We start from the raw sequence: 115,343 nt of genomic DNA, 5'->3' as shown, positions 1-115,343 counted from the left end.
CTCTTTTTTGATACTTGGTGTAGTCAAATGGAGATGCATTTAGGATGAGTAGCAGCGAAATTCCATTTTCAATTAAATCTTCTGCAGGTCCTGGATGCCATAAATCTTCACAAATAATCACTCCTACTTTACTGTGATTTACTTCCAGGATACACGGATTTTTTTTTCCGGGAGTAAAATAACGTGCCTCATCAAAAATTTCATAGTTTGGTAAATTTTGTTTGTGATATTCTGCAATTTTTTGACCCTGGTAAAAAATGCTCACGCTGTTGTACAGTCGTTGTTTCTCAAGGCTTGGATGCCCTACAAGGACGTAGCAATCTTTTGTTGCCTCTTGAATTTGTTTTAAGTTTTCACTAACTGCTTGTTGAAACTCTTTGCGAAAGAGCAAATCCTCTGGGGGGTAACCGGTCAAAGCGAGTTCGGGGAAGAGTATAATATTGTGTTCAGCCTGTTTGTTTTTTATAACATCAATGATTTTATCCCTGTTGGATACCAAAGCGCCGACAGTTGGATTAATTTGTGCCATAAGCACAGTAAGCTTATTTTGCATGATATATACTCTATAAAGAAAAACCCTAAATGCAATAAACAGGTTCTGCGGACAATTTTACTAATAGTTAAAAACGATGAGATTTATTGCTCTGAAACCCATGGATCGCAGTGGATTCGCGCTCTAAAAGCTCATCATTTTGTCTTAATCCGGTGAATTGTCAACAGCCCTTAATGCAAAGAATTTTTAATTTTAAAGATAAAAATGTTAATTAATTTAAAAATTGACTAAAATAAACCCTTTGTCCAGAAAAAAGCACATCTATGTTAAATGAAGCACTCTCAAAAATGCCAGAAGTCTTTGAGTCCAAAATATTGTTGCGAGGCCAAGAATATTTTGAAAATGGACATGTGCTCAATATTCGTTTCAGTGATGGATTATTAAAAGGTAGGGTAAAAGGCAGTTCAAGCCAGATTTATGATGTACATATGGATCTGAAAGCCTGGCCCAAAAAATTGGCTCACTGCACCTGTAGTTATCAATATAATTGCAAACATGCTGCAGCATGTTTGTTGGCTCTGCGTGACCGCGAAAAAGGAAACTTGGCTTCTCTAGCGGGTGATAAATTAGACAGAAGACTCGATAGCTGGTTGAAGAATTTGCGTGCCCAGGAAGCCGCAGTAGTGAAAGTACCTGAGGTTACGCATCACCTGGTTTATCTTTTAGAACTGAGGCTTGAGGGCCATGAACATCGGGTCGCGATTAAGTTGGCGCTAGCCAAATTATTAAAGCGCGGCGGCTATGGAAAAATGGTCACTTTTAACAGTCTTTCCGATTCCAAAAAGCAGCACTTTATCGGTGATGACAATGATCTGGTGGCACTCCTCCTGTTTAAATGTGGCGTTTCAGGCTGGTTTGATACCCTAATCATACGCAACAGCGAATTATTAGAGCGAATTATTGCCACAGGAAGGGCTTTTTTAAGTCAAAACCAGGAGGATCCCATTCACTTGGGTGAGCCTATAGAAGGTTCCTGTGAATGGGTCCTGTCTCATAACGGCAGTCAAAACTTATTATTGATGCATGAAGAGAAGGCCCTCAAGCCGTTGTTACTGGATGACAGTTGGTATATAAATTATTCAGAACCCCAAATGGGACGTATCATAACTACTTATCCAATAAAACAGTTGGGATCTCTATTGGAAGCACCCCCAATTCCAATGGAGCAGGCCAAATTATTGGCAAATAAAATGGCGAAAACATGTCCGGAGTTTCCAGTGCCGCAAGTCTTTGAACAGCGGGAAGTCCGGAATGTAATGCCCATGCCTGTAATTGTTTTGGACGCTATTAGTGAATTCGACGAAGACTCCTCTGGACTTTATGATCCTGAAGAGGAATTGCATGTTTTATTTACCGCACGCATTGTTTTTGATTATGCAGGACTTATGATTGCAGGTTCTGAAGTATGTGACACCGTTGTTTGTCAGCAGGACAAAGTGTTAATTGAATACAGACGCCATAAGGATTTTGAGAGATCAAAATGGGATGAAGTACAGGAAATCCTTGAATTAAGAGTCCCCAGGGCATGGGAAAATGAACAATGGGAAAAAGTAAAGCAGGCTGATTTCGTATTAGAGAATATTAATGTCCTGGCAGATTTGGAATTTCTCTACAGCCAATTAATACCTGAGTTGGAAAGTCGGGGCTGGCGGGTTGAGCGTGTTAGTTCTTTATATCAGGAGGTAATTCGAGCTGATGAAGTAGAATGGTATTCTGATCTTTCTGAAAGTACAACCGATTTCTTTTCCTATCAATTGGGTATTTTGGTAGAAGGGAAACCCGTGAGCATTGTGCCTTTGGTTGCAGATTTAATTCAGCGTTACCGAGGTAATGATTTGGATAATCTACCTGACACCCAGTTCGTTAAATTGCCGTTGCATGATGGACGTGCCTTGCAGTTGGAAATGGGGCGAATTAAGCCTTTAGTCCGATTGTTGCTGCAGTTTGGAATGCGCCATATTGAGGAAACACAACAGGTTCGCATCAACAAATACGAAGTTATTTTAATGCGTGAAGCCGAATTGGCGATAGCGGCAACCAAAACACGATGGCAAGGAGCTGAAACGTTAAGGGAGCAAATAAAAAAACTGTCTCATTTAACCCATATTCCGGAAATACCCATACCTGGTGGTTTACACGCTCACTTAAGGGACTATCAGCGGTTAGGTTTAAATTGGTTGCAATTTTTAAGAGAAAGCCATTTTAGCGGGATTCTGGCAGATGATATGGGATTAGGTAAAACCGTCCAGACTTTAGCTCATTTGCAGTGTGAAAAAGAACAGGATCGTGTTAAAGCTGCCACTTTGATCGTCGCACCTACCAGTCTTGTGGGAAATTGGAAGGCTGAAGCCGAACGTTTTACACCGCAGTTAAAGGTTTTAATTTATCATGGCTCCGAACGTCATCAGGATAACTTTGATGATTATGATATCGTGGTTTCAACTTATGGACTCATCCACCGGGATAAAGAAAAATTTATTAACTATTCTTTTTATTATTTGATTTTGGATGAAGCGCAATTTATTAAAAATGCACGTACCAAAACCACGCAAATTATTCAACAATTAAAAGCAATGCACCGATTGTGTCTGACCGGTACTCCTTTGGAAAACCACTTGGGTGAATTATGGTCTTTATTTCATTTTCTGATGCCCGGATTACTGGGCGATGCAAAGCAATTCAGATTATGGTTCAGAACCCCGATTGAAAAATATGCAGATTTGAACAGGCGGGAAGTATTAATAAAAAGAGTACAGCCTTTTATATTAAGAAGAACCAAAAATCAGGTGGTGCGGGAATTACCGCCCAAAACAGAAATGATGCGCACTATAGAAATAATAGGCCCCCAACGTGATCTCTATGAAGCCATACGGATGAGTATGGAGAAAAAAGTACGTGATGCGATTGCAAAGCAGGGTCTAGGTAAAAGCCATATCCTGCTTCTGGATGCATTACTGAAGTTACGCCAGGTGTGTTGTGATCCCAGACTTTTGTCTTTGCCGGAAGCATCGATTGCGCATGGAACTTCTGCAAAACTCGAAGCGTTAATGGATTTATTGGATAACCTGGTAGGGGAAGGAAGAAAGGTTTTGGTGTTTTCGCAATTTACTTCCATGCTGCAATTAATTGAAGAGGAATTGCAGTCACGAAATTATGATTATTTAAAGTTAACAGGGCAAACAGTTCACAGACAAGCCATGGTAGAAAAATTTCAGGAAGGGAAGACCCCAGTTTTCCTTATCAGCTTGAAAGCAGGTGGCACCGGCCTGAACCTGACTCGCGCTGATACAGTGATTCATTATGATCCATGGTGGAATCCTGCAGTTGAAGATCAGGCCACTGATCGAAGTCATCGAATCGGTCAGGAAAATCCTGTTTTTGTTTATAAGCTCATTACCTCAGGCACTGTAGAGGAAGCGATTTTAAGCATGCAAGAGAAAAAAAGACAATTGGTTGAAGGCGTTCTATCTGCTGACTCCACGAGAGCAATGAGTTTAAGTGAAGAAGATATCGAACAATTTTTTATGCCCCTGGCGGCTTTATAATTGTTTCGTTTAGTAGTCGATGTGGAACAGGATGGCGATTAGACCCCGGGACAGATTTTTATATATATTTTGCTGCCATATTCCATGCTCAAAGCGGGGTGCGTTATTTTTTTAAAAAAATATATTCATTAAAACTGGCATAGTTTTGAATCATGGCATAAGCTATAAATGATTGTAAACATGGAGAAAATTATGAACTTATGGAAGCTCGCCTGTGGTTTTTTTGTTGCTGTTTTTTATTTACCTGCAGCACTAGCCGCATCTCAAGCACCTGTAGGTAAATGGGTCACGATTGATGATAAAACTGGTAAAAAGAGAGCAGTGGTTACTATTAGTGAGTCCGGTGGACAGCTAAGCGCTGTTATCAATAAGATATTTCCCCAACCTGGCGATACTGGAATTTGTCAGAAGTGTCCTGGCAGTTTCAAAGGTAAAAAAATCCAGGGATTGCAATTTATGTGGGGCTTAAAGAACGAAGGAGATAATGAATGGGGCGGCGGCTCTATTTTAGATCCAAAGTCAGGTAAGGTCTATCGTGCAAAACTCACAGTCGAGGGTAATAAACTCCTAGTCAGAGGCTATGTGGGTATTTCTTTACTCGGCCGTACTCAAGTTTGGCAAAAACAATAGCCATCAGTATAAATTATCCCGAACAAAAGCTGTTCGGGATGACATCTTCTCAAAAGCACATTACAATATCCTGTCCAAAATAGTCCTTGTGTCACTAACATGTATGATCTGCAAAATTCCAAGAAATCGGTTGATCCTTTAAAACGTCCCCCTCATTCGGTAGAGGCGGAGCAATCCATTATTGGTGGATTAATGTTGGACAACCAGGTTTGGGACAAAGTCAGCAATAAATTATGTGAAGCAGATTTTTACCGTACAGAGCACCGAATTCTGTTTCGCGCCATTTCTGCTTTAGCCAAAAAAGACCAACCTTTTGATGTGGTCACGTTGCTTGATGCACTCAAGTCTCATAATGAACTGGATGACGCAGGCGGTGAGGCCTATTTGTTTGAGCTGGCTAATAATACCCCCAGTGTGGCTAACGTTTCTGCTTATGCAGACATCGTTCGGGAAAAATCAGTTCAGAGACAACTTATTTATGTAGCTACTGAAATTGCTGATTCAGCATATAATCCCGGAGGCAGACAAGTTCCAGAATTGCTTGATATGGCAGAAACCAAAGTTTTTGCTATTGGAGAGCAAACTGCTGGGGATGGTGGTCCGGAAAATATAAAATCAATTTTGGTGCGTGCGGTAGAAAAAATTGATGCCCTCTATCATAACGGCGATGCAATTACCGGGCTTGCTACGGGTTTGTCTGATTTGGATGAAATGACCTCAGGCTTACAACCTTCCGATTTAATCATTGTCGCCGGGCGTCCTTCCATGGGTAAAACTACATTGGTCATGAATATGGCCGAGCATGCGGCAATAAAATCCGGAAAGCCTGTGCTTGTTTTTTCTATGGAAATGCCCGCAGATTCTCTGGCAATGAGGATGATGTCTTCTTTGGGACGTATTGATCAACATAAGATTAGAACAGGTAAACTGGATGATGACGATTGGCCTCGCGTCACTTCCGCGGTGCATATGCTTTCTGAAGCTCCTTTATTTATTGATGACACTCCGGCCTTAAGTCCAGGGGAAATGCGTGCTCGGGCAAGAAGATTGGCCAAAGAGCATGGTAACATAGGCCTGATTGTTGTGGATTACCTGCAATTAATGAAAGTACCTGGATTTAATGCAGACAACAGGACTGCAGAAATATCTGAAATTTCCCGAAGCCTCAAATCACTTGCAAAAGAGTTACAGGCTCCTGTAATTGCTTTATCCCAGTTGAACCGAAGTCTGGAGCAACGTGCAGATAAACGACCCGTTATGTCTGACTTGCGGGAGTCTGGCGCGATTGAGCAAGATGCCGATTTGATTTGTTTTATTTACCGGGATGAGGTTTATAATGAGGACAGCCCTGATAAGGGTACAGCAGAAATTATCATCGCAAAACAAAGGAATGGTCCTATAGGTAAAGTGCGTGTAGCCTTTATTGGTAAATACACACGTTTTGAAGATTTAGCTTTTAATGGTTATCAAGGGGTAGATTAAGGTGTCAAGACCTACCAAATTGGTGATAGAGCCTAATGCTTTACACCATAATTTAGCACAAATCCGACGTTTTGCTCCAGGTAAAAAAATTATTGCCATGGTCAAGGCAAATGCGTATGGTTGTGGTGTGCATGTGGTAGCGCCAATATTGGAAGGACACGTAGATGCTTTTGGTGTGGCTTGCATTGAAGAAGCCCTGGTTCTTCGGAAGATAGGAATTCGTACGCATTGCATTCTCTTCCAGGGTATATTCAGTCCGGATGAATTCAGGACGGTGGCCCAGCACCATTTTGGTTGTGTTCTCCATCAGCCTTATCAAGTTCAATGGCTTTTAAATACTCCCTTGGATACTCCTATTAAAATATGGGTTAAAGTAAATACGGGTATGCATCGCCTGGGTTTTAAAACCCATGAACTGCAAGGGGTAATGGATGCATTGAAAAATTGTCCCTGGGTGGATCAGAATATCGGTTTAATGACCCATTTAGCCTGTGCTGATGAGCCAGAACGCATAGAAAACCACCAGCAAATTGCTTTATTTGAAAGTATTTCTATCCCCGGGTTTAGTCAACGCAGTATCGCAAATTCAGCAGCCATTATTTCTTTTCCTCAAACCCATGCGGATGTTGTTAGACCAGGCATTATGCTTTATGGTGTATCCCCTTTTCCCAATCAGACAGCCCTTGATTTGGGTTTGCTTCCTGTAATGCGGTTTGTTTCTGCAATCAGCGCGGTCCACCACAACCCACCCTTGGCCCAAGTGGGTTATAGCGGTATTTGGAAAAGTGAAAAGCCCTCAATTATAGGTATAGTTGCTGCAGGTTATGGTGATGGTTATCCTCGGCATATTGCTGCAAATACCCCCGTTTGGGTCCAAGGTAAAGAGGTTCCTATTGTAGGGCGGGTTTCCATGGATATGCTTGCTGTAGACTTAACCAATCACCCTGACGTAAAACCCGGAGCCCCTGTAGAACTTTGGGGTACACATGTTTTAGTTGAGCAAATCGCAAAAGCTGCAGGAACTTCTGGTTACGAACTATTATGCCAGATTTCCGAACGCGTACGTCACGTTTAATTGCAATCACCAGTTACCGCTCCAAGCTTTTTTCACTGAATTTTCCGGGTCCGGGATATAGATTTTTCAAGCTATGGATAATAACTGAACGTGGTGTTAGAATAGAAACCGATTTTTATAACCTTTTAATTGGTGATATGTTATGAAAAAAATAGCTGTTGCATCATTGTCTTTATTATTGGTTGGTTGTGCATCAATGAATAATCAAGATGTAGGTACAATCTCAGGTGGAGTTATTGGCGGATTAATTGGAAGCCAATTTGGGGGTGGCCCAGCAGCTAAACTGGCTGCAACAGCAGGGGGAGCTATAGCTGGTGCTTATTTGGGCGGCCAAATTGGCAAGTACATGGATAAAGTAGATAGAATGGAAATGCAACGTGCTCTGGAAACTGCACCCACTGGTAAAGCAGTACATTGGTCTAACCCGGACACTGGAAATAGCTATACAGTACAACCCACTCGAACTTATTATCGTGAGCATTTGCCCTGTCGTGAATACCTCACCAAGGCAATTATTGATGGAAGGCCACAAACTCTGCGGGGCAGCGCTTGTCGTCAGCCTGACGGTACTTGGCACGTCGTAAACTAAAAGCACTATCTCTTTTCTTAACGTCTGGGTCACAGCGGCAGCGTGACCCAGGCATTCTGTTTGTCTTTATTTAATTTTTTCGACCTTTGTCTTATCGCAGCACACACATGTGCAGCAACTAAATAAATTGTACAACCAGGCTATAATCACGCCAGTGATGAAGGCATCAATAAACCCAATAACACCCCCCAATAAACTTCCTTTAATGGAAGGGGCATATCCAGGGTATAAAGAACCTACTGCGATTACAAAAGAATGTCCGTAAGTATAGAAATATGCGAGTAATCCCAGTACCAAAATGGATACTCCCCAAAGTACACCCAATGCAAGGCCTAGAGCCATGGGGCTTAATTTGCAACCGTTCATACAGTCTCTCCTAATTAGCATCCTATAAAGGTGTGTACGGTAAAGCGGGGCCAAAGCCGGGAAATTCATTGATTAAACCTGAGTTTTGCTGCACGGCGCTTCAGGCTATACCATGAAATAACTGTAACACCTTTATCTAAAAGTATAGTTTATGTCATTAATTTATTAATAATTTTTCACAAATTGAAAAATATAAATTTTCTAATAAACATAAATCGTGCAAAGAGACTTGCTCATTTACCTGATGGATGGTGGCGTTAACCGGACCAAGTTCTACCACTTCAACGCCATAGGGTGCGATGAAGCGGCCATCTGATGTGCCGCCACTTGTAGAGAGTTCCGGGGAGTTGCCGGTAAGTTCGATGATTGCTTCTCTGCAACTGTTTAACAGTGGCCCATGGGCAGTTAAGAAAGGTTCGCCACTAAGACGCCATTCAATATGGGGATTCAGATCGTACTTTTGAAATGTAGTAGTCACTTTTTCTTTTAACAAGCCATGGGTTTGTTCTGTGGAGTACCTGAAGTTTAAATGTAATGACAATTCTCCCGGAATGATATTGGAAGCCTCGCCACCGGAGTGAAGGTGGGTAATTTGCATGGATGTTGGGGGAAAATGGTGGTTCCCCTGATCCCAGAGTGTAGTAGTCAATTCTGCCAGGGCAGGGCTGATTTTGTGAATTGGATTGTCCGCCAAGTGCGGGTAGGCGACATGTCCTTGCTTTCCATGTACGGTTATTTTTGCACTTAAAGAACCCCGTCTGCCAATTTTAAGCACATCGCCAATTTCTTGAGTACTGGAAGGTTCACCCACAATGCAATAATCAATATGAATACCCTGATTTTTCAAAAGTTGCATGACATAGGGCGTCCCTAAATCATAATCATTACCTTCTTCACCACTGGTAATAAGAAATCCCAACCTTCCATTAAATTTGGGGTAAGTTGTGGTAAAACGTTGAGCCATAAGCAGCATGCACGCCAGACTTCCTTTCATATCGGCAACACCGCGTCCGAAGAGGATTCCATTCTTATTTTCAAGTACGAAAGGGTTGCTGGACCATTTTTTTAAATCGCCCACAGGAACTACATCAGTATGACCCGCAAAAACCAGTAAAGGGCCTGATTCACCATACGATGCAAAAAAGTTGGAGACAGGTCCTTTATTCATCCTTTGACACATAAATCCGGCCTGCTCCAGAAATTCAATCATAAATTCCTGACAGCCGGCATCTTCGGGTGTAATTGAGGGAAAACTGACCAGTTGGGTCAAGACTTCTTGTAATTCCCTAAAAAGTGACGGTGTTACCGATTCAGTCATGCTAACCTGCTCTCAATAATTCATTAATACTAACTTTTGCCCGGGTTTTTTCATCTACCTGCTTCACAATAACTGCACAGTATAAACTGTAACTTTTATCTTCGCTGGGTAGGCTTCCTGCGACTACTACGGAGCCAGCTGGGATTCGGCCGTAGGTAATTTCTCCCGTAAGGCGGTTATATATTTTAGTACTTTGCCCCAAGTATACACCCATGGATAAGACGGAGTTGCGTTCAACAATTACTCCTTCAACTACCTCCGAGCGGGCCCCAATAAAGCAATTGTCTTCAATTATTGTTGGATTAGCTTGTAAGGGTTCCAGAACACCTCCAATACCTACTCCACCTGAAAGATGCACGTTTTTACCAATTTGCGCGCAGGAGCCCACAGTAGCCCAAGTATCAACCATGACTCCTTCATCAATATATGCGCCAATGTTGACATAAGAAGGCATTAAGACGCAATTTTTTGCTATGTATGCGCCTTTGCGGACCATGGCATGCGGTACTACCCGTACCCCAGTTTGTTTAAACTGTTCATCAGTGTAATTATTGTATTTGAGCGGTACTTTGTCATAGAACTGACAAAAACCTGAATCAATAATCTGATTGGGGTAGAGTTTAAAAGATAAAAGAACTGCTTTTTTTATCCACTGATGAACCACCCACTGCTCATTTATTTTTTCTGCAACCCGATATTGGCCGTTATCAAGGCATGAAAGGACTTCATTCACAGCAGTGATTAGTTCGGGGGATGCCGTATCTATGGATAGTGTCTGACGTTGTTCAAAAGCGCTTTCAATTATAGATTGTAAATTATGCATCTGTTTTTCCTGTTTTATGGGAGCCGGATGGCTCATTGCGCACACCGGCTGCGATTTACCCGTCAATATGCAAGGGCATATTCCAAATCAGCTTGTAAGTCGTTTACGTGTTCTATGCCTACCGAGAGCCGAATAAATCCATCTTCTATTCCCAAGGCTTTGCGTTTTTCCGGAGGTATGGAGGCATGGGTCATAATCGCTGGGTGCTCAATCAAGCTTTCTACTCCACCCAGACTTTCAGCCAAGGTAAACAATTCGCACCGGGAAAGAAAACGTTTGGCTGCCTCAATGCCCCCGTCAATTACCATGGAAATCATTCCTCCAAACCCATGCATTTGTTCTTTAGCCAAATTATGTTGAGGATGGCTCGTAAGACCTGGATAGATTACTTTTTTTACCCTGGATTGACTACTCAACCAATGCGCCAAATGGTTTGCATTATCGCAATGTCGTTCCATACGCAATGAAAGAGTTTTTAAACTTCTTAAAACCAAAAAACTATCAAAGGGACCCGCAATGCCGCCGCAAGAGTTTTGCAGGAAGGCAATTTTGTCAGCCAAATTGGGGTTATCACCAACAACTACTACGCCACTGACTACGTCTGAATGGCCATTGAGGTATTTGGTTGCTGAATGAAGGACTATGTCAAAGCCGAGTTCGATCGGTCGTTGAATCCAGGGGGTTGCAAAAGTATTGTCTGCCACTGAAATGAGGTTATGGCGTTTGGCTATGGCTGCGATCTCACTTAAATTAGCTAATTTCAGCATCGGATTTGATGGTGTTTCCACCCAGAGCATGCGCGTTTTAGGAGTAATTGCTGCTTCAATATTGCGGGCATCCGTCATATCAACAAAAGAAAAGGATAAGCCGGAGGTTCTTGTTTTTACCTTATCAAATAAACGGAATGTGCCTCCATAAAGATCATCCATGGCAACGACATGATCACCTGCATCCAATAAATCCACAATAGTGTTTATGGCAGCCATTCCGGAGGCAAAAGCAAAACCGCGCTGACCTGATTCCAAACTGGCAATACACCCTTCATAGGCGTCACGAGTGGGATTGTGCGTACGCGAGTATTCATAGCCCAGATGTTCACCTGGTGCAATTTGTTTGTAGGTAGAGGTGGCATAAATAGGAGTCATTACTGCTCCAGTGCTAGGACATGGTTTTTGACCTGCATGAATGGCTCGGGTTTCAAAGTGATTTTTTTTCATTGGACTATCCTTAAGGGCTGTATAATTTTATGTCGGTATCCCAGGGGACTCTTTTTAAACCCTGCTGAGAGGTGAGCTGCCCGATAAAGTGCTCAAACCTACGTATACTTTGCGTGTTCATTCCGGTTCTGCTTCGTGCTTTTTCATGCATACACCCACCTTGGCTCTGGAAAGAAGTCTATTTACGGGAGAGTATCTTTTCAGCACGGATTATGTAGGATATTCTAGTGGGGGTTCTATGTATAGGCAAGTTCTACTTTACAAGTTGTCGTCAGGGCACAATGCCTGAATTTTAGTGTGAAATAATTTGTTAGGCAGCCGTGGAACCTGCGGGATCCGGAATAAAGAACCCATTCATTTGATGGCAATGAGAATCGCGGTGAAGTTTGTACTTCAGGGGCATTTTGATAATGAAATTTGATCTTCAGGCTTTCTTTTCAACAAAATACGCACAATGGATTATTATTGCTTTTATTTCACTGTTTACTCTGTTAATTATTGCTGAGTTCGCGACATTATTTTCTCCTGTAAAGATAGAAGCAGAACCTGAAACCAGCAAAGAGGTTCTGGTTGCTTCCCAGCAGAATTCTTTCGATGCCCTTTTACATACTTCTCTTTTTGGGGTGTATGTTTCCAATAATTTATCGAGCATCAAAAAATCCATGTTGAATGTGACTTTGGTAGGAATTTTATTTGCTCATAAGCTCAACGATTCCCAGGTAATCATTCGCTCTGCCACCGGAGAGGAAAAAACTTATAAATTAGGCGATGCTATCCCGGGAGGAGCTGTGATCAAACGGATTATGGCTAACGGGATATTGGTTGAGCGTAATGGGACGTTGGAGAGTTTAAGTTTACCTAAAAATGAATTAATCTTTGAATCAGTAGCTAAGCCTTTGAAAGGGGAATAAAAATTTATGGGACGTTTATTTAACCTGTCAATTGTTGTAATTTTAATTTTTGTTCTCTCAGGATGTGCTGTTCGGAGTGCAATCAATTTGCGTGAAGGAATTAACAGTTTCAGGGTTGAAGATTATCGCAAGGCGTTTATTCGTTTAAAGCCGGAAGCAGAAAGAGGACAACCAGATGCTCAATATGCTGTCGGTTATATGTATTACTACGGCAAAGGGGTGGTAGAGGATAGGAAGAAAGCCTGGTTTTGGATCAATGCCGCTGCAAATTTAGGTCAACCTGATGCGAAAGTGGCAGTGCAAATTCTGGCCAGTGGTGGTTCTTTAAGTTAAAAAATTTATGCCCGGGATTGGCATCAGATATCTCAATGCGGGGTTATACTCTAAAATTTATGAACCACTGACGTGTGTATTCGTGTGTTGGCATCTTCGCGAGCAGAGGCAGTTGGCATGGTGGCCGCAGATTGGAAAAAAGGATAAGTGGTCTTTTTTAATTCTGGTTTTTTTTCCTGTTCTAATTTAAGTTGCTCAAGCACATTGGCCGTTAACTGAGTACCTTGAAAATAGAGCCTTTTAATCGATTGAATAAAATGATGTTGATTTTTTGGCTGATAAAACTCAACTAATTCATTTTTTAATTTCTGTAAATAACAGCTGGCGTTTCCATAATACTGACGGCCCTTTAATAAATAACATTGGTCGATTATACAACACATTGCGGCAAAGAGTTCTACCTGATTTTTGATGATTCTGGATGGATTTAAGCAAATCTGGTCCACTAAATTATTGATTAATGCCACTGAAATAATTTGTTCTTCATAACTCAGAGAATCTGATTTCCTCGCATTTTCAAGGAGAATATCTAACCATTCTTCTGTATCATAAAAATTTGCCAAATAAATTTGCGATATCTGAATGAAACAATCAATCGTATCTGATGCATCCATGCTAAGACGCGTTTGTTCTAATTCATCAGCGCCATCGAAATCACTTATAGAGGATCGGGTACTGCAAAAATGTCCGAAACTATCTCTGCTTTCAAGAATTATATTAGTTGCTGTTTCAATTGATTTTGCCTTTTCCGGATCAAAGTTAACAAAGTACAGCTCCTCTGGATTAGAAAGCATATACGGATGTTTGACTACTTGTGGTTCTATAAGATTTGCCCGTGTCAGCATGTTCTTTAACAATGCGCCATTAACAAAATGCTGCTGCTTTATTTCTTCCAATACTTGGCTGCAGTTACTGCTGATGTATGCCCCAATGCGTAAATCCACATGATTGATAAAATCGATTAATGCGTTTTGTTGTAGTTCTTTAAATACTTCCTCGTCAAAAAATTCCGTGGAACATAGGCCAAATACCTTTCCGCATTGGGCTTGGTCCGTATGAAGAAGTCCAAATTTTTGCAAACTTTCATGGATAATTAATGAAAGCGCACCTTCTTTAACTAAATTCTGCACATCAGGGTCCAAATGCAAATTTTTATATAAGGTAGTAGTTGTATCAATGACCACCGTCAGCGGTTTTTTTCGTCCACGATGGATAACTTCCTCTTTAATCAGACAATTAATATCAATCCCGGGAATCAACCCTTTCTCCATGACCATGGGGCCGCTACATAGGACAAAAATATCTGCATCAGATGACTTCGATTCTTTTGTAAGGAAATCAAATTCATAATAGTTGGTACCAAATATTTTAATTTTTGGTTTTTTATGAGTTTTGGTTTTCATTTTTTGGGCTAAATGCATGGCGATGACGTAGGCATTTGTTCCAGACATTGCCAGGGAAGCAAAAAAAGTAGTAGCTGTTAATTGCTCCTGTTTTAAACCCAACGCGTGTAACAAACCTTTTTGTGTTTCTTGCGAAAAGCGGGAAAAATCATCTCTTAAAGCACCCATATTTTTGGGATTTAATAAAGAGAGGCTAATTTCATGGACAATCGTGTAAAGGCAGAAAGCGAATTGAGAATAATTATTTCCATAAAAAAGACAGGTTAAATGAAGCATTCTCGAGATGCGTTGAATCGCATGTTCATTCAATTCAGGAAGTTCAGTTAAAAGTTGCTTTACGGCCAGTGCCAGTTTATTGGTTGCATGCTTGGGGCTTTTAGCAATTAAAAGAAGTTTATTAAATAGTTTACTTTTTAATAATGCCTCCTTGGTTGTCGGAAAGCAGCTTCCGGAGGGAATTTTTTCTGGTTCAACCAGGGGGTAGGGCGGATTTTTAACATTAATTGCAATTTCCCAGGGGCTGGCGATTAAACCACAAATACTCAGTATGCTTTTCATTTCATCAGACCTGTAATAACCTTGGGGAACCGCAACTAAGGCAATGGAATGCTTGGGATCTTTGATAATTCTAGGCTGGTTTTTTGTTTTTTGTACTTTGGGAAAATAGCGTTTTATTATTTCTTCAAGAGGAGTATTTTCGAGCAGGGTAACCGGAACATATTCATAGAGTGCACGGCATACTCCATCAATGTTGAACGAATCAAGTAAACAGTCCAATAAGGTTCCAGATAAATCATCATCCCGATGATATCGCGCGCCGGCATAAATATAGGGATTATTAATACGGTTCGCAAAGGGTGTTCTTATCTCGGCTACATGCCTGCCAAATAAAATATTGGCAGGGACGCGTTGTGCTTCTGCTTCGTCCATCAAGGATAAATACGATTTATAAGGATTGGATCTTATTTTTTGTTTCAATTTAGAGGCGCGGTAAGCACCCTGGATTATTCTTGCAGCTCTATTTTCTATGAAATTTTGTTGTTTATCAGAAAGTGCTTCTTCAGTTTTTCGCTCTTTTTCCCTGGCTGGGGGAGTGGATGGCGAGATTCCTTTTTCTTTAATAAAATGAATTAAATGATTAAGATGTGGATTAGACTGAATAAATTCTTTCATTTATACGGAGTGTTCATTAAAAAAGCCATTATAACCCTTGCGACTTAAATAAACAGGTTGTAATAGGAAGATAATATTTTGGTAGTCGGTTTTGCGAGACCTAAAGAGCTTATTTGCGCTTTGGTGAACCATTGGCCTTGTTTTTCAGCTAATTGCTTGCCTAAGGATTTAGTTTTGATACTCCACGCGTTTATTTCCAAGTGAAAATGGCTAAAGCGATGTTTAAAGGCAACTAACTGTTGGGGTGCTTCACCGTAGAGATCATAGTTCAAACGTATAAAATCAAGGGGGCAATCTCCCTCATCCAAACTGGGCAAACACCATAAACCGCCCCACAATCCTGTAGGCGCTCTTTTTTCCAGATAGATGGCACCTCCTTCATTGTATAAAACCAGGAATTGTTGTTGGTGGACAGGTACAGGCTTTTTTACTTTTTTTGTAGGATATAAATGCTGTTCTTTATACTTAAATGCAAGGCAGCTGCTTTGTAGGGGGCAATTGGAACAATTGGGATTTTTGGAAGTACAACAAAGTGCACCTAAATCCATAATTGCCTGCGTGTAATCTGCGCAGTGTTCTTTTGGCATACACAAATCAGCCAATTCCCAAAGTGTTTTTTTTACTTGTGCTTGCTCGGGATACCCTTTTATCCTAAAAAAACGAGTTAGGACTCGTTTTACATTGCCATCAAGAATGGCAACAGGTTGATTGAAAGCCTGAGACATTATGGCAGCAGCTGTAGATGGGCCAATACCGGGTAATTCTTTTAGTAATTGATAATTGTCCGGGATAATTCCCGCATGGTCTCGCATTACTCGTTTAGCCGTCTCGTGCAGATTTCTTGCACGGCTGTAATACCCAAGTCCTGACCATAAAGAAAGTACCTCATCCTCATTGGCTTGAGCTAAATCACTCAAGTTTGGAAAACGTTGCATAAACCGATTAAAGTAAGGAATAACCGTTTGTACTTGAGTTTGCTGGAGCATTATTTCAGAAATCCAAACCTTATAGGGTGTGCGTGGTAGTTGCCAAGGCAGATTATTCCTTCCATAAAGAGAAAACCACTGCAGTAAAGGTTTACTAAATTGCGCAAGCAAAATTTTATTATCCACTGTTACCATTCTATGATTCTTTATTAAGGGGGCCTACTGTAAAAAAAGTAAGGACTGAGGTCAATCATTGAAAAAAATTAAAAACGATTCGCGAAGTGACGATATATAGTCTATCGTTTTAAAGAGGGGCCTGTTGTACTCAGGATGAGTTAAATCAAGCTGAATCATTTTGCTAAAGATTGTCGCGAATGCACTGAATGTATTGATGCGAAATGTGGATTTTTATCCAAAAATCAAGAAGAAGCGCAGAGCAAAAATACGAACAAGCCAATGCATTAGGTGAACGCTGTAAATCTGTTGGTGAGGATTTAGATGAAATCAAGGAGAGAGATATGCGCCATAGCCAACACGAAATAGTGATACTAAAACCGACGGCTGTTTTTTCATCATTTCTTACTTCACAATTACCCGATGTCAAATTACCGGATCTTAGGTTACTCCAAATTGATAATACTGCTTATGCCCTGCGAAAACAAAAAACCGATGAAGAGACTTTAAATGAAATAGAAAAATATTTTTCAAAAATGTTTCGGCATGAAATAAGCCGTTGGTTGGGAGATAAGGCGCGTCATGAAATAGAAAACAATTTTCTTGATTTTCTTTGCTGTTTTAAATTTGAATTACATAATCATATTTTATTACTGGAACCTTCTATAGAAGCAAGCCATCAATTATTACTCATTAAACCGCGATTAGCTTTACTAAACTGGATCAAGGAAAGTTTGGAGAATCAGGATGATCTCGTTGAGGTTATTGAAAAAGTAGAGCTGTCGCATTTAGAAGAAAATGCCACTGCTCTTGTTAAAAATTTTTCAAATTTGACTGAGATAAAACCCTTCATAAAGGAAAACTATGCGTCAATTTTTTCAGCCACTATGAGCCGAATGTCGAGCCAACCCGAACAGTGGCCAGCCCTCGATTCTTTGCAAGATTTTAATCGCTATTTTGCAATTGAAATACATACGCAATTGATTCATATGTTTTAATACAAGGAGTTGATAATGGAGCCAGTGAGTATAGCGCTTATATGTGCAGCGGTATTGGGGACGGTTATGGTTTTGGCCGCCTTTATTAGACAAATTTTATTAAGCCGGGACAAACAATTAAATGATAATGCACAATCCAGGGCCTTGTCTCAGGAGGTCAAGGAATTGGAACAAATGCGTTTGCAAATGCAAAGTGAGAAGCGCTTTGATTCACATTACCAGGTTCTTGGCGCAAACAAAGATGCGATTAGGTATATCGATGCAAAAATTGAAGAAATTTTACGTAAAAAAACAGAATTGATTGAACGATATGCCCAGGCCATAGTTAAGGAATCCGGCTCAATCATCAATGGGGAGATTTCTGCAGTCCGCAAAGCTGCTTGCGATCGGTTAAGGGAAGAAATAGACCGGGAAATCACCTTTTATGAGAGTGAACTCAAGCAGTTGCAAGAACGAAGAGGATCTCTATGGGATGCGCATACCGATTTTCAGAAATACCTTTTGGGGCAGGAAAAATCACGAAACTCCAGTTTGGACAGTATCTACAAACAACATTCTGCTCTTTTGGAAAAAGTATATCTTCGTCATATTGATGAGACTGAAATTGTGGCTGTCAAAAGTATGGAGGCTTCTACAATGACGTTTAAAGACATGCTCATGATGCCCATACAGTATCTAATGCAGTATTTTGGGGTGTCGGCAACTCCGGGGATCACCCTGGTGCAAACACGGGTTGAGCACATGGCACGAGCTGAAGTAGAAAAAACCCAACATGAAATAAATGATCCGGTACCAGAGAAACAAGAAGATGCGCAACATCAGGAAAATAAGGATCAAAAACAAAGAATCGTCCATCAGAATAAATTAAATCAGGATGAGGAAGAGGAGAAAGATGCTGTAAATGCGAATTCAATTACATTTGCATGAAATTTATTCTTCTAAGTCATTTGGTGACATTGTTGATAGTATATATTACAATTCTCTTGCATTTGGGGGAATGCAAGACTTTGAGCAAATTGGTGGAGATATATTGAAATGGCAAGACATCGTTTTTTATGGTTTAGTACCTTTATGCTGTGCTCTATTTTGGCTTTTCCAGGGCATAGCGCAGCTGTAAACTCTCTCCTTCCTGATGAACAAAATACCGTCCAAATCTTTCATGAGGCCTCACCCAAGGTAGTTTATGTTCACAGGTTAGCAACGGTTACCAATAGAGCTGCAGGCAAAATGCATGTATCTGATGGGGCAGGATCCGGGATTGTCTGGAATAATAATGGTTATATTGTAACAAATTATCATGTAATCAAAGGTGCCGACAAATTGGCGATTAGCCTGGGAAAATTGACAGTACCCGCTAAAGTTGTTGGGGCAGAACCGCGTAAAGATATTGCCGTATTAAAGATTGAATCCCCCCAAGCTTTGGCTATGTTAAAAGAGTTCAAGCCATTTGAGATAGTGCATTTACATGATCTGATGGTAGGGCAAAAGGCAATTGCCATTGGAAACCCATTTGGTCTTGATCACAGTTTGTCTAAAGGAGTTATTTCTGCACTGGGTAGAAAAGTGCCTGGAATTGGCGGGGTTACTATTCGTAACATGATTCAAACGGATACGCCAATCAATCCGGGTAATTCAGGCGGTCCATTATTGAATAGCGCCGGGCAGCTTATTGGTATGAATACCATGATTTTTTCCCATTCAGGCTCATCTGCCGGGATTGGATTTGCTGTTCCTGCTGATGACATTGATCGAATCGTCACCCAAATTATTAAAAATGGTCGAGTTGTATTGTCGGGTATAGGAATTCAAAGTGTTCCGCCCAGTATTGCTCGGCAATTAGGCATACGTAAAGGGATTCTCATTGCAGACATTATACCGGATACCCCTGCAGATAAAGCTCATCTCAAAGCGACTCACCGAGATGCTTGGGGACGAATTGTATTAGGTGATATTATTGTCGCACTGAATGGACATTCGGTTCCTAACTATGATGTGTTATATAACATGCTGACTGAAATAAAAGTAGGGGAAGAAGTAACTGTTTCCATCCAGCGTGGCCCCAAACAAATGGATGTAAAAATGAGAACGATTGATATCGCCGGCATTTAAAAGTCTTGCCGGAAATTTTCTCTACTAAGCACTCATAGCCTGGATTTTAGTTTTAACTATACTCAGGCTGTGAGTTTTAGCATTATCCATAAATTTCAATAATCCGCTAAAGGAGAATAAGGATGTTACTTAGTAAAGATGATTCGCTATTGTTATTAATTGATGTACAGGAAAAATTAGCCCCCGCGGTTTTAAATAGCGAATTATTTATTGCCAGATGTGAATGGCTCTTGAAATTAGCCCAACGCATGAGCATTCCAATCCTGGTCAGTGAACAATACCCACAGGGACTAGGTTCTACTCTAAAACAACTCCAATCTTATTTGAATCAGGTAGACTGCATCGATAAAGTATGCTTTTCCTGTATGGGTGAGCCCAAATATGTTGAACGTCTTAAGAAGTTGGGTAAAAAGCAATTAATACTTATTGGCATCGAGACCCATGTTTGCGTGTTACAAACAGCATTGGAAATGAAAAAAGCTGGATTTCAGGTTTTTGTTGTGGCCGATGCGGTGAGCTGTCGTGGGGAACAAAATATGAAATATGGGCTCAAACGAATGAAACAGGAAGGGGTTCATTTAATTACTGCTGAAATGGTATTTTTCGAATGGCTAAGAAAGGCAGGAACTTCTGAATTCAAACAATTAAGTAAAGAATTTTTTAGTTAATGACATCACGCGGAAGCAGCGCAGTGAAAACCCCGGGAAGTCTTAAACGGTCAAACGCGTTTTGTTGCGCTGCATCAGACTACACATCATGGAGAGTAAAGTGAATTTTACCAATCAAATTGCATTAGTTACTGGCGGTGCTTCAGGTATGGGAAAGGCTTGTGTGCATTATTTACAAAAGCGTGGAATGCGCGTTGTAGTATGGGATAAGCAAGTAGACAATCAAGGTGAAGCTGATTTATTCATCAGTTGTGATGTAACGAGCGATGAGTCCGTAGAAAAAGCAATGCAGCAAACTATAGAGCAATTAGGCACTCCAAGGGTTTGCATTAATTGCGCGGGAATTGCCCCGGCAAAACGTATTGTAGGAAAAGAGGGTGCTATGCCTTTGGCAGCTTTTAAACAAGTGATTGATGTTAATCTTATTGGTACCTTCAATGTTATGCGGGTTGCAGCAGACGCGATGAGTCGTTTGGAATTGGAAAGCCATTCCCAGGAGCGTGGTGTTATCATTAATACAGCCTCTATTGCTGCTTTTGAGGGACAAATTGGTCAAGCGGCATATAGTGCGTCCAAAGGGGGCGTGGTGGCCCTAACTCTTCCTGCTGCACGGGAGTTAGCTCAGTTTGCAATCCGTGTAAATACGATTGCTCCTGGATTGATAGCTACTCCTTTGTTATTGAATATGCCGCAAGAGGTACAGGACAATTTGGTGGCCACCATGACTTTTCCGAAGCGTTTTGGAAAGCCTGAAGAATTTGCTTCATTGGTAGCACAAATTATTGAAAATGGAATGATGAATGGGGAAGTGATACGTCTGGACGGAGCACTTCGCATGCGATAGCCGCATCAACCCGAGATGGATGCTAAATAGCATCCATCTCAATTCTAGAATATTTTTTTCTTCAGGGTACAAGTTAGATTATAGAAAAAAATGCATAGTTCTCCTCATCTAATTTAGTGAGGGAAAACTTTGGCTTGAGAGTGGGATAGTGTCGTCAGCTTCAGAAGTACTGACATTATCAAACAGTTTTAATTTTATTTTTTTGAGAGGAGGGGCCAGTATGGATTCGGAATCAATAACTGGTTCTAGTTTAGGGGGCAATTCTGAAAAATCCCTTATTTCGGAGCTGCTCTCCTCCTCCTCATCATCATCACAATCCAGTAACAAAATATCTCCATAATCCGGATTGACTTCATTAGTATCCGTTAAAACAACTTGCCTGGGTTGGAGATCATCAGGTCCTATTTCCCATCCCATAACCACTTTTTGTTTTCCTGCTTCAACGATGCCGCCCCGGTCTTCCAAGTCCACCCAACGATGACCTGAGCGGTCAACAATTAAATACGATTTATACGCGCCTATTTCAGTAAAAATATCTTCTTTGGCCAGTTTTAATTGGAGTTCCTCAATGAAGTCTCTTGTTTTTCCCAAATTACAGGAGATGAAGCTAATTCGCTTTACAGCTTTTAGGGAACAATCTTCGATGAGGCGTTCTACCAGCATATCCACGTCACAACCGGAAAATTTCCCTTCTCGTCCATGACCTACCAAACAGAGGCGTGATTGTGCGGTTAACTGACTTAGATCGGGATAACTCTCATATTGAGAGGAATAAATTAATCGATTTTTTTCTTTAAAATGGGCTCCAAGCAAGTCCTTGGCGGTTTTCGCGATGACTTTTCTCTTCTTTAAATTATCAGAGTAAAACTCAACCACAACTGTTTTATCATATTTTTGTGAAAAAATTTTCATGCCTTTCTTACAAAATGTTTTTTTGACATTATACATTTTTTTAATGAGATTGTATTAAATTGAATCAAAAGTTTATTTTAAATTGGAGAATCCTTGAGTTTTTGTGTGATACGCAGCAGGGATGTTGCAAAAAATATTTTTCCTCAGGTGAAAGCAGAGGGGGGTATAACCTCGCAATCTCTATTGCGGGCGTCCTTTCTCCCATTGGAGTAAAGGAATCCCCTGGTTTTCTTTGTTGCGAGGGTTTTACAGTCTCTACTCAGGCTTCCTGATGATGGGTGGTTTCCGGGGTTGATTCTATATTTCCGTTAGATGTATAAACACCGATTGCGTTTTCTCGGTTTCCAGACAGAGTATTGACAATTTCTTGACGTACATAAAGGTTGTTAGCAATAATTTGTCCATTAATTGAATTGAGTTCACGGCAACGGGTTAAATTTTCCGCCAGTTTGGTGTTTAACTGGTTAATTTGCGCTGCTTCGCCAGCACTGCAGTCTTTTAGAAATTCGGTCAAAGCCTGGTTCATGGGTTGATTGGAATTTGGATTAATAAGCTGTATGCGCTGTTTGGCACTTTCTTCTAACTTATTGGATAAGTCCTGCTTTTTATTTGCGAACTCCTCAAGTTTATTGAATTGCCGTGATGATAGGATTTCCTTTTCTTCGGCCAATAAACAATTGAGTGATTCTATCCAATTAATTTCCTGCTCCAAGTGTCTACTTAAAATACTTATCTTATTATCCATATAATTGTCTCTGAAATTAAGCAGGTTCTACATTTAACATGTTCATGGCAATTTTGTCACTATCAATCTGGTAATTACCCAGTGCAATTTCGGATTTAAAATATAAAACACGAGCCTCATTGATTTCAGATACTTCTTTTAATGAATTTTTTAACGCTTCTAATTGTTTTGAGGTATCGCTTATGCTGACGTGTGATGAGGCATCCTCAATCAAATTTTTTATTTTTTCTTGATTTCTCGTTTTCAAACGATTATCTGTATCCAGGCTTTTTACGGGAACTGCGTCACTGATTTGATTAAACATAATTTATCCTCAATCACGTTTGACTTCTAAATGTATCGGCTTATTTTTAAAAATCTTTAGAAAATTTTCCTTAGTTATTGATTTTTTTATTAAATAATCACATTCACTTTTTTTGCTCCAGTGATCTGGGCTTCAATTATTTTTTTTGATGAAAGGTTACGCACTTTAATGGTTTCACCCAAAGAACCTTCTTCCATAGAAACACCATCCATGCTCACAGTCAAATTATTATCATTAACGACGATAGAAATTCGCTCCCCTTTATGAATCAGTTTGGCGGCTTCAATATTATTGGGGGTAAGCGGGCTGTTTTGTGGAATATTTTGTTTGCAAACTTCCCCTATTAATAGATCTTTTTCACTAAAATAGCCATGATTTAATTTTTGTACATCCATTTCTGTTTGATATATATCATTTTCAGTTACTCGGGTTCCTTTGAGAAGAGGTCGTTTTGCTGCATATATTGTTTTAAGTACGGTTATTTTAACAGGGACATATAATGACCAGCGATTGTCAATTTCTTGGCATTTTATGCCCATAGTGCTTGTATTTAAAATTGGGGCCTGATAAGGGTTAAAAACAATCAAGTGGTCTTCAGCGCATGCTCGAAGGTTTAAACGCGAATCAATTTTATCTGCTGTAACCAGAATTTTTCCTTCATTATATGAAGCAAGTTCGTTCCGTATATATTGTTCTATTTTATTTGATAGAATTTCGGGCGATTGAATAGCCTCAGCATTCAATGCAGTACTTGCAAAAAATAGTAAAACCCTTAGTATGCTTTTTTTCACCAACTAATTCCTCTTTGAATAACGTGCAGTAATTAGCAAATAGTATGCCAATTTTCCGGAGAGTACATGAGGATACACTACACTATTTATACCCTAGTTTTTTTGCTACTCCAACCTGTTTATGCGGAGACTCATCATCCCCAGGAGTTTTTGCAATCAATTAGTGGCGATAAAAATGAAGGGAAAGAAATATATAATCATTTTTGCGTGAATTGTCATGCGAGTAAACCCTTAATTCCCCTGGGTGCACCCCGAATTGGAAATGAGGCTGATTGGAAGGTGCGTTTACAACAAGGAATGAAAGTTCTCTTTGAGCATACCAATGAAGGGCTAAATGCGATGCCGCCAAGAGGCGGGTGCTTTGAATGCACCGACAAACAGCTAAAACGAGCTATTAAGTATATGCTCCCAAAACAACCAAAAAGCTAGCCATTATATAAACGGCAAGCGCACAAAAAATACACTATGTAAAAAAAAATTATAAAAAAACCTAAACCTATTTTTAAAGCTCCCGATAAATAAGAAAAAAGAGGGAGAAATAAAGTGAAAAAATATCTAGTGTTAGTTCCAGTATGTGCTTTAGCTACATCCTGTGCTTCCATGGATAGATCAGTCCCTATAGTTGATGATGCGGGGTACACACATTATACAATGAGCATGGCGGCTGACCATAAGGGAGCTAATTATTTTCCCATAAAAAGACCTGCTACAGGGAAGAAGGTAATCGTATTTGACCCTAAAGCAACTGCATGGGCGGCTTACGATAAAGAGGGTAACAGGGTAAATACTGGTAGTGCCTCCGGCGGGAAGGATTTTTGTGAGGATGAGGGTAAACCCTGCCATACTGTTACCGGAACATTCAGTATCTATTCCAAAAAAGGGGAAGATTGTACTTCCAGTATTTATCCCTTGGAAACACATGGTGGTGCAAGAATGCCTTACTGTATGCATTTCCATGGCGGTTATTCCATCCATGCCGCCTATGAAGTACCAAACTACAACGCAAGCCATGGCTGTATCCGGGTTTTGCCCAGTGCAGCAAAATGGTTAAACGAAGACTTTGCTGATATTGGTACTACAGTGGTTGTTAAACCTTACTAGTCAGGTGATCCCAGGAAAGAATTTTATTCCTGAGCCCACATTAATAATTACAGGAATCTCCACTACTGCCCTGCATGTGTAGGGCTTTTTTTTAGGAAGTGAACTATTCAATTAATAAGCAAAATCCTGGTTGAACTTGATTTTTCCGGTGAACAGCTTGCCAATAAGTAAAACGCAATTTACTATCGTGATTTTTTAATACCGGATGCTCGTTCATGATTCTATGCATTGATGTTGGAAACTCTCATATCTACGGTGGTGTTTTTGATGGGGAAGAAATAAAACTCCGTTTTCGGCATACGTCTAAAGTAGCTACATCAGATGAATTGGGAATCTTTCTAAAAACAGTTTTGCGGGAGAATGATTGTTCTCCTGATGCAATCAAACAAATTGGTATTTGCTCTGTAGTACCCCAAATTGATTATTCACTGCGCTCAGCTTGTGTCAAATATTTTTCTTTAGAACCTTTCCTGTTACAAGCAGGAGTAAAAACAGGTTTAAATATCAAATATCGTAACCCAATAGAAGTTGGTGCCGATAGAATCGCAAATGCAATTGCAGCAACTCACAGTTATCCCAATCAAAACATAATTGTTATTGATTTCGGCACGGCAACTACGTTCTGCGTTATTAGTGCCCAGAAGGTTTATATGGGAGGAGCTATTTTACCAGGGGTCCGGTTGTCGGTAGATGCTTTATCAAAAAACACTGCTAAATTACCCGCGGTAGAAATTATAAAGATCGAAAACCCCGTAGGGCGCTCAACCATAGAAAGCATACAGTCTGGGGTTTATTATGGGGCTATTGGTGCTTGCCGTGAATTAATTCATCGGCTGAATCAAGAAGCTTTCAGCGATGAGAACGCTTTGGTTTTGGCAACAGGTGGATTTGCCTCTCTATTTGAAAAGCAGGGATTATATGATCATTTGGTTCCTGATTTGGTTCTGCAGGGGATTAGATTAGCTGCTTTAATGAATAATTAAACCTACAGACTATCAGATTTAAAACCTTATGTTTCTGCACTCTCAACCGGGGAGGGTTTCTATTAGTCAATTACCAAAGGACTGTGTATATGCATTTTCATACAAAGTAGCAATTGCCTGAATAGAGACTTCATTATTTTTTCCCAGGGAAGTTATAATCTTTTTTCAAGGAGCAAATAAATTTCTTTTTTATACAGATCGATTTCCTGTAGCCAAAAATCATATTGATCATTTAAATAACGCTCATGCCGAAGTAATGAACCCGCCATGAAAAGTTGACAATTCTTAAGAGTTTTTAAAGCTTGATAATATTTTTTACCACTATGTCGAAGTCTTTTCTGTAGGCCTTGTTATCTGATTGTAATAATTTTGTTATGGATTGAGTGAACTGTTCTTTTAAATTTTTATATTCAGGCAACACGCTTTCGTATAATTTTTTTTCATCCTGCCAAAAAGATTTTTGCGTTATTTGAAGAGCCACTACGCTCATCCCAATTTTGTCATTAACACGCGCCCTCTTTGAGGTGTGAGCTTCCCGTTTGGCTTTGCAATTTATCCCTTTAATCTTTGTGTCTTGATGTTTCTTGTTTAAAATCCACTTTTGATCAAAATTTCCATACAAAGATCTGTTTTTAATCATCTATTTTGTTATGCCTAACTAAATTACCTAAAAAGTGGGTTTTTATCTTGACGCATGGAGAAATGTGTTTCTATAGTGTATAAAAGTGGGGTAAAATAATAAAAAAGTGGAGAATTGTGGGAGCTAATATCTTCCGCATAAAAGGAAACCATGTTTCGTGGAATAAATGCCATCACCATTGATACTAAAGGGCGCTTAGCTATCCCTACGCGTTATCGCTCTGCCCTGGGTGCTGAAGAAAAAACTCCTTTGGTGGTGACCATTGATACTGAAGAAACATGTTTACTGCTCTACACTGCGGCTCAATGGCAAATAATTGAAAATAATTTACAAAAATTACCCAGTTTTAATGCTGCAGCACGCAGAATTCAGCGTCTTTTGATTGGTCATGCGACTGATGTGGAACTCGACGCGAATGGACGGGTTTTATTACCTACAGTTTTAAGAAATTATGCACATTTGGAAAAAGATGTCGTGATGATAGGCCAAGGAAATAAGTTTGAAGTATGGGATAAGGATCTTTGGGAAACCCGACGTGAACAATGGTTGGCTGAAGAAAGTTCTGGAACTGGTGGATTACCCGAGGAAATGAAAACGTTTTCTTTGTAATGGAAACATAATGGCAATGCATCAATCAGTGTTACTAAATGAATCTATAGAAGCCCTGGCTATTAAAAGCGGCGGGATCTATTTTGATGGTACTTTTGGGCGAGGGGGCCATAGTCGGGAAATTTTACGTCATTTAAACGATCAGGGTCGTTTGTTCGCCATAGATAAAGATTTAGATGCTATTGAATATGCTAAAGAACATTTGGGTCAGGACAAAAGGTTTCATATATTCCAAGGCTCATTCGCCAGAATTCAGGAATTTGCTGCGGAAGCAGGCGTATTGGGAAAGGTAGATGGCATTTTGTTGGACTTGGGAGTGTCTTCCCCGCAGCTGGATAATCCGGAAAGAGGCTTTAGTTTTATGCAACAAGGGCCGTTAGATATGCGTATGGATAAATCTCAACCTCTGAGTGCGGCCCGGTTTGTTAATGAGGCGGAAGCGGAAGAAATGGCTTCTGTATTTAGATTATACGGAGAAGAGCGTTTTGCAGGCCGTATCGCCAAGGCAATTGTTGCCGCCCGAACCATTGCGCCTATATCCACAACATTGCAATTGGCGGAAATTGTAAAGGAAGCAAATCCCAAATGGGAAAAACACAAGCATCCTGCAACACGGGTGTTTCAAGCAATACGAATTTATATCAATCAGGAACTCAACGATTTAAAGAGCTGTTTGGAACAGTGCATTAATGTTTTGGCACCCAAGGGAAGATTGGCTGTGATTAGTTTTCACTCCCTTGAAGATCGCATAGTCAAACAGTTTATGCGCGATAAAGAGCAAGGGGAGAAACCCCCTCCGGAAGTGCCCATACGTTATGAAGAGTTATCAACAAATTTTAAAAGGATAGGTAAGGCGATTATGCCACAAGAAAGTGAAGTAAAAGAGAATGTCAGGGCTCGAAGCGCTGTACTTAGAGTGGGGGAGAAATTAGCATGAACGCTGCAGCGAGAGTAATTAATCAAGGGACTTTATTTAATGGTCAACTGGCAGATATGCAGATGTCAAAGTCATTATACATGCTGATTATATTATTAGTGGCTGTATTAGTGAGTGCTTTGGCTGTGGTATACAGTACCAATTCATATCGAGTGACGTTAAACCAGGTTGAACAACAGGAGCAGTTAACACACTACTTACAGTTGCAATGGGGACAGTTACTGCTTGAACAGGCAAGTTTGGCAACTCCAGCGCGGGTCGAGGAACTGGCTAGTGATAAATTGCAAATGGTTTTACCTAACACTAAAAATACTTACTGGTTACAAGCTCAGCAGTAGAAGTTTTTATTTTAAACGAGTACCATTGCCGTTTGTTTTAATAACGTAGACTGGGTGGAGGCCATGCCATAACCCGGGATTTCTAGTAATAACTTGGGTTATGGTGCTGCATGCCATAGGTTAAGGGAAGTATCCTTCCATAGGAAGGGTACCAGCCAGGGTGGATGAGAATCTGCATCCCGTTCCCTCTCCCATCATTGGGAAAGGAAGTTTTTCCTTACTTGATGGGCTGTGCGGTTTGCCTCCACCCTGGCTACAGATGGATAAATATCCATGAAAAACTCAACGCATATAAACAGACTGATTATAGTATCTTCCTTTTTTTCCCTGCTTTTAATCATTTTAATTTGGCGTATGGTTGATTTGACTGTACTTCATCGGCAATTTTTGCAAGGACAAGGTAATGCCCGCAGTTTACGTGTTGTAGATATTCCTGCACACCGAGGAATGATTATGGACAGGAATGGCACACCATTGGCAATCAGTACTCCTGTTGAATCGGTCTGGGTGAACCCTAAGGAGTTTTCACCTGATAAAGAACAATTTATGTCGTTAGCTGACTATCTTAATTTAACTCCTCAACAGCTAAGTAGAAAAATAGTAGATGCCGAAAATAAAGGACTGGAATTTCTCTACCTGCAAAGACAATTACCTCCTCCTTTAACTAAAAAAATAAAGGCGCTTAAAATTCCCGGGGTTAATTTCCAGAAAGAGTTCAAGCGTTATTATCCTGATTCAGACAGTATCTCCCAATTAATCGGTTTTACCAATGTGGATGATCAAGGCCTCGAAGGAATAGAGCTTGCCTATCAAGATTGGCTGAAAGGTATTGTTGGCAAAAAAAGAGTGATCAAAGATCGTTTGGGAAGAATAATCGACGAATTGGGAGTTATCAAAGAACCTCGCCCCGGCCGTGATATGGCTCTAAGTATCGACAGGCGTTTACAATATTTGGCTTACAGTGAGTTAAACAAAACGGTTGAGGAGTTCGGTGCAAAATCGGGTTCTGTAGTCGTTGTTGACACAGAAAACGGCGAGATTTTGGCGATGGCTAATGTCCCTTCCTATAATCCTAATTCGCGTGGACGCTATGATAAAGATACTTATAGAAACAGGGCAGTAACAGATACGTTTGAGCCTGGTTCTGTTATTAAAACATTTAGTATCGCCAGTGCTTTGGAAACTGGGTTGTTTACACCGACAACTATTATTGACACGAATCCAAGCTGGATGACTGTACATGGCCGTACCGTTCGGGATATCCATAATTATGGGATCCTCGATGTCACCGGGGTACTGCAACATTCAAGCAACGTCGGGGTAACCAAAATGGTGTTGGCAAGTCCTCCAGAACAATTAATTGGTTTGCTGCAACGTTGTGGTTTTGGACAACGAACCGAAAGTACTTATCCGGGAGAAAGTGAAGGAGGCATTGTTAACGTTAAAGATGCGAATCCTTTTGTGTTGGCTACTTTGAGTTTTGGCTATGGATTATCAGTTACAGCCTTGCAATTAGCCAAGGCCAATATGGTTTTTGCAAATAAAGGTAAATTAATTCCGGTTACTTTGCTGCATAATGATCCGCCACCACCTGGTGTGCAGGTGATAAAACCTGAAACTGCTCAACAAGTTCTTTCGATGATGGAAGCTGTTTTGGGTAAAGAGGGTACGGGAAAATCAGCCAGGGTACCAGGATATCGGGTAGCTGGTAAAACCGGGACAGCACGGGTGGCAGGAAAAGATGGTTACAAGGATAGAAGATATACTGCAAGTTTTATCGGAATTGCACCGGTTTCAAAACCCAAATTTGTTGTTGTGGTAATTATTCATGAGCCTTCCCGTAAAGGTTACTATGCAGCAGCAGTTGCTGCTCCCTTGTTTGCCAAAGTCATGTCAGGGGCTTTGCGATTATTTAATATTCCTACGGATGAGTTGGTAGGATAATTTGCACTTACAGTACCAAGCGGTATTTAGAACTTATTAGGAATAAAGTGATGAAACTTTCACAATTATTAAAACCCTGGATGCATCACAGCAAATCGGATTGTACTCTCTCTGGCATTGAAAATGACAGTCGTCGTATTCAGCCCGGTGATTTATTTATAGCTTATGCAGGTGCAGCGGCGGATGGTCGGTTATTTATAGAGAAGGCACGGGCAGCAGGGGCTGTAGCAATAGCTTATGATCCCTGTCAATTTCCTGAAAATGTTACATTACCTGAGACAATTCCATGTGTTCCTGTCCCTGAGTTAGCTACCCAGCTTGCTGCAATCGCCAAACAGTTTTATGGGGACCCAGGTCGCTTTTTAACAATAACTGGCGTAACTGGAACCAATGGCAAGACAACTATAGCTTATCAATTAGCCCAGGCTCACCATTTACTGGGGCAGGGAGCAGCATATATAGGCACTATTGGCCAGGGAGAGGTGAATAATCTTCAACTTTTGGATAACACTACTCCTGATTCACTGTGCTTGCAGAAATTATTACATGAATACACAAACCAAGGCATCCAAAACGTAAGTATGGAAGTATCCTCTCATGCTTTGGCACAACATCGTGTAGATGCTATTGAATTTAAACAGGCCATATTCACTAACCTGACGCTGGACCATCTGGATTATCATCTCAATATGGAAAATTATGCCATGGCAAAATCCATGCTATTTGCCAGAGAGTCATTAGAATGGGCAATTATTAATAAAGATGATCCTTATCAGCAAAAAATGGCTGCCGTGGTCAAACCTCATGTTAAAAAATTAACTTATGGGATACATCAGGAGTGTGATGTAAAAGCTGCAAATTGGTCTATGGACATCCATGGTACAGCAATTGAAGTGCACTCTCCCTGGGGGCAGCATCAATTAAAAATAAACGCGCTAGGGCAGTTCAATATTTATAACAGCTTGGCCATATTCAGCAGTTTATTGGCTTTTGGTTATGCGCCTGCACAGATTATTGAGGTAATGGCCCAATTAAAAGCAGCTCCCGGACGCATGGAAATTGTTGCCAATGCCCCTTATGTTCTTGTTGATTATGCTCATACTCCTGATGCTTTGGAGAATGCCCTAACCACCTTAAATCAATTAAAAAAAGGGCGTTTGTGGGTAGTGTTTGGGTGTGGAGGGGACAGGGATAAATCCAAAAGGCCAGTAATGGGGACTGTTGCCAGTAAACATGCGGATCAGATTATCATCACCAGTGATAACCCACGCACCGAGGATCCCCAGGTGATTGTCAATGAGATAATCCAGGGTATCGCAAAATCAAACAACGTAGTCCAACTTATCAATCGCGAAGAAGCTATTGCCTATGCATTAAATGAAGCAGATAAAAATGATGTGATTTTAATAGCCGGAAAAGGGCATGAAGCTTATCAGCAAATAGGTTCGGTAAAGCATGCTTTTTCAGATCAAGATTTAGTAAAAAAATTGATCGCCAAATAAGTAAGTAAAAACGCACGCGAAGAACAGGCCAAGATTTCCAGCATACATCCTAAGCGCTTTAGTATTTAGATTATGCCTTTTCGGGATAAAAACATTCACGCTGGGCTAAACAGCCCAGCTCTTTATGTTTAGCGGGCTTTGTGAAGGTATTGTCTGAACTTCAGAGGTGATATTTCCGTATAATCTTTGATCGCTATAGCAAAAATAGATTGGTCGCCTGTTTCATAAAAGCAAACTAACTCATCGTCTTCACCGGATTCAGGTACTCCCGAAGAAGTCAAACCAGCCAGGATATCATTTGTTATTTCGATAGTGTCTTCTTCAGAATCCGCCTCTACAGGACCAATAGCAAATCCCCAACTTGAAGAAGTGTTGTAATTATTGATCGAATAACCAATATAATAATTGTAAGCCAGTTGGGAAGCCATGGTGATTCCCACAGATTGTATATCACTCAAGTTTGGGCAAACCGCCTCTGCTGCAAAAGCAGATCCGCCAAAAACCAAGGCCGCTGTTAACGTGGTTAATTTTCCGAAATACATATTACTGCTCCTTATTTTATTCAATTAATTCAATTCTGCAGATTTCTTATAGGTTCACTGCAGAATCCATTTTTGAGTTTTACTTACGAATTTTTTGCAGGTATTGTTTTAATTTCATTGGACTAATTGCATAGTCTCTAACAGCAATGGAATAAATATAAGGATTGCCTGTATCATACAAACAAACGAGTACATCGTTGTCAAGTTCCAAAGGGAAGGCAGGAGCAGTCATATTATTTAAAATTTGATTTGAAACATCTATTGCATCTTCATCTGATTCTGCTTGTACAGGTCCAATAGCAAAACCCCAGTTAGAGGAAGAGTTGAAGTGAGCAAGTGAATAACCGACATAATAGTTATTACCTAGTGGTTCAGACATTGAGATGCCTTCTGCTTGCAGGTCACTCAAATTAGGGCAGGTCGTATCCATTGCAAAAGCAGAACCAGCAAGAACTAATGCTGCTGTAAAAGCAGATAATTTAACTCCTAAAGACATAACACATACTCCTTTATTTAAAAAATCGAAAAAAGAGTATCACTTGATTTCCAAATTTACAATGGACAATTATTGGTATTGGTCATACTTTTTAGATGCATTCTTGAAAATTTTTTTTCATTTTCCAAGCAATAACCTGGTTTTATTATTAGCAAGGAAACCTATAGGATAGCGGCAAAAATCATGACGTGTCTGATGTTGCTTACGCAAATTCAAGAAAGCATTTTTTTTATCCAAAGCATTTTTTAAAGATAAGGATTCTTTAATTGGATCATAAATTTTCAATAAAGACTCATACCATGCTTCATTTTTATTCAAATCTAGAGAAGGAGGTAATTCAGGTGCTGCAAACCGGGGTAGAGGCAATTTTGCTATTGCATGTAAAGTAGAGCTGATCATCGCAATAGCTGCATATTTTGCTTCCAGGCTATGACCTGCAATATGGGGGGTGCATATAATCGATTTTTCAACAATGTGTTTATTAATGTCAGGTTCATTGAGATAAACGTCAGTACAATAGATTAAGGCTTTGGAAGAGTGAAGAAGTTCATTTTCGTCGACAATGCCTCCTCGAGAAGCATTGATAAGAATACAACCAGGCTTTAACCGTTTTAAAAAATCATTACTAATTAAATTGGCACTGGGATAAGGCTGCTTATGATGCAGTTCAGCATGGATGCATAACAGATCTGCTTGATATAATTCTTCCAATTTGCAACTATGAAACGTTGTTTTTTCGCGTTCTGCTTTGGGGGGGTCGAAGGTGAAAATTTGAAAATCAGCTGCTTGCAAGCGCTCCGCAACCTGGGTTCCCACTTTCCCTAAGCCGATAATACCTGCACGATTTCCCTGAATTAATCGTCGTTGCTCCAACACCGCGAGACAGGCAACGACATAATCTGCAACGGCTCGTGCATTTGAGCCTTTCGCGTCGATAATTTTAATGTTTTGAGAGTTCAGCCAATAACTATCCAGATGGTCCGTACCACTGCTCGCTGTAGCAACATAGCGTAGGGAATGAGCTTTTAGCAAATCCTTGTTTACCTTGAGCGTGGAACGGCAAAGGAGGACATCTTGTCCGGGAAGCAACTGATTAATCTCATCAGGATGATGGTATTTCGTTAAGTAAAAAGGCGGGGGAAAAGCCATTTCCAATCCTGGGAGAGAGGCATCAGCTAAGATATTCATTGTAATTGCTTACTCCACATTATGAGGCGCCAGGCTGTGTTCATATCTGGAAAATTGCACTTAGTGCGAACAGGCCCATATTAATTAAAGGAGTTAATATCATACCAAGAACACCTGTAACCACCAGTAGAATGAGGATAAAAAATCCATAAGGTTCTATTTTGGCATAAGCTATCGCTTGTTTTGGAGGTAAAATACTCATGACTACCCGGCTGCCATCTAAAGGTGGAATAGGCAGTATATTTAAGGCGGCTAAAATCAAATTAATGAATATTCCCGCTTGGGCAGTAGCATAAAGAAAAAGCACCGCCATTGATGTATTTGGATTTAAAATTATAGCGAGTTTATCACAAGCGGCCCATAAAAAGGCCATTAAAATGTTCGAAAAAGGGCCGGCAAGGGTGACGAGAATCATATCACGTCGAGGGTGACGAAATTGGTTCCAATTTATGGGAACAGGCTTCGCATATCCAATCACAAAATTAAATTGGGTCAAAATACCCACCAATAAGGGAATGAGAACCGTTCCTATGGGATCAATATGTCGAAGCGGATTTAAACTTAATCGACCAAACATTTTTGCAGTAGTATCCCCGCAACGATAGGCAACATATGCATGGGCCGCTTCATGAAGGGTAATGGCGAGTAAAATAGGTAGAGCCCAGATGCATATTTTTTGGATCAAAGTAAATTCTATCATTAAAAAAAACCATTAATAAATATTCTTCTGATTCTATCGAATAGTAGCTTTCATTAACAGGTCCAAAAAGTACTAAAGTATCTCGCTGGATAAAGGGGTAACATGAATTTTCCCACAATATTCTTTTTTTAGGGGGTAAATTCATTTTTGTAAGTTGTTGATTAAATTGAAATCAGAAAGTTGATTGCTTGATCTATGCATGATAATATCCTGGCCGAAAATTAACTAGTCTAGGAGACAAAATGCCAATATTGAATAAATTAAAACCGGAACTTATCGACGCGCTAGGTAAGTCAGGCACTCTTGTAACCCGATATGAAGCTTTACGGGCATCTAAAGACGAAACGCTGCGTGATAAACCAGAGGCAATCCAATATATCGAGGATGTAATTAAAAGATATAAATCAATCCAGGCTACCTCCCCCAGCAATGATAAGTTACGCGCAAAAAAAGAAAGTTATTTATCTTTACTCAAACAACATGCTGCTGAAATGAGTATCTGTTCTTTCTCTAAACCAGAAGATTTGGCATCTCGACTCGAAAGGTTGGATTTTGAATACGATATGATTAATGAAATGACAAAAAAATTGGAGCAAGCTGGGGGCGATGAGGACACATGTATCGCGTTTTTATCCTCATTACTCGTTATTAATTTGTCCTTAGCTAGTTGTGGTGATAGCCATCATCATGGCCACCCTAGTCGATTTTAATTTATACAATAGGTGATCGGGTATGTTAGTGATGAAAAATTGTGCTATTGAGCCAGGGGATATTATATTCGTGGTTTCAAACAGCAGCAACTCATGGGTACGCTTTAAAAAAGCTGCCCAGTCACTAACGACCCCTGGCAACAAACACGGACATATGGAAGTTATAACCGTTTTTGTTTGTACAGGTAAAAATAAGCATGGGGTGATTTGTCATAATTATGAATTGCAACTCACTTTACCCACCTCCTTATTTATTAAAAATTTAAGGGAAAAAACAATAGAAGAATTGACTTCTCTTCTTGTAAATTACTGCAATAAAGAATTCACAGCAGGCGAAATTAAGAAGGTTCTTGCTGAAGGTCCCGAGTGGATGAAAAAATTGCAGGCCCAGATAACGGGGAATGAGAGTACACAGGAATTAATTGAAATACTTCTTAAAGACACCGGGGAAAGAAAAGAAAAACTTATGGATTTGCTTGTGAGGTTTTGGCAAGCATCAGGAGAAGCAGATACTCTTCCTATAGTAAACTCAAGTTTACTGGTCTTCAAACATAATGATCAAAACCAAAGACAGCAATTTCTAAAGGGTTTCCTGGAGCAAGTCGAAACCACTAAACGATTACATGCCCAAGGAAAAACTCGTACCAGCTGGTGGGCTGTAATTAAATCCCTTTTTCAATGGTCAAACCGGCAGGATGAACAAGATAGAAAAAAAATTGCTCCATCGGATGAAACTTTTTGTTCAAGCAATGTGATGCAAGTTTTAAATCAGGTTAACCCCAATCTGGTAAACAGGGGAAGATATGTTTTACCAAAAACCCTGGAAGCGGGGCTTCGTGAAGCAACTAAAAGTAAAAAATCAAAAGATGAAGCGGGTATCGAGGAGCCTTTGGATGATTTTGAGGACATGATTGCTGCACAAGAACAACTTCTACCTCCATTTAGATTACAAATTTTACCTGCTACGGGTAAAGAATTGATGCGCACGTTACTGGAAAGGGTGGATACAGAAATTACCCGTATTGAAGCAAAACGCTGGTTTACTCAAGCGGATAGGGAAAAAGCGCGGGAATTGAAACGGCTCCTGATTCCGTTTCGTGATCCCAAATATCAAAATTATCCTATTCATTTACAGGTTGAAGTAGCTTTAAAACTCATCTGCACTTTACTTCCTGCCCTCAAAAGAAAAACAGGTTTACTGGGAGAGTGGTTCCCAGCAACTTCTTATACAAACATCAGAGCTTTTGCCCGTACCCAAGGCATTTTTGACGGCGATATACGTGAGGCAATGGAGAAGCTGCAAAGTCAACCCTTAAAAGATATTGATGAAGGGACACAAGAAGAAATCATTAAGTCTCCTCAAAGCTTGGATACGAGTCAAATATATATTTTTTCGGATTGGTCTTTTTCTAGTTGGTCCGCTAGTAAACGTAAGCTGCTGCTCAATCATATGAATGAGCTACTCACTGTAGGGCATGAGGTATATCTATGGAAGAGTGGTTATTTAGTCAAAATGGATAAAATGGCTTTAAAGAATGCGATAAACGGAGAGGATTTTGATGATTTACTGTCACCCCAACTAAAACCAGCAACCCGAACTTCATTGATAGAGCATGCCCAACAGCAACAATTAGATACAACAAAACTCAGATTTCTCGATTACAGAGAGTGTAGGAAGTTAGCAGGAGAAAATGAATCTCTTGAAACCCTGCTCGATCATGCTGCCCCGTTATTCTCAACGCAAATGGACGAGTACCATGTGCAGCAAATGAAGCTTGAAATTCTTGATGTTGAAATGGCAAATGCCCAAGATGAAAAAGAGCAATTCGTGATGGAGGAGCTGAAAAAACGGATCACGGTCCTTAAGGATACAAAGCACAAAACTTATAGAAGCGGCATGGATACCAAGGCTTGTGTGAATCAATCCAATTACAGGAAACCCGTTTTTAAACCGGTTGATTTTTTAACTGCGACCCCCTCGGTCAAATATTACCGTGATGAGGTGTACTCCGAGCTGGTGATTCCTGAAAATCCCACTTCACCATTTCACTATTTTGAACTTGGGGGAATGAATGCCACTGAAAAACTGGTTGAATGTGACTATGATTTTCATCCGGAGGGATTAACAGAACAGTTAATCAAAAAAAGAAAAACAGAATCAAAGCTTGTTTTAATGGAAGGAAAAAAGAAAGTAAGCTTGACCGAAAATTGGCGCGCTTTGCCTTCCTTACAGCCCGGTGAGACTTTGTTGGATATTGCAATTGAAGGATTAAAAAAGGAAGATTTTGAAATTAAATACTCTAAAGAAAATCACCTGTATTTTATTCGTTTGCTTAAACCCATTCCAGAGTCTCGGGACACTTTCATTAATTTGTTATTACGAATGCCGCAACACTATCGAGTCAATCCTGTTTTTAACACGTTAATTACACGTCCTGAACATCAACAGATACATCAACTGATGTTGAAATACCTCAGTTTCGGCAGAGATCATGGGGCATTACGACAAACCATTGATGTGACTGTGCATCGTGGGGAGGAATATCTTCAGGAGGCAAGGAAGCTATCTGTCGGGAGTTGTCGCTTAAGAGCCATTGCTTTTAAGGAAGAGATGAAACGCTTGTATCCTGATGTTCCAGTATCTATTGTGATTAACCCGGATCATTGTTTTATTGAGATGGAATTGGATGGTCAATGGCAGAGATATTGTTTGGGAGGATACCGGGATACTCCAGGTTTGCTGGAATCGGTAAAGGAAGAGAGTTTGACCTCCATGAATCCCGACGCAAAAAAGCATCGATTTTTTATTGAAAAGACAAAAGCTCCATTGCCAATGGGTGTTCCGGCTGAAGAAAATAGAGCCGTGAACCGCTTATGATATTAGGTTTATACTTTTTTCAGGTATTATGAAATGGAGTCTATGGATGGCCTAAAAAATGATAAACCTATTCGATGCACACTTACATATAATTGATTATCGTTTTCCCTTAGTGGAAAACCAATCATTTTTACCCGATGAATTTACTGTTACTGATTATCTTAAAATAGTTAAACCACTGCATGTGATTGGCGGGGCAGTAGTATCAGGTTCTTTTCAGGCTTTTGATGACACTTATCTATTAAATGCCTTGCACGCATTGGGTCCAAATTTTGTGGGAGTGATCCAATTACCTGCCACTGTAAGTGATCAACAAATTAGTGAATTAAACCGGCAAGGAATTCGAGGTATACGATTTAATCTGAAACGAGGCGGTTCAGAAACAGGAATATATTTAGAGGAGATGGCCCATCGAATTTATGAAATTGCCAATTGGCATATTGAATTATATGCTGACTCTTCCGAGCTCACGGATTTAATCGATGTGTTAATCCATTTACCGGCTTTGAGCCTGGATCATTTAGGTTTATCGAAAAAAGGTCTTCCTTTACTCTTCAAGCTTGTGGAGCATGGGGTTAAAGTTAAGGCTTCAGGATTTGGAAGGGTTGATTTTGATGTGGCCCCTATATTAAAAACGATTGCATCAATTAATCCCAATGCTTTAATGTTTGGTACCGATCTTCCTTCAACACGGACACCCCAGCCTTTTAAACAGGAAGACATTACTCTTATTTCGGATGCGTTTGATGAGAGTATGGCCAAGAAAATTTTATTCACTAATGCGGTAGAGTTTTATCGTTTACCGCTGAGAGATTTAGGCGCCAATTTGTAGGGTATGTTTTGCCGCGGAGCTTGACTTAAAACGTCAAATCGAATTGGATATTGGATGCAAATTATGCTTCGGGGTGATTTTTTGTTTCACCCCGAAATTATATTTAATTATCTCTATTTGTTCTATTTTACTCGAGAAAATCGGGTAATCTCAAAAGCTAATAACTTAAAATAATCATAGGACATGTAAAATTCCCCACTATTGCCAACAGAAGTTCCCCATGAGTTACGAAGGAATAATAATCCTTTATGTTTTACTCCGTTATTATCCACAGCGACAGCCTGATCATCGTATCCGGTAATAATCATTTGATGAGCTGATTTTACATTGTTAATTCCTGCTGCAATTTCCGGTGTTAATACCCAGGTATCTTTATAAATCCAGGTCTTATATTTGCCAACGGCACCCACCAGTCCCAAATCAGTACGTGGAAGCAGTACCGCAAAAGCCAATCGATCACCAGCATTCAATGCTTGTTTTACTTCATCCAAGTTGTTCTCGGGAGCCTGCCTATGGTAGACATCAGACCAACTCACCTCATTACCGAAAACGGGTTCACTTATTGAACTAAACTGTTCGGGTTCAATAAATGAGTCAGGGTCATGTTCTCGGTAAGCTGGGTATTCGGTCATGCCGCCGCAACCATATTTCCGTTGTTTTGCTTTATTCACGATTCCATATTGATCCATTTGTCCAATCACATGGCTTGCATAACTCCCATTCCAACCACTGTAACCATATCCCTGTTTTTCCAAATAACTTCCCAACTGCAGATTACATAATTGGCTTATATAATCACCTTTGACCATTGTGGCATCAACTGCGGCTGTTATTGCAAACGTGGTGCAGGTTCCATGTATTCCCTGATCCAAAACGGGCACATTATTCATACCCAACGCTACTTTATTCGCAATCGCGGCAGCTATCTTACCCGATGCTGTTTTGGCAAATGATTGGGTATGCCCTAAAGTATCTTGAGCATGTTGCACCAAATATTTTTTCGCCTCATCAGATAGTTCTACGTGTAATAAGTGGATGACTTTTTCATTTTTTATAGATTTTTTGGATGCTGATTGGGCTTGTGCCTCCGTTAAAGTCTGCTTTAACGATCCAATAACCGTAATATCTTCGGCATAAATACTTTGAGTTACCAATAAGGCTAAAGCACATGATTGGATTGATTTAACGGAAAATTTCATTAAACCCATATTAATCTCTCTAAATTAAAATTAAGGTGATTGTATGCGTTTAGATTTTACTGTCAACTAATGAGCATGTTGCATTTATCTTTTCTATCTGTGGCAAACGGATAATACGGATGTCTTTATTAAGATTTATTGAATGGATACAATAGTTTAAAAATTTTGAGGCGATAGGGACATGTCCATTATAGATAAAATCTTGGGAAAACCTCTCCCATTAAGGTCCAGGGAAAAGCAAGAGTTGTCCGTTTTAACTGGAGTCCCTGCGCTTGGTTTAGATTCATTGTCTTCAACAGCATATGGTCCAGAAGCTGCACTTGCCATTCTATTACCCACTGGAGTTATAGGCTTAAGTTATTTTTTTAGCATTTCTTTATTAGTCGTTCTTGTGCTGATGTCTTTATATTTTTCCTATTTACAAACCGCTGCGGCCTATCCTGGAGGTGGGGGGGCGTATGTTGTTGCCAGTGATAATTTGGGAAAAAAATACGGTTTAGGCGCCGCGATTTCCTTAATCCTGGACTATTTATTGAATGTTACAGTGGGTATCTCAGCAGGTGTGGGCGCAATTGTATCTGCAATCCCGTCATTGCTCCCTTATACTCTTAGCTTATGCCTTATTATTTTGTTTATGCTCACGCTGATTAACTTACGGGGTATCCGGGAGTCAGGGAGACTTTTCTTAATCCCCGTAGTTATTTTTATCATTTGCATGTTCATTACATTGTTCATCGGTGCAGTAGATGTCTGGAGTGGGGGCGGGAATCCATTCCCTCTAAGTGAATCGACAAAAATGCAAACTTCCCATTCCGAAACACTTACCTTTTGGATTTTATTAACGGCTTTTGCTAATGGTTTAACGGCAATGACGGGGGTAGAGGCAGTAAGTAATGCCGTGCCTTTATTTCGCAAGCCCACAGTTAAAAATGCCCAATGGACATTGACGGTTATCGTGGTCACATTGGCTCTTTTTTTACTATTGATTGGTTATATTTGCCCTGCTTACCATATTGTAGCCATGAATCAGAACCAACAAGGGTATCAAACCATACTGTCACAAATAGTTGAGATGACTATGGGAAAAGGTGTTTTTTACTATATTTCGATTGCCAGTATATTCATTGTTCTTGCTTACTCAGCCCAGACAAGTTTTTCCGGGTTTCCAAGAGTATGCCGCTTACTTGCAGAGGATAATTATTTACCTCATTTTTTTTCGGAACGAGGCAGACGTCTGGTTTTCTCAGTGGGAATTGTCATTTTAGCAATTTTTTCAGCAATTATTCTCATTATTTTTAAAGGCATAACAAATAATCTGATTCCCTTGTTTGCTGTGGGCGCATTTAGTGCCTTTTTGTTTTCCCAGATTGGGATGGTGGTTTATTGGCTACGTCAGGAGAATCGTAAAGTCCATTACAAACTGATAATTAATGCCGTTGGCGCCGGGGTTACTGCAATTGCCCTTTTTATTATTGTCATTACAAAATTTGTCGAAGGTGCCTGGATAATTGTTGTTCTTGCACCTACTCTTGCCCTGTTAATGCATCGTATTAAACATCATTATGAACGAATTGCCCAGGAAATTGAAAAGCCTATAAAAATAGATCCGAGTTTACTTAAACCCCCTGTAGTAATTATTCCAATACATGGTATCGATTTACTCGCCGAAAAAGCGATTCAATTTGGAATGTTGCTTTCCGACGATATTACTGCTGTTTTTGTTGATGCAGGATATGAAGATGTTGAGCGTTTAAAACAGCTTTGGCATGAAAAAATTGAAATACCCGCCCAAAAAACAGATAAAGGAATTCCTAAACTGGAAATTATTAAATCACCCTATCGCCGAATTTATAAACCTTTATTAAATTTCGTGAACAAAGTAAGAAAAGAGAGGAAAAATAGACTCATTGCTCTTATTATACCTGAGTTGGTTGAGCCTAAATGGTATGAATACCTGTTACACAATATTCATGCCCCGGGGCTGCGTACTTTACTTTTTCTAGAACGTGATCCTCGCACGATTGTTATCACAATCCCGTGGTATCTGCGTGAGTAATAAAAATAAGGATTGATTGATGACACAATTTGAAACATTATTTCATTTTATGAAAAAACCGGTTGTTATTCTTTTTTATGCAATATTAGTGATTTTGGCCTATTATTTTGTAGACAAACCTTTGGCAACCTATTTTTATCAGTTGGCACTTGGAAACAAGCTGCCTTTTTTGGAAATACTGACTGCGTTGGGTAAATGGATTGCTTACGTTATTTTATTTTTTATTGCTGGCTTGTATTTCCGGTACATCCAGGTGAATGCGGTATATGAAGCTCGCTCCTGGTATTTATTTGGTTGCGTGTTCCTGGCCAATTTGGTTTGTTTGATTTTGAAGGTTTCCTTAAGCCGCGCTCGTCCTGATTTATTGTTTACAAATAATGAATTTGGATTTTATTGGTTTAAGTTAAGTTCGAACTACTGGTCTTTGCCTTCAGGACATACAACAACCGTAATTAGTTTGGCTGCAGGAATCGGAACCATTTTTTCTCGGTATTTTTATGTTTTACTGACTATTGCTCTACTCATTGCAGCATCCCGAATAGTGTTATGTTTTCACTATTTGAGCGATGTAATGAGTGCATTTTATATTAGTCTGTTGGTAGTTGGTTTTTTTACAGGATATCTTAAACGGAAGAATTGGCTTAAAAAAATGGATTGCGCTGTTCGATAACTCTATCTCGAATAGTAATGAGTTTTTAACTCCGTCAATCCGGATAGCCAATCTAGGGAGAGGTTATGAATATAGAGACTGAGTTAAAAACTCTGGTATGCGTCTATGCCAGGTATGATGAAGAAAAAAAAAATTATGCAAGTGATTTAAATAACGAGGCGCTTTTACGTCTTGATTCCAATTTTATAAAAGTAATTAATAAATTATTGCTTAAAGATGGACCAGATAAAAATAAAATCCGAAAAAATTATAAACGGTTATCTTTGTTTTTTCATCCTGATCTTCAAGAGAAATTCAATCCTGAAGTGAGATGGCTCGAAAAGAATTTATCTGAAGATCGTAATGATGGTGCTTGTTTTAAGACCTTAAGCCTTTGTTATGGGAAATTAACATCTCCCCAGGATTTTAAACCGATTAAATTCGATGATATTACAACTCGGGAAGATCTTAAAAAATGGTTGGAAAATTTAAAAAATACTTCCAGGACTTATACCGAACGTAACTTTTATGTAAGTCTATTGGGATTACTTGAACAATCTGGCGGTTATTTTGATCAAGTAGGAAAGATTAAACCTAGAGGAATACGTGCGTTGATTGCGTTTCTCCCCATGGTTTTTATCAGTTTTGGTACTTTTGTTTTTGCTGAAGAATTATTTGCTGTTTATGCCCTTTATTTTGCTTTGTTACAGAGTGGGCAATATATGGAAAGCAGTAATTTAAAAGGGTTACAAAATCTGGGGCGTACGTTGCAAAAAATTTCACTAGTTTCTGCAACTACCACTACGACTTTACTGGTTCGCCTGGTGGAGATGACTTTTTGGGCATCCCGCCAATGTTATGATATAAGTTTGCAGATAGGCTCTACGATTCTAATTCCATTAATTGGTGATTCTTCCGAAAAATCGGCTGACCTAGGTGCTGATGAGAATTTTTGCCGGGATTTAATTCTTGCGAGTCAAAATTGCAATGCGGGGGATAATTTTAAAACGCCCCAATTAAAAATGATCGCTGCACCCATTGAATCCTATCTTGGATTATTACAGCAGCAATTTTTTATAAGCTTTCGGGCTGGAGGAATAAAGTCGCGCGCCTTGGATGCTTTTTTGCTCAGGATGCGTGTAATAGATAAAGATGATGATTTACCTGTAGAACAAAAAATCGCTAAAGCCCATGAAGCATTGGAACTCGTTAAAAAAACTCCCGATGTTTACGTGAAAGGGGGGAAAACTGCTTTGGCTGTAGACCGGGCTGAGCGCGTGATTAGGCTGTTACAAGAGGATTGTGGCATGGAGCCTGCTGTATTGGGGAAGGTGTGAATTATTATATTGAAATCCTGTTTAAACTTCAGTACCCGCTTCGAACGGACGTTGGTTTACTTAGGATAAAGGTGCCGGACTCAGCTTAAATAGACTTTCCCCCTTGAATTTGGCACAGAATGTCTGGCAAGATGCATTTGTTTTGATTATCCAGTGAGGAATTATGAAAGTTCTCGTGGCAGTGAAGCGTGTAATCGACCCTTATGTCAAAATTCGGGTCAAATCGGACCATTCCGGAGTTGAAACCCAAAATATAAAAATGGCAATGAATCCATTTGATGAAATTGCAGTGGAAGAAGCATTACGTTTACGTGAAAAAAATTGGGCTACTGAAGTAATCGCTGTATGTATTGGCGGTGATAGCTCACAGGAAACATTAAGGCATGCTCTCGCCTTAGGGGTGGACAGAGCAATTCTGGTCCAAACTCAAGATTCATTGGAAAGCCTTAATATCGCAAAAATCTTAAAAAAGATTGTTGAGGACGAGAAACCCAATTTAGTGTTAATGGGAAAACAGGCTATAGACGGGGACAACAATCAAACACCGCAAATGCTGGCGGCTTTACTAAATTGGCCTCAGGCTACCTATGCTTCCAAAATCGAACCCCAAGGCGAACAACTAATGGTTACTCGCGAAATTGACGGCGGACTGGAGACAATCAGTGTGCGTTTGCCTGCTGTAGTAAGTTCGGATTTACGCTTGAATGAACCACGATATGCCAGTCTACCCAATATTATGAAAGCAAAAAAGAAACCCTTGGATGTTTTGCGGTTAGAGAACATGGGATTGTCACTAAAAAAACATGTTGAGATATTGAAAGTCACTGCACCTGCAGTTCGCAGTGCTGGAGTGAAAGTGGAATCAGTGACTGAGTTATTGGATAAATTACAACATGAAGCCAAAGTGCTTTGATAAGGGGGAGTGATGAGCACTTTAGTACTCGTTGAACATGATAATCAAACCTTACACCCAAGTACTCGCAATGCCCTGGCTGCGGCATTGGAACTGGGCGAAAATCCGACTTTGCTTGTTATAGGGCATCAATGTAAAACTGTTGCTGAACAGGCTGCTTCTCTTGCAGGCGTACATGCTGTTTGGTGCATTGATAAGCCCTGTTACGAACATCCTCTGGCAGAGCAAGTCAGTGAAGTGGTTCTTTCGTTTGCGAACTCATTCAAGGCAATATTAGCTCCGGCCAGCACTTTCGGTAAAAATATTGCTCCTCGCATTGCAGCACAATTGGATGTAACCCAAGTTTCGGATGTCAGTAAAATTATTGATAAGGATACCTTCGAACACCCAATATATGCAGGGAATGCCATAGAAACTGTAAGGGTGCTTGATCCGATAAAAGTTTTGACTGTTCGCTCCACAGCATTTAATCCTGTAACTGAAAGCCAATCAAGTTGTTGCATTGAACAAATCGACAAAGAATATGTTGCAAAAGACAGCCAATTCGTAAAACATGAATTAAGCAAATCGGAACGTCCTGACTTGGGCAGCGCTAAAATTGTTGTTTCAGGTGGAAGAGGACTGCAAAGTGCCGAAAAATTCAAGCTGATAGAAGAATTGGCTGATGTACTTGGAGCAGCTGTGGGAGCATCCCGTGCGGCAGTAGATGCTGGATTTGTGCCTAATGATTATCAAGTAGGGCAAACTGGAAGAATAGTTGCTCCGATGCTTTATATCGCTGTAGGAATTTCCGGAGCGGTACAGCATTTGGCAGGAATGAAAGACTCCAGGATAATAGTTGCCATTAATAAAGATGAAGATGCGCCTATATTTCAAATCGCTGATTATGGTTTGGTTGGCGATTTATTCGAGCTTGTACCACAATTGATCGAACAATTAAAAAAACGTTAGAGGGAGAGAGTATGTTAGTAGGTGTTCCAAAAGAAATTAAACCCCAGGAAAATCGGGTAGGTCTTGTTCCTTCTAGTATTAGGGAAATTATAAGAGCAGGAAGCTCCGCTATAGTGGAAAAGGGCGCTGGATTAGGAATCGGGATTTCTGATGAGGATTATCGGCATGCGGGAGCAGAGGTAGTAGATAGTGCTGATGAAGTATTCTCCAGAGCGGAACTTATAGTAAAAGTAAAAGAACCACAACCCATCGAGTGCAAACGCTTGCGTGAAGGCCAGACTCTGTTTACCTACCTGCATTTAGCCCCAGATCCACATCAGGCGCGGATGCTTAAAGAATCTGGAGTGACAGCTATTGCATATGAGACAGTAACTGAAGAAGGGGGCGGTTTGCCTTTATTAGCTCCTATGTCACAAGTTGCTGGACGAATGTCCATTCAGGCTGGTGCTCATTGCCTGGAAATGGCTCAAGGAGGTAGCGGTATTCTATTAGGAGGCGTTCCCGGTGTAGCTGCGGCAAATGTAGTAGTTATTGGTGGGGGAGTCGTTGGAACTAATGCGGCGCGTATGGCGATGGGAATGGAGGCACAAGTTACGGTGCTTGACCGCTCGTTACAGCGTTTAAATGAATTGGATTTCCAATTCGGTTCCAAAATTAATACTGTTTATTCCACGGTCGATGCTATAGAAAACTATGTGTCGCGTGCGGATTTGGTAATTGGTGCAGTGTTGGTTCCCGGTGCAGCTGCTCCAAAATTAGTTACTCGCTCCATGCTTAAATCAATGAGGCCAGGGTCGGTATTGGTGGATGTAGCAATTGACCAAGGTGGATGTTTTGAAACAAGTCGTCCTACAACACATCAAGAGCCTACTTATGTTATTGATAATGTGGTGCATTATTGTGTTGCAAACATGCCAGGTGCAGTACCAAGAACATCAACTTTTGCCTTGAATAATGCCACCTTGCCATTTGTATTGAGCATTGTTACCAAAGGGGTGAAATTGGCCTTGTTAAATGATAAACATTTACTCAATGGCCTAAACGTGCATCAGGGTAAAATTACTTTTGATGCGGTCGCACGTGATTTAGGGTATGAGTATACACCTGCAGCCATTGCATTAGCTGGTCGTTAATTTTCTCATATGTGTATAGCCTGGGTGCACAAGAGTTTACCCAGGCGATGATTCATTCTGGATGAGCAAACAAAATCTGGAAATTAGTGATTATCCCTTCCATTTGATTATAACTTTCGTTGCCTGAGATTTGATTTTGTATGCATTCCCAGCAATTTTGCTTGTCTATATACTTTAGGATTAAGCACAACTTCTGGATCCGCAAATCCTCGACAGGGCCTGGGTATATCAGAAATTGTGCACAATTTAATGATGGCGCATCTCCTTGGAGTTGCACTCGCTGTCAATTGTGAGAACAGAGAAGATTAAAACAAACTGTCCTCGCCGGGTGGCAGTTGCTGCTGATCATTGCTTGCGTTATAAACAGGGGTTGGTTCCTCTTCTGCAGGAACTTCCTTATTACGAAAATACTCAATGATTCCATTTGCCTGATTCGGATGAGCCAACAAGCCGCTGTGAGGATCAATACGGACAGCGACTATGTTCTCAGGCTGCTTCATTTCGCTTTCCGGTTTTCCTTTTAAAGCAACTTTCATAAAGTCTATCCATAAAGGCAGAGCAAGTCCCGCTGCATATTCATGTAAGGATTTTGGATTATCAAAACCAATCCAGGTTGTCACCACAAGATCAGAATTAAACCCCGCAAACCAGGCATCTACCTGGTCATTGGTTGTGCCTGTTTTACCTGCTATATCTTGACGGTTGAGCACACGAGCTGCACGTGCAGTACCATGCTGAACTACATCTTTTAATGCGGTATACATCAAAAAGGTAATGTCTTCGGGAAGGACTCGAGGTGCAAGGGTGGAGTGATCCACATTCTCATTGCAGTTGTTACACACGATGGTGGGTTTGGCTTGTAACAAAATTTTACCTTCTGTATCAGTAATATGATCAATGAGATAAGGCTCAACTTTGTAGCCGCCGTTTGCGAAAATGGCATAAGCAGCAGTAAGGTCCATAGGACTGATGGATAAACTGCCTAAGGCCAGAGACAGCCCCTTGGGAAGAGTCTTCTTGTTAAATCCGAAACGAGTTAGAAAATCGATGGTGTAATTAATGCCTATATCATCGAGGATGCGGATGGAAACGAGATTCTTGGATTGGACCAAAGCCTGTTTTAAACGTGTTGGTCCATTAAATTTAAGGTTTACATTATGGGGGCGCCAGAGATTAGGTTGGCTGGGGTCATCAACGACAATAGGTGCATCATTAATTAATGTGGCCAGAGAATAACCATTATTTAATGCGGCTGCATATACAAAGGGTTTAAAGCTTGAACCAGGTTGTCTGCTTGATTGGGTGGCGCGATTAAATTTACTTTTTTGGAAATTGAATCCACCAACAAGAACTTCTATAGCCCCATTTTTAGGGTTAAGTGCTACCATCGCTGATTCAGCTTCAGGAATCTGCGATAACTCCCAATGGTCTTTGGTGGAGCGAACATAAATAATATCCCCAACAGCAACAATTTGCATTGCTTTGGAAGGTGACTTCCCTACCCAACCATTTTTCAGAGCGGGCCTAGCCCAGGACATGCCAGCCCAGGGAATAAGAATGGTTTGTCCACTTTGTAATTTAGCTGTAGCCTCTCTTTCATGTACTTCAGTAACTACTGCAGGAACAAGATGGTTAAGCTCCGGATATTTCTCCAGGTTCTTTTGAATTGCCCGTAAGGATTTGCTGTCTTTTTCGCCAATAGTGGCAACAGGTCCACGATAACCATGCCGATGGTCATAGGCTATTAAATTTTTTTCAACTACATCATTGGCGGTATTTTGTAATTTCCCATCAATGGTTGTGTATACTTTATAGCCTTTTGTATAGGCATCCGGACCGAAATTGTCGTATAGGGACTGACGAATCATTTCAGCTACATACGGTGCTTTTACCTCAATGTTGGTACCATGATATTTGGCAGTAATAGGTTGATTAATGGCATTTTGATACTGTTCTTCATTAATATAATGCTCTTCCAATAAGCGCTCTAACACATGATCGCGGCGTTTTTTGGCGGCAAGGGGGTTCGCAATTGGATTTTGTGTGGAAGGGGCTTGAGGAAGGCCCGCAATCATCGCTAATTCAGCCAGGTTTAATTCTTTGAGGGTTTTGCCGTAATAGACCATTGCTGCAGCACCTACCCCATAAGCACGATTCCCAAGGTAAATTCGGTTAAGGTAGAGCTCAAGGATTTTTTCTTTGCTCAACTCCCTGTCTATTTTTATAGCCAGCATGATCTCATTAAATTTACGTAAAAAGGTTTTTTTGCGGCTTAGAAAGAAATTGCGTGCCACTTGCATGGTAATGGTACTGCCGCCCTGAGATTTTGTTCCGGTTTTCACCATACGTACTGCTGCGCGGCCAAGACCTAAAACATCAACGCCAGGATGTTCAAAAAAGCGCTGATCTTCGGTAGCAATCAATGCATGAATGAGCATAGGCGGTATTTCATCATAGGTGACGGGGATTCGTTTTTTTTCACCATATTCCTGGATTAGCAAACCTTCCTTACTAAAAATTTGTAAAGGTACTTGCAATTGTACTGTTTTTAAGGAATCTACATTGGGGAGTTGGCTTTCAAGATAGAGGTATAAGAAACTACCTGCTACTATCAAAACAAAAAACAGGCTCATCAGCGCCCATAGACCTTTACGCCAGAAGTATGCCATTTTCATAGAGTCATGTGTTCTTTAAATAAAATTTGGCGGATATTATACAGTGATTCTCGATAAGATTGCGAGTTTTGTGCAAAAAAGAGGGTAATTTTAGTACTTTATTTCGTGTTTCATTGAATTTCCGTGACAAAATCCAATGAAACACATGGAACAAAGTCTCTTCCCCTTATTCGTTAATCAGTGAGGGGGTCTCATCTTCAACCACATTTTCAGATGACGAGGGAGTTATTTGGGGGACTATTGGGAAAAAACGAGCGTTCGTTGCTCCTCTTTGTTGAAGAATTCCAGCCAAACCTGTCATATAAGCAGGGGCCATAACTGGATAGCGCCGAATCAGCCCTCCCTCTTCTTCCTTTGACTTTTTATAGTTCTGTAACTCATTAATAATTACTTGTTGTGTTTTATTTTTTTCTTCCGCTTCCTGCAGTTTGGTATCTTTTTCCAGTAATTGAGCCTCTATTTCCGACTTTTCTTTCTCGAGCTTCTCTCTTGCCGTCTTTTCTCTCTCTGCGGTTTCCTCTAATTCCTTCAATTTTTCTTTTAACTCTAAATTTTCTTTCTCGGCTTTTTCTCTTTGGGCTTTTTCTTTTTCAGCGGTTTCTTCTTTTTGCTGCAGTTCTTCTTTTAATCGCAGATTTTCTTTATTGGGTAAGGTCTTTTCATGCTCCTCGCATAAATCATAGGCATAATTTTTGATGGCTTCCGGACTGGATTTTATTGACAGTCTGCATTTATCCAGAACTTCATCCATAATTAGAAGACCTGAATTACAATAAGAGTTTTCAAACCAGCTGTTATTCATCAATCCATTTAACTCAATACGAAGTGGTTCGTCAGTGAAGCTGCTGTGTGTTACTTTAAATACTTTGTCTTTCGAGACCTTCAATAACTGCTGGAAATCCAAAAGAAGTTGAATTATTTGTTGGCGATATAATCCCAATTCTTCTGGGGAGTAGGGAACCTTTCTATCCAGCTGAGCTTTAAGAAAAGTTATTTCGTGTAAAAGAAAACTAAGGAAGGGTTTGCGATCTGCATAGTCTGCGGTACAGGCAACGATGAGTTCTTTTAGCCGTATGTCAAAATTAACTTCAGTATTTTGGATTATTTTTTTGGCAGATTCGCGAGATTTTTCTTTGAGTACCGTAGGGTCATTTTCATCGACTAATTTACGAGGTACTCGCTGTGCATCATGATAACGTACTATAACGGTAGCGAGTGAATAAATTAATTCTTCTAATCGAGTCATGCCAATCTCCTTTTAAAGCATAAAATGTGAAATCCCCTTACAAGTTGGTCTTTCACTATATTAAATGTTTTTGCGAAGTGCAAGTTGGTGATGATGAAGTGGTAAAAATGACAATTTATAATCATTTATGCTATGGTAACAAATGCAGAAAACATTGTAATTTTTTAATAGCTTACGTTAACATCAAGAAATGGTTCTAGAGGAGTGTTTTTTGAATGCATGGAAGATTCAAGGGAATAGGACACATGCTCAAATTGTTTCAACCCAAGCATCGTTCAATTCTCGGAATAGATATAACATCAACCACGGTTAAAGTATTGGAAATTTCAGGGCAAGACGGGGCGCTTGTCGTTGAGAACTATGGACGTGAAGTATTACCCTCAAATGCAATGGATGGAAACACAATTAAAGACATAGAAACGGTTTCACGTTGTATTAAAAAAGTAATCGAACGCTTGCATACTCCATGCAAACAGGCCGCATTGGCTGTTCCTGACGCATCCGTTATCAGTAAATTAATACAAATCAATGAAGGTTTAAATGATGATGAAATGGAGGAGTTGATTGTTGCCGAGGCTGATAAATACATCCCTTATCCTATAGATGAAATTAATCTTGATTTTGAAATTTTAGGCCATTCTGAAAAAAATCCGCATATGCTCGATGTTCTCATAGTTGCATCACGAGCCGAAAATGTAAACCAGCGTGTTGAAACCGCAGTTCGGGCGGGTTTGGATGCGGTGGTAATTGATGTAGAGTCTTTTGCCGTGGAGCGTGCCTCACAACAACTTATAAAAGATTTACCTGCATCCGGAAAGGATAAAACCATTGCCATTATTGATATTGGTGCATGCTATACCCATTTATTTGTTCTGCAAGCAATGAAATTAGTCTATTCCAGGGAAGAAAAATTTGGCGGTAAACAATTAATCGAGTCCATTGCAGAACATTATAAAATGACCCTGGAACAAGCGGCGCTTGCAAAAGAAAATGGAGAATTACCTGAAGACTATGAAAAGGAAGTTTTAGAGCCATTCAAAGAAGATATTTTATTGCAAATCAAGAGAACCCTGCAGTTTTTTTATTCTACCAGTCAGGACGGGGATGTTGACCATATCCTGTTAGCGGGTGGATTAGCAAAACTTCCCGGGCTGGTTTCGTTGGTTCAGGAGCGGCTTGGGATGAGCACCACGATTGCTAATCCCTTTGCCAATATGACCCCGGGCAGAATGGTAAATCTGGATTCTATCAATAATGATGCTCCAGCACTGATGGTTGCTTGTGGTTTGGCCTTAAGGGATATTAAGTGAGATTATATGACGCAGATTAACCTTCTTCCCTGGCGCGAGTTAAAACGGGAGCAGGAAAAGAAACTGTTTGCCACCATGTTGCTTGGGTGCGTCGTGGCAGCGGCGTTTATCGTTTTTTTAATAAACTCTTATGCTTCGGGCTTAGTAAGTAACCAAATCACTCGCAATCAAATGCTTCAAAAAGAAATTAATGATATGGATGCGCAATTGAGAGAAATTAAAAATCTGGAAAAAGCCAGAGAAATGCTTATTTCCAGAATGTCCATAGTTCAGCATTTACAATCTACCCGCACCTTAATGGTGCACTTATTTGATGAACTCATTAAGGTCACGCCATCGGGGATTTATTTTACCAAAGTCGAGGGCAAAAATGATACCATCTCCGTTACCGGGTACACTGAGTCGAATACTTTTGTTTCCATATTAATGAAAAACATAGAAAATAATGATTGGCTTCATAATCCGGTTCTAAGTGAAATCAAGAGCGAAGAGAATAATAAAACTAATGAAAAAGAGAAAAACCCGATTGCTAAAAATGAATTTAAACTAACTTTTATCCTAGCGCCTCAATTCCAGATCGGGATTAAACTATGAATAGCATTAACCTGAATGAACTAACTCTGGAAAATGTGGGACAATGGCCGCTAGCGGTCAAAATAAGTGTTCTTATAGGGGTAAGCCTTTTAATTATCGGCTTGGGATATTGGCTTATCATACAAGATAACTTTAATCAGTTTGATAGGTTGAAAGGACAGGAAGCAACTTTAAAAACTGATCTGGAAAACAAACAAAGACAGTTGTTTAATTTACCCGCCTATCGAGAAGAGTTAAAAATTATGAGTGAGCGCTTTGTATCGATGTTGAAGCAGCTCCCAGAAAAAAATGAAATGCCGGGTTTATTGGAAGAGATATCTAAAACAGGGGTGGCATTAGGATTAACGTTTGAATTGTTTGCGCCGCAGCCAGAAGTATCACATGATTTTTATGTGGAATTGCCTATAAAAATTTCTGTAGTTGGAACTTATTTTCAATTGGCGATGTTTGTAAGTCGCGTGGCCCAGATGAATCGTATTGTAACGTTACATGATTTTTCTATTGAAGGGGTGTCTTCCAAAGATCAAAAAATAGTCTCGGGAGATGAATTGGTGATGAACATTACTGCTAAAATATATCGATACCGCACACAATGATGAGCCGAAAACAAAAATTGCCTGTATTTGTTCATTATCTTTATTACTGGTTGCATGCTCCGCTGATAACAGTGATTTGAGGCATTACATCCATGAAGTGAAGAACAGAAAAACCAGACAAATTGAACCCATTCCTTCATTTTCACCTTTGCCTACGTTTGTATTTCCTGAAAGTGCTAACAGACGCAATCCCTTTAAATTGATTGGTCCCCAAAAACAGGTTGATCTGAATGCACCGGATAAAAACCGGCCTAAAGAACCATTAGAATCTTATCCACTGGATGCATTAAAATTTGTAGGTACTTTAAGACAAGATAATGAAACCTGGGCATTGATAAAACTCCCTAATTCAGATATTACTCATGTGCGCGTAGGGAATTATATGGGACAGAATTATGGCCGTATTGTATCGATTAAAAATGATGCAATTCAATTGATAGAAACAACACAAACCTCAGGAAAGTGGGAAAAACATAGAACCACGATTGAATTATATACTGGGAAGTAGGAGCGAAAGTGCGGAAAATAGCTGCTTTTTTCATTTTAATTGGTATGAGCTTAAGTATAGCTGTTGCCCAAAATAACCCGCTTTTATCAGTAAAGGTAATTCCTTTACCTGAGGAGAAGTTGCGTATGGATTTCGAATTTGCGCGACCTCTTAAGCAAGAACCTGCAAGTTTCGTTACCCAAAAACCGGCACGCATAGTCCTTGATTTCATTGATTCCAATTTACAAATACCTGTTGATCAAAAAACCAAAGCAGTAAAGATAGGCTCTCTCAATACCTATACCCTTGTTGCAGTAGGTTCGCGTATTCGTGCCGTTCTGGATTTAAATTATCCTGTACCCTATTTAGGCTCAATCTCAGGAAAGGTTTATACACTTATCTTGAATGGTAAAAGTAATGAATTATTTAAAGGCCCTAAAGAAGTTTTAGTGACACATCGACCCGTTAAAACCAGTTATGAAGTGAATCATTTTGATTTTCGCGGAGTTGAGCGGCAAGGGGGGCGGGCAATAGTCAATCTTTCAAGTACCAGTGTACCTGTTGAAGTTGAAGAACATGGGAAGGAAATTCTTGTTAAATTTTTAAACACCAAAATCCCTCTGCAGTTAAGAAAACGTTTTGATGTATCTGATTTTCGCAGTCCGGTGAAACTGGTTACTTTCCAGCAAGTAGGGAAAAATGCGCATATGGTGTTATCTAACAAGGGGAGTTTTGGTCAGTATGTTTACCAGGTAAACAAACAATTCATGATTGATGTGTTCCCCCTCACCCAAGAGGAAGCACAACAGGCTAAATTAAAAAAGAAAGTTTTCTCAGGAAGAAGAATTTCTTTGAATTTTCAGAATATCAGTATACGCGCGGTCTTACAGTTACTGGCTGATTTCACCGGACTTAATATTGTAGTGAGTGATAAAGTACAAGGTAATATCACTTTAAGGTTAAATAATATTCCCTGGGATCAAGCTTTAGATATTATTTTGACTACCCAGGGGCTGGCAAAGCGCCAGACGGGAAATGTGATATTGGTAGATTATAAGGCTACTTTTGATAAAATGGAGGCAGAAGAGCTTAAAAATCAGAATATTATTCAAAAGCTTGAGCCGGTTCGATCGGAACTCATCCAAATTAATTATGCCAAAGCCACTGATCTTGCCATTTTGATTAAAGACAAACAAAATTCACTTCTCTCTGATAAGGGTAAAGTAAGTGTCGACACGCGAACGAATACAATTTGGATTCAGGACAGCGGTACTAAAATTGATGAAGTCAGAGATTTAATCAAACAGTTGGATGTACCTGTCAAGCAGGTACTTATTGAAGCACGAATTGTCGAGGTTACCAAAGATTTCGCACAAGATTTGGGAATACGATGGGGTGTTTCCAAACCCCCGCATTTAAGCGGTACATTGGCTGGTGCGAATCAGATGGCCCAAGGTGTTGCCCCTGCAAATGTGGTCCCATTTACAGACAGATTGAACCTCGATTTGGTTGCAGCTCCTGTAACGGGTGCAGTGCCCGCGTCAGTTGGTATTGCATTAGCCCAACTGGGTGATAATATTTTACTGGATCTTGAGCTGTCTGCGCTGGAAAGCGAAGGGCTTGCTGAGTTGATTTCAAGTCCGAGACTGATTACTGCAAATCAGCAACCTGCTTTAATTGATTCCGGCCAAGAAATTCCCTATCAGGAAGCTACCTCAAGTGGAGCAACGGCTGTAGCATTCAAAAAAGCAGTCTTGAGTTTAAAGGTAACCCCACAAATTACTCCTGACAGTAAGATTCTTATGGAGTTGAAAATCAATCAGGATACTGCCTCTCCCCAGTTATTTAATGGCGTACCTTCAATATTGACTAAAGAAATTCAAACAAACGTCCTGGTCAGTAATGGGCAAACAATTGTTCTTGGTGGTATTTATCAGCAGGATAAGAGTAAAAAAATAACTCGGGTACCTTTTTTTGGCCAGCTACCTGTTGTGGGAAATTTATTTAAAAATACGCAAATATCGCTTAAAAACGATGAGCTCCTTATTTTTATTACTCCAAAAATTATTACTAATTCATTATCAATAACGACAATTGAAGGCAGAAAACCGATTCGATTTGATGAAAAATGATATATTTATTGCCTTAAAGATAGCGAGTATTGGGGAGTTGGTCGTTGAAATTTTAAAGCGGGGAAATGAAAACTCAAAAACTCATTTCCTCAATTAGGCCTCGATTGATGCCCCTATCTCTGATTTTTGACATGCTTTTTGAGTTTTTGGTAACACCTGATTCCGTATGGAGCCTCTTTTTTGGCAATGAAGTGATATAATATAAATGATTGTGAGTAAATAGTTATAAAATATGCTCATTTTGTTGTAGAATAATGAGCGGGAATTTCTAACTGCGAAAATTACAGTTAGGGTTGAGCCCCAAATATCCCCCAATTTTGGCTACTGTTCATGTTTTAGTTAAATGCTAAAATGGGAAGTTATTTCGGACTCGATCTTTAATTAATGACATTTAAGTTAAAGAGGTATGTGATAAAAAATGAGCATAGTTAAAGTACGAAATATTTTTCTCATCGGACCCATGGGTGCAGGTAAAAGCACTATAGGTCGTGCTTTGGCAAAGGAGCTCAAGTTAGAATTTTTTGATTCAGATGAAGTGATCGAAGAGCGTGCTGGCGCAGATATTTCCTGGATTTTTGATATTGAGGGAGAAGAGGGATTCAGACGCCGCGAACAAAAAGTTATTGAAGAGTTAACTCAAAAGACCAACATTGTTTTGGCAACGGGTGGCGGTGTCGTAATTACTCCTGAAAACAGAAATGCATTAGCAGGGCGTGGAACTGTAATCTATCTTAAAACTTCATTACAACAGCAATTTGAAAGAACCAAGCGCGATACCAAACGCCCATTACTGCAGACGAATGATCTTGAAGGAAGATTGGAGTTATTGAGAGACGAACGCGAGCCATTCTACAATGAGTTAGCCGATGTGAGTTTTGAGACAGATAAATTAACAGTCAAAGCAGTTGCAAATAATATAATTAAATATATTTATGGCGAACTTTGAGGTTTATGATCAGGTTGATGTTTCTTTAACAGAACATCAATATCCCATTCTTATTTGCCGCAATGGTTTGCAAAACCCAAATTTTCTGCGAACCATTGTTACCTCTTCGCAAGTACTCATAGTTACCAATCAAACAATAGCTCCTTTATATTTAAAACAGGTGCAAGCTGCTTTTGCTGATGTTCAATGTGACGTGTTGATTTTAAAGGATGGAGAGCAATATAAAAATCAACACAGTTTGTTTACCATTTATGATGCACTTATTCAACAAAAGCATCATAGAGATACGGTACTAATTGCTCTGGGTGGGGGAGTAATAGGTGATATAACTGGATTTGTAGCTTCCACATATCAACGTGGTGTTAAGTTTGTTCAAATTCCCACAACCTTACTCGCCCAAATCGATGCTTCTATTGGTGGAAAAACCGCCATCAATCATGCTTTAGGCAAAAATATGATTGGCAGTTTTTATCAACCTCAGGCAGTGATTATTGATCTGGCTACACTCAACACCCTTCCAGAAAGAGAGTTTCGTGCCGGTTTAGCAGAAATGATCAAATACGGATTGCTTGCCGGAGGTGATTTTTTCAAATTGCTGAGTACAACCCTTCAGCAGGGGTTAGCAGCGAGCAGTACCCAGTTACCCCAATTAATTGCGGAATGTTGCCGTATAAAGGCGCAATTTGTTGAAACGGATGAAAAGGAAGCAGGGCAGCGTGCCCTATTGAATCTTGGTCATACTTTTGCTCATGCATTGGAAACCTACACCCACTATCAACAATGGCTGCATGGGGAAGCTGTAGCAATTGGTTTATATTGTGCCACCCTTTTATCGCATAAAATGCAGTTAGTTGATAAACAATTAGTGGAGCAGGTGGAGCAAATTCTGCATTTTGCTGGTTTGCCGCATAAAATTCCCAATACGGTTAATTTGGACAGGTTGATAGGCTTGATGCAATCGGATAAAAAAATTAAAAATAACTGTTTACGTTTTGTGTTAATTAAGAAGCCAGGAGATTGTTATCTGGAAGCTGGCGTAACAGAGGATTGTTTGTATAATGCACTTGTTGCGGCTGTAAGAGGAGAATAAAAATGAAAGAGGGAATGATTCAGTCTGATGTGGCGGCTGTAATTCAACCAAGGGTATTGTTTAAACCAGGATCTTGGCTCGCTAAAATTGATTTCATTAATCATTTGATTCTTTTTAACAATGTACTCATTACGGTTTTGGCTGAGAAAGAGGGAGGTAAAACGTCTTTTTCCTCTTTGTTGCAAAGTAATCTGGATCAACAAATCAAATCCGTTTTTATGACGGTCAAACCTCCTTGTAATAGAGAAACCATCATTCAGGAGATTGCAGCGCAATTACATCTTAATCATGATGAAAATACCGACATTAGCTCTCTGGTAACCCAGGTTAATGAGCGTAAAGCCCATGTATTACTCCTGATTGATGATGCACACCATTTACCAGAATCCTTTATTAAAGAAGTGATGATAGCAATAAAGAATCAGGAGAATTTTAGTTTCTTCCACCTGTGTCTCATCTCGGATTACTCTATTGTTGCAACGCTTAACAATTTGGTCGATGCCTATTTTGACAATTTGGTACATACCATAGAATTGGGTTCATTAAATGAAAGCGAAACCAGAACCTATGTTTTACAGCGCGCCATGGCTGCACATTTGATCAGTAAACCATTAACCGATGCCCAGTTTAAGCAATTTTATCAACTCACCAAAGGAAATGTGGCCAGGATTAACAGCAGCCTGGAATCTTTTGTATTTAAATGTGCTACCCAAAAGAAAACAGATCCATTGCAATGGTTTAAAAAGGGAGGCATTGCAGCAAGCATTGCTTTAATAGCAGGATTTGTTGGTTTTTACTTTTCCCAGCACTTTGATCTGGCTTCTCTTTATCATGGTTGGTCACTGACTAATTCTGCCCAGAATGAAAAGGTGAATCTGCAGCAGCCTGAGATTTTGGTAAGTCAAATTGCTTCCTGGCAGGATTCTTCCACTCGACAATTGGTGTATTCTTCCTTGCCGCAAAAACAGGATTTGGACGATCTTAATGACGAAATGCCCAATGATACTGTTGCCATTGTGGATAAGGTTGTGGTGATTCCCAAATTAAAAAATTTGGCAGAACAAGAACCTAGAGTTCCTGAATCTGAGTTTAAACGGGAAAGCCCTGAATCAGATCTCAAACGCGAGTCAAAGTTAGTCGAGATTCCCACAGTTAAAAAGGATAAAGAGGAGCAATCCCCCAGCTCTAAAAACAAAACCGGCCTGTATACCATTCAAGTGGCCGCCAGTCATAACATCAAGGATATAGAACGATTTCAGCAGAATAATAAACTACTCGCTCAAAATGCCAAAATAAAACATTTTACCAATGCTAAAGGTGTTTGGTATGTGCTGACACTAGGTGAGTATGGAAGCCGAACCGAAGCACAACGTCATATCACCCAATTACCCAAAAACCTGGCGCGATTAAATCCTTGGGTCAGACCCATTGCAAGCCTTGGCTAACCACATCAGATTCACCAAATGGCCGCATACAGTAATCCGGGATTTTGAGTTATATTCCCGGATTACTGCTAAATTGTAATAGGTCTTCTTTATTTCTACTGCTTCCCTAATGATTGGGTAATTTGTTCAATACGCTCCTCAGCTGCTGCAAAGATTTGTTTGAAGAGAGCAAAAAAATCATTAAACGACATGCTCTCCAAAGAATGAGCGGTCACACCGTTTGGAGTACTGACTCCTGCACGCAGTTGGTCAAAAGAGCGACCTGATTGTTTTGCTAACTCTGCGGCACCGATCACAGATTCCAAAGCAATTGTTCCTGAAAGCTCTTCGGGGATCCCGCGGCTTATTGCAGCTTTTTGCAATGCTTCAAGAAAAAGAAAAACATAAGCCGGTGCACAGCCAATGGGTGCTGTAAGCGTATCTATCAGGGACTCCTGTTCAACCCAAAAAGTATAACCTACGCCATTAAATAATGTTTCAACCCAAAGCCTGTTTTCAGCACTCACAGAGGCAGAAGCAAACAATGCTGAGGTCCCCTTACAAAATTCGGTTGGGGTATTCGTCATTACACGAACAATTTCCAGCTCGGATTGAGTGAACCAATGCATCATACTGGCTATATCTATTACTCCAGCCAGGGATATGATTAGAGGTCTATGCTTTTGCAAGGCGGATGCGATTTCCAAACATACATCCTGCATATATTGAGGTTTAACTGCAAGAATAAGGATCTCGGCATCCATAGCTGCTTGAATATTGTTGTTCGCAGATAAAACTCCCAATTCTTTAACTAATCGTTCAGATTTCTTGGGATCTCGGTTACTGAAGGTGATTGAACCGGCGGGATATCCGTTTTTAATTAGACCTCGTGCCAAAGCACTACCCAAATGACCTGCTCCAATGATAGAAATGGTTTTACTTTTAGTCATATTGTATTATATTTTGAAATTTTAACAAAAAAATACAAGATACATCGGGTTCTGTCAAGCAATAGATAAATAGAAGTCAATGAAAAATAACTATTTTACATTGAATATCCTCGGTATCCTGTTACACTAAAATTACGGTTCTCTTTCCTCTTGTGTGCACTCGATAATTAGGGATAACGAATAATAAATGATAGAAACAGTACAATTACAACAAAAAATTACTACCGTATGGCGGGATATTAACGGCTGGAACTATTATTTCTTGTTAAAATTTGCACTCCTATGGGCGGGTTATTTAAATTTTCATCCTTTCGTTAACCTGGTTTTTTTGGCATTCCTGGTGTTTCCTTTACCTTCAGTTTTACTTCATCGCTGTCGCAACTGGCTCTCTATTCCAATAGGTATTGTACTCTTTTATCATGATACATGGTTGCCTGGATTAGCCTCCATCATGAGTCAAGGCAGCAATTTGTTTTCATTTAGCTCAGACTATCTTTGGGAGTTATTGAATCGATTTATCAATTGGCAACTGTTAGGGATGGCTTTTGTCTTATTAGTTGCATACCTGTTTCTTTCTGAATGGATTCGCCTTACGGTATTTACGACTATTGGGCTAATTTGGTTAAACCTTATGAGCTTAATGCCTTCTACTGTTAATTTCATACCAGGTCCCGGTAAAGTTGTTGCAAAAAATGAACCAGAAAAAGTGGAAACTACTCCCAGCGGAATCGAACTTAACAGTAATTTGCCGCCCACTAATGAAAATCTGAATGCCTATTTGAATCAGTTTTATGATCAACAGAAAAATTTACATACGACCTTTGCAGCCTCTCTTTCTGCAGATGCCGAGCCTTTTGATATCATGTTCATCCAGATCTGCTCTCTCGCCTGGGCAGATATTGATGCGGTTCACCTCCGCAATCATCCCCTGTGGAGCAAATTTGATATCATGTTTAATAATTTCAATTCAGTTGCTTCATACAGTGGTCCTGCTGCGATTCGTTTACTTCGTGCAAGCTGTGGGGAAACATCGCATGCCGACCTTTATAAACCCGTACCCAAAGAGTGTTATATTTTAGACAACCTCGCTAATCTTGGCTTTTCTCCAGAATACATGCTTGACCACGGGGGAATATTCGGTAATTTTCTCCAGGAAATTAAAGAGTTTGGAGGTTTGGATGATGTACCCATGTTGTCCCGAGCAGGTATTTCTCCTGATCTTGTTTCCTTTGATGGTAAAATGCTTTCAGATGATGCTCAGTTACTGGATCGCTGGCTGAAACAACAGGATACATCGGCTAAAACACGTAATGTCACCTATTTTAATGAAATTTCTCTCCATGATGGAAACACCTTTATTGGCGATAGTAAACCTGCACCTTATGAACCGCGCGCACAAAAACTTTTGGATCAAACAATGAACTTTTTTAGTGCCCTGGAGAAAGCAGGGCGCAAAGCAGTTATTATTTTTATCCCTGAGCATGGAGCTAATCTTGTTGGGGACAAGTTACAGATGCCCGGGTTGCGCGATATACCCAGTCCAAGTATTACCCAAATCCCTGTCGGAATTAAATTTATTGGTTTGAAATCAAAACCCACTCAAATCCAATTGAATGAGCCAAGCAGTTATTTAGCGATTTCAGAGTTAATGGCTCGCTTAGTAGACGGCAAAATATTTAAACAGGAAAATGCAAGTTTGCAAGAATTAACTAAAAATTTGCCAAAAACAGCCTTTGTTTCCTCAAATGAAGGCGTTACAGTAATGAAGTATCAAGACAAGTTTTACATTTTACTAAAAGGCGACAGTAATTGGGTACCGTATCCCTAACTCCAGTAACTTCCCAAAACAATAATGAAGATAAATCTTTTGAGCCGCAGGAACCCAGGAAAATCTGTCCCTCCGGCTAAACCGTTTAATAATTATTAAAGATGATAGTACTTACGAGTTAGGTACTATCTAAAAGTAGAATAGGGTACTAAAGGTATGATAGGCATGTCCATATCGCCCTGCCAACCTTCAAGAGAATAACGGAGGAAAAAAACAAGATTGCTTGGCGTATAATCTGTTGATTGCTGAATATTTACAAATCCTCCAACCATAAAATGAGATCCAAGACGACGTTCTACCAATGCCAGCAAAGAATAGCCGTAACCTGTACTATTTCCTCCGGTTTGGATGGAGTTTTCTGCAGGATCAAAATTTGGTATGGCATTAGGTAAGGGATAATCCAGGAGATTTTTAGTTGTCGCGTAAGACCAGATTAGCGTTCCACCTAACTCATATGACCAGTTAGCTGTGCGTTTGCGATAGTCAATAGGGGTAGTGAATGACAAATAAAAATTAGGACTATAATATCCACCTTGGCCCAGGTTAAAACCGTACAAGTTCTTATCGTAATGCCAGACCATGTTGTTAAGCCCAAGAATAAAACGTCGGTTGTCTTCATTGATAAATTTGTGATAATAACCATCGAACAGGAGAATGCGTTGATTGGATGGGACATTTTCTCCGGTTAATTCACTGCCCACAATACTTGCCCAGAAACCGTTTGCTTCACCTCGATCGTAACTCAGCGATAAAGTTAACCCGGTAGCTACGACTCCACCCCAGGTGACGCCTGTATTTGGGTCCACTGCACCTGCAAAAGAAAGTAACGAGTTAGTCATCGGACGTTGTGATGCGGTGAGCGTCCAGCCGATATGCCGGAATTCGCCGCTGTAATTGATACCGCCAATAAAATTAGTTACAGGAAAACCTATAGGCGTTTCGCCAATATCAAAGCCCCAAACTGGATTTTGCCAGCCTCCATCCCAACTGAGGCCATTTGCCCGTTGTGCAATGCCTGTGGAGCATCCGTCGATAGCGCAAGTCCCAAAGTCACTAAAATATAATCCATCGCTATCTGTAGTAAAACTGCCTGCACTCAATCCCACAGCATCTGTTCGAAAATATGCCCGTCCATTTAAATATCCCCAATCTGCTTGGGTAATGGTATCCTGGGCGCGTAAATCAGAAATTCCTGCGGTACCGGCTAATCGCCAGTAATCTTGATCCACAGTAACACGAGTTTCTTGTTGTTTATAAAGTAAGGCTGCATCTGAGCGAATACTGCGTTTAAGCCAATCATCTCCCAAATGATTACGGGTCAAGTAGGTATAATAATCATTGCTGCTAGGCCAAATGGAGGTAATGTTGCTTTGGACCATTGCCTTTTTGTAATCTTCTTTCGCTAATTTAGGCATACGAAGTTGGGTTTCCAAGCGTGCCGCATCTCGAAAAATTAGCGAGCTGTCCAAGCTGGGAGGAACATTCATACTTTCTAGTTTGATACGGTTAAAGATGGTCAGTGCTTTTTGTGGATAACCGACACTTGTCCACGCATTGGCTAATCTTCTTTGCATGTTCACGTTATAGATTAAATTTATTTTTTGCTGCTCTTCCAGCAATTGATGTGCTTTTTTCTTGTTTCCCAGAGCGATAAGTGATTCGATTACCCCCAAATTCGCATCAGCATTGAGGGGGTCTAGAGCCTTTACATCTTGATAATAATTCAATGCAGTTGCAAAATCACCATCATTTAAAGCCCATTCAGCCAAAGTGAGTTTGATGGGGATTGTTTGTGTCTGATGCATTAAATAATCAATTGCGGCCTTGCTCTCTCCGCTATCCCGTAATTGTTGGGCATGTTCTAAAATCAATTCCGTAATTAGCCGTTGGGCTAATTGACGCATATTTTCATCCCATTGTTTTTGGGGAATAGTTTGCAGTTGGTTTAGTGCCTGTTGGGATTTTTCTATACTCGATAGAAAAAGCGCATAGGCATATGCCTGCGTTGGATTATTTTTTTGAGTTGAGCTCAGCTTTTGAAACAGTTCATTTGCTTTTTGAAAATTACCTACATGATTTAATGCTACGGCATAATGATAAACTAGCCACACATCATTGGGATCCAATTTATATGCTTGGCTGTATTTGGTGATCGCTTGTTGCCAGAGATTTTTATTTTCAAATTGTTCTGCCTGCTCTTGGAAGAGGCTGCTTTCCAAAGTCAGCCGAAGGTCTGTAAATTTGCTTTTCAGATCCCCAGGCAAGCTGTCGATATAGTCCAGCGCCTTTTTCAAAGATTCGCGTTTATAAATTCCAATAAGGCCATAAACGGCGCTACTTTTTCCTGGGCTAACGACTAAAGCTTGTTTATAAGCTTTTTCAGCTTGAATAAAATTTTTGCGGAAGAACTCTACTTCGCCTAACCCAACCCAGGCAAAATAGTTGCTACTATCTAGAAGAATAGCTTGCTGATACCTCTTTTTTGCCACATCCATATTGCCTGTTCGAAATGCAAGATCTCCGTTGGCTACCCATAATCCTGAGAGTCGTTCTTTTAGTCCATACGCCCAATTGTCTTGATTGTCATGATCAGAATAAATTTTATGGCTATTTAAAAAGTTATAAAGAATTTGTAAATGATTAAATGCATTTTGTCGCTGAGCAGGAATGTAGGATACAAGACGCCAGTATTCGGAACTTAATTCCGGTGTGGGAAAATCCCCATGGAAAAGAGCATCATATTGGGTTTTAGCCAAATCGATATGTCCCGACATCGCCATTATTCTTGCTTGCTGGAGTTTTTGACGGGCGTCAGGATCTGTAAGCAATAGGCTCATTTGAGCTTGTTTGTAGGCATCGGAACCAGGAGCTTTTTGTTTTAATTCATTGAGCAGTTCTTTTGCTAAAACAAGGTTTTTTTGCCGTATTGCCAGTCTGATTCGTGCAGCAAGAACCTCTGGATCATCTGGGGCAATTAATTGCAGACGATCCAGTGAATTCTTTACAAAATCATCTCGATAATAGGTTTCGCCCCAAATGACCTGATCTAATAAAATTTTTTTCGGATTAAAATCATCGGCAAAAGTGTTCAGTGCAATTAAGCTTAAGAATACTAAACCGAATCTGGTTTTGAGCATTAACTAATCCAATTATTTTGTCGTATTATTTCCTTGGAGCTCTCAACCCCAGGTTGATCAAAAGAATTTATATTCCAAACTACACCCTGTACAAAAATTTTATGCTCATATAAAGAAATCAATGCTCCAAGTGTTCTGGGAGAGAACTCATCCAGGCAGAGAAGGTTTACCGGTATCTCGCCTGCAATATGGTTGTGTGGATTCTCCCCGTGATTTCCGCCTTTTGTTAAGACTTCTTTATGAGCGCGACACATTTTATTTATTACGTCATCATCAAAAGTACGAACACAAATTAAATCTGCTGCTATTTTATTTGTTCCCTGACACAATAATTGATAATAACTGTGTTGTGCATGATTGCCAAGCCCTCCCCAAATAATTGGGCCTGTAGCATAATCAATTTTACGTCCTTGCCGGTTTATTGATTTACCATTGCTCTCCATATCAAGTTGCTGCAGATAGGGGACAAAGTCTTGTAAATCTTGGGTGTAAGTCATGACCAGCAGATTGTTAATATTTAAAAAATTTATATTCCATATCCCCAATAACGCGAGCAGAACCGGTAAATTTTTTGTGAAATGTTCTGAACAAAAGTGCATGTCCATGCTGTGCGCCCCAGCAAGGATTTCTGAAAAATGTTCAAAACCAATGGCGATACAGGAAATTAAATTGATTGCTGAGCAGAAGGAATAACGTCCTCCCACCCAATCCCATATCGGTAGAATTGTTTTAAAACCCATTTCCTCAGCTTTTTTAACATTTGCCGTGATGGCAATAAAATGCTGATTAAATTTTTGCTCATGGTCAATCCATGCCAAGGCTTTCTGGAAATGAGAAAGGGTTTCGGGCGTGGTAAATGATTTTGAGGAAATAATAAATAAAGTAGTTTCCGGATTTAGTTTTGCAGTGACGCGTGAAAACGCATGGGGATCAATATCCGAAATAAAATGAAACCCCAAGGTGTCGATTACTAAATCCCTTAATGCATGAATACAGAAGTAAGGGCCAAGCATCGAACCGCCGATTCCTATGTTCACCACATCAGTAATAGGCTTGCCTGAATAACCAAGCCATTCTTTATTTCTAATTTTGGTGGAAATCTGTTTCATGGTGTTACGGACATGGACTATATCAGGAATAATGTTTCGTTCGTTAACCATTATGACTTTATTGTCCGGGGCGCGAAGAGCTGTATGCAATACCGGTCTGTTTTCCGTATTGTTAATTGGTTTCCCACACATCATGGCCTGGATTTGTTCATGCAGATTACACTCATTTGCAAGCTCTATGAGTGAATCCATAATTAATTTATCGACGTGTTGCCCGCTGTAATCCAGGGTAATGTTCTCTTTGGATATCAAATTATTTTTAGTTTCGGAGTGCTGGACAATATATGTTTTTGCATATTTTTCGAGCTTCTTCCAAGCATTTTTTTTATTAAGTTGTTCCATATATCTTCTCAATCAAATCAAATTAAAACGTTCACAATCAAATTATTTATTTAAAAGCCACTTGGAAAAATTTTTTCCTTCGCTAGGATGCTCTTTACCCAAATCCACATTGGCTTTTAGAAAACCAAGTACACTGCCGCAATCATACCGTTTACCTTCATAAGGTAAAGCTAAAACCGTTTCTTTTTTTACTAATTCATTAATCGCATCGGTTAATTGAATTTCTTTATGTTCTTCTGCAGGTAGTTTCCTGATGTGGTCAAAAATACTCGGAGTAAGAACATAACGACCTACAATGGCAATATTGGAAGCAGCCAGATGCGGTTTAGGTTTTTCTACTAAATGATGGATGCTCAAAAGCTCTTTATCCCAGGGAGCACCTTGTATAATCCCATAACATTCAGTTAATTCCTGGGGAATAGTTTCTACTGCGACAATGCTGTGGCCGAATTCCTCATACATTTGGGTTAGTTGTCGAACTACCGGAATATGACTCGACATCAGATCATCAGCAAGGATGACAGCAAAGGCCTCATTACATACAATTTTTTCCGCGCACAAAACCGCATGGCCCAGTCCAAAAGGCTTTGCTTGACGAACATAAAAACACTCCATATCTGAAGGTGTTACTGATTGTACTATAGATAGCAGTTCATTTTTATCATGAAGATGCAGTTCATTCTCCAATTGATAGGCATAATCAAAATGATCTTCAATGGCGCGTTTGTTATGGCAAGTTACAAAGATCATTTGTCGTATGCCTGCGGCATATGCTTCTTCTACTGCATATTGAATCAAGGGCTTGTTCACCACAGTCAGCATTTCTTTGGGAGCTGCTTTGGTTGCTGGTAAAAATCGAGTCCCTAAACCGGCAACAGGAAATACAGCTTTGCGTATTGGCGGATATGTTGCACTCATTGTTATCTATCCATTTAGTAACAAATAATATACATTTCATTTAAGTATGCACTTAAAATATTTTGATTAATATAGTTTTTTATCAAAATTTTATAAAGGTAATTGTTTATTTTAAGAGGTTGTTATTTATGTATTCTTTAAACTGGTCCTATGCTCACAGCCTACCGAAATCTACAGCTTATTTTAAATATACCCCTGAAGATTTCCAGGTAAATGAATTTTTCAATACCCCATTTTCTGGAGCAGGGGAACATATTTTAATTAAAATCGAGAAAAAAGGGCTCACCACCCTGGAAGTAATTAAGTCACTGGCAAAATTAGTAAATAAGCCGCCAAGGGCTATTGGTTATGCAGGTTTAAAAGACAAATACGCTTTAACTACCCAATGGCTGAGTATCCACGCCCCGGGAGAAGAGATTCCGGGGATTGAGCAGATTTCAGCAACCGGTTGGCGTATTTTGGAGCATACCCGTCACCATAAAAAATTAAAACCCGGGTTTCTCGCCGGGAATCATTTTCTTGTGCGTTTGCGTGAAGTTTCGGATGAGAAAGATTTGTTGGAGCGTATTGGACGGATTAAAGAATATGGTGTCCCCAATTATTTTGGAGAGCAACGATTTGGCAGAAATATAAATAATTTACTAAAAGCCGAAGAAATGCTTGTTCAGGGCCGCAAAATCAAGGATCGATTTTTAAAAGGGATGTACTGCTCTGCTGCCCGCTCATGGATTTACAATTTAATTCTTTCCCGCCGGGTTTCGCAACAATGTTGGGATATACCCTTATCTGGGGATGTAATGCAGCTTCACGGTTCAAACAGTATTTTTGTTGTTGATTCCCCGGATAATGAATTATTTAAAAGGATTAAAGACCGGGATATTTCCCCTGCAAGCCCCTTGCCTGGAAAAAGCAAAAACAAAGCAACAGATGAAGCCCTGAAATTAATTGAGGATATTTATGCTGATTGGCAGCCCTGGCTTACAGGATTAGAGCGTTACGGGTTGGAGGAAGACTGGCGAGCCAATATTTTACATGCAGAGCAGCTTACCTGCGATATTATAGAAAATACAGCGGAGCTCACTTTCAGTTTACCTGCAGGAGCATACGCTACTGCAGTTTTACGTGAGTTGTGTCTCTATCAAGATAAATTAAGTTAAGCCGGCAAATTAAGATATGTCGAAACTTATTTACCCTTGCTTTCTAATTTAAATTTTTATCCGGATTTCTCCTGGCTACTATACTTGTTTAAAGAGATGGTTAAATTGGATTTATTCAATGATTACTCAAGCATTAATAGCTGCGATAAAGCAGGGGAATCTGGGACAATTTAAAAAATTGATGTCGAGTGTAAATGAAGAAAATTTTCTCATGTCTGATGAAAACGGCAATACATTGGTACATCTTGCTGCAATTCACAATCAAGCCGAAATTCTGAGTTTACTTTTAGAAAGCGCTGAGGAATACGCGAGCCCAGTATTGGGAGTTTCCAATAGCAACGGTTTTACCCCTCTCGAATGCTGTCATATATACTCATCCTCAAAGGCATTGTCTTTATTGGAATCAGCTCCCAAATTAAGTGACTCAAGCCGTCTTGTCATTGCGCGCGAATATGAAAAAATAAAGAAATTACCTGCAGGAGGATTTCGCAGGGAAGGATTTGGCAAAATCATTATGGTGGCAAGTGCATTGGGGGATGTTTCGGCCCTGGAGATCCTTTTTAGTATAAGGAGCAGGGAAGATTTACTTCTTTACCGAACCAAGGATGGATGGTCCACTGCCCATTTTGCTGCATATAACGACAGATTGGATGCAATTAAATTATTCCCTGAAAAATTCGCTGCTGAAATAACCGATAACCAGGGCAATACCCCCTTTATGATCGCAGCAGGGAGAGGGAGTTTAAAAGTTATTGAGTATTTGCTTGAAAAAGGTGCTGATCTGCATAAAAAAAATAAAGATGGGGAGAATGCAAGTTTTTTTGCTGTTGAAAATGGACAATTGGAAACACTTCAATTTTTAAATAAAGCAGGGATTGATTTGTTTCTTAGTAATGCGAAGGGCGAAACTACGTTAATGAGGGCTGCTCAACATGGACATCTTGACATGGTTCGTTACCTTCTGGAGCAAGGTATACCCGTTAATCAGAAAAATAAGCAAGGTAAAACAGCTTTTCAACTCGTTTTGGAAGCAAAGAATCTCGAAATAGCAGATTTTCTTTTTACTAAAATTTCTCAAAAGGAAAAGGAAGATGCTTTATTTGATGCAATTAAAAAAGGGGATTTTGAAGCAGTACAATGGTTAGTAAGACAAGGCGTTTCCTTATCCGCCCAGAACGAGTCTAAAATGACTCCTTTTTTATTGGCTGCGAGTTTGGGAAATATCCAACTCATGGATTATTTTCTCTCCCAGCAACCTTCTTCTATTCATGATGGGGATGATGAAGGGGATAAGTTTTTGTTTGTGGCGATAAAAAACCATCAAGTTCATCTTGTAAAGATTTTAGTGGAACGGGGCCTGGTTTCGCATGAAGATAAGAACTCCAAAGGACAAACGCCTTTATTGGCAGCCGCAAAACAAAATGCTGAGGGGCTCGTGGATTTGTTTCGGCAAAAAGGGTTTTCCCTGGAGGATCGCGATGCAGAAGGAAATAATGCTTTCCATCTGTTATTGGCCAAAGGCTACTGGGGAAAAACAATGGAGTATCTCTTTAACCATTGTCCGCATTTACTTTTAGAAAAAAATAATAACAATGAAACTCCCTTACATACAGCAATCCTGCTTCAGCGTACTGATGAAATAAAAGAGATGCTGCGTTTAACCACTTCGCATCCTCAAATAAAAACCAAAATGATGGAAGATAGAGATGCAGAAGGGAATACTCCTTTATTGCTCGCTCTGCAATGCAAAAATTGGGATGCTGTACCGGTGCTTTGTAATGCAGGAGCGGATATTTTGGCCAAAAATAATAAACATCAATCGGTAATTACCATTAACTACTTGAATATGGTTCCACAGGAAATCCTCAAGTCCTTCTTTGAGGCATATCAGCTGGATTATAGAGAATATTACAATCGCCGGCGGCTATATTTTATCTTTGGGGGAGAAAAGCTGAATGAAGTCCTTAAATTCCCAAATGCAGAGGTTAAATTAGGTTTGGGATTGTTCGATGATGGGGTCTGCGTGCTAAAAACCTATTTAAAAGCCTTTATCCAGGAAAAACATCCAGAGTGTTCTTCGCAGTTTAACCCCTTATTATCCGCACTGGATAAACTTCAATTGGATTCAACAGTTATTGATATAATAAACCGCCTGGATAGTGAGGGCATGGCATTTCAAGCTACGGGTTTTACGGGGCATAGTGTGCTGGCCACCTTAAAAAATATGCAGGATGGGAGCATGAAATTATCCCTTGCTGAACGTGGCGGCCGCTTGGGCGGTGCTCCCTTTTTAAATGATGAAAACAGGAAATTTGCAGCCAGCCGCTCCATTATCGTCCCTGCTGAAAAGCGCCAAGAGGTCATTGAACTTTTATTTAAAGCCAAATATGAACCCCAAACTCAAGGGATTGATATGTTATTTAATCAAATACCTGTTCTGGTGGGTAAACCTTACCAGTTCTCTACTGTTTATCAGAAGAAATTTTTTGATATTTGCTTTTACAGTAATCCCAAAACAGGTTTGTATGAAGAGATCAGACAGATTCTTGGGGAAGAAAAAGGAAAGACGTTCTACAAGGAGTTTGAGCTTTACATGAGAGAACAGGAATTAAAACAATATAAAGAATTCTGTGAGCTAAATCATCCGGGTGAAAACGTACAAGAAAATCCTATTATTGTAGCCGCGCAAGAGCTAATTGAAAAAAGGCAGGAGGCATTGTATGCATCCCAGGAATCCCCCAAAGCAAGAGGGGAGCCCTTCTAGGATTTATCCCGCACGTCAATTGATTTTTTTAATAAAGAAAGCTATGTTTTTATATGGGTAAGTCCGATTTATACACAGTTAGCAAAGGTGTAACATGAAGAGACAGGTTACAGATCTTCATGGACTGAAATCTCTTGGTATTCAGGATGATTTGCTCACACTAAGTAAGATTCACTCTATAACTGAATTTTTTTATGTAAATATTTCAAAGCAAGAAAAGATTGTCGAAATCATCGACCGTTGGGTGTTATTGAAAGAGTTTAACGATCTGGACTCTAAAATAAAATAGGAACCAACAATGCCAATTATTGCGCTACAAGGAATCCGTGGAGGAGTAGGTGTTACTTCGATTGCTGCAGGTTTAGCCTGGGCTTTACAGCAATTGAATGAATCAGCATTGGTCATTGATTTTACTCCCGACAATTTGTTACGCTTGCATTTTAATATGCCTTTTGAAGAAACCCAGGGGTGGGCTCGTGCCCATTTGGACAAGCAAAACTGGAAGGAACAAATCCATTCTTATGGCCCTCTTATAAGTTATTTACCTCTCGGGAAAATAACCCAGACAGAGCGTGTAAATCTGGAAAATGAACTGCAGGAAAATCCTGTTTTCTGGCAAAAAAATTTTGAAGAGCTCATTGCTAAAAACAAGTATCATTGGATTTTGCTTGACCTGCCAGCCGATGCTACTTTACTGACTCAACAAGGTTTAGCCTGCGCGGATAGGGTATTATTGGTGCTCACCGCAGATATGAATTGTCATATTCGCTTGCATCAGCAAAAAATTCCGGAACATTGTTATTTTTTAATCAATTATTATTCTCCAGCCAAGTCATTACAAAAAGATTTATATGATTTATGGCAGCGAATATTGCCAAATTTTTTACCCTTAATATTGCATAGTGATGAAGCACTTGCAGAAGCGCTTGCAGCTAAAAAACCTACAGGTGAATATCACGCTCATAGCCTTATCGCGCAAGATTGTAATGCATTGGCTGAATGGTGTCTGAACAATGGACAAGGAAGAAAAAATGAGTAAGGTCATGTCTTTGTTCTTATCAGATAATGCAAATAGAAAAACTCAAAAACTTTACTATCATTTTCATCACCATCTTAATCTGTCTTTTTTCAGTTCGGTGATTATTGTTTTATCCCATATAGCCGCCTGGACTTTTTTAAAGCTAGAATCTCCCAGCTGGCAATGGGTCCGTGAAAATCATCAATTTTGGTTTCCCCATATTTCCCGGAAACATCCCCGCTCAGGAGATTTTTTTCGCTATTTAATTCAAAGCCTATGGCTTTTGATATTTCGTCCCATACCCCATAAAACATCAGATAAACCTAATTTGATGCAGCGTTCCCTAAACTATTATTATTCTTTGATTGAAAAAATTCCTGCCCAGATAGAAAACAATATACTCACTCAAAAAACTACTCAGCAATTTGAACAAACAAGCAGTGGGATGCGCCGTATTATCTTCATTATATTAGGCCTGTTTTCTGCCGTATTATTATTAATTTGCATTACCCAACCCTTCAAACCTTTGGCACAATTTATTTTTGTAGTGCTCCTTTGGGGAATGGCGATGAGCATCCGCAAAGCCCCAGGGCATGTCAGTACTATTTTGTTAGTGGTTCTGTCTGTGATTGTTTCCTCTCGTTATTTATGGTGGCGTTATACCTATACTTTGGTATGGGATGATTTCTCAAGTACTCTATTTGGAAGCTTGCTTATCTTTGCTGAAACATACATCTGGCTAGTGATGATCCTGGGTTATTTTCAAAGCCTTTGGCCCTTACATCGAAAACCAGTTCCGTTGCCTGCAGATCAGGCTACCTGGCCAAGTGTAGATATTATGATCACCACTTATAATGAAGATCTAAGTATTTTAAAGCCTGGAATTTACTCGGCTCTGGGTTTGGATTGGCCAAAGGACAAACTGAATATATACATCCTGGATGATGGTAACCGTCCGGAATTTAAAGCATTCGCGGAGGAGGTAGGTGTACATTATATTGCCCGCCCAACCCATGAACATGCTAAAGCAGGCAATATTAATTATGCGTTAAAACGCTCCAAGGGAGACTTAATCGCAATTTTTGATTGTGACTATGTTATCACTCACCCCTTTTTGCAGTTAACGGTAGGCTGGTTCTTAAAAGATCCTAAACTTGCGATTGTCCAAACACCGCATCATTTTTTCTCACCGGATCCTTTTGAACGCAATTTGAAATCATTTAGAAAAACACCCAATGAGAGCTCTTTGTTTTATGGCGTGGTACAAGATGGGAATGATACCTGGAATGCAACTTATTTTTGTGGTTCCAGCGGGATTATGCGCCGTTCTGCTTTAGAAAAAATTGGAGGTTTGGCAGTAGAAAGTGTCACTGAGGATGCTCATACTTCATTAAGATTACAGCGCCTTGGCTTTAATTCTGCTTACATCCGCATCCCACTAGCAGCAGGGTTGGCAACAGAAAGCCTTGCAAGCCATGTGGCCCAGCGTATCCGTTGGGCACGTGGCATGGTCCAGATTTTACGTATGGATAACCCCTTATTGGGTAAAGGGTTGGCATTTGGGCAACGCCTTTGTTATTTCAATGCCATGTTACATTTTCTTTCAGGCGTTCCTCGTTTAATTTTTTTCATTACCCCGGCGGCATTTTTAGTTTTGAATGCGTATGTAGTTTATGCTTCTGGAGTGATGATCTTGCTTTATGCCATCCCTCATATTGTCCATGCAATTTTAACCAATGACCGCATCCAAGGCCGCTTTCGCCATTTTTTATGGAATGAAATCTATGAGACAGTGATGGCATGGTACATTGCCGTACCAACAACCATGGCTTTAATTAATCCCCATAAAGGAAGGTTTAATGTGACTCCTAAGGGGAAAGTTATTTCAGAAGAGCATGTTGACTGGATCACAGCACGTCCCTATATCGTTTTATTATGTATTAATATTGCCGGTCTAATTGCGGCTGCCTTTCGCCTGACTGTGGACCCAGCCCCAACAATTTTAGCTGTTTTTATAACTACAATCTGGACTTTATATAATATTACTATTCTTGGTGGAGCGCTTGGTGTGAGTATTGAAGCAAAACAAAGACGCAGAGCACCCCGAGTAACCTTTGTTATGCCGGCCGCAATTTCCCGCCCTGATGGCCATGTATATCAATGTGTCCTGAGAAATTATTCTGATAAAGGGGTAGGGATACAATTGGAAGAACCCAATTTGCTCAAGGCGGGAGACGAGATCACGCTTTTGCTGAAACGAGGACAAGATGAATTTGCTTTCCCAGGGACTGTTGCCTTTTCATTTAACCGCAACGCAGGGATCCGATTGCACGAGTTTACGCTCAGGCAAAATATTGATTTTATCCAGTGTACCTTTGCGCGGGCAGATGTTTGGTCCCTATGGCAAGAATCTTTTGATCAGGATAAACCCCTTAAAAGTATGCGTGATGTATTTGTTTTGGACTTACGCGGTTATTACGATATTATAGAATATACACCAAATAGAATTCGCAGGATTCTCCTGGCCATTAACAAAGCATTTATCTGGTTGGGAACTTTTCTGCCTCACAAGCCGAAACCACGGGGACACCTGGAAGCTTGAGGCTTAATAGGAATAATTAAAACTAATGGATGAGATAATGAGAAGAAAAATAATCTGGATTATATTGCTGGTTTGCGGAGCTTGCATTCACATGCACACTGCTTCAGCCGCATCAGCAACTTCTGCTCAGACCACACAACCGGTATCAATTCAAACCAACGTTCCAACCCGAAATGTCAAATTATATTTTAATAACTTGAACCAGCAGCAAGGTAATTTTACTTTGGGTAATTTTACTACCGGGAAAAATATAGAGTTCTCCGTGCGTAAAGACGAATTGATTTCCCAAGCAGTATTACACCTGCAATTTACCCCTTCACCCGCACTTATCCCTTTACTTTCACAGCTTAAAATTTATCTCAATGAAGAGTTGGTCACTGTTATCCCGATTAGTGCCGAACAACTCGGTAAATTAAATTCTGTTGATATACCAATAGACTCTCATTTTATCAGTGATTTTAACCGTCTTAGGCTTGAATTTATTGGCCATTACCAATCGATTTGTGAGAATCCAGCTCACAGCTCGATATGGATGGATATTGATAAACTCAGTTTTCTGGAGTTGACGGTGCAAACATTGCTCCTGAAAAATGATCTCTCCCATTTTCCGGAGCCTTTTTTTGATCCCCTGGATAACAATCAACTGAAGCTTCCGATGGTATTTACCGAGCAACCTAATTTGCTCCAACAACGTGCAGCAGCAATTTTAGCGTCATGGTTTGGGAGTAAAGCCTTATGGCGGGGAACTTCTTTTTCAGTTTTATTTAATCAATTACCCAATAGTAATGCCATTGTGTTCATGACCAACCGGCAAAGACCTGAGTTTCTGAAAAACTACAAGACAGTAAATGCTCCTTCAGTTGAAATGATAAGCCATCCTGATAATCCCTATATCAAATTATTAGTAATTTCGGGGCGCGATGATCAGGATTTACTGACCGCTGTCCAGGGAATAGCTCAAGGTAATGTTCTTTTTCGAGGCCCAAGTGTTACCATTGCCAATGTAAAAAGATTGGAGCCTCGCAAGCCTTATGACGCTCCAAACTGGGTTCCTACGGATAGGCCTGTACCTTTTGAGAAGTTAGTGGAATTTGAAGGTCAATTGCAGACAACAGGGTATACTCCTTACCCGGTTTCGTTGCGGTTTAATTTACCTCCTGATTTATTCCTTAATCAATCCAGGGGTATCAAAGTGAATTTAAAATACCGTTACTCCTTCCCTCCAGTTGCCAGTGTTTCAGAACTGAACATTAGCCTGAATAACTATTTTGTGAAAAGCTATAAACTTGAGTCGCAGCAGGAAAAATCTTTCTCAGCGAAAATGGCTGAAACACGTAAAAAACTCTATATTCCGGCAAAATTAGGGGCACATAACCAATTCACTTTTGATTTTGCATACGGCACCCAGGTTGCTGGCGGAATGAGCAATGATCAATGCATCACTTATCAAGTAATTAGCAATTCAGGACTTATAGCAGATTCTTCAACTTTGGACTTATCCAATTATTATCATTTTATTACAATGCCCAATCTAAATGCTTTCATGAGCTCAGGTTTTCCTTTCAGTATAATGGCTGATCTCTCGCAAACAATAGTATACATGGATCCTCAATCACCACCTGAATCGGTCTCTACCTTACTCAACGTGATGGGTAATATTGGTGCCGCAACAGGCTATCCCGTCTTGGCCATGACTTTGACGAATAACTGGTCGCAAGTTAAAAATAAAGATGCCGATGTGTTAATTATTGGTTCTTTACCAGGGGACCTTCGTAATAATGATGATCTCAATTTGTTAATTAATAAAACCCAGGATTGGGTTAAAAAGCCTTTAAATCCGAATATGATGCCAGACACGCATCGAATAACCCCTTTCAGTGTGGCTGAAAGCAAAACTACAGTGAGCGCTGCAGGACCTATGGCCGCCATTCTTGGTATCAAATCTCCATACCACAATAAGCGCAGCATTGTTATTTTATTGATAGAAAACCTTGGAGGTTTTGATTTAATGAACAAGGCGCTGATCAATAACAAAAATGTGGATAAAGTTTTTGGTTCATTAGCCGTAATTCGTAACTCCGGGATTGATAGTTTCAGGGTCGGGAAAACTTATCATCTGGGATCCTTACCCTGGTGGGAGCGTTTTTGGTTTTCATTGCAAAAACATCCTTTAAATTTGGCGCTTTTATCGCTTTTGGCTGCAATAATAATTACCTTCCTGATTTGGAATGGTTTAAAAACAGTGAGTAAACGCCGTCTAAAAGGAACCTCACAGGAAAAGACGTGATTAAATCAAAAAATAAAAAAAATTGTTTGTTATTTATTTTATTTATCTTGAACTTATCTGATGTCTTTGCAAATACACAATGGCCGATGTGGGAGAGATTTAAACAGTTTTACATCAGTAGTGATGGACGAGTAATTGATCCCCAACTTCCTGAAAAAAAGACAACTTCAGAAGGCCAAAGTTATGGATTATTCTTTGCTTTGGTGGCTGGTGATCAAGTCATATTTGAGAAACTGTTACATTGGACCGAAAATAACCTTGCTGCGGGCAACCTGGGAAAACACCTGCCAGCATGGGAGTGGGGACAAAATTCCAAAAAAAAATGGACTGTTTTAGATACTAATTCTGCAGCAGATTCTGACCTTTGGATTGCCTATGATCTTTTGGAAGCAGGCCGTATATGGAACAATAAAAGATATCAGTCCCTTGGTGAAAAACTGCTTAGACGTATTCTCAAGGAAGAGGTGATTGAAATTCCTGGTTTAGGACTGATGTTACTCCCTGGCAAGACTGGGTTCAATTTCAAGAAAAGCTGGCGCCTTAATCCCAGTTATCTACCTCCTCAGCTTTTTGCTCGCTTTGCGTTATATGACAGCAAGTGGGCTACTCTTGAACAGAACAGTAAACGCTTGTTATTGGAGACATCTCCCAAAGGTTTTGCCCCGGACTGGGTACTTTGGAAAGTGAATAAGGGTTGGCAGCCGGATTTACAATATCCTAATTTGGGAAGTTATAATGCCATCCGTGTATATCTTTGGGTGGGAATGTTAGCTCAGGACGCACCTCAAGCTGGAGATTTAATAGGTCACTTTTTGCCTATTGTGGGAGTGACGCAACAATTAGGTGCTCCTCCTGAAAAAATAAATACAGTCAGCGGTAAGACCCAAGGAAAAGGCCCTATTGGATTTAGTGCGGCATTATTGCCGCTATTAACCAACTATCCTTCTGAACTGACAATACAAAAGAAACGGGTTGAGGCACAAGAACTGACTGGGGGCGAGTATTACAACTCAGTTCTCAGGCTTTTTGGAGAGGGGTGGGAGGAAAATCGATTTCGTTTTAATGCCAAAGGCGAACTTATTTTACCCAGGTAAAAATCAGATCCCACGCAGCTCAGTTTTTTGTAAAGGCAACATTTTAATATTCGCTGTATTCATTCAATGTCTTAAGAAATTGTTCCCCGTAATGAGTTAATTTGTGTTGGCCCACACCCGGTACTGCCAGTAACTGATCCAAATTTTCAGGTTTTGCCTCTGCCATTGCCTGTAAAGTGGCATCGCTGAAGATCATAAAGGGTGGTTTATTTTCCTCATCGGCCAACTTCCGTCTTAAAGCACGAAGTAATTCAAATAATGGACTGTTTGCTGCCTGAGTTGTCTTCCGTTCTTTAGTTTTCTTCTTGCTGTTTTTAGGATCACTGGTGAACAGAGTCAATGATATTTTTTCTTCACCTTTAAGAATAGGAATGGCTTTCGGGGTTAATTTAAGTACATTAAAATAACTCATATCTTGAACACAAAACTCTTTATGAATGAGTTGCCAGGCTAATTGTTTCCAGTAATGGGCTGACTTTTCTTTTCCAATCCCAAAGGTACTTAATTGATCATGGCCGAGTTGTTTTATTTTATCCGAGGTACTGCCTCGTAATACATCAATAGTGTGGGTTAAACCATAATTTTGTTGTAACCGATAAATACAAGACAGAAATTTTTGTGCATCTTCTGTTGCATCCGCGGTGATTGGAGGATTATCACACACGTCACAATATTGGCACTCTGTATCGCAAGGCTCATCGAAATAGCGTAATAAAATTTGTCGGCGACAATGCGAAGCTTCGGCAAAAGCAAGCATGTGGTTGAGTTTATTGATTTCAACCCGTCTTTGTTCATCCAATGGATTATTATGGATCCAGGAACGTAAGCGAGCACTATCGGCTGCATCATAAAGTAAAAGTGCTTGTGCCGGTAAGCCATCACGCCCGGCCCGTCCAGTCTCTTGATAGTAGCCCTCTATATTTTTAGGTAAGTCATAGTGGACGACAAAGCGAACATTGGATTTATCAATACCCATTCCGAAAGCAATCGTAGCAACCACAATGTCGATACGATCATGTCTGAATAAACCCTGTACCTCTCGTCGTTCCTTGTGAGGAAGTCCCGCATGATAGGCACGTGCTTTGAAGTCCATTTCCTGTAATTTTTGCGCAAGAGTTTCTACGGCAGTACGTGTACTGCAGTAAATAATCCCGGATTGTCGTTCCACTGTATGTAAAAATTGACCCAATTGCTTCACTGCATTTGTTTTGTGCACCACTTTATAATGGATGTTGGGTCTATTAAAGGAAGCAATGTATTTCCTGGGTGTATAATGAAGTTTATCAATTATATCCTGACGGGTTTGTTTATCGGCAGTGGCAGTTAAAGCAATAATGGGGATATTGGGGAAATGCGTTTTTAAGACCCCCAGAGCAGCATATTCAGGACGAAAATCATGACCCCATTGAGAGATACAATGAGCCTCATCAATTGCAAAAAGTGCAATATGACATTCTTTTAACCGTTCCAAAAATGAGGGGCTCATCAGCCGTTCAGGGGCGATATATAATAAATCGAGTTCGTTATGATGTAATTGCATCAATACTTTTTTTGATTCTTCACCAGATAAGGAGGAATTATAATAAGCAGCACGGATTCCTTGTAACCGTAATGCAGTTACCTGATCTTCCATTAATGCTATTAACGGGGAAACAACGATGCCTGTACCTGGTCGCACAATGGCGGGGATCTGATAACATAGAGACTTTCCGCCCCCTGTTGGCATTAAAACAAGAACATCCTTTCCTTCAATAACCTCATTAATGATGTCTTCTTGGGGTGTTCTAAATGAGTCAAAACCAAAGTACTCTTTAAGTACAGCAAGCGAATTTTTATTGCGAGTTACAGGTGCCGCAAGAGTTTCCATATATTATTCTTATTCTTTTCATCATCGCTGAAAGCGTGCAATCATATCATCATGGCTTGGAAATAAAAGCATTATCTTTTATGTAAAAGCGCAGTAATTTATCTGCCCAATCCTTTGCATAATGCACGCCAATTCTCGGTTTTTCCACTATTGTAAAGGCATTTTGCTTCTCTTCTTCAGCAATATAAAAGGTATCACTGGTAAGATCATGTTGATTCAGTTCTTTGTTGATGTGCATTGCTTTGGAAAGCAATCCAGGTCCCTGGGTTCTGCCTTGAATATTTTTAACGGGCTCAATAGCGCGCAACAATATTGCAGAGCCCTGGCCTTCTGTTTCGGTAACTACATTGGTACAGTAATACATTCCATAAATTAAATAGATGTAAGCATAACCCGCAGGCCCAAACATAACTTTAGTTCTTTGGGTAAGCCCTTTGGAGGAATGCGATGCAAGATCATGCTGTCCCAGATACGCTTCGACCTCGACAATTCGCCCTATGTATTCCATTCCAGATTTATTATGAATCAGGTATTTACCCAAAAGCTCTTTGGCAACAAGGGTTGTATCCCGTTCATAAAATGTTCTGGGTAATTTTCGAAGCATATCTCTTTCATGGATGATAAAAATTCGCAATAATAATACATTTGAACAAATTTTCTAAGGACAGTTTATGGATTTTGAATTCACAGCAGAGCATACAGCTTTTCGTGAGATGGCAGCTGATTTCGCAAATAATAAATTGGCTCCCATGGCTGACAGTTGGGATGAACAGGGTTATTTTCCCATGGAAGTTTTGCGTGAAGCTGCCGCATTAGGGATGGCTGGGATGATGGCGCGCGAGGATATTGGGGGATCGCAATTAACACGTCTGGACTCCGCATTATTGTTCGAACAATTAGCAACAGGGTGTGTCAGTACCAGTGCCTATCTATCTATTCATAACATGGTGACCTCTTTAATTGACCAATATGCTCATTCAGAGTTAAGGATGAAATGGGGGCCCAAATTAACCTCTATGGAATTATTTGGTAGTTATTGTTTGACTGAACCAGAGTCTGGTTCGGATGCTGCTTCTTTAAAAACCCGTGCTGTGAAAGATGGAGACTACTACGTTCTTAATGGCTCTAAAGCATTCATCTCGGGAGGTTCAGTAAGTGATATTTATCTGTGTATGGTGCGGACTGGCGATACGTCGCACCATGGAATAAGTTGCTTATTAATTGAAAAGAATACCCCAGGCTTAAATTTTGGCAAATTAGAGAAAAAAATGGGCTGGCATAGCCAACCTACCAGTATGGTTTATTTTGAGAATTGTCGGGTTCCTGTTGCCAATCGGGTTGGTGATGAGGGTATGGGTTTTAAAATTGCCTTGAATGCATTAAATGGGGGGCGGATTAATATTGCTTCCTGTTCTTTGGGGGGGGCGCTTGCTTGTTTGCGCTTAACCCAAGGCTATATGCACGAGCGGAAACAATTTGGTAAACCACTCACAGAAATGCAGGCTTTACGTTTTTATTTTGCAGACATGTTAACCGATTATGAAGCTGCCCGGTTAATGGTCTATCGGGCAGCTGCTGCTATGGATAAAAAAGATCCTCAAGTTCCTCTATATTGTGCCATGGCAAAACGTTTAGCTACCGATGTTGCGTTTCGAATCTGTGATAAAGCCATGCAAATTCATGGTGGCTATGGATATTTACGGGATTATAAGATTGAACGGATATTCAGGGACTTGAGAGTGCATCAAATTCTTGAAGGAACTAATGAAATCATGAGAGAAATTGTGGCAAAAGCAACTTTGGATGAAGAACATTTCTTATGCTGATTCAAAGAATTGTTTTATTGCATCCGGGTTAGAGTATGTTTTTCAATAGAAGAAGGGAGTAAGTGAATGAATTTGATTGAACAAAATTTGGATAATCATGGAATTTTGACTTTAATTTTAAACAGACCTGAGAAGTTAAATGCCTTGAATTCCGAAGTGCTGGATGCTTTGGAAGAATCATTTCAATATGCAAAAACAAACCCGAAAGTTAAGGCATTAATGATTACTGGAAATGGGAAGGCTTTTTGCGCTGGGGCGGATATTAACCGATTGGCTGAATGTACTGCCCAGACTGGATATGAATTTGCCTGTCGCGGGCAGGAAGTGTTCCGGCTTTTGGAAACATTAGGCAAACCCTCATTGGCTGCAGTGAACGGATTTGCTTTTGGCGGCGGATGCGAACTGGCGATCTCTGCTACTTTAAGAATTGCTTCCACCAAAGCGCAGTTCGGCCAACCTGAAGTCAAGTTGGGGGTTATTCCTGGATATGGCGGCACCCAACGGTTAGCGCGTTTAGTCGGAAAGGGCCGTGCTTTGGATTTGTGCCTGACGGGACGATTTATTAATGCAGAACTTGCATTACAGTGGGGGCTCGTAAGTGAAGTTGTTGAACCAGAAGGATTACTGGAGCAGGGCAAGAGTCTATTGCAGGGAATTCTGGCTATGGCGCCTCTTGCTGTGGCAGGTGTTATGGAAGTTATTGATCATGGTTATGATTTGTCTTTAACCGATGCCTTGCATCTTGAAGCCATTCACTTCGCCAAGGTTTGTGCTTCTGAAGACAAACAAGAGGGAGTTACCGCGTTTTTAAGTAAACGAGATGCTCAGTTCAAAGGAAAATAATCATGACTGATGAAGTACTTTTTAATCAGGAAGGCTCATTGGGCGTTATCACATTAAATAGACCCAAGGCTTTAAATGCGCTTACTTTAAATATGATTCTCAATATGCAAAGACAACTAAGTCTTTGGAAAGAAGATGAATCAATTCATGCGGTGCTCGTGCGTGCAGTTCCAGGAAATGCATTTTGTGCGGGGGGGGATATCCGTTCGCTGTATTTTTCCGGGCAGGTCAATGACTCGGAGCAGATGCAGTTTTTTTGGCATGAGTACCGTTTAAATCACTTTATTCACCATTTGGGTAAACCCTATATTTCTCTCATCGATGGCATAGTTATGGGTGGGGGAGTGGGAATCTCTCTGCATGGCAGCCATCCTATAGCCAGTGAGCGTTTTGTTTTTGCTATGCCGGAAACAGGAATTGGTTTTTTCCCGGATATCGGTGCCAGTCATTTGTTAACACAATGCCCAGGATATTTAGGCATCTATTTAGGGTTGACAGGGAATCGCTTGGGATCTCACGATGCGGTAAAAGCAGGTCTGGTAAAAAAAGTCATTGCCTCAGAACAAATGCCCGCTTTATATGATGCTTTAATCAGCGAGGATTTATCAACAGATGCTTCTGAGCGAGTCAATCACTGTTTGCAGCACTTTTCTTTTGCACCTGCTACTGACGAGATAAGCCAAATTAAGCCGTTGATTGATGTTTGTTTTTCGCATCCATCAATTGAAATGATTCGCGAGTCTCTCCAAAGTGCTAATACCGTGTGGGCTGAGGCAGTCGACAATACTTTGGCGCAAAAATCTCCTCTAAGCCTTAAAGTAACTTTGGCGCAATTACAAAAAGCCAAGGGATTGTCTTTAGCGCAGTGCTTGCAGATGGACTACAACATCGTCAGTCATTTTATGCATGGTCATGATTTTTATGAAGGGGTCAGGGCATTATTGATTGATAAGGATAAAAATCCCCAGTGGCGTCCAACACGGTTGGATTTGGTGTCAGAAGAAATGGTTGATGAGTATTTTGAGCGCTCTCATCCTGGCTTGGAATGGGTATAAACTTGGGCATTTTGTCGGTTGGTGTGAGTCAAGCGAATGTTGACTACACCATCCATTGGTTAAAATATCCAGATAAGGCATAGGTTAGAATTTGTTTCCTTACTATATTCCAATTTTTATCTCAGATTGAATATTTTGTTCTTGTTCATCCTGTTTACAAGTTTGGTTTTGAGAGTTTAATTTCTCATTGACATAGATTCCGGCACGATAGAAACCATTTCCTAAAGCGGCTGCACCAACTGAGTAAAGGGTGGTTTCAGCAATTGCTTTTGCAGGTTTGGAGAAAAATCCAAGAAATTGTTTTGACATCATATTTCATCCTTTTAATAATATTAAAAACTGTAATGTGTGATCTAAAATTGCACATTACAGTTATAATACACTATTTTCGTCCTTAACAAACCATTTTTTTTAAAATAAAAATGGTTTGTTGTGGGGGCAACTTGATTATACTTTTGGGGTTGTACCCGAGTCAGGGGTTTCCGTCTTTGTTTGTTCATTGGTTTCCTGAATCTCTTCAATTCGAGGAGTTTCAGTTTTAGCAGCAAACATACTGTGTCTGGATTTGCCTACAGAGGGTTGGCAACTTTCTGGAACTACTTTCTTTAATGGTTCAGAACCCAAAGCTTCACCCACTCCCGCAACCAGAGCAAATATGACTCCGGTTAAGCCCATTCGCAAAGGAACTTGCTTCAGAGACATTTCACCAAAACTCTTTAATGCAGCTCCAGGACTACCTATAAACTGAAAAAATAATTCTTGGGTTAACTTAAGGGAGCTTGCACTTTTCAAACGTCCATCAGGCGTAATTGTTGAGTGCACCAAGGTATAATCTTTAAACGCCGTTAACGGATATGCAATGACAGCAGCAGCCATACCGCTTAACATTCCGGAAACGAAATGAATGTTATGATCTGATTTGGGTAGAGCATTTGCTATTCTTTCTTCAAGAATACACAAGGCACCGAAGTTTACCATTCCTGAGCCAAATCTTGGAACAAATCCTCCCATCATCAAATTCAACGCATTGTTAGGGGTCTTCCACGTAAAATTAGGAGGCAGCATGCCAGGTACTTTTTTCAGCGTAGAAAGTGATTCAGGAATTTGGGTTACCAGAATATCACCTAATGCCATGGCCATCACATAACCCATACCAGGCATAGCATATTTTAAACCTTCTTCTTTACCTGCCTCTTCTTTCATTATTGCTTCTTCGACAGGTTTGCTTCCACCTTTAGCGCCAGTAACATAACCTGTTCTTATTACCGAACCAGAAAGAGAAGCTGAGGTTCCTGCATACATTGCTCTAACAAAACCCATTATCCCACCTTGATAGACAGGGAGAGCGGTGCCGTTCTTTGTCATGTTCACCAACATCGTTTTTATCGGACTTTGGATGGCGACAATACTAAAACTTGTAGCTAGGGCAACAGTGGTAAAATTAGCTCCATTCCAAATGTATTGATACACTTTATCTGGAGACGGTACCCAATCAGGTAAGGAATTGCCATTTTTACCTGGGGGTGTTGGGGGAACCGATGGTGTTGGAGTAACAGATGGCGTTGGCGTAGCAGATGGTGCTGTAGGTGTCGAAGATATCCTTTTCTGCTTTGCAATCTCCATTGGTGTAGATAGCCAAGAGAACATTTTACCTTGGCTTACTTGCTCCCACATACTTTTAAATATCGGAGAAAAAACAGGAGCACTCCAAACTGGTGTAGCTTCATCTTTCATCCTGTGCTTAAAAGTTGTCATTACTGGAGTTGTCCAGGGAAGCACTTTGCCCTGGCTTACTTGTTCCCACATGCCTTTGAATAATGATGTAATTACAGGATTATCCCAAACCGGTAAAGGTTGAGCTCCATTTTTAACCCTATGTTTTACAAGATCCATCGGCGATATTACTGGAAGATTGTGAACCCCCTGAAAAAACCATGTTTGGGATGTTGCTAATGGTGGATTTGCAGGTGCTTGCCCAATATTTGTTGACTGAGTTTCTCTTTTGCTCTGCATAGTTATATCTTGTATTAGTTGTTAAACTTGAGTTCTTATTATACGGATCAAAAATTAACTCAACCTTAACAAATATGGCTAAATCGAACAAAATTAGATCTCAGGGGGTATTTTGTGGGCAAGCAGCTGTTCAAGAAATAAAACAGCCTCCAGCGTTCACCCGAATTTGACATGACATACTAGGAATAATATTTTATTTATAAGGAGTTATAATAAAATTTATCTGACAGGAAACGAACAAATCTGGAGGTTGGTTTTTGATTCAGTTTCAAAAATAAAATGTAGTTTGCAAAATTATTTCAGCCAATCAGTAAGAATATCGATAATTTTTTGTGCTTGTTCTGTACTGGAGATGTTAAACTTTGATTTTTGCCAGTACTGGTTATTACGCTTTTGGTAACGTCGGATCGAAAATTTAACTGGGCCATAATCATTTTCGGCATTATCCCACTCCTGGTATTTAAACATAATTGTGGTCCAGGCGCCCTTGCTTAATACTTTTTTATCCAGTTCTTTAACCGTTTCTGTTCCATTATCATTAAATGCAATGGTGATTTCATCTATGCTTGCAGTCATATCGAATGTTACCTTAAAAAAAAGAAATACATCAAGGAATAATGTATCTCGGCTTTAAAATTTTGAGAGTGTATCTTATTTTTTTAACTTCCCATAGTAGGCAGTTGTAATTCTATTGTTTGAATCAGCTAGGTATTTAAAAAAAGGAATTCAAGAGACTTTTTTTCAAAATGGAAATGTAAACCATTTCAAAGTATTATTGAATGGATTGCAGTTTTCCGTTAACAAAAGTCATGGTTACGGAAGGCTGATACTCTCCAGGTTGATAAATCCAAACCAGGGGTTTTTCTGCCGTTGGGACTACTTCGTTAATAAAAGAATTATTCACTATGGAAGGAGAACCACAAGAATAATATACTTTTTGGACGGGATCGCCGGCTTGAATGTTCGCTCCCTGGCAAATAGACGCAGCATTGCTATCAGAGCCATTTAATTTAATGGAACGTACTTTTTGATTCACGATATCAATTTCAAGTTGTACTCCGCCACTTCCCGTAGGTATATTCCATACCCCATAAAAAGCCGTACTCGTTCCCATATTATTATAAATAAGCTGTTGCACCGGAACTTTTTGCAGTACCGGCTGATTTGATTCTTGTTGGCTAATGGGCTGACCACATGCGGCAATCACTTCGTCTGGCGTCATTCCAATGTTAATGTATCCATGATTTTGTGGACAATAATAGGATTGGGTATCAGCAAACAGACTAAAAGGCAAAACGACCAATACCAAGCTGGTACTACTGAGGAACGTCAATTTCATAATTAAATCCTGATAATCCTCTGCTTAAAAATAAGTATAGCCGCTTTTATAACATTCTCCAGGGTAAGTTGGCACTTATAAATAAAGTAATAACTTTTAATATCATCATGATAATAAAAGGAGAAAAATCAAAACCGGCAATATCGGGAACGATTTTTCTACCAATTTTCAACAAAGGTTCTGTCAACATACGTAAGAAATCTGCCATTGGACCATGCCAGTCTGGCTTGACAAAACTCATAATGACACGAATGAGTATGGCATAAAACAAAATATTGCAAGGCTGTATGATTAAATCAGCAATTACATAAAGAAATATCCCGCCAATCGGTAGCCTTCCGTTTAACCCAAGGTAATTGATGGAGAGAATTTTAAATAATTCCATCAAAATTAAAGTGATGAAGGCAGGGATATCATATTTTTGTCCAGGCTTATAGGGTTGCCTTGTTACTCGTTGGATAGGATTCACCATAGGATTGGTTATTTTATAAATGAGTTGACTCAGGGGATGAAGAGCGCTAAAACGCAGATAGCGTAAGGCGATTCTAAGCCACAAACTTAAAATAACCAGTGAAAAAAATAAAGAAACAACAAACAGTGATACTGCCAAAAGACCTTCCATTTTTTCCCCTAAACTTCATTTGACTTAACTTAATTTTCCGGAATTATATCGCGTAGCTTTATTTTTGTCGCTCACCAAATAATCCCTGACCAATCCGGACTATAGTGGCGCCTGCTTTAATTGCAGTGACAAAATCACTGCTCATTCCCATGGATAAAGTGTCCATATCCAAGCCAAGTTCCTGATTGAGCGAATGCATGAGTTGATTGAGTTCATTAAATAAAGCATATTGGATTTGAGGGTCGTGTTGGGGTGGAGGAATAGTCATTAAGCCCCTTAGCTTGAGATGGGGGAGTTGGCTCACAGCTCTGGCCAGTTCCACAGCATATTCTGGAGAAATTCCTGATTTGGTTTTTTCATCAACCAAATTAATCTGCAAACAGATATTGAGTGGCCCTAGATTAAGGGGACGGAACTCGTTAAGGCATTCGGCGATTTTTAGGCGGCTAATACTGTGAACCCAATGAAATAAAGCGGCAATCCCTTTGGTTTTATTACTTTGAATAGGGCCTATAAAGTGCCAACATATAGGTACACTCTGCAACGCATTTATTTTTTGTTGGGCTTCTTGAAAATAACTTTCTCCAAAATGGGTAACTCCCAGTTGAAACAATTCGTTAATTGCCTCAATGGATTGCTGTTTGCTCACAGCAAGTAATAAAACGCTTCCGTGATCCCTACCGCATTCCACTTCTGCTTGGGTAATTAATTGTTTTATTTGCTTGAGATTTTGATGTAGATTCATAGCCGTATAAGTACTTTTCAAAAACCCAACAATAGCAAAAGAAACAATGTTTGCCGAGTACCACTTAGTAAGCTAATCTAATAACATCATATTTTATAAGTTGGGATATGGCGAACTGTCATTGAGCATTCCCCCTAGGTCCAGGTGATAACCCCGTGCGGAGGTTAATTGCAGGATAAGGAATCCATCTAATCAGGACGAGTGACGTAATGGATATAGCAGAATTGTTGGCGTTTTCGGTAAAAAATAAATCTTCGGACTTACATATCTCTGCAGGATTGCCTCCTATGATTCGGGTTGATGGCGATTTGCGTAAAATCAATCTGCCGGCTCTGGAACACAAGGAAGTAATTAAAATTATTTATGATGTGATGAATGACAGACAAAGGAAAGAATTTGAAGAACACCTGGAAACAGATTTTTCGTTTGAAATAACCAACCTGGCACGTTTTAGGGTAAACGTATTTCATCAATTGCGTGGGGCAGCCGCTGTTTTTCGTACAATTCCTTCCGAAATTTTAAGTATGTCTGATTTGGGGCTACCTTCTATTTTTGAAGAAATGGCCAGTTACCCCAAAGGATTGGTACTTATTACCGGTCCTACGGGGTCTGGAAAAAGTACCACCTTGGCAGCCATGATCGATTACATCAATTCAAATCGCTACGATCATATTCTAACTGTTGAGGATCCCATAGAATTCGTGCATCAAAGCAAAAAATGTCTGTTGAACCAACGCGAGGTTCATCGGGATACCATGAGTTTTAATGCCGCTTTGCGATCGGCCCTCCGTGAAGATCCTGACGTGATTCTGGTGGGCGAGTTGCGCGACCTGGAAACCATACGTCTGGCAATGACGGCAGCTGAAACAGGGCATTTGGTATTTGGCACGTTACATACCAACTCCGCAACCAAAACCATCAACAGGATTATCGATGTGTTTCCCGCTGAGGAAAAATCAATGGTACGCTCAATGTTATCCGAATCCTTGCAAGCTGTAGTCGCACAGACATTATTGAAAAAAAGCGGGGGTGGACGAGTTGCTGCTTTGGAAATTATGATTTGTACCGGTGCGATACGAAACTTGATTCGTGAAGATAAAGTCGCGCAAATGTATTCTTCCATCCAAACAGGCCAAGGCAAAGGGATGCAAACATTGGATCAACACTTAACTGAACTGGTGAAAAAAAACACTATCTCCACGCATACAGCGCGTGAGGTTGCTATTGATAAAACCCTATTTTAAAGAAGGGGGACTCTCCCGTTAAGCGGGAGAGTCCTTCAGGTTAGGCATTTTTCTGTAATTCAATTAATTGGGGTATACCTATTTCAGCAAGGGCAAGCATGCTGTTTAATTCATCGCGATTAAAATGCCTGTCTTCTGCAGTACCCTGAATTTCAATATAATGTCCTTCTTCATTCATCACTACATTCATGTCTGTTTCAGCAAGTACGTCTTCGGCATAATCAAGATCCAGCACTGCTTGGCCACGGTAGAGTCCTACAGAAACTGCGGCAATGAAATTGAAAGCAGGCATTTTACGAATTTTTTCCCGATCTACCATCCAACTTATAGCATCCCTCATAGCCACACAAGCACCAGTAATCGCCGCTGTTCGTGTGCCTCCATCTGCTTGAATGACATCGCAATCGAGAGTTATTGTATTTTCACCCAAAAATTTTAAATCCACACAAGCTCTTAGGGAGCGGCCAATAAGACGTTGTATTTCCATGGTTCTGCCGCCCTGCTTTCCTTTACTTGCCTCGCGCTCAGTACGGCTATGGGTGGCACGGGGAAGCATCCCATATTCAGCAGTAACCCAACCCTGGTTCTTTCCTTTAATAAAACGGGGAACGCCGTCAACTACAGAGGCATTGCATAATACTTTGGTTTGTCCAAATTCAACAAGGACAGAACCTTCAGCATGCTGAGTATAGTTCCTTGTTATTTTTACAGGGCGGAGTTGATTGGCTTCACGGTTACTTGGGCGCATTGGAAAATCCTCGCAAAAATAGGAATTATAACGCTTAACTCCCTGAGTTGCATCCTAAAGTATGAGTAATGTATTAAAGACTGTGATTTAGTTCTTATGGTATTTTAAAATTAAAAAATAGCTTATAGAAAAAATGCCTAAAATTCATGCGGATGAGATTTTAATTTGCAAGAATAATTTTCTTTAAAGTATATTGATTTACATTGAATCATCGTGTTATTTTCGAAATCTATCTATCAAAATGTTTTTCATTATGAACTCTCGTAGTCATGAAATTAGCGTCGCATTCTTTGCAGATTTATCTGCCAGTACGCTTTTTGCCTACGACTTTGTCTCCTCTCAAAATATTATTTCTTCTTCTTTAGTGTTTATTTTCTTACCCTCTTCTCCCTAGGGCGGTCTTTTTCATTATCTGCGCCTCTCTAGGGAAGAGAGGTAAAGTGGATAATGAACTCATTTAAATAAACACTATTGGAGAAAGTTATGACCCAAGCTAAACATGAAGCGGTTATAGAAAATCAGCACTCTGAAGAAAAGAAAAAAAATCTGAGCGTCTACCAAAGTATCTTCTCTGGGAGTGTTACCGGTGCTTTTGAAGTGATGGTTGATCATCCTTTGTGGTCAATAAAAACACGTATGCAAAAAGGAGAGACGTTCACTCTAAACCCACAAGTTTTGTATCGAGGGATATTGCCAAATGCTGCCAGTATGATCCCAATAACTGCAGTGCAGGTAGGATTGAACCGATTTTTTCAAAAATGCTTTTGGGGCAATAATTATGAATTGTCAGACGGGCAAAAAATGGCTAGTGCTTTCGCTGCGGGAGTGGGTTCTGCTCTCATAAGTTGTCCTACTGAAATGATAATGACCCATCAAAAAAAGAGTTTCTTCGCAGCCGGTAGTTACTTGGTCAAGCAAAATGGTTGGTCCTGTCTTTACACAGGAATGCTGGCAACAATGCTCAGAGAAGGTATGTTTTCTACATTTTTCTTGGGTGTTGCTCCTACATTGAAAAATAGAATTAAGGAATATTGTCCCAATGACTATTTTGCATCCTTGCTTGCAGGAATGACTGCAGGGATAGGGGCTACTTTTGCTTCTCAACAATTTGACGTGGTGAAAACAGTACAGCAAGCATCAGTTGCTAAAAACTCTGCCGGTTTTTTCCGAACAGTTCAAAAACATTATGCTGCCTATGGTGCTTGTGGATTCTTTAAGGGCAGCGTACCCCGAGGACTTAGAGTGATGTCTGCAGTAACACTGATGAATTGGATGAATGAGAAAATGGGTGAATTGTTGTCTGAAACCCCACAAACAGAACCGATAACCCCCTCCACATCAAACAGGTAATTTTTTCCCGGGGTATTCATTAACCCGGGATAATAAATACCTCATGGAAAATTATTTAGTTCTTAATTTTTTAAACTCTTTCTTTGAAATATCCATTTGAGACCAGGGATAAAACAAATAATTTATGATCTGTTATTCACTTGGAAGGTTTATCTCTGTCCAATTGCTTTAAATTGGGGTATATTCGCGCAAGGTTTATTCATTTGGTATGTCAGTATGCTTCAGAGTATGACGGCTTTTTCACGAGTGCAAAAACAAATTGATGAAGGTCATTTTTGTTGGGAAATTAAGTCAGTTAATCATCGATACCTCGATGTTTCTTTTCGTTTACCGGAATCATTTCGATTTATCGAACCCCAATTACGCCACGTATTGCGAGATAAGGTAAATCGTGGAAAATTAGAGTGTCAGCTGAAATATCAAGATACAAGTCTTAATAATCAGTCTATGCTTATAAATATAGGCATGGTAAATGCATTGGTAAATTTGGGTGAGAAACTTTCTACCTCACACAATTTACCAAACGATTTAGGGGTTAGTCGTGTTCTTTCTTGGCCCGGGGTGGTCCAGGCCAGTGTCCCTGATGTGGAGTTACTGGGGGAGCATGCGCTTTCTTTATATATAGATGCGATTGAGCAATTAAAGCAGATGCGCACGACTGAGGGCGCTGCTTTAAAAGCGCATGTAGAGGCACGGTTAGTTGAATTGGGTCGAGAAATTACCCATGCGCAATCCCTAGTGTTAAAGCAACCAGAGCAAGTTAAAGACAAACTCTTGACCCGCTTGAACTCAGTGAAAATTGAAGTACAGGATTATCGGGTGGAGCAGGAAATAGCTTTAATTCTGACTCGTATTGATGTAAGCGAGGAGCTGGATAGATTAAAAACTCATCTTGATGAAGTGAGCCGGACATTGAATTCCGATAAAATTGCTGGAAGACGTCTTGATTTTTTGATGCAAGAATTAAATAGGGAGGCGAACACGCTAAGTTCAAAGTCTGACTCTGTGGAATTGACTCAGAGTGCAGTACAAATGAAAGTTTTAATTGAGCAAATGCGTGAGCAAATTCAAAACATTGAGTGAGTATTATTGTGGGCGATTATAAGGGTAATTTATTTATTGTTGCAGCACCTTCTGGGGGAGGCAAAACAAGTTTGGTAAAGAGGTTGGTGGAAACTCTTGAGGATATTGAGGTTTCCATTTCGCATACGACGCGAGCGAAGCGGCCAGGGGAACAACACGGAGTAGACTACTTTTTTATTGATGAAAATGAATTCATCCATATGGTGGATGATTGTGCTTTCCTGGAGCACGCCCGGGTCTTCAATCATTTGTATGGTACATCGATGAAGCAAATTACCGAGCGTTTACAAAAAGGTATTGATGTGGTGCTTGATATAGATTGGCAAGGAGCTGAGCAGATTAGGCGTTCTTTCCCTGACGCGGTAAGTATTTTCATCATTCCACCGTCTTTGGATGTATTAAAAGAGCGCTTGTTGAATCGTCGACAAGATAAAGATGAAGTGATTAGTGATAGGATGAAAAAGGCGCAAGATGAACTGAGCCACTATCCTGAATTTGATTATTTAATCGTTAATGATAATTTTGAAAAAGCGGCTATGGAATTAGGTGCGATTGTTATTGCCAACCGTTTACGTGTTGAACGGCAGATAAATAAACAATCAAAACTGCTTTCTTTCCTGCTGTCATCGCAGTAAAATGCGAAGTTTTGCTACTGGAGAATGAATTATGGCGCGAGTTACAGTTGAAGATTGTTTAAAAAATGTTGCAAATCGATTTGAACTGGTGATGGTGGCTACTAAACGTGCGCGCCAAATTGCAGTTCGAGGCGATCAACCTATGGTTGAATGGGAAAATGATAAGCCTACCGTTGTGGCTTTGCGTGAAATAGCAGAAGGTTTGATTACCCCGGAAATTTTAGATAAAGAATAATTTATCCAGATAAATTTTCATGAGACTTGGGTGGAGTGAGTTGGACATCCATGAAGTTTTTAGGTGATTAAAACTTTCAGGTGTGCATTTCACTACACTTAAGTTAAGAATCATGACGGATCGTGATTTATTTGGGACATCGTAAATGATGTGGATTTGGGGTAAAGGGGTACGGTCATGTTAGATACTAGGGAGTACTGCGTGAGCTACTTTAAGGAGCTCGATGAAGAGCTGAAATGCTATCTTGAGCAGTCACAAATAGAAAAATGCTACCAAGCCTATTTGGTCGCTGAAAAAGCCCATCATGGCCAGATGCGTCGTTCTGGCGAGCCTTATATTACCCATCCAGTTGCTGCAGCCCTGATTCTTGCGCGCATGCGCTTGGATTATCAAACCATTATGGCTACTTTGCTCCATGATGTAGTTGAAGATACCTCTGTAAGCAAAGAAGATCTGACACGCCAGTTCGGTGAGGAAATTACCTCTCTTGTTGATGGTGTTACCAAACTGACCAAAATAAAATTTGAATCAAAAGCTGAAGCCCAGGCGGAAAATTTCCGCAAAATGGTTTTAGCTATGGTCAAAGATATTCGGGTAATTATTGTAAAATTAGCCGATCGTTTGCATAACATGAAGACTCTGGGTTCGATGCCGTATGCAAAACGCCGACGAATTGCTATAGAAACTCTGGAAATTTATGCACCCATTGCAAACCGTTTGGGAATGCACTCAATTTATGTCGGCCTTGAGGATCTGGGATTTCAGGCTTTATATCCTATGCGTTACCGGGCAATAAAATCAGCAGTGGAAAAATCGCGCGGTAATCGACGCGAATTGACCCAAACTATCGAACGCGACTTGCAATTGGCTTTAGCGCAATTGAATATCCCTTATGAACAAGTATTCGGAAGACAAAAGCACTTATACAGTATTTATAAGAAAATGCGTCAGAAAAAAGCTTCCTTTACCGAAATTACTGATGTTTTTGCATTTCGGGTAATTACCGAAGATATTGATTCCTGTTATCGCATATTAGGCGCTTTACATTGCACCTACAAACCGGTTCCGCAACGTTTTAAAGATTACATCGGTATCCCTAAAGCAAATGGATATCAATCTTTGCATACTACCTTATTTGGACCTTTTGGGGTTCCTCTTGAAGTGCAAATCCGCACTCGCGATATGGATAAGGTTGCTGACAATGGGGTAGCTGCCCATTGGATTTACAAGTCATCCGGGCTTGAAGTAAACGAAGCGCAACTGCGTGCCCGAGAATGGGTACAAAGTTTATTGGAAATGCAACGCAGCACAGGTAATTCATTAGAGTTTATAGAAAACGTCAAAATTGATTTATTCCCTGATGAGGTATATGTTTTTACCCCCAAAGGCCATATTATGGAATTACCTAAAGGGGCGACACCAGTTGATTTTGCCTATTCGGTGCACTCCGGGGTAGGAAATAGTTGTGTGGCAGCCAAGGTTAACAGAAAATTAGTGCCGCTTAGCATTCCCTTATCCAACGGCCAAACAGTTGAGATTATTACAGCTGCGGGCGCGCATCCTAACCCGGCCTGGTTAAATTTTGTAGTGACCGGCAAGGCCCGTTCCAATATACGCCATTTCCTGAAAAGCCAACAAAATACTGAATCAATCAGTTTGGGAAAACGGCTTCTTGAGCAGTCCCTAACTGAATTATCAAGCGACTATGCTAAAATACCACCAGAATCTATTCAGGCACTATTGAGTGATTTGCATTATAAAACACTGGATGATTTGCTTTTTGCCATTGGTATAGGCAATCAGATGGCCATGGTCATTGCCAAAAGATTGGTAGTCACCCAGGATTCCAATGAATTGGATAAAGGAATTAAAACCCATCCGCTCGCTATTAAAGGAACGGAAGGAATGGTGGTTCATTTCGGTGAATGTTGTCAGCCCATACCGGGTGATAATATTGTTGGAAAATTCCAACAAGGTAGGGGCATCATTGTTCATAGCAGTGATTGCGCCACTTTAAAAACTTCGCGAACCAATCCTGAGCAATTTATTGCTTTACGCTGGGATGAAAAAGTGGAAGGAGAATACTGGGTTGATATCACTGTGGATGTTGTGAATGAGCGGGGGGTATTGGCAGCGCTTGCCACTGCAATTGCGGAGTCAGGCTCCAACATCGGTAATATCAATGTAGATCCCCGGGACGGCCGTCACAATGCGGTCACTTTTTCAATCAGCGTAGTTGATAGAACGCATTTAGCTCGGGTTATGCGCAGGTTAAGGGCAAACAAAGTTGTGATGCGTCTTTATAGAAAAAAACAAGGGGATAATTGATGCAACCTGTTAATACAAAATTGGCTCCAGAGGCTATTGGAACCTATTCACAAGCCATTAAATGTGGTGAGACTGTTTATCTTTCCGGACAAATACCACTTGATCCTGTAACGATGCAACTCTGTAGTGAAGATATCAAGTTGCAAATTACCCAGGTCTTGGAAAATTTATCGGCTGTTTGTGAAGCCGCGGGTGGCAGTTTGGCGCATATCGTGAAATTAAATGTTTATCTTACCGATTTACGCCATTTTCCTTTAATAAATGAAGCAATGAGTCGTTATTTTGCAGCCCCTTACCCGGCAAGGGCAGCAATAGGTGTTTCCGCTTTGCCTCGTGGTGCACAGGTCGAAATGGATGGTATAATGGTTTTATCTGCAAAATAATTCATTTAAATGTGGTCTGCCCATTGGAGCTGAGTTAGGCCGGGGAGATTCTCCGCTGAAATCCGGATTGACTGACCTTCCCCAGACCACTACTTACAAGACATAGTTAGAGTTCATTTATGAGTATTATTTCCCTTCACGGAGTGTCCCTCAATATCGCGGGAAATCAATTATTGGATGAGGCCGATTGGCAGATCCAACCAAACGATCGTATTGCATTAGTCGGACGAAATGGTGCAGGAAAATCTACCCTCCTTAAACTGTTGCAAGGTGAATTGACTCCAGACAGCGGCCAGATGAATCAGCTATCTGGATTGCGTGTTGCAGGTTTGACTCAGGAAGTCCCAATTACCGGTGAAGAATCAGTCTATCATTTCCTGGTGAAAGGTCTTGGGGAAACAGGTGAGGTTTTATCTCGTTTTAATGAACTTTCCCAATCGAGAGATATGGATAAATTAGCCTTATGCCAGCAGCAAATGGATAACTTGCATGCATGGGACAAACTTCCACAAGTTGAAACCATGGCCAGTCGTTTAGGTATCACAACTGGCGAGCGCATGAAAAATTTGTCGGGTGGGATGAAGCGGCGGGTATTATTGGGTGCTGCATTAATTGCAACTCCCGATCTGTTACTTTTGGATGAACCGACAAACCATTTGGATATTGAAGCAATCGAATGGCTGGAGTCTTACCTGAAAAATTTCAAAGGTGCGGTGCTCTTGGTAACTCATGATAGAGAATTTTTGAGCCAGGTTGCCAATCGAATTGTAGAAATTGACAGAGGTAAACTTCATCAGCATGATTGTGATTATGAAACTTATTTGGACAGAAGAGAATCTATTCGTTTAAGTGAACAAAAACAAAATGATTTATTCGATAAAAAATTAGCTGAGGAAGAAGCCTGGATTCGTACAGGAATTAAAGCCCGCCGAACGCGTAATGAAGGTAGGGTACGTGCATTAAAGGCATTGCGGGAAGAATACAAAGCCCGGCGTAATCAATTAGGCAAAGTCAAAACATTTAATCTCGATGTGAGTCGGTCCGGTTCAGTAGTGATTGAAGCAAATCAGGTGGATTTTACTCTGGGAAATAAAACCATCTTACGTGATTTTTCCTTATTACTCACTCGAGGCGATAAACTCGGGATAATTGGTCCTAATGGCTGCGGAAAAACGACTTTAGTGCGTTTATTACTTGGGGAGCTAAAACCCGATGCCGGACAGATAAAACTCGGTACTTCTTTAAGTGTGGCCTATTTTGACCAATTGCGTCGCCAATTACGTGAAGATCAAACAGTAATGTTTAATGTGGGTGATGGGGCGGATTATGTAACGATTAATGGAAAACAAAAACATGTTGCCAGTTACTTGCGTGAGTTTTTATTTTCCCCAGAACGGTTTAATCAGCCAGTTTCGGTGCTCTCTGGTGGAGAAAGGAACCGGTTATTGCTCGCTAAATTATTTGCCAAACCTGTAAATCTGTTGGTGATGGACGAGCCAACAAATGATTTGGATATTGAAACTTTAGAACTTCTTGAGGGCATGTTAGTAGACTATCCAGGAACGTTAATCTTAATCAGCCATGACCGTGCATTTATCAACGAGGTTGTAACCAGTGTTTTAGTTTATGAAGAAGCAGGGCAGTTCAATGAATTTGTCGGTGGTTATGATGAATATAAAATGCATAAAAAGCAGCAACAGCGAGAACAGGTGATAAAAACACCTATAGTGAAACGCAATGTTGCCACAAATAAACTAAGCTTTAATGAACAGCGTGAACTTGCTCAATTACCCCAGAAAATTGAGCAGTTGGAAGAAAAAATTGCTGAATTACATTTACAAATGGCTGATCCTAGATTTTATCAGCAGGATGCTCAAGTCATCGCCAAGATAAATCAGGATTTGGCCGAAGATGAAGCTTTGTTATCCCAGTTTTATACCCGATGGGAAATACTGGAAGATGTTGAAAATAGGAACAAATAAATGTTATTAACGCTTGCTTTGCTTGTTCTTTTGAGTTCGATTTTAGTCTTTTTTTCAGAGGAATTCGGCAAAGCCATTAAGAAACTCTTTGCCATAAAAGGAGCCAAGTTAATTATTCCTCTGTTTGCGGCTTCCTGGCTAATTTATTCCTATAATTTTTGGGTCCTATGGGGAATTTTTTATTTGCGCGAAATACTGCATAATGTGCTGAATTTTTTAGTGCAAATTTTGCCTTTCCAAAAAGGGGCGGTTCCTTTGGTACTCATATTCATGTTGACATTTATTTCGGTAGTTCCCGTAGTGATCCTTGATATGCTGTCACGAAGAAGAAATTTTAAAGGATATCAATATCCTTACCTCACAAGTGGGATAATTTGGATCTTATCTGTAGCCTTGTTGATCATTGTATGATCTTTTGTAAAGAAATGTAATTTTTTTGTAAAGAAATCTTTTTTGTTCTTAATAAAACCTTAAGTTTTCTTTCTTATACTTCCCTCGAGTTTGGAATTAATAAAAATAAAGGAGTCTAAAGTGGCATTTAATAAACATACACATCATGAAAAATTTTCTGGTGGTTCCAATTACCATTCTCACCAGTCCCTACCACCCTTTAATCCTCACGCTCAGGTATACACACCTTATTCACCCCACGTCCAGGTGAGCTCAAGGTCTCCCGGCATTGATTATGTTCCGCTAAGAACTGTTCATACCCCTTCTCGTCGATTTTACTCCACCCCAAGTTCCGGAAGTTCAGGAATATATCTTTTAGTAGGCATGATACTTGTACCCGTTATCCTGGTTGCATTATTTCTCAAACTCACCCTTGGGGGAATGGGATATACTGCTGCATCTATGGCTGCTACTGGAGCTTCCGCAGCGAGCGCTTCGGGTGCTATGGCATTAGGGGCTGCAACTTTTGGTATTGGTGCCCTTGCCCTCTATGGTGCTTTGGGTTTTGCTTATTTATATTCCAGTGCCAAAGAATGCTATCGCAGTGATAAAAATGTATTCGCTATGATTAAATCCCGTGTCGTTAATGAAGAGGGTTTCACGGCAAAAGGTGTCCTGAAATCTATAGGCGCAGTGCTGTGGTCACCATTTTTATTGCTTGGTGGTCTAGCTGGCATGGGAGTGAAGGCTGTTGAGAATGCGCGTTCTGCAAAATCTCCGGTTCAAAAAACTGTTGATACACCTAGTGAATTAACTGCATTTCCTTATACAAAATTAACCGAGGAGCCTAAAAAGGAAAATTCTAAGCCGCTCGGACAAGAACCAATACATTATCCATCGGTCCTCGCTACTGAACAAGAGGAATTAGGAAATCTTTTAGAGTCCCAAACCTTAACATCATCGTCTATCTATCCTAAAATAGGATTCGGTAATTAAGGAATAACAGCTTTATCAAGCAGTATCCCGGGAGGTATCTCGGGCTACTGCTTCTCCAACAAAGCAAACGCTTTTTTCTCCATATAGCCTATAATTTAATCAATATGTCTTATTGGAGTGTACAAGTGGTCTCCCGTAATTCGGTAATCCCGGCAATCAATACTCTCCCTCCAATAGAGCAAGAATTAACTCCTACTGAGCAAAAGTTCATCTTGGAACATTTGGAAACATGGTTTGCAGATTTGGAAAGGAGCACCCAACCTGAAACTGCGGAAGCCAATCCTTATTTAGCAACTCAGTTTTTATCCCGCTTTGGATTAAAAAATGCTTTGGATGTATTTAAATTCCTGAAAACAGCAGGGGGTGATGTGACGTTGACCATGATAGTTCGGGAAATTATAAAAGAGGAGTTACGGATTCAATCTATTTCAGAGCAAAATACTGCAGAAATGTTAAGACAACAACGTTTGCTTTTCATGCTTATGGGAATAATTGCTCAGCGAAAAGAACTGGCTAAAAATGTGGATCAGTTGATTCGATTTGAAAATGACAAGCATCTGAAAAGTATGCATATGGAGCAGAAAACGGAAACACTTTCTGAACGTCCGCCTGTTACACTAATTGATGAGATGATTGATCATTACATCGAGACCATGAAAGTTCTGGATGAGGAATTGGATGAAATAGAAGATCAACTAGACCACATTGAAGAGGAATTGAACGAGATAGAAGAAGAGGAGAGGCGGGTTGAGGAACTTCATAGTCATATCGAAATACTGGATACCTTTTTGCAATTACCTATTTTACAGCATCCTCAAGAAAACCCCGCTGCTTTTGTCCAACGAAGAATCACTTCTCTGATGCGGGAGCTGGAAAGATACAAAGAACAGGAAGCACAATTCAAAAATAAAACGACTGGAGATATCCGCACTCAGGAAATGGAAAAGAATCGTCTTGGCAGACACATAAGAACAATTGAACATGAACTTAATTTTCATAAAGTGCACTTGAATCCAACTGTAACCAATTTTGAAGATTTGTTTCATTTGGCATTACAACAGACACGGGGAAAAATACAAGAACTCCAATCGCAACAATCAGTTTCTGGGCAAGTGCATGTTGAGCTTGAGGGGTTACAGTTGCGGGAACGCGGGTTGCTTTCTGCATTAAAAGTGATGAGAAATAAGAAAATACTTCTTAATGATCAATTAGAACAAGTTTTTGATTTTTCGCAAGCACGCTTTTCCATCAAACCCGAAGATGCACGGCGCCTTGTGCAAAGAAAAGATGGTTCCTATGCTTTACTTCCCAAAGATGCGGATCCTGAAAATTTGATTTATCAGGATTGGGTGCAAGCTCAAATTGCCTTTGAACAGGCTAAAGCAAAAATTCAAACCCCCCGGTTTAATTTTATGGAAAAAATCCAAGAAAACTTACAAAGGCAAAGAGAGCGCAAAGAACATCATTTAAGTTTAAGAGAGGTTTTACAAGCCCAAAGAATGGAGATGCAAAACGCAAGAAAGGAAATGGGGGAAGCATTAAAAGGAGCTCAAGCCCAAAGGGCTTTATTATTAAAGAGGGATAACTTATCTCCAAACCCCAATCCATCGCCTGACTTTCATGAAAGCTATTCACAAATGAGGGAAAAGTTTGAATTCCTGGCTTTAAAAAAACCGCAAAAAAAGGATTTGGATGAAGTCCGCAATCTTGTTAAAAACTCATCAATTTCTCCTGAAGTCAAAGGAAAGCTGGATCAATTAATCGAGCAAGCTGATAATGCCCCCGGAAAGAATTATGGGGCCACAGAAAGACTTCGGTTTTTACGCAGTGCCCGACAGTTGCTCAAAGATGTATCACCTGCCTTGGATATGGATTCTACCTTGCGAAAAAAAGATTAATTGTGATTATCCAATATTTCCCTTTTAAAAATAATTTGTCGTCCCTTAGCATCCAATAATGATGATGAATGATTGTATTCAGTGTATAATAGCGACAATTTATTTTTCAGGTTGGTTTATGAATAAGCAGGACTTTTATTTTGATTTGCCTCCAGAATTAATTGCGCAATATCCTTTAGCGAATCGAAGTGATTCACGCCTTTTAATTTATAATCGTCAAAAGGAGGAATATGGTCATTACCAATTTCGCGAAATTGCTGATTTTTTAAATCCCGGTGATTTATTGGTGATGAATGACTCCAAAGTGATACCCGCCAGACTTTATGGCCATAAAACTACTGGCGGCAAAGTGGAGTTATTGGTCGAACGAATTACAGGAGAGTTCACATTTCTGGCGCACATTAAAGCCAGTAAAGCATTAAAAGCGGGTTCTATTATTCAGCTGGAACAAAACAAAGAGCTTGAAATTCTTGACAGACAAGATGATTTATTCGTTTGTAAAGCAGATATGGATGTCCTGACTCTGTTAAATGGGATAGGGCATATCCCCTTGCCTCCTTATATCACCCGTAATGATGAAAATCTGGATCAGGACCGTTATCAAACAGTTTATGCCAAATATGAAGGCTCCGTGGCCGCGCCTACGGCTGGTTTGCATTTTGATGAAGCAGTATTATCCAGTGTTCGCTCACGGGGTGTTTCTGTAGCTTACCTTACCTTGCATGTGGGGGCAGGGACGTTCAGGCCTGTTCGTTGTGAGGACATCAAAGATCATAAAATGCATAGCGAGCGATTTACCATAGGTGCTGAGTTATGTGAGGCAGTACATTCCACCAAAGCAGCTGGTAATCGGGTTATCGCGGTAGGTACTACAGCCATGCGTAGTCTTGAGAGTGCAGCACAAAATGGTACATTAACTCCGTGCAGCAGGGATACAGATATCTTTATTTACCCTGGATATGAGTTTAAAATTTGCGACGGATTAATGACTAATTTTCATTTGCCTGAATCTACCTTGTTAATGTTGGTTTCTGCGTTTATTGGTCATAAACAAGCTATGAAGCTATATCAAGAAGCGATCGAAAAGAAATACCGATTTTTTAGCTACGGTGACACGAGTTTATTGCTGTAAATCAGGAGATGAAAAATGTTGACGGCAGTACAGAATTTTATACCTGTTTTAACCTCGGAAGCAGGTTTGTGTCTTACAACAGCAAATTGGCAAGAAGCAAAAGTAACAGCAGCCTCTTATTCTCTGGAACAATTATTATATAAGCCGGGCCAGGAATTACTCAAAAGCATCGATGATTTATCTCATTATCTGGTTTGCCCTGGAATAACGGTACTTAATGCCTTATCGCTTAGGTCAAATAAGGAAGGAGTTTACGTACTTAAATCCCCTTACGATGGTTCCATAATAAAATTTACTTCCAAGGATTTAATCCACCTTGTCCAACATTTAAAGCCTGCTGCAGTCATTTTACCTGCTAATATCCTGCAGAATTTTCCTGAAATTTGGGACAATTGGAATGATGAAATTATTCCATTTCTGCATGCCCAGGAACTGAAAAATCAGCAGCTGAGTCAACCTCATGGGGTTTATTTTAATGTATTGGATGAGGTGGACTGGGAGCAATTAGAACGCTGGTCTCATTTACCACGGTATGTCACCGGCTGTTTTGACGCTGAATTAGTATGGCGTTTAGGTAATAAAGGTATAGGATTTATTGAAACTGATGAACCCGCGCAAGCTGCCATGCAAGGTAAAGTATACAGCCATGCTGGAGATGTGGATCTAACAGATTCTAAAACCCAGATGCAATTTGAATTAATTGATGCAGATTGTGTCTGTCCTACCTGTTCGCAACAATTTACCCGTGCTTACTTACATCATTTATTACAACATACTCCCTTGCTTTGTCAGCGGTTTTTGATTCAACATAATGTTTATTATGTGCAAAATTCCAAACCTTCTTCTTGATTTTCTTAGCCCTCTTAAAATATCCACCTCCTGAAAGGAAAAAAGGGTTCAGGAGGGGCGGCACGCAGCTTCTTATCCATTGAAACGCTTATCCTTGTGCCATGAGGAAAATTCTTATCTCGCCTTTGCAAACTTGCATTTGACAGTTTTTACGAGAACGGATAGCATTATGGCAAATTATGGCGCGGGGTGTCGTGATAAACGTCTGAGAAATACCCGTTGAACTTGATCTGGTTCATACCAGCGTAAGAACGCCTTAAAATCGAAATTTCATTATAGAATCGCTAACTTTTAAATTCACCTGCCCAGCTACTTGGGTGTTTTAAGGGTTAACCAACATAGTTCTTAATGGGTTCAATTTCTTTAATTAAGTCTTTACGCGATATCTTAGCCATACTCATTTTTTATAATTTATACAAGGAGCAATGGCATGAGCGCGTTATCTACAAGAACAACTTTGTTACTCAACTGGTACGCAAATCCTTATCACACTCCAATTTTTGTTGCTCATTCACTAGGGTATTATCAGCAAGAGGGAATAAAACTTGCGATTCTGGAGCCTAGCGATCCCAGTGATGTGACTGAAATTGTAGGCATGGGCCATGTAGATTTTGGTGTTAAGGCAATGATCCACACTTTGGCAGCCCGTGCAAAAGGTTATCCGGTCACCTCCATTGGGACTTTGCTGGATGAGCCTCCTACAGGGCTTATTGCACTTAAATCCAGTGGCATTACTTCGTTTAAAGATATTGTTGGGAAACGAGTAGGGTACATAGGTGAGTTTGGCAAAATCATCATTGACAATTTGGCAAAGTTAGCGGGTATTGATCCTGAAAGTTATGAAACAGTCCGTATTGGTATGAATGTTACCGATGCGATTTGCCGTGATCTCATTGATACGGGTATAGGTTTCATTAACTTTCAAAAAGTAGAGCTTGAATACTTACGGGATGAAACAGTATTTTTGCGTCTGGATCAATTGGCAGGCCTTGGGTGTTGCTGCTTTTGCTCCATTCAATTTATTGTTCCAGAACGCATGTTAAAAAAACCTGAAACAATTAAAGGATTCCTCAAAGCGACACAACGAGGTGCCGCCTTTACTACCGAAAATCCTGAGGAAGCCTATGACTTGTTACGCCAGGCTAAACCCCAATTGCGCACTCAAATGTATCACACCATTTTTATTCGTAGTTTGCCATTTTTTTCACGAAATCTTTTAAATGTGGAACGTGACTGGAATAAAGTGGGCAGCTTTGGTAAACATTTGGGAATTATTGATGAGTCTTTTGCTGTAAATGCTTGCTACACCAATGAGCTACTGCCCAAAATGCCGCATTCTGATCTAGAGCCCATTGCCTGTTGTGTCAGTGTATAACAATTAATTGGGCATAATTCTTTTAGCGCCGGTACTGGGAGGACTTTTCTGTGAACGAGCCTCTCAGCGCTGTACCTGAATAAAAATGCGAGAAGCATATACCATCCCCCATTATTGAGGAGTGATTGATTTAATGAAAAATGCAGCTGTTGTCGGCGCTGGAATTATGGGATGTTTGTTGGCTTTACGTTTACACAATGAAGGTTGGCAGGTGACTTTATTTGAAGCGGCAAACTCTTTTGATAATTGCAGTTATGCAGCCGCAGGTTTGTTGTCCCCTTTTTCTGAGCTGGATAAAGCAGAGCACGTCATTTTTACATTAGGCTTGGAGTCGGTAGACGGATTATGGCAGTCCATTTTAAATCAATTGGCTGAACCTGTATATTTCCGCCAAAAAGGTTCTCTGGTGGTTCATCATCCGCAAGACAAGGCAGAGTGGCAGCACTTCAGTACCCGAATAACAAATAAATTAAGCGACTCATGTTATCGATTGATTAGTCAGGATGTTTTGAGTCAACTGGAACCGGAATTGAACCAATTTAAAACAGGATATTATTTTCCTAAAGAAGGACAAATTGATAACCAGGCACTGTTGTTGGCCCTAAAAAAACAACTTTGCCAGCAAGGTGTTATTTGGCGGGGCCAAACCTTTGTTTCCAATATCCATTCAGGAAAAGTCGAAACTGGAAAAGGGTCCTGTGCTTTTGATTTTGTTTTTGATTGTCGCGGTATGGGGGCCAAAAATACATTTACCAATCTGCGTGGGCTTCGGGGGGAACTGATTTGGCTGCATGCGCCTGAGGTACGAATACGAAGACCCATAAGGTTCCTGCATCCAAGATATTCTATTTATATAGCTCCTCGACCTGGATCTTATTATCTTATCGGTGCCAGCGAGTTGGAAACAGAAGATTTAAGTCCAATTTCAGTACGGACCACGCTGGAATTATTAACTGCCGCGTATTATGTACATCGAGGTTTTGCAGAAGCACGGATTATTAAAACAGTGACACACTGTCGGCCGACTTTGATACACCATCAGCCGCGGATAAAATTTGCAAAACAATTTATTGCGGTGAATGGACTTTATCGCCATGGTTATTTAATTGCACCTGCTTTGGCAGAGGAAGTTTTACGAGGATTGAAGAGCAATCAAAAAGATGTCTGTTATCCTGAGCTTTGGGAGGCTTATTAATGATTATTTACCTGAATGACACCCGCTTAACCATAGAGGCGTCCTCTACCTTGCAACAATTTATTGAGCAAAGAAAAGCGGTAGGCGCACATGTGGCCATTGCTATAAATAATGAATTTGTTCCCAAATTCATGTATGCCAACACTATCTTGCGCGAAGGGGATCGTATTGATCTGATAGTGCCGATGCAAGGAGGGTAGGTATGTGGCATTTAGCAGACAAACCCCTGACAAGCCGCCTGCTTTTAGGAACAGCGGGTTATCCCTCGCTTGAAGTTATGGCCGATGCAGTGCGGGCCTCGAAAACAGAGGTGATCACTGTGTCCCTGAAGCGACAAATATCAAGGGGGGGAGGGAGCGAATTGTTTTGGCAAACCATCCAGTCTTTAAATTGCAGCTTACTACCCAATACTGCTGGATGTCGTGATGCGCAAACTGCAATTACTACAGCTGAAATGGCCCGCGAACTTTTCCACACTTCCTGGATAAAGCTGGAGGTGATTGGCGATGACTTCAGTTTGCAGCCTGATCCCTTTGAATTGGTATATGCGGCGAGCGAATTAGTAAAACGCGGGTTTGAGGTTTTTCCTTATTGTACCGAGGATCTTGTTTTATGCCAGCGGCTGGTTGATTGTGGTTGTAGAATATTAATGCCCTGGGCCGCACCTATTGGTTCAGGAAAAGGATTACTTAATCCTTTTGCTTTGGGGACTCTGCGGCAAAGATTGCCCGATATAACGCTGATTGTGGATGCAGGGATTGGCAAGCCTTCGGATGCTACCCGTATTTTGGAATTAGGGTTTGATGCGGTTTTACTGAACAGTGCAGTGGCTTCAGCAATCCATCCTGTCGCAATGGCCGAAGCTTTTTCTCATGCAGTCGCTGCTGGGCGGGGTGCTTTTGAGGCAGGTCTTATGGCGGAACGAATTGCAGCCCAATCTTGTACCCCTTTGATTGATACACCTTTTTGGCAGCAGGAGGTAATATGAGTGCTTCTGTGTGGATCAATACAGAAAAAGAGGCGGATGTATGCACTTTGCGTGCATTAAACCTTCAGGTTCATCCGCAGCATGTCAATTATTCCTGCCAACCTCATGCGATTAAAATGGAGGGGGTGGTTTCTCCGGAGGAACTCAACCTTCTGAAACACTACACTGGTCCAGTGGTTTTAGATTTTACCTTATCTTCACTCCAGCATATTGATAAGGCAAACCTGTTAAGCGCCGGTCGTTTTTTCGCAGATATTCTTATATTGAATACCCTGGAGGCCGAATCTCTTTTAAGCCGAAGCATTGCGACCCCTCATGCGATGGAGGAAGCTGCGCATGAATTATTAACCTTGGGTGCTAAAAGTGTTGTACTTTGTGGTGAGCCGCATCTGTTGGGAAGAGCATGGACGCATGAGTATTGGACAAACGGCGTTACTTCTTTCTGGTTATCGCAAAAGAGCGTTCCGCAAGCCAGGTATCCAGATCTTCGTACTGTGTTCACATCTGCGATTACCGGCGCATTGGCTCAAGGGTACACCGTAGAAGATGCACTGATCCTCGGAAAAATGTATGTGCATCAAGCAGTGCGTCAAGCACAAAGCAGTTTATTTTTTGGCGGATTCCCGGAAGATGAAGCAGATTTACCCTATCTTTCCTCGACCCCGTTATACCATGCACCGCATCCATTTAGGCGGTGCCCTCCACTAGGTCTTTATCCTGTGGTCGATCGATTCGCGTGGGTGGAAATGCTCTTAAAGCTTGGTGTAAAAACCATTCAATTGCGAATTAAAGAAAAATCAGCGGCATTGGAAGTGGAGATGCAGCGAAGTATCGCTTTGGCTAAAAAATATCGTGCCACTTTATTTATTAATGATTATTGGGAATTGGCCTTAAAGCTGAATGCCGAAGCAGTTCATTTGGGACAATCAGATTTAGATAGTGCTGATCTGGATGCAATCCGCAAACAGGGACTTTTATTAGGTGTGAGTACTCATTGTTACTATGAAGTTGCCCGGGCACATGCAATCTGTCCTTCATACATTGCCATTGGACCTGTTTTTGAAACAGACAGTAAAGAAATGCCTTTTGCTGCCCAGGGTGTTGAGCGCCTGCAACGTTGGCAACGTACTTTAAATTACCCTTTGGTGGCAATAGGGGGAATTAATAAGGCACGAATGCCCGCTGTGGCCGCCACCGGTGTGCAGGGCGTGGCACTTATTTCTGCTATTACCAAAGCCGAAGATCCGCAGCAGGCAACATTGGAACTTTTAAGTTTAATGGGAAAATGAGAATAAATATGTCGGATGCTTTAAAACGTTACACGCAGCAAATTAAATTGGAGGAAATAGGCATTGGCGGCCAGAAAAAACTGCAAAAAGCGCGAGTATTATGTATCGGTGCCGGGGGAATTGGAGCAACACTGCTTCCTTACCTTGCCGGTGCAGGAGTGGGAACCATAGGTATTATTGATGGGGATGTAATTGAAGAGGGCAATCTACATCGACAAATACTTTATCAGGAGCAAGATGTATTTTATAAGAAAGCAACTACAGCGAGAATGAAATTGCAGGCCTTGAATTCAAACATCAATGTTCAGGCTTATGAGTTTCGTTTAAATGATGAAAATGCCGAAACTATTATCATGCAATATGATCTGATAGCCGATTGTTCTGATAATTTTTCCACGCGCTACTTAATTCACGAGGTATGTTATCGACTTGAAAAACCTTATGTTTATGCCAGTGCTCAACAATTCCAAGGACATTGTTCTTTATTTTATGGCAAGGACAATCCCTGTTTGCATTGTTTGTTTCCAGTAATTCCTGATACTGTTATAAGTTGCCAGAGTGATGGTGTGTTAGGTACGCTCCCTGGCTTATTGGGTATTTTGCAAGCGACTGAAATCATTAAATGGATTACCCAAAGTGGTGTTTCATTGTTAAATCGTTTGCTTTGTATCGATTTACTTTCTTTGGAAGTAAAAAAGATTAATTTAATTAAAAACAAGGAGTGTCCCTTTTGTGTTTTGGGTAAAAAAAAGGGGAATGTTTTTACCCAAAGTTGCGATGATATGGGTTCTTTTGCTGTAACTGCAGCCGCCTTATCCGGCTTTTTGCAAAAAAATCCTCAAATATTATTGTTGGATGTAAGAACTGAAGCCGAGCATCAAAAGAAAAATTTGGGTGGGAAATTAATCCCCTTATCTGAATTGGCGGAACGTTTTAATGAGCTCGACCCTCAGCAACCCCTCCTTATTTATTGTCAGTCAGGTCAAAGGAGCAGACAGGCGTTTGCACTATTGAAGGCTGCTGGATTTTGTTCGTTATATCATTTGCAAAATGGCCTGCACGCTTTGGTGGAAACATAACGACATCGTCAGGAAATAAAACACCTTCGGAACCAAATGCATTTTTATCCGCTTTCCAATGAAAATGGGAAAACATGAGCAGGATTAATAAATACTTCCCAGAGCAACAGCGTGGGTTTTTTGATTAGAATTCACTTTGATTCATTTACCTTCTGCACAATTCACTATATGATGTCACGCGATTATCAATAGTAGATTTAAGGAGATATTATGAGTTTTTTTATTAGCGATGCTCTGGCTGCAGCGGAAACTACAGCAGCGCCACAAGCAGATGGAACTTTCTCGCTCATTATGATCGCCGCTATTTTCGTGTTGTTTTATTTTATGCTCATCAGACCCCAAAATAAAAGAGCAAAAGAACATCGCGAATTAATAAATCGTTTAAAGAAAGGTGACGAAATCATTACCTCAGGTGGTATTTTAGCTAAAGTAGTTAGTTTAGACGACCAATACATCAAGATTAGTCTTGCCGAAGGTGTTGAGATTAATTTACAAAAAGGTGCGGTAAGTGCAGTATTGCCCAAAGGCACTCTAAAATCGCTTTAAGAAGTCATAGGGACACGGAAATGCAAAATAAATATCCTCTATGGAAAAACCTGATGCTGATCATTATTGCAGTGGTTGGGTTTATTTACGCTATACCAAATTTGTATACAGAAAACCCTGTAGTGCAGATTTCATCTGAAACCCCTGTGGATTATGATGAATTAAAGAATCAGGTAGAAGGTATCTTGAAAAAAGATAATTCACCTTATAAAGCAATCATCGTTCAAAGCTCAGGTGTAGAAGTTGTTTTTTCATCTACTGACGCACAATTATTAGCCCGCGATAACATAAAAAATGCGTTGGGCTCTCAATATACCGTAGCTCTGAATTTGGCTCCCTCAACACCAAATTGGTTGGATGCAATTCATGCTGCTCCCATGAAGCAAGGCCTGGATCTCCGTGGTGGGGTACACTTTTTATTAGAAGTTGATGTTGATAGCGTGATTAGCCGTCGTTATGAAGGAATCATGAAAAACATCAGCCAGGAATTACGTGACCTGGGAATTCGATATACAGGTATTCGTTATATAGCAGATAAAGGTATTGATTTACATTTCCGTGATAGCGAATCAACGAATAATGCCTTTGTGGGCTTAAAAGAAAAAATTCCTGATCTTGTTTTTGTCAAAAGTAAAACAGATAACGGAATATTGGCCTCTATCACACCTGTCGAATTAAATAAAATGCGCCAAAATACTATTGAACAAACAATGAGTATTTTACGCAATAGGGTCAATGAACTGGGGGTTGGCGAAGCAGTGGTACAACAGCAAGGAGCAACCCGTGTTGCTGTTGATTTGCCTGGAATCCAGGATGCGGCTCGTGCGAAACAAATTCTTGGCGGGACTGCAACACTGCAATTCTATTTGGTTGATCAGGATAATGATCCACAAATTGCCAAACAAACAGGGGCTGTTCCTGTCAATGACAAGTTACTCATGATGGAAGGGCGTCCCATTTTGTTAAAGCGACAAGTCGTCTTGAGTGGAGATTCAATTACTTCAGCTGTTTCAAGCTATGATCAGCAATCAGCAACTCCTGCAGTACAAATACAACTTGGGGGTGGCGGGGAAAGCCTGTTTACCAAAGTTACCCGCGAAAATATTGGCAAACGTATGGCGATTGTTTATGTCGAAACAAAAAATACCATACAAACTGTTAATGGAGTGGAAAAAAGAATTACCCACAGAGAGGAGCGGGTTATCAGTGCTCCAGTAATTCAAAATGCTTTGGGTAATAATTTCCAGATCACGGGGCTTGCTGACAATAAAGAAGCAAGTAATTTAGCCTTATTGCTCAGAGCTGGTGCTTTACCTGCTGCAATTTATCCCATTGAAGAACGTACAGTAGGTCCCACTTTAGGAAAAGAGAACATCCGTCGAGGCATTGTTTCTCTAGAGGTGGGCATGGGCTTAATTTTAGTCCTGATGCTCGTCTATTACCGATTTTTTGGTCTAATCGCCAATATTGCACTGTTGCTTAATTTGGTATTGCTCTGTGCTTTATTGTCTATGATTGATGCAACCTTAACCTTACCGGGTATTGCAGGAATTGTATTAACGGTAGGTATGGCTGTAGATGCCAACGTGTTGATATATGAACGTATCCGGGAGGAATTGCGCCATGGGTTATCACCTCAGGCCGCAATTTACGCCGGATATGAGCGAGCCTTTGCTACTATTCTTGATGCCAACATAACTACCTTAATCGTGGCGATTATTTTATTTGCTGTGGGAACAGGTCCAGTACGTGGATTTGCCGTAACCCTCTCTTTAGGGTTGATAACTTCAATGCTCACAGGTATCACTTATACCCGCGGAATTGTAAATTGGTATTATGGCGGCAGGGCTGTTAAAAAATTATCTATTGGTATTTAAGGCGAGGCTCAGATGGAATTTTTTAATCCAAATTCAAATGTGGACTTTATGGGTGCTCGTCGTTGGACGGCGATGTTCTCCATATTGATCTTTGTGGTTTCTATAGGCGCTTTAGCAATTCACGGCTTAAAATGGGGACTTGATTTTACAGGTGGGACTCAAATTGAAGTTTCTTATCCCTCGGCTGCGGATTTGCCTGCAATCAGAGATAGTCTGAGCAAGGCTGGCTTTAAGGAAGCTCAGGTTGTAAGCTACGGTACGTCCAAAGATGTATTGATCAGTATTGCTCCGCGCGAGGATAAAGAGCAAGCCCGCCTGGTAGACCAGGTCATGACTGCTCTTCCAGGTGCTGTAAAGCAAAGAGTCGATTTTGTCGGTCCACAAGTTGGTCAGGAATTGGCGACTAAAGGGGCCTTGGCTGTTATTGTTTCTCTATTGGCAACAATGATTTATATCGCCATGCGCTTTGAATACCGACTTGCAGTGAGTTCTGCTGTAGCGTTAGTTCATGACCCCGTGCTGATTTTGGGTGTGTTTGCTTTTTTTGGCATTGAATTTGATTTAAAGGCATTGGCAGGTCTGTTGGCAGTAATTGGTTATTCCCTCAATGATACCATCGTGGTGTTTGACAGGGTGCGCGAGAACTTTGTTAAAGTACGCCGTGCCACTTCAATTGAAATTATGAATATTTCGATCAACCAAACTTTGTCACGAACTATTATGACTTCAACTCTGACGCTGTTTGTAGTACTTGCACTGTTTTTCTATGGGGGCGAAGCCATACATGGATTTTCCCTGGCATTGATTATCGGTATCGTTATCGGTACTTATTCTTCAATTTATGTTGCCGGAGCTTTAGCGGTAGCTATGGGACTTGACAGGAAGGACTTTATGCCAAGTCAACGCAAAGAAGTAGACAGTCGTCCTTAAATTTCTCAAACTGGGTGTCTCTATCACCCAGTTAAACTCCTCTTTACCTTATACCAAAGTGAATGCGCTAGAATCCGCTTCCTCGTTTTCTCTGGTCTCTTTTTCCGATTCCTGCTTAATTTCTGATGAATCTTGCATTTGAGCTCGACTTGCCAATTGTCTTTTTAATTCCTCAATTACTTCAGGAGGAATTTTCATTGGTTTTTGAGTTTCTTGTATTTCTTCCCCTTCAATACGAATTTCACCTTGCTCAGTAATTTCAAGAACTTTTTTGGTATAACCTTCGGGTAATGAATTTTCAGGAACTAATTGCACGGGTATGCCAGCAATTATTGTGGCGCCATCAGCAATGCGTATTCCGTCTATAGGGACAATTTCTGGTGTTTTACTGTAATAACGGCTTATCAGGGAACAAATGGACCAAAGTAAATTGTAGGCCGCATCAAAAGGGAGGCCTACACCGATACCTATTCCTTGCCCAAGATAACCTGCTGCTGTTCCCATTAGATGAGCCAAACTAATGGTACAAAAGGAAGTGAGGAGTTTGGTTGCAATCACAGGGGCAAAAAGGGCAACTCCGGTTGTTCCGGCAGGGCTTAATACTAATAATGTACTTCCAACCAGGGCGGTTAATTGAACCCGGGGGGTGATCGCTGAAGTGGAGTTACTCACGCCTTCTGCCACGACCACACCCACGGTGGCTCCAACATAACTAAATGCGGCTCCGAATAAAGGTTGGGTGAATGAGATGACGGGAAAGTTTGTAATTTGGTCTTTAGCTTCCTTTTTATGACACATCTCTTTAATAAATTCGGCGAATTGTTTCCATTCCTTTTCCGTAAAAGGTTTATGTCCATCTTTTTCTAATGCCGCATTCGCATGTTGGAAAGCGCTTGGTGTTTTAAGGAGGCGTTCGGCCGTCAAGAAACATGTCTCTTTGTCTTCCTCATCCAAAAAATTGTCAGGGGTTATTCCCAAATTATCCTCGATAAGCCGATATAAAGCGGAGTTTCTTTTTGAACTGCCGATTTGGGATTGTACAAACAAACACGCTGCAATCATAAAACGGGCTGCAATAATATAGACTTGCCGTTGCTGTGGGGTTTGGATGTCACCTTCCTGGAGGAGATGGATTTTGAGTACTGCTTTTATTTTTTCCAAAAATGAAACTTGTTTATTGCGATTAACGACATCTGTTCCCCCAAAAAAGACAGGGGTACCAATTAGCGACGGTTTGGCGTTTAAATCAACATGGCGTTCGGTTTCAT

103 protein-coding genes and 1 riboswitch (2 of these 104 only partly in view) are annotated in these 115,343 nt (G+C 40.3%); of the genes, 70 read left to right on the top strand and 33 right to left on the bottom strand.

What is annotated here, in order from left to right:
• Positions 1 to 553 carry the start of an NAD+ synthase gene (locus tag KYQ_RS08045; RefSeq protein ID WP_019349843.1) on the bottom strand. Its footprint begins 1,046 nt before the window's first position, so only the first 553 of its 1,599 coding nucleotides appear in the window; it begins with the start codon at positions 551 to 553; its stop codon lies beyond the left edge, outside the window.
• Between the two features lie 263 nt (positions 554 to 816).
• Between KYQ_RS08045 and KYQ_RS08040 the strand changes: the two genes are divergently transcribed.
• The 5 genes from KYQ_RS08040 to KYQ_RS08020 all read left to right on the top strand — a co-directional run bounded on the left by KYQ_RS08040 (position 817) and on the right by KYQ_RS08020 (position 7,874).
• Positions 817 to 4,098 (top strand): DEAD/DEAH box helicase, encoded by a 3,282-nt coding sequence (locus KYQ_RS08040; protein ID WP_019349842.1) that lies wholly within the window; start codon positions 817 to 819, stop codon positions 4,096 to 4,098.
• Positions 4,099 to 4,290: 192 nt separating this feature from the next.
• On the top strand, positions 4,291 to 4,728 hold the full coding sequence (locus tag KYQ_RS08035) for a DUF2147 domain-containing protein (RefSeq protein WP_010653088.1): 438 nt from the start codon (positions 4,291 to 4,293) through the stop codon (positions 4,726 to 4,728).
• A gap of 99 nt (positions 4,729 to 4,827) precedes the next feature.
• Complete coding sequence (dnaB, locus tag KYQ_RS08030; protein WP_010653089.1) at positions 4,828 to 6,210, top strand: replicative DNA helicase; 1,383 nt, start codon at positions 4,828 to 4,830, stop codon at positions 6,208 to 6,210.
• A gap of 1 nt (position 6,211) precedes the next feature.
• Entirely contained in the window at positions 6,212 to 7,285 is a 1,074-nt protein-coding gene (gene alr, locus KYQ_RS08025) for an alanine racemase (protein ID WP_010653090.1), read from the top strand.
• 142 nt (positions 7,286 to 7,427) lie between these two features.
• Positions 7,428 to 7,874, top strand: coding sequence for an RT0821/Lpp0805 family surface protein (locus tag KYQ_RS08020; RefSeq protein WP_010653091.1), 447 nt, complete (start codon positions 7,428 to 7,430; stop codon positions 7,872 to 7,874).
• A 66-nt stretch (positions 7,875 to 7,940) separates the two neighbouring features.
• On the opposite strand, the gene KYQ_RS08015 is transcribed toward KYQ_RS08020, so the two are convergent.
• The 4 genes from KYQ_RS08015 to KYQ_RS08000 all read right to left on the bottom strand — a co-directional run bounded on the left by KYQ_RS08015 (position 7,941) and on the right by KYQ_RS08000 (position 11,598).
• The gene (locus tag KYQ_RS08015; protein WP_010653092.1) at positions 7,941 to 8,240 is read right to left on the bottom strand and encodes a bacteriophage holin; all 300 of its coding nucleotides are present in this window, start codon (positions 8,238 to 8,240) and stop codon (positions 7,941 to 7,943) included.
• Between the two features lie 157 nt (positions 8,241 to 8,397).
• Positions 8,398 to 9,558, bottom strand: coding sequence for a succinyl-diaminopimelate desuccinylase (gene dapE, locus KYQ_RS08010; protein WP_010653093.1), 1,161 nt, complete (start codon positions 9,556 to 9,558; stop codon positions 8,398 to 8,400).
• 1 nt (position 9,559) lies between these two features.
• Positions 9,560 to 10,381, bottom strand: a complete 822-nt coding sequence (gene dapD, locus KYQ_RS08005) for a 2,3,4,5-tetrahydropyridine-2,6-dicarboxylate N-succinyltransferase (RefSeq protein WP_010653094.1) — start codon at positions 10,379 to 10,381, stop codon at positions 9,560 to 9,562.
• Between the two features lie 62 nt (positions 10,382 to 10,443).
• Positions 10,444 to 11,598 carry a trans-sulfuration enzyme family protein gene (locus tag KYQ_RS08000; RefSeq protein ID WP_010653095.1) on the bottom strand — a complete coding sequence of 385 codons (1,155 nt, stop codon included), beginning with the start codon at positions 11,596 to 11,598 and terminating at the stop codon, positions 10,444 to 10,446.
• A gap of 410 nt (positions 11,599 to 12,008) precedes the next feature.
• On the opposite strand from KYQ_RS08000, the gene KYQ_RS07990 reads away from it, so the two are divergent.
• Together KYQ_RS07990 and KYQ_RS07985 are read left to right on the top strand one after the other, a co-directional pair.
• Positions 12,009 to 12,509, top strand: coding sequence for a type II secretion system protein N (locus tag KYQ_RS07990; RefSeq protein ID WP_019349840.1), 501 nt, complete (start codon positions 12,009 to 12,011; stop codon positions 12,507 to 12,509).
• A 6-nt stretch (positions 12,510 to 12,515) separates the two neighbouring features.
• Positions 12,516 to 12,842 (top strand): tetratricopeptide repeat protein, encoded by a 327-nt coding sequence (locus KYQ_RS07985; protein ID WP_010653097.1) that lies wholly within the window; start codon positions 12,516 to 12,518, stop codon positions 12,840 to 12,842.
• 50 nt (positions 12,843 to 12,892) lie between these two features.
• On the opposite strand, the gene KYQ_RS07980 is transcribed toward KYQ_RS07985, so the two are convergent.
• Both KYQ_RS07980 and mutY read right to left on the bottom strand, forming a co-directional pair.
• Entirely contained in the window at positions 12,893 to 15,418 is a 2,526-nt protein-coding gene (locus tag KYQ_RS07980) for a hypothetical protein (RefSeq protein WP_019349839.1), read from the bottom strand.
• Positions 15,419 to 15,462: 44 nt separating this feature from the next.
• A complete protein-coding gene (gene mutY / locus KYQ_RS07975) occupies positions 15,463 to 16,530 on the bottom strand; it encodes an A/G-specific adenine glycosylase (RefSeq protein ID WP_029489014.1) in 1,068 nt (355 codons plus the stop codon).
• Positions 16,531 to 16,862: 332 nt separating this feature from the next.
• On the opposite strand from mutY, the gene KYQ_RS07970 reads away from it, so the two are divergent.
• The 5 genes from KYQ_RS07970 (at position 16,863) to KYQ_RS07950 (ending at position 21,137) form a co-directional block, all read left to right on the top strand.
• Entirely contained in the window at positions 16,863 to 17,516 is a 654-nt protein-coding gene (locus KYQ_RS07970; RefSeq protein WP_010653100.1) for a hypothetical protein, read from the top strand.
• A 15-nt stretch (positions 17,517 to 17,531) separates the two neighbouring features.
• Positions 17,532 to 18,443 carry a hypothetical protein gene (locus tag KYQ_RS07965; RefSeq protein WP_010653101.1) on the top strand — a complete coding sequence of 304 codons (912 nt, stop codon included), beginning with the start codon at positions 17,532 to 17,534 and terminating at the stop codon, positions 18,441 to 18,443.
• A 108-nt stretch (positions 18,444 to 18,551) separates the two neighbouring features.
• Positions 18,552 to 19,625, top strand: a complete 1,074-nt coding sequence (locus tag KYQ_RS07960) for a S1C family serine protease (RefSeq protein ID WP_010653102.1) — start codon at positions 18,552 to 18,554, stop codon at positions 19,623 to 19,625.
• Positions 19,626 to 19,747: 122 nt separating this feature from the next.
• Complete coding sequence (locus KYQ_RS07955) at positions 19,748 to 20,293, top strand: hydrolase (RefSeq protein ID WP_010653103.1); 546 nt, start codon at positions 19,748 to 19,750, stop codon at positions 20,291 to 20,293.
• Between the two features lie 100 nt (positions 20,294 to 20,393).
• Positions 20,394 to 21,137, top strand: coding sequence for an SDR family NAD(P)-dependent oxidoreductase (locus KYQ_RS07950; RefSeq protein ID WP_010653104.1), 744 nt, complete (start codon positions 20,394 to 20,396; stop codon positions 21,135 to 21,137).
• Positions 21,138 to 21,245: 108 nt separating this feature from the next.
• On the opposite strand, the gene KYQ_RS07945 is transcribed toward KYQ_RS07950, so the two are convergent.
• From KYQ_RS07945 to flgA, 4 genes are all read right to left on the bottom strand, one after another.
• A complete protein-coding gene (locus KYQ_RS07945) occupies positions 21,246 to 22,049 on the bottom strand; it encodes a C80 family cysteine peptidase (protein WP_010653105.1) in 804 nt (267 codons plus the stop codon).
• A 259-nt stretch (positions 22,050 to 22,308) separates the two neighbouring features.
• Complete coding sequence (locus KYQ_RS07940) at positions 22,309 to 22,794, bottom strand: flagella synthesis protein FlgN (RefSeq protein ID WP_010653106.1); 486 nt, start codon at positions 22,792 to 22,794, stop codon at positions 22,309 to 22,311.
• Positions 22,795 to 22,810: 16 nt separating this feature from the next.
• Positions 22,811 to 23,098, bottom strand: coding sequence for a flagellar biosynthesis anti-sigma factor FlgM (gene flgM / locus KYQ_RS07935; protein ID WP_010653107.1), 288 nt, complete (start codon positions 23,096 to 23,098; stop codon positions 22,811 to 22,813).
• 89 nt (positions 23,099 to 23,187) lie between these two features.
• Entirely contained in the window at positions 23,188 to 23,889 is a 702-nt protein-coding gene (gene flgA, locus KYQ_RS07930; RefSeq protein WP_010653108.1) for a flagellar basal body P-ring formation chaperone FlgA, read from the bottom strand.
• A gap of 66 nt (positions 23,890 to 23,955) precedes the next feature.
• Here flgA and KYQ_RS07925 point away from each other — a divergent pair, with 66 nt between their 5' ends.
• The 3 genes from KYQ_RS07925 (at position 23,956) to KYQ_RS07910 (ending at position 25,973) form a co-directional block, all read left to right on the top strand.
• Complete coding sequence (locus KYQ_RS07925; protein ID WP_010653109.1) at positions 23,956 to 24,318, top strand: c-type cytochrome; 363 nt, start codon at positions 23,956 to 23,958, stop codon at positions 24,316 to 24,318.
• A gap of 114 nt (positions 24,319 to 24,432) precedes the next feature.
• Positions 24,433 to 24,990 (top strand): L,D-transpeptidase, encoded by a 558-nt coding sequence (locus KYQ_RS07920; protein WP_010653110.1) that lies wholly within the window; start codon positions 24,433 to 24,435, stop codon positions 24,988 to 24,990.
• Between the two features lie 215 nt (positions 24,991 to 25,205).
• Positions 25,206 to 25,973: a type III pantothenate kinase gene (locus KYQ_RS07910; RefSeq protein ID WP_010653111.1), complete on the top strand. Its 768-nt coding sequence runs from the start codon at positions 25,206 to 25,208 to the stop codon at positions 25,971 to 25,973.
• Between the two features lie 295 nt (positions 25,974 to 26,268).
• On the opposite strand, the gene KYQ_RS07900 is transcribed toward KYQ_RS07910, so the two are convergent.
• Positions 26,269 to 26,613, bottom strand: a complete 345-nt coding sequence (locus KYQ_RS07900) for a hypothetical protein (protein ID WP_010653112.1) — start codon at positions 26,611 to 26,613, stop codon at positions 26,269 to 26,271.
• 150 nt (positions 26,614 to 26,763) lie between these two features.
• On the opposite strand from KYQ_RS07900, the gene mraZ reads away from it, so the two are divergent.
• The 5 genes from mraZ (at position 26,764) to KYQ_RS07870 (ending at position 31,943) form a co-directional block, all read left to right on the top strand.
• A complete protein-coding gene (mraZ, locus tag KYQ_RS07895; protein ID WP_010653113.1) occupies positions 26,764 to 27,222 on the top strand; it encodes a division/cell wall cluster transcriptional repressor MraZ in 459 nt (152 codons plus the stop codon).
• 10 nt (positions 27,223 to 27,232) lie between these two features.
• Positions 27,233 to 28,159 carry a 16S rRNA (cytosine(1402)-N(4))-methyltransferase RsmH gene (gene rsmH, locus KYQ_RS07890; RefSeq protein WP_010653114.1) on the top strand — a complete coding sequence of 309 codons (927 nt, stop codon included), beginning with the start codon at positions 27,233 to 27,235 and terminating at the stop codon, positions 28,157 to 28,159.
• Positions 28,156 to 28,497: a cell division protein FtsL gene (gene ftsL, locus KYQ_RS07885; RefSeq protein WP_010653115.1), complete on the top strand. Its 342-nt coding sequence runs from the start codon at positions 28,156 to 28,158 to the stop codon at positions 28,495 to 28,497. The genes rsmH and ftsL overlap by 4 nt, the downstream gene beginning before the upstream one ends.
• Before the next feature lie 273 nt (positions 28,498 to 28,770).
• On the top strand, positions 28,771 to 30,441 hold the full coding sequence (locus KYQ_RS07875) for a peptidoglycan D,D-transpeptidase FtsI family protein (RefSeq protein WP_010653116.1): 1,671 nt from the start codon (positions 28,771 to 28,773) through the stop codon (positions 30,439 to 30,441).
• A 50-nt stretch (positions 30,442 to 30,491) separates the two neighbouring features.
• Positions 30,492 to 31,943, top strand: coding sequence for a UDP-N-acetylmuramoyl-L-alanyl-D-glutamate--2,6-diaminopimelate ligase (locus tag KYQ_RS07870; protein WP_010653117.1), 1,452 nt, complete (start codon positions 30,492 to 30,494; stop codon positions 31,941 to 31,943).
• A gap of 128 nt (positions 31,944 to 32,071) precedes the next feature.
• On the opposite strand, the gene KYQ_RS07865 is transcribed toward KYQ_RS07870, so the two are convergent.
• The 4 genes from KYQ_RS07865 to KYQ_RS07850 form a co-directional block, all read right to left on the bottom strand.
• Positions 32,072 to 32,485, bottom strand: coding sequence for a DUF4949 domain-containing protein (locus tag KYQ_RS07865; protein WP_010653118.1), 414 nt, complete (start codon positions 32,483 to 32,485; stop codon positions 32,072 to 32,074).
• A gap of 79 nt (positions 32,486 to 32,564) precedes the next feature.
• Positions 32,565 to 32,981 (bottom strand): DUF4949 domain-containing protein, encoded by a 417-nt coding sequence (locus tag KYQ_RS07860; RefSeq protein WP_010653119.1) that lies wholly within the window; start codon positions 32,979 to 32,981, stop codon positions 32,565 to 32,567.
• A gap of 117 nt (positions 32,982 to 33,098) precedes the next feature.
• Entirely contained in the window at positions 33,099 to 34,169 is a 1,071-nt protein-coding gene (locus KYQ_RS07855; protein ID WP_010653120.1) for a 4-phosphoerythronate dehydrogenase, read from the bottom strand.
• Between the two features lie 40 nt (positions 34,170 to 34,209).
• On the bottom strand, positions 34,210 to 34,869 hold the full coding sequence (locus KYQ_RS07850) for a site-2 protease family protein (protein ID WP_010653121.1): 660 nt from the start codon (positions 34,867 to 34,869) through the stop codon (positions 34,210 to 34,212).
• Positions 34,870 to 35,111: 242 nt separating this feature from the next.
• On the opposite strand from KYQ_RS07850, the gene KYQ_RS07845 reads away from it, so the two are divergent.
• From KYQ_RS07845 to KYQ_RS07835, 3 genes are read left to right on the top strand one after another with little or no spacing between them, the layout of a single operon-like run.
• Positions 35,112 to 35,579, top strand: coding sequence for a hypothetical protein (locus KYQ_RS07845; protein WP_010653122.1), 468 nt, complete (start codon positions 35,112 to 35,114; stop codon positions 35,577 to 35,579).
• Between the two features lie 22 nt (positions 35,580 to 35,601).
• Complete coding sequence (locus KYQ_RS07840) at positions 35,602 to 38,457, top strand: hypothetical protein (protein WP_019349832.1); 2,856 nt, start codon at positions 35,602 to 35,604, stop codon at positions 38,455 to 38,457.
• 58 nt (positions 38,458 to 38,515) lie between these two features.
• Positions 38,516 to 39,289, top strand: a complete 774-nt coding sequence (locus KYQ_RS07835) for an amidohydrolase family protein (protein ID WP_019349831.1) — start codon at positions 38,516 to 38,518, stop codon at positions 39,287 to 39,289.
• Between the two features lie 122 nt (positions 39,290 to 39,411).
• Here KYQ_RS07835 and KYQ_RS07830 read toward each other — a convergent pair whose 3' ends face one another.
• Complete coding sequence (locus KYQ_RS07830) at positions 39,412 to 40,497, bottom strand: C1 family peptidase (protein ID WP_010653125.1); 1,086 nt, start codon at positions 40,495 to 40,497, stop codon at positions 39,412 to 39,414.
• A 172-nt stretch (positions 40,498 to 40,669) separates the two neighbouring features.
• Here KYQ_RS07830 and KYQ_RS07825 point away from each other — a divergent pair, with 172 nt between their 5' ends.
• The 6 genes from KYQ_RS07825 (at position 40,670) to ald (ending at position 47,527) form a co-directional block, all read left to right on the top strand.
• Positions 40,670 to 42,544: an APC family permease gene (locus KYQ_RS07825; protein WP_010653126.1), complete on the top strand. Its 1,875-nt coding sequence runs from the start codon at positions 40,670 to 40,672 to the stop codon at positions 42,542 to 42,544.
• A gap of 19 nt (positions 42,545 to 42,563) precedes the next feature.
• Positions 42,564 to 43,214 (top strand): phosphatase PAP2 family protein, encoded by a 651-nt coding sequence (locus KYQ_RS07820; protein ID WP_010653127.1) that lies wholly within the window; start codon positions 42,564 to 42,566, stop codon positions 43,212 to 43,214.
• Between the two features lie 65 nt (positions 43,215 to 43,279).
• Positions 43,280 to 44,530 (top strand): hypothetical protein, encoded by a 1,251-nt coding sequence (locus tag KYQ_RS07815; RefSeq protein WP_010653128.1) that lies wholly within the window; start codon positions 43,280 to 43,282, stop codon positions 44,528 to 44,530.
• Positions 44,531 to 44,693: 163 nt separating this feature from the next.
• Positions 44,694 to 45,443: an electron transfer flavoprotein subunit beta/FixA family protein gene (locus KYQ_RS07810; protein ID WP_010653129.1), complete on the top strand. Its 750-nt coding sequence runs from the start codon at positions 44,694 to 44,696 to the stop codon at positions 45,441 to 45,443.
• Positions 45,444 to 45,455: 12 nt separating this feature from the next.
• Positions 45,456 to 46,394, top strand: coding sequence for an electron transfer flavoprotein subunit alpha/FixB family protein (locus tag KYQ_RS07805; protein WP_010653130.1), 939 nt, complete (start codon positions 45,456 to 45,458; stop codon positions 46,392 to 46,394).
• Positions 46,395 to 46,405: 11 nt separating this feature from the next.
• Positions 46,406 to 47,527, top strand: coding sequence for an alanine dehydrogenase (gene ald, locus KYQ_RS07800; RefSeq protein WP_010653131.1), 1,122 nt, complete (start codon positions 46,406 to 46,408; stop codon positions 47,525 to 47,527).
• 305 nt (positions 47,528 to 47,832) lie between these two features.
• Here ald and KYQ_RS07795 read toward each other — a convergent pair whose 3' ends face one another.
• A complete protein-coding gene (locus KYQ_RS07795; RefSeq protein WP_010653132.1) occupies positions 47,833 to 50,202 on the bottom strand; it encodes a penicillin-binding protein 1A in 2,370 nt (789 codons plus the stop codon).
• A 166-nt stretch (positions 50,203 to 50,368) separates the two neighbouring features.
• The gene (locus KYQ_RS07790; RefSeq protein ID WP_010653133.1) at positions 50,369 to 51,448 is read right to left on the bottom strand and encodes a hypothetical protein; all 1,080 of its coding nucleotides are present in this window, start codon (positions 51,446 to 51,448) and stop codon (positions 50,369 to 50,371) included.
• A gap of 245 nt (positions 51,449 to 51,693) precedes the next feature.
• Between KYQ_RS07790 and KYQ_RS07785 the strand changes: the two genes are divergently transcribed.
• The 8 genes from KYQ_RS07785 (at position 51,694) to KYQ_RS07745 (ending at position 60,048) form a co-directional block, all read left to right on the top strand.
• The gene (locus tag KYQ_RS07785) at positions 51,694 to 52,758 is read left to right on the top strand and encodes a pilus assembly protein PilM (RefSeq protein ID WP_010653134.1); all 1,065 of its coding nucleotides are present in this window, start codon (positions 51,694 to 51,696) and stop codon (positions 52,756 to 52,758) included.
• A 6-nt stretch (positions 52,759 to 52,764) separates the two neighbouring features.
• Positions 52,765 to 53,352 (top strand): PilN domain-containing protein, encoded by a 588-nt coding sequence (locus KYQ_RS07780; RefSeq protein ID WP_010653135.1) that lies wholly within the window; start codon positions 52,765 to 52,767, stop codon positions 53,350 to 53,352.
• Positions 53,349 to 53,948, top strand: a complete 600-nt coding sequence (locus KYQ_RS07775; protein WP_010653136.1) for a type IV pilus inner membrane component PilO — start codon at positions 53,349 to 53,351, stop codon at positions 53,946 to 53,948. The genes KYQ_RS07780 and KYQ_RS07775 overlap by 4 nt, the downstream gene beginning before the upstream one ends.
• Positions 53,929 to 54,456, top strand: a complete 528-nt coding sequence (locus tag KYQ_RS07770; RefSeq protein ID WP_035748869.1) for a pilus assembly protein PilP — start codon at positions 53,929 to 53,931, stop codon at positions 54,454 to 54,456. Before KYQ_RS07775 ends, KYQ_RS07770 begins: the two co-directional genes overlap by 20 nt.
• An 8-nt stretch (positions 54,457 to 54,464) precedes the next feature.
• A complete protein-coding gene (locus KYQ_RS07765; RefSeq protein WP_010653138.1) occupies positions 54,465 to 56,567 on the top strand; it encodes a type IV pilus secretin PilQ in 2,103 nt (700 codons plus the stop codon).
• A 418-nt stretch (positions 56,568 to 56,985) separates the two neighbouring features.
• Complete coding sequence (gene aroK / locus KYQ_RS07755) at positions 56,986 to 57,513, top strand: shikimate kinase AroK (protein WP_010653139.1); 528 nt, start codon at positions 56,986 to 56,988, stop codon at positions 57,511 to 57,513.
• Entirely contained in the window at positions 57,500 to 58,603 is a 1,104-nt protein-coding gene (gene aroB, locus KYQ_RS07750) for a 3-dehydroquinate synthase (RefSeq protein WP_019349827.1), read from the top strand. Before aroK ends, aroB begins: the two co-directional genes overlap by 14 nt.
• 2 nt (positions 58,604 to 58,605) lie before the next feature.
• Complete coding sequence (locus KYQ_RS07745) at positions 58,606 to 60,048, top strand: SPOR domain-containing protein (protein ID WP_010653141.1); 1,443 nt, start codon at positions 58,606 to 58,608, stop codon at positions 60,046 to 60,048.
• Positions 60,049 to 60,143: 95 nt separating this feature from the next.
• Here KYQ_RS07745 and proC read toward each other — a convergent pair whose 3' ends face one another.
• Positions 60,144 to 60,977, bottom strand: a complete 834-nt coding sequence (gene proC / locus KYQ_RS07740) for a pyrroline-5-carboxylate reductase (protein WP_010653142.1) — start codon at positions 60,975 to 60,977, stop codon at positions 60,144 to 60,146.
• A gap of 187 nt (positions 60,978 to 61,164) precedes the next feature.
• Between proC and bcsG the strand changes: the two genes are divergently transcribed.
• Positions 61,165 to 62,805, top strand: coding sequence for a cellulose biosynthesis protein BcsG (bcsG, locus tag KYQ_RS07735; protein WP_019349826.1), 1,641 nt, complete (start codon positions 61,165 to 61,167; stop codon positions 62,803 to 62,805).
• 125 nt (positions 62,806 to 62,930) lie between these two features.
• Here bcsG and bcsC read toward each other — a convergent pair whose 3' ends face one another.
• The 3 genes from bcsC to galU are packed head-to-tail and all read right to left on the bottom strand — an operon-like array spanning position 62,931 to position 68,311.
• The gene (gene bcsC, locus KYQ_RS07730) at positions 62,931 to 65,942 is read right to left on the bottom strand and encodes a cellulose synthase complex outer membrane protein BcsC (RefSeq protein WP_019349825.1); all 3,012 of its coding nucleotides are present in this window, start codon (positions 65,940 to 65,942) and stop codon (positions 62,931 to 62,933) included.
• Positions 65,942 to 67,393 (bottom strand): glucose-6-phosphate isomerase, encoded by a 1,452-nt coding sequence (gene pgi, locus KYQ_RS07725; protein ID WP_010653145.1) that lies wholly within the window; start codon positions 67,391 to 67,393, stop codon positions 65,942 to 65,944. Before pgi ends, bcsC begins: the two co-directional genes overlap by 1 nt.
• A gap of 42 nt (positions 67,394 to 67,435) precedes the next feature.
• Entirely contained in the window at positions 67,436 to 68,311 is an 876-nt protein-coding gene (galU, locus tag KYQ_RS07720) for a UTP--glucose-1-phosphate uridylyltransferase GalU (protein ID WP_010653146.1), read from the bottom strand.
• 128 nt (positions 68,312 to 68,439) lie between these two features.
• Here galU and truD point away from each other — a divergent pair, with 128 nt between their 5' ends.
• From truD to bcsZ, 7 genes are all read left to right on the top strand, one after another.
• The gene (gene truD / locus KYQ_RS07715; RefSeq protein WP_019349824.1) at positions 68,440 to 69,468 is read left to right on the top strand and encodes a tRNA pseudouridine(13) synthase TruD; all 1,029 of its coding nucleotides are present in this window, start codon (positions 68,440 to 68,442) and stop codon (positions 69,466 to 69,468) included.
• Positions 69,469 to 69,586: 118 nt separating this feature from the next.
• The gene (locus tag KYQ_RS07710) at positions 69,587 to 72,232 is read left to right on the top strand and encodes an ankyrin repeat domain-containing protein (protein ID WP_019349823.1); all 2,646 of its coding nucleotides are present in this window, start codon (positions 69,587 to 69,589) and stop codon (positions 72,230 to 72,232) included.
• 94 nt (positions 72,233 to 72,326) lie between these two features.
• Positions 72,327 to 72,521 (top strand): cellulose biosynthesis BcsR family protein, encoded by a 195-nt coding sequence (locus tag KYQ_RS07705; RefSeq protein ID WP_010653149.1) that lies wholly within the window; start codon positions 72,327 to 72,329, stop codon positions 72,519 to 72,521.
• 9 nt (positions 72,522 to 72,530) lie between these two features.
• The gene (bcsQ, locus tag KYQ_RS07700; RefSeq protein WP_010653150.1) at positions 72,531 to 73,271 is read left to right on the top strand and encodes a cellulose biosynthesis protein BcsQ; all 741 of its coding nucleotides are present in this window, start codon (positions 72,531 to 72,533) and stop codon (positions 73,269 to 73,271) included.
• A complete protein-coding gene (gene bcsA, locus KYQ_RS07695) occupies positions 73,264 to 75,852 on the top strand; it encodes a UDP-forming cellulose synthase catalytic subunit (protein ID WP_019349822.1) in 2,589 nt (862 codons plus the stop codon). Before bcsQ ends, bcsA begins: the two co-directional genes overlap by 8 nt.
• Positions 75,853 to 75,889: 37 nt before the next feature.
• Positions 75,890 to 78,139 (top strand): cellulose biosynthesis cyclic di-GMP-binding regulatory protein BcsB, encoded by a 2,250-nt coding sequence (gene bcsB / locus KYQ_RS07690; RefSeq protein WP_019349821.1) that lies wholly within the window; start codon positions 75,890 to 75,892, stop codon positions 78,137 to 78,139.
• Positions 78,136 to 79,233, top strand: coding sequence for a cellulose synthase complex periplasmic endoglucanase BcsZ (gene bcsZ / locus KYQ_RS07685; protein ID WP_010653153.1), 1,098 nt, complete (start codon positions 78,136 to 78,138; stop codon positions 79,231 to 79,233). Before bcsB ends, bcsZ begins: the two co-directional genes overlap by 4 nt.
• 43 nt (positions 79,234 to 79,276) lie before the next feature.
• Here the strand turns inward: bcsZ and recQ are convergent, their stop codons facing one another.
• Both recQ and KYQ_RS07675 read right to left on the bottom strand, forming a co-directional pair.
• Complete coding sequence (gene recQ, locus KYQ_RS07680) at positions 79,277 to 81,100, bottom strand: DNA helicase RecQ (protein WP_010653154.1); 1,824 nt, start codon at positions 81,098 to 81,100, stop codon at positions 79,277 to 79,279.
• 49 nt (positions 81,101 to 81,149) lie between these two features.
• Positions 81,150 to 81,704 (bottom strand): DNA-3-methyladenine glycosylase, encoded by a 555-nt coding sequence (locus KYQ_RS07675; protein ID WP_010653155.1) that lies wholly within the window; start codon positions 81,702 to 81,704, stop codon positions 81,150 to 81,152.
• A 67-nt stretch (positions 81,705 to 81,771) separates the two neighbouring features.
• Here KYQ_RS07675 and KYQ_RS07670 point away from each other — a divergent pair, with 67 nt between their 5' ends.
• The 3 genes from KYQ_RS07670 (at position 81,772) to KYQ_RS07660 (ending at position 84,824) form a co-directional block, all read left to right on the top strand.
• On the top strand, positions 81,772 to 82,926 hold the full coding sequence (locus tag KYQ_RS07670) for an acyl-CoA dehydrogenase family protein (protein WP_010653156.1): 1,155 nt from the start codon (positions 81,772 to 81,774) through the stop codon (positions 82,924 to 82,926).
• A gap of 66 nt (positions 82,927 to 82,992) precedes the next feature.
• Positions 82,993 to 83,769, top strand: a complete 777-nt coding sequence (locus tag KYQ_RS07665) for an enoyl-CoA hydratase/isomerase family protein (protein ID WP_010653157.1) — start codon at positions 82,993 to 82,995, stop codon at positions 83,767 to 83,769.
• A 2-nt stretch (positions 83,770 to 83,771) separates the two neighbouring features.
• Positions 83,772 to 84,824, top strand: coding sequence for an enoyl-CoA hydratase/isomerase family protein (locus KYQ_RS07660; RefSeq protein WP_010653158.1), 1,053 nt, complete (start codon positions 83,772 to 83,774; stop codon positions 84,822 to 84,824).
• A gap of 102 nt (positions 84,825 to 84,926) precedes the next feature.
• On the opposite strand, the gene KYQ_RS07655 is transcribed toward KYQ_RS07660, so the two are convergent.
• From KYQ_RS07655 to KYQ_RS07630, 6 genes are all read right to left on the bottom strand, one after another.
• Positions 84,927 to 85,136 carry a hypothetical protein gene (locus KYQ_RS07655; RefSeq protein WP_019349820.1) on the bottom strand — a complete coding sequence of 70 codons (210 nt, stop codon included), beginning with the start codon at positions 85,134 to 85,136 and terminating at the stop codon, positions 84,927 to 84,929.
• Between the two features lie 135 nt (positions 85,137 to 85,271).
• The gene (locus KYQ_RS07650; RefSeq protein WP_010653160.1) at positions 85,272 to 86,837 is read right to left on the bottom strand and encodes a hypothetical protein; all 1,566 of its coding nucleotides are present in this window, start codon (positions 86,835 to 86,837) and stop codon (positions 85,272 to 85,274) included.
• A gap of 294 nt (positions 86,838 to 87,131) precedes the next feature.
• Entirely contained in the window at positions 87,132 to 87,413 is a 282-nt protein-coding gene (locus KYQ_RS07645; protein ID WP_010653161.1) for a hypothetical protein, read from the bottom strand.
• A 196-nt stretch (positions 87,414 to 87,609) separates the two neighbouring features.
• Positions 87,610 to 88,176, bottom strand: a complete 567-nt coding sequence (locus tag KYQ_RS07640) for a DUF2845 domain-containing protein (protein WP_019349819.1) — start codon at positions 88,174 to 88,176, stop codon at positions 87,610 to 87,612.
• Between the two features lie 46 nt (positions 88,177 to 88,222).
• Complete coding sequence (locus tag KYQ_RS07635; protein WP_010653163.1) at positions 88,223 to 88,798, bottom strand: YggT family protein; 576 nt, start codon at positions 88,796 to 88,798, stop codon at positions 88,223 to 88,225.
• Positions 88,799 to 88,856: 58 nt separating this feature from the next.
• A complete protein-coding gene (locus KYQ_RS07630) occupies positions 88,857 to 89,543 on the bottom strand; it encodes a YggS family pyridoxal phosphate-dependent enzyme (RefSeq protein ID WP_010653164.1) in 687 nt (228 codons plus the stop codon).
• 209 nt (positions 89,544 to 89,752) lie between these two features.
• On the opposite strand from KYQ_RS07630, the gene KYQ_RS07625 reads away from it, so the two are divergent.
• Entirely contained in the window at positions 89,753 to 90,787 is a 1,035-nt protein-coding gene (locus KYQ_RS07625) for a type IV pilus twitching motility protein PilT (RefSeq protein WP_010653165.1), read from the top strand.
• A 40-nt stretch (positions 90,788 to 90,827) separates the two neighbouring features.
• Here the strand turns inward: KYQ_RS07625 and rph are convergent, their stop codons facing one another.
• Complete coding sequence (rph, locus tag KYQ_RS07620; RefSeq protein WP_010653166.1) at positions 90,828 to 91,535, bottom strand: ribonuclease PH; 708 nt, start codon at positions 91,533 to 91,535, stop codon at positions 90,828 to 90,830.
• A 483-nt stretch (positions 91,536 to 92,018) separates the two neighbouring features.
• Here rph and KYQ_RS07615 point away from each other — a divergent pair, with 483 nt between their 5' ends.
• From KYQ_RS07615 to secF, 21 genes are all read left to right on the top strand, one after another.
• A complete protein-coding gene (locus KYQ_RS07615; RefSeq protein ID WP_010653167.1) occupies positions 92,019 to 92,885 on the top strand; it encodes an MC/SLC25 family protein in 867 nt (288 codons plus the stop codon).
• Positions 92,886 to 93,101: 216 nt separating this feature from the next.
• Positions 93,102 to 93,968 (top strand): YicC/YloC family endoribonuclease, encoded by an 867-nt coding sequence (locus tag KYQ_RS07610; RefSeq protein ID WP_010653168.1) that lies wholly within the window; start codon positions 93,102 to 93,104, stop codon positions 93,966 to 93,968.
• A 5-nt stretch (positions 93,969 to 93,973) separates the two neighbouring features.
• Positions 93,974 to 94,603 (top strand): guanylate kinase, encoded by a 630-nt coding sequence (gene gmk / locus KYQ_RS07605; protein ID WP_029489012.1) that lies wholly within the window; start codon positions 93,974 to 93,976, stop codon positions 94,601 to 94,603.
• Positions 94,604 to 94,634: 31 nt separating this feature from the next.
• Positions 94,635 to 94,838 carry a DNA-directed RNA polymerase subunit omega gene (gene rpoZ, locus KYQ_RS07600; protein WP_010653170.1) on the top strand — a complete coding sequence of 68 codons (204 nt, stop codon included), beginning with the start codon at positions 94,635 to 94,637 and terminating at the stop codon, positions 94,836 to 94,838.
• 201 nt (positions 94,839 to 95,039) lie between these two features.
• The gene (spoT, locus tag KYQ_RS07595; protein WP_010653171.1) at positions 95,040 to 97,166 is read left to right on the top strand and encodes a bifunctional GTP diphosphokinase/guanosine-3',5'-bis pyrophosphate 3'-pyrophosphohydrolase; all 2,127 of its coding nucleotides are present in this window, start codon (positions 95,040 to 95,042) and stop codon (positions 97,164 to 97,166) included.
• Entirely contained in the window at positions 97,166 to 97,549 is a 384-nt protein-coding gene (locus KYQ_RS07590; protein WP_010653172.1) for a RidA family protein, read from the top strand. The genes spoT and KYQ_RS07590 overlap by 1 nt, the downstream gene beginning before the upstream one ends.
• A gap of 119 nt (positions 97,550 to 97,668) precedes the next feature.
• On the top strand, positions 97,669 to 99,531 hold the full coding sequence (locus tag KYQ_RS07585) for an ATP-binding cassette domain-containing protein (protein WP_010653173.1): 1,863 nt from the start codon (positions 97,669 to 97,671) through the stop codon (positions 99,529 to 99,531).
• Positions 99,532 to 99,942 (top strand): hypothetical protein, encoded by a 411-nt coding sequence (locus KYQ_RS07580; protein ID WP_010653174.1) that lies wholly within the window; start codon positions 99,532 to 99,534, stop codon positions 99,940 to 99,942. It begins immediately after the preceding gene.
• Positions 99,943 to 100,062: 120 nt separating this feature from the next.
• On the top strand, positions 100,063 to 100,917 hold the full coding sequence (locus KYQ_RS07575; RefSeq protein WP_010653175.1) for a hypothetical protein: 855 nt from the start codon (positions 100,063 to 100,065) through the stop codon (positions 100,915 to 100,917).
• A 125-nt stretch (positions 100,918 to 101,042) separates the two neighbouring features.
• Positions 101,043 to 102,815 carry a hypothetical protein gene (locus tag KYQ_RS07570; protein ID WP_010653176.1) on the top strand — a complete coding sequence of 591 codons (1,773 nt, stop codon included), beginning with the start codon at positions 101,043 to 101,045 and terminating at the stop codon, positions 102,813 to 102,815.
• A gap of 118 nt (positions 102,816 to 102,933) precedes the next feature.
• Positions 102,934 to 103,947, top strand: coding sequence for a tRNA preQ1(34) S-adenosylmethionine ribosyltransferase-isomerase QueA (gene queA / locus KYQ_RS07565; RefSeq protein ID WP_010653177.1), 1,014 nt, complete (start codon positions 102,934 to 102,936; stop codon positions 103,945 to 103,947).
• A 15-nt stretch (positions 103,948 to 103,962) separates the two neighbouring features.
• Complete coding sequence (locus KYQ_RS07560) at positions 103,963 to 104,796, top strand: tRNA-guanine transglycosylase (protein WP_010653178.1); 834 nt, start codon at positions 103,963 to 103,965, stop codon at positions 104,794 to 104,796.
• Positions 104,797 to 104,971: 175 nt separating this feature from the next.
• A riboswitch (TPP riboswitch) is annotated at positions 104,972 to 105,065 on the top strand.
• A gap of 161 nt (positions 105,066 to 105,226) precedes the next feature.
• On the top strand, positions 105,227 to 106,171 hold the full coding sequence (locus KYQ_RS07555) for an ABC transporter substrate-binding protein (protein ID WP_010653179.1): 945 nt from the start codon (positions 105,227 to 105,229) through the stop codon (positions 106,169 to 106,171).
• 133 nt (positions 106,172 to 106,304) lie between these two features.
• A complete protein-coding gene (locus KYQ_RS07550; RefSeq protein ID WP_010653180.1) occupies positions 106,305 to 107,366 on the top strand; it encodes an FAD-dependent oxidoreductase in 1,062 nt (353 codons plus the stop codon).
• Positions 107,366 to 107,566, top strand: a complete 201-nt coding sequence (gene thiS / locus KYQ_RS07545) for a sulfur carrier protein ThiS (protein ID WP_010653181.1) — start codon at positions 107,366 to 107,368, stop codon at positions 107,564 to 107,566. The genes KYQ_RS07550 and thiS overlap by 1 nt, the downstream gene beginning before the upstream one ends.
• Positions 107,567 to 107,568: 2 nt before the next feature.
• A complete protein-coding gene (locus KYQ_RS07540) occupies positions 107,569 to 108,354 on the top strand; it encodes a thiazole synthase (protein WP_010653182.1) in 786 nt (261 codons plus the stop codon).
• The gene (thiE, locus tag KYQ_RS07535; RefSeq protein ID WP_010653183.1) at positions 108,351 to 109,643 is read left to right on the top strand and encodes a thiamine phosphate synthase; all 1,293 of its coding nucleotides are present in this window, start codon (positions 108,351 to 108,353) and stop codon (positions 109,641 to 109,643) included. The genes KYQ_RS07540 and thiE overlap by 4 nt, the downstream gene beginning before the upstream one ends.
• An 8-nt stretch (positions 109,644 to 109,651) precedes the next feature.
• Positions 109,652 to 110,722, top strand: a complete 1,071-nt coding sequence (locus KYQ_RS07530) for a HesA/MoeB/ThiF family protein (RefSeq protein WP_010653184.1) — start codon at positions 109,652 to 109,654, stop codon at positions 110,720 to 110,722.
• Positions 110,723 to 110,932: 210 nt separating this feature from the next.
• Positions 110,933 to 111,268 carry a preprotein translocase subunit YajC gene (yajC, locus tag KYQ_RS07525; protein WP_010653186.1) on the top strand — a complete coding sequence of 112 codons (336 nt, stop codon included), beginning with the start codon at positions 110,933 to 110,935 and terminating at the stop codon, positions 111,266 to 111,268.
• Between the two features lie 20 nt (positions 111,269 to 111,288).
• Positions 111,289 to 113,145, top strand: coding sequence for a protein translocase subunit SecD (gene secD / locus KYQ_RS07520; RefSeq protein WP_010653187.1), 1,857 nt, complete (start codon positions 111,289 to 111,291; stop codon positions 113,143 to 113,145).
• 12 nt (positions 113,146 to 113,157) lie between these two features.
• Positions 113,158 to 114,075, top strand: a complete 918-nt coding sequence (secF, locus tag KYQ_RS07515; RefSeq protein ID WP_010653188.1) for a protein translocase subunit SecF — start codon at positions 113,158 to 113,160, stop codon at positions 114,073 to 114,075.
• Positions 114,076 to 114,123: 48 nt separating this feature from the next.
• On the opposite strand, the gene KYQ_RS07510 is transcribed toward secF, so the two are convergent.
• Positions 114,124 to 115,343 carry the 3' portion of a hypothetical protein gene (locus tag KYQ_RS07510; RefSeq protein WP_010653189.1) on the bottom strand. Its footprint extends 58 nt past the window's final position, so only the last 1,220 of its 1,278 coding nucleotides appear in the window; its start codon lies off the right edge, out of view — the gene reads right to left on this strand; the stop codon is at positions 114,124 to 114,126.

The organism is Fluoribacter dumoffii NY 23 (assembly GCF_000236165.1).
GTDB lineage: Bacteria > Pseudomonadota > Gammaproteobacteria > Legionellales > Legionellaceae > Legionella > Legionella dumoffii.
This window is presented reverse-complemented; position numbering and strand designations above follow the sequence as displayed.

Excerpts from the sequence above, each read along its gene's own strand:
- KYQ_RS08040 (WP_019349842.1), top strand. The coding sequence starts at position 817 with ATGTTAAATGAAGCACTCTCAAAAATGCCAGAAGTCTTTGAGTCCAAA.
- KYQ_RS08035 (WP_010653088.1), top strand. The coding sequence starts at position 4,291 with ATGAACTTATGGAAGCTCGCCTGTGGTTTTTTTGTTGCTGTTTTTTAT.
- dnaB (WP_010653089.1), top strand. The coding sequence starts at position 4,828 with ATGTATGATCTGCAAAATTCCAAGAAATCGGTTGATCCTTTAAAACGT.
- KYQ_RS08020 (WP_010653091.1), top strand. The coding sequence starts at position 7,428 with ATGAAAAAAATAGCTGTTGCATCATTGTCTTTATTATTGGTTGGTTGT.
- KYQ_RS08015 (WP_010653092.1), bottom strand. The coding sequence starts at position 8,240 with ATGAACGGTTGCAAATTAAGCCCCATGGCTCTAGGCCTTGCATTGGGT.
- dapE (WP_010653093.1), bottom strand. The coding sequence starts at position 9,558 with ATGACTGAATCGGTAACACCGTCACTTTTTAGGGAATTACAAGAAGTC.
- dapD (WP_010653094.1), bottom strand. The coding sequence starts at position 10,381 with ATGCATAATTTACAATCTATAATTGAAAGCGCTTTTGAACAACGTCAG.
- KYQ_RS08000 (WP_010653095.1), bottom strand. The coding sequence starts at position 11,598 with ATGAAAAAAAATCACTTTGAAACCCGAGCCATTCATGCAGGTCAAAAA.
- KYQ_RS07990 (WP_019349840.1), top strand. The coding sequence starts at position 12,009 with ATGAAATTTGATCTTCAGGCTTTCTTTTCAACAAAATACGCACAATGG.
- KYQ_RS07985 (WP_010653097.1), top strand. The coding sequence starts at position 12,516 with ATGGGACGTTTATTTAACCTGTCAATTGTTGTAATTTTAATTTTTGTT.
- KYQ_RS07980 (WP_019349839.1), bottom strand. The coding sequence starts at position 15,418 with ATGAAAGAATTTATTCAGTCTAATCCACATCTTAATCATTTAATTCAT.
- KYQ_RS07970 (WP_010653100.1), top strand. The coding sequence starts at position 16,863 with ATGCGCCATAGCCAACACGAAATAGTGATACTAAAACCGACGGCTGTT.
- KYQ_RS07965 (WP_010653101.1), top strand. The coding sequence starts at position 17,532 with ATGGAGCCAGTGAGTATAGCGCTTATATGTGCAGCGGTATTGGGGACG.
- KYQ_RS07960 (WP_010653102.1), top strand. The coding sequence starts at position 18,552 with ATGGCAAGACATCGTTTTTTATGGTTTAGTACCTTTATGCTGTGCTCT.
- KYQ_RS07955 (WP_010653103.1), top strand. The coding sequence starts at position 19,748 with ATGTTACTTAGTAAAGATGATTCGCTATTGTTATTAATTGATGTACAG.
- KYQ_RS07945 (WP_010653105.1), bottom strand. The coding sequence starts at position 22,049 with ATGAAAATTTTTTCACAAAAATATGATAAAACAGTTGTGGTTGAGTTT.
- KYQ_RS07940 (WP_010653106.1), bottom strand. The coding sequence starts at position 22,794 with ATGGATAATAAGATAAGTATTTTAAGTAGACACTTGGAGCAGGAAATT.
- flgM (WP_010653107.1), bottom strand. The coding sequence starts at position 23,098 with ATGTTTAATCAAATCAGTGACGCAGTTCCCGTAAAAAGCCTGGATACA.
- KYQ_RS07925 (WP_010653109.1), top strand. The coding sequence starts at position 23,956 with ATGAGGATACACTACACTATTTATACCCTAGTTTTTTTGCTACTCCAA.
- KYQ_RS07910 (WP_010653111.1), top strand. The coding sequence starts at position 25,206 with ATGATTCTATGCATTGATGTTGGAAACTCTCATATCTACGGTGGTGTT.
- KYQ_RS07900 (WP_010653112.1), bottom strand. The coding sequence starts at position 26,613 with ATGATTAAAAACAGATCTTTGTATGGAAATTTTGATCAAAAGTGGATT.
- mraZ (WP_010653113.1), top strand. The coding sequence starts at position 26,764 with ATGTTTCGTGGAATAAATGCCATCACCATTGATACTAAAGGGCGCTTA.
- rsmH (WP_010653114.1), top strand. The coding sequence starts at position 27,233 with ATGGCAATGCATCAATCAGTGTTACTAAATGAATCTATAGAAGCCCTG.
- ftsL (WP_010653115.1), top strand. The coding sequence starts at position 28,156 with ATGAACGCTGCAGCGAGAGTAATTAATCAAGGGACTTTATTTAATGGT.
- KYQ_RS07875 (WP_010653116.1), top strand. The coding sequence starts at position 28,771 with ATGAAAAACTCAACGCATATAAACAGACTGATTATAGTATCTTCCTTT.
- KYQ_RS07870 (WP_010653117.1), top strand. The coding sequence starts at position 30,492 with ATGAAACTTTCACAATTATTAAAACCCTGGATGCATCACAGCAAATCG.
- KYQ_RS07865 (WP_010653118.1), bottom strand. The coding sequence starts at position 32,485 with ATGTATTTCGGAAAATTAACCACGTTAACAGCGGCCTTGGTTTTTGGC.
- KYQ_RS07860 (WP_010653119.1), bottom strand. The coding sequence starts at position 32,981 with ATGTCTTTAGGAGTTAAATTATCTGCTTTTACAGCAGCATTAGTTCTT.
- KYQ_RS07855 (WP_010653120.1), bottom strand. The coding sequence starts at position 34,169 with ATGAATATCTTAGCTGATGCCTCTCTCCCAGGATTGGAAATGGCTTTT.
- KYQ_RS07850 (WP_010653121.1), bottom strand. The coding sequence starts at position 34,869 with ATGATAGAATTTACTTTGATCCAAAAAATATGCATCTGGGCTCTACCT.
- KYQ_RS07845 (WP_010653122.1), top strand. The coding sequence starts at position 35,112 with ATGCCAATATTGAATAAATTAAAACCGGAACTTATCGACGCGCTAGGT.
- KYQ_RS07840 (WP_019349832.1), top strand. The coding sequence starts at position 35,602 with ATGTTAGTGATGAAAAATTGTGCTATTGAGCCAGGGGATATTATATTC.
- KYQ_RS07835 (WP_019349831.1), top strand. The coding sequence starts at position 38,516 with ATGATAAACCTATTCGATGCACACTTACATATAATTGATTATCGTTTT.
- KYQ_RS07830 (WP_010653125.1), bottom strand. The coding sequence starts at position 40,497 with ATGGGTTTAATGAAATTTTCCGTTAAATCAATCCAATCATGTGCTTTA.
- KYQ_RS07825 (WP_010653126.1), top strand. The coding sequence starts at position 40,670 with ATGTCCATTATAGATAAAATCTTGGGAAAACCTCTCCCATTAAGGTCC.
- KYQ_RS07820 (WP_010653127.1), top strand. The coding sequence starts at position 42,564 with ATGACACAATTTGAAACATTATTTCATTTTATGAAAAAACCGGTTGTT.
- KYQ_RS07815 (WP_010653128.1), top strand. The coding sequence starts at position 43,280 with ATGAATATAGAGACTGAGTTAAAAACTCTGGTATGCGTCTATGCCAGG.
- KYQ_RS07810 (WP_010653129.1), top strand. The coding sequence starts at position 44,694 with ATGAAAGTTCTCGTGGCAGTGAAGCGTGTAATCGACCCTTATGTCAAA.
- KYQ_RS07805 (WP_010653130.1), top strand. The coding sequence starts at position 45,456 with ATGAGCACTTTAGTACTCGTTGAACATGATAATCAAACCTTACACCCA.
- ald (WP_010653131.1), top strand. The coding sequence starts at position 46,406 with ATGTTAGTAGGTGTTCCAAAAGAAATTAAACCCCAGGAAAATCGGGTA.
- KYQ_RS07795 (WP_010653132.1), bottom strand. The coding sequence starts at position 50,202 with ATGAAAATGGCATACTTCTGGCGTAAAGGTCTATGGGCGCTGATGAGC.
- KYQ_RS07790 (WP_010653133.1), bottom strand. The coding sequence starts at position 51,448 with ATGACTCGATTAGAAGAATTAATTTATTCACTCGCTACCGTTATAGTA.
- KYQ_RS07785 (WP_010653134.1), top strand. The coding sequence starts at position 51,694 with ATGCTCAAATTGTTTCAACCCAAGCATCGTTCAATTCTCGGAATAGAT.
- KYQ_RS07780 (WP_010653135.1), top strand. The coding sequence starts at position 52,765 with ATGACGCAGATTAACCTTCTTCCCTGGCGCGAGTTAAAACGGGAGCAG.
- KYQ_RS07775 (WP_010653136.1), top strand. The coding sequence starts at position 53,349 with ATGAATAGCATTAACCTGAATGAACTAACTCTGGAAAATGTGGGACAA.
- aroK (WP_010653139.1), top strand. The coding sequence starts at position 56,986 with ATGAGCATAGTTAAAGTACGAAATATTTTTCTCATCGGACCCATGGGT.
- aroB (WP_019349827.1), top strand. The coding sequence starts at position 57,500 with ATGGCGAACTTTGAGGTTTATGATCAGGTTGATGTTTCTTTAACAGAA.
- KYQ_RS07745 (WP_010653141.1), top strand. The coding sequence starts at position 58,606 with ATGAAAGAGGGAATGATTCAGTCTGATGTGGCGGCTGTAATTCAACCA.
- proC (WP_010653142.1), bottom strand. The coding sequence starts at position 60,977 with ATGACTAAAAGTAAAACCATTTCTATCATTGGAGCAGGTCATTTGGGT.
- bcsG (WP_019349826.1), top strand. The coding sequence starts at position 61,165 with ATGATAGAAACAGTACAATTACAACAAAAAATTACTACCGTATGGCGG.
- bcsC (WP_019349825.1), bottom strand. The coding sequence starts at position 65,942 with ATGCTCAAAACCAGATTCGGTTTAGTATTCTTAAGCTTAATTGCACTG.
- pgi (WP_010653145.1), bottom strand. The coding sequence starts at position 67,393 with ATGGAACAACTTAATAAAAAAAATGCTTGGAAGAAGCTCGAAAAATAT.
- galU (WP_010653146.1), bottom strand. The coding sequence starts at position 68,311 with ATGAGTGCAACATATCCGCCAATACGCAAAGCTGTATTTCCTGTTGCC.
- truD (WP_019349824.1), top strand. The coding sequence starts at position 68,440 with ATGTATTCTTTAAACTGGTCCTATGCTCACAGCCTACCGAAATCTACA.
- KYQ_RS07710 (WP_019349823.1), top strand. The coding sequence starts at position 69,587 with ATGATTACTCAAGCATTAATAGCTGCGATAAAGCAGGGGAATCTGGGA.
- KYQ_RS07705 (WP_010653149.1), top strand. The coding sequence starts at position 72,327 with ATGAAGAGACAGGTTACAGATCTTCATGGACTGAAATCTCTTGGTATT.
- bcsQ (WP_010653150.1), top strand. The coding sequence starts at position 72,531 with ATGCCAATTATTGCGCTACAAGGAATCCGTGGAGGAGTAGGTGTTACT.
- bcsA (WP_019349822.1), top strand. The coding sequence starts at position 73,264 with ATGAGTAAGGTCATGTCTTTGTTCTTATCAGATAATGCAAATAGAAAA.
- bcsB (WP_019349821.1), top strand. The coding sequence starts at position 75,890 with ATGAGAAGAAAAATAATCTGGATTATATTGCTGGTTTGCGGAGCTTGC.
- recQ (WP_010653154.1), bottom strand. The coding sequence starts at position 81,100 with ATGGAAACTCTTGCGGCACCTGTAACTCGCAATAAAAATTCGCTTGCT.
- KYQ_RS07675 (WP_010653155.1), bottom strand. The coding sequence starts at position 81,704 with ATGCTTCGAAAATTACCCAGAACATTTTATGAACGGGATACAACCCTT.
- KYQ_RS07670 (WP_010653156.1), top strand. The coding sequence starts at position 81,772 with ATGGATTTTGAATTCACAGCAGAGCATACAGCTTTTCGTGAGATGGCA.
- KYQ_RS07665 (WP_010653157.1), top strand. The coding sequence starts at position 82,993 with ATGAATTTGATTGAACAAAATTTGGATAATCATGGAATTTTGACTTTA.
- KYQ_RS07660 (WP_010653158.1), top strand. The coding sequence starts at position 83,772 with ATGACTGATGAAGTACTTTTTAATCAGGAAGGCTCATTGGGCGTTATC.
- KYQ_RS07655 (WP_019349820.1), bottom strand. The coding sequence starts at position 85,136 with ATGATGTCAAAACAATTTCTTGGATTTTTCTCCAAACCTGCAAAAGCA.
- KYQ_RS07650 (WP_010653160.1), bottom strand. The coding sequence starts at position 86,837 with ATGCAGAGCAAAAGAGAAACTCAGTCAACAAATATTGGGCAAGCACCT.
- KYQ_RS07645 (WP_010653161.1), bottom strand. The coding sequence starts at position 87,413 with ATGACTGCAAGCATAGATGAAATCACCATTGCATTTAATGATAATGGA.
- KYQ_RS07640 (WP_019349819.1), bottom strand. The coding sequence starts at position 88,176 with ATGAAATTGACGTTCCTCAGTAGTACCAGCTTGGTATTGGTCGTTTTG.
- KYQ_RS07635 (WP_010653163.1), bottom strand. The coding sequence starts at position 88,798 with ATGGAAGGTCTTTTGGCAGTATCACTGTTTGTTGTTTCTTTATTTTTT.
- KYQ_RS07630 (WP_010653164.1), bottom strand. The coding sequence starts at position 89,543 with ATGAATCTACATCAAAATCTCAAGCAAATAAAACAATTAATTACCCAA.
- KYQ_RS07625 (WP_010653165.1), top strand. The coding sequence starts at position 89,753 with ATGGATATAGCAGAATTGTTGGCGTTTTCGGTAAAAAATAAATCTTCG.
- rph (WP_010653166.1), bottom strand. The coding sequence starts at position 91,535 with ATGCGCCCAAGTAACCGTGAAGCCAATCAACTCCGCCCTGTAAAAATA.
- KYQ_RS07615 (WP_010653167.1), top strand. The coding sequence starts at position 92,019 with ATGACCCAAGCTAAACATGAAGCGGTTATAGAAAATCAGCACTCTGAA.
- KYQ_RS07610 (WP_010653168.1), top strand. The coding sequence starts at position 93,102 with ATGCTTCAGAGTATGACGGCTTTTTCACGAGTGCAAAAACAAATTGAT.
- rpoZ (WP_010653170.1), top strand. The coding sequence starts at position 94,635 with ATGGCGCGAGTTACAGTTGAAGATTGTTTAAAAAATGTTGCAAATCGA.
- KYQ_RS07590 (WP_010653172.1), top strand. The coding sequence starts at position 97,166 with ATGCAACCTGTTAATACAAAATTGGCTCCAGAGGCTATTGGAACCTAT.
- KYQ_RS07585 (WP_010653173.1), top strand. The coding sequence starts at position 97,669 with ATGAGTATTATTTCCCTTCACGGAGTGTCCCTCAATATCGCGGGAAAT.
- KYQ_RS07580 (WP_010653174.1), top strand. The coding sequence starts at position 99,532 with ATGTTATTAACGCTTGCTTTGCTTGTTCTTTTGAGTTCGATTTTAGTC.
- queA (WP_010653177.1), top strand. The coding sequence starts at position 102,934 with ATGAATAAGCAGGACTTTTATTTTGATTTGCCTCCAGAATTAATTGCG.
- KYQ_RS07560 (WP_010653178.1), top strand. The coding sequence starts at position 103,963 with ATGTTGACGGCAGTACAGAATTTTATACCTGTTTTAACCTCGGAAGCA.
- KYQ_RS07555 (WP_010653179.1), top strand. The coding sequence starts at position 105,227 with ATGAGCGCGTTATCTACAAGAACAACTTTGTTACTCAACTGGTACGCA.
- KYQ_RS07550 (WP_010653180.1), top strand. The coding sequence starts at position 106,305 with ATGAAAAATGCAGCTGTTGTCGGCGCTGGAATTATGGGATGTTTGTTG.
- thiS (WP_010653181.1), top strand. The coding sequence starts at position 107,366 with ATGATTATTTACCTGAATGACACCCGCTTAACCATAGAGGCGTCCTCT.
- KYQ_RS07540 (WP_010653182.1), top strand. The coding sequence starts at position 107,569 with ATGTGGCATTTAGCAGACAAACCCCTGACAAGCCGCCTGCTTTTAGGA.
- thiE (WP_010653183.1), top strand. The coding sequence starts at position 108,351 with ATGAGTGCTTCTGTGTGGATCAATACAGAAAAAGAGGCGGATGTATGC.
- KYQ_RS07530 (WP_010653184.1), top strand. The coding sequence starts at position 109,652 with ATGTCGGATGCTTTAAAACGTTACACGCAGCAAATTAAATTGGAGGAA.
- yajC (WP_010653186.1), top strand. The coding sequence starts at position 110,933 with ATGAGTTTTTTTATTAGCGATGCTCTGGCTGCAGCGGAAACTACAGCA.
- secD (WP_010653187.1), top strand. The coding sequence starts at position 111,289 with ATGCAAAATAAATATCCTCTATGGAAAAACCTGATGCTGATCATTATT.
- secF (WP_010653188.1), top strand. The coding sequence starts at position 113,158 with ATGGAATTTTTTAATCCAAATTCAAATGTGGACTTTATGGGTGCTCGT.